Below are 115,343 nucleotides of genomic sequence, written 5' to 3' on the forward strand. Positions count from 1 at the left end.
AGCTACCAAAATGCTTGCCGTCAAGCCTATCCTCTTTTGATAAACAAAAAAACTCCAATTACAAACGAGAATTAGAGTTTACCTTACAAGATTAGACAGTTCTTTTCAACATACGAAAAAAACCTTTTCACATTTCCCTTCGCCAGTATTAACTGTATCAGGTTCAATGGGTATCATCTCAGCCTAAAGCACCCCAAATGTCTTTATTATTTTATTACTGGACCAGTATAACAGAAATTGAAAGCCCTAGCAAGATATTTGACCGGAAAATATATTTATATAGTTTGTTTGTTCATTCTTTTAATTTGCATAAAAGTATTGAATCTGTCCTATAATCCATAACCGATATCAAAAAAGGCTAATTCTAAAGCAACTGCTTGATTCCAGCGTTGCTGAAGTTCTGTCAAATCTTCTCGATTTTTCCCGACACGATTGAGTTCGTCAACCAGAAATTGAACCCACACTGTAAAGAAAGGACCTCTGTGGAGATTGATCCATTCCAAATGAATATAGGCTTCAGGTAGAGCCAAATCTTTGGAACCCCAGTCTAAATAGAGACCTTCTGCAATGACCAGCATGACCAAAAGATGAGCATAGTCTGATGAAGCCACAGCAGAATACATTAGCTCCTGAAACGCTTTTGTTACAGGGTGCAAGGTCACTTCTAGATAGTCATTCTCTGCTACTTTTAACTCTTTGAAAGCCTTTTGGAAGTAACCATCTTCATCTGCTTCAAGAAAGCCTAGTTGCTTGGCAAAACGAAGTTTGGATTCAAGCTGGTCTGCGTGAGCTACACAAGCTCCCAGCATGGATAAGAAGGCATCAAAGAAATGATAATCTTGAATCAGGTAGTCTTTTAAGACCTTATTCTCAATTGTCCCCGCAAAAAGTTCATTAACAAAACGATGATTAATTGCAGCCCGCCAATCCTTCTGACTGCTTTTTAATAATTCTCCAACAGTCAAACCTGGCTGAAATGCATAGTCTTGTGTTTCCATATTTACTTTTCCTCTCTTTACTCGTTCGTAATCGACAAAATACCAAGAAAATCCTAGTTTTACTTGACCTTTTCAAAGAAAAGTGGGGCATTCAAGGAGAGCTACCAAAATGCTTGCCGTCAAGCCTATCCTCTTTTGATAAACAAAAAAACTCCAATTACAAACGAGAATTAGAGTTTACCTTACAAGATTAGACAGTTCTTTTCAACATACGAAAAAAACCTTTTCACATTTCCCTTCGCCAGTATTAACTGTATCAGGTTCAATGGGTATCATCTCAGCCTAAAGCACCCCAAATGTCTTTATTATTTTATTACTGGACCAGTATAACAGAAACTGAAAGCCCTAGCAAGATATTTGACTGAAAAATATATTTATATAGTTTCTAATAACGATTTAATCTTTCTATACACGAAGAAAAACCTCCACATCAAGTGGAGGTAATCTTCTTTATCAATACAATTTTAAGTCACGAGGGTCAACTGGGAAGGTTGGGTTGTATGGGTTATGACGGAGTTTGAAGTGTTTGACATCTTCAATAGTCTGAGTTCCAGATAACTGCATGACTGTCTTCAATTCTGCATTCAAGTGCTCAAAGACTTGACGCACACCAACACTACCGCCGAGAGCCAAGCCATAGATCACAGGGCGGCCAATAGCTACCAAGTCTGCTCCTGAAGCCAAGGCTTTAAAGACGTGCTGACCACGACGAACACCAGAGTCAAAGACAATTGGCACACGTTTATCAACTGCTTCAGCCACTTCTTGAAGTGAGTCAAAGGATGCTGGTCCACCGTCGATTTGGCGACCACCGTGGTTGGTTACCCAGATACCTGAAGCTCCCGCAGCAAGCGAACGTTCAACGTCCTCACGGCATTGTGGTCCCTTGACATACACAGGAAGTCCTGAGTATGTAGCGATAAATTCGACATCGCGTGGAGACAAGCGTTGTTTAGCTGACTTATAAACAAAGTCCATTGATTTTCCAGCACCTTCTGGCAGGTATTCTTCAACAATTGGCATACCAACGGGGAAGACAAAACCATTGCGCTTGTCGACCTCACGATTGCCCCCTACAGTTGCATCTGCCGTCAAGACAATCGCTTTGTAGCCTTCAGCCTTCACACGGTCCATGATATGGCGGTTGATCCCGTCATCCTTACTAAAGTAAAATTGGAACCAATGAGGTGTCCCTTGAAGGGCTTCTGTAATTTCTGGAAGGTCAACGGTAGAGTAGGAACTAGTTGTATAGAGAGAACCAAATTCATGCACACCACGCGCAGTAGCTACTTCCCCCTGCTCATTTGCCAATTTATGAGCCGCAACAGGCGCCATAATGATTGGTGAAGATAATTTTTCACCTGCAAATTCAATCTCTGTACTTGGATTTTCAACATCACAAAGTGTATGTGGAACAATAAGTTTGTGGTTAAAGGCACGGATGTTCTCGCGTAAAGTGAAAGTATCCTCTGCTCCACTAGCGATATAACCAAAGGCAGCTTTAGGAATGACTTGTTGCGCCATTGGCTCCAAATCATAAGTGTTAATAAAATCTACAGGTCCTTCTGCATTGCTTGTTTTATATGACATAAAGTGTCCTCCTTGTTAAGTAAGCGTTTACTTTGTCTTACATAAACTATCTTACCTCTTTTTCAGAATCCTTTCAAAAAATTTGTCTGGAAATTTCAAACTGATTATCTGAATATGCCCCAAAAAAGAGAGGACTCTCATTCTATCATTATCCTATATTCTCCTTTACCTTTAGGGAGCTTTGTTTTATTGCCCACATATAAAAAATCAGATAATCCTAGTGACTACCTGATTTTTTATGTTTTAGGCATTTTGCCAATTTTCTTGGTCTTCTTTAAAGCGTTTTAGGAGAGCGAGTCCTTCTGGCGTGATATAACCTTCTTCTTGTGCTAGGTGGATGAGTTCACTGTAGTTAGAAAGTGTCACCAATTTAACACCAGCGTCTGCAAAATTCTTATCTGCTTTTGGCAATTGATAGCTGAAAATCGCTACGACACCAAGAACATCGGCTCCTTCACGTTTAGCGGCTGCTACGGCTTCAAGAACTGAACCACCCGTTGAAATGAGGTCTTCAACAACAACCATCTTTTGCCCCTGAGCTACACGGCCTTCGATTTGGTTACCAGCTCCGTGGTCTTTTGGTTTGCTGCGGATGTAGGCAAAAGGCAAGTTCATCTTGTCAGCGATAATAGCTCCGTGAGGAATTCCTGCTGTCGCAGTTCCTGCAATCACTTCAACTTCAGGAAAGGCTTCTTTGATAGCTTCCACAAAACCATTTTCAATCAAGGTACGAGTTTCAGGATAGGCAAGCGTCACACGGTTGTCAGTATAAATCGGTGACTTGATACCAGATGCCCAAGTGAAAGGCTCCTCTGGTTTGAGGTAAACGGCTTGGATTTTCAAGAGGTGGCTAGCAATATCTTTAGCAAGTGTCATAGTATTCTCCTTTTGTTTTTATAATCTATTTCTTTAATTTCAGTCTTGGTTCCATTCATCCTTGATAGCATGATAAGCTACAACAGGATCCTCAGCTTGGGTAATAGGACGTCCCACTACGATATAGTCACTACCGATTTGATAGGCGTCAGCAGGCGTCATGACACGTTTTTGGTCTCCAACCGCAACTCCTGCCGGACGAATTCCTGGTGTCAGACAGATAAAATCTGGATTGGTGACCTGCTTGATGAGTTGCACTTCCTGAGCTGAGCAAACGACACCATCCAAGCCCGCTTCAGCTGTCTTCTTGGCATAGTGAATCACAGACTCTTGCAGAGTGGTTTGGATATTCTGAAAATCCTGCATCTGGGCTTCTGACGTTGATGTAAGCTGGGTCACAGCGATCAATTTGGCTTGTGTCCCCAGACCTTCACGCGCAGCCTTCATCATCTCCACACCACCAGCTGCATGAACATTGGTCATATCCACACCAAGCCGAGACAAGACCTTCATGGCAGATTTGACTGTATTTGGAATGTCATGTAGCTTGAGGTCCAAAAAGACACTATGCCCCAGTGACTTCAAATAACGGACAACTTCCGGACCTTCCGCATAATAAAGTTCCATCCCTACTTTTAGATAAAGACTTTCTTCTGCTGGGAAAAGAGATAAAAATTCCTTGACTGCCTCAAAACTAGGAAAATCAAGAGCAATAACTGGACGATGTTCACGCATACTTTTCTCCTTTTACCTTTACGAACAAGAGAGTATGGTCAAAAACAAACCACGAAAAAAGGAACCTGCCAACAGCAAGGTTCCACGAAAAATGGGTAGAGTGCACCCTTTCACCGTCTAACCTTAGCTGCCTCTCTGGACTGCTTTAAAGGTTTTTTTCTATTCTATTATTTATAGTAGGACTTGTCAAGCAAAAACTCGAAACTGGACTTCTATACCATTCAAAAATCAAGAGAAAAAGTTAGTCTAACGACTCTGTGACTGCTGGCTCGTTTGACTTTGATTTCCCTGTTCTTCTTGTTTTTTCTTTTCTTCTTCCTGTTTTTTCTTCTCAGCTTCCTTAGCCTCTTGTTTGGCTTTTTCTTCTGCTTCTTCTATTAGCTTATCCGCTATGGTATAGCTGTATGCTCCAGCCTCCATATCGACCACACTCGGTTCTGTCAATTGTGGCTTGATTTTGCTGTAATAAGGCAATTTCTTGCTCAATTCTGACAAGGGAACCAAAACCTCATCTGTGTCCAGCATAGTAATTTTTAAAAGATCTGCTGTTGCCTTGCTTGGCGCTAATTCGATTTTCTGGATTTGACTCTTGATATCCTCACTGATGGTAGATAATCCTGTGATCAGTTCCTTCACCTGTTGCTCGTCATTAAAGGTAACTGTCAGATAAGTCTCAGGCAAGTTTAAGCGATTTACAGGAGTTGACTCAACCGCACCACTAGAAAGAATTGGATAATACTCTTCACCAGACACATAATAACCGACAATATCAAATTCCTTAACCTCAATCGTAAAGTTAGTCGGAAATTGATAGTCAATATTCGCCGATTCTATCCAATGATTCGACTTGATTCGCTCAGCGTATGTTTCCTTATCCAACAATAGAGCTAAGGTATAGTCACTATCTTGAATTCCAGAAGCCTGTTTGATGTCATCCGCTTGTGTGTTACTATTTCCCTTAACATCGATATTTTTGATGGTCGACAGCGGGGTCAACAAATAGACTGAAAGAAGGAGGGCCAGGACACTCGGTACCAAGATACTCACAGCTCGCCAAATATGAACAGGTGCAATTTTAGGCTTGGCTGGTTTCTCTGGTTTTTCTTTTTTCTTCTTTTCTTCTTTGACTCTAGGATCATCCTTTTGAGATTTTTCTTCTTTTTCGGATGATTCTTCGTCTGGAACAGTTTCGTTCTGGTCGGAATCACTTGATGACCTCTTACTTTCCTCTAACGACTTAGAGTTTTTCCCCATTCGAGCTTGTTTTTCCTTTTCCTTCTCCTCAGCTAGGGCAGCTTCTTCCTCAGCCTTTTTTTTCAGGTATTCCTGGTTTCGTTTCTGCCATTCAGACAATTCTTTCTTAGGGTTTGATTCTTTTTTCTTATCCTTTGACATTGATATTCCTTATGATAGGTCTTTTCTTAGTAAATCGTAAAAATCCGCAAGAGATTTCAATTCAGTTGATTCCTTCATGCTAGCTTGGTACTGATCCTTGTGACTAAGCAAGTGACTGAGTTTCTCCTCCAAGCTTTCCAAGGTCAAGTCACTTTCTTGAAGTTCTTCTGCGTAGCCTTTCTTAACAAAGTAGGCTGCATTTTCAATCTGGTCTCCTCGACTTGCTTCACGACCCAATGGTACGATGAGATGGAGTTTCGCCATGGCCAAGAGTTCGAAAATCGTATTGGCACCACCACGCGTCACCACCACATCTGCCATTTCCATCAAGGGTTGATAGAGGTCCGTCACATAATCAACACGAAAGAGATTTTGGCTCAACTCGTTCAGGCTTGAATCTCCAGTGAGATTGATAATATTGTAGCGCTCTGTCAGTTCTTGCTTATGATCTGTCACCAATTGGTTAAATACACGGGCACCTGCAGAACCACCGACAAACAATACCGTTGGCAATTTAGGATTAAAGTGGGTTTGGATATCCACCAATTCATCTGGTTCAGGAGTTTTTTGGTCTGAAACCTTGGTCACTGCTCCCACATGCTCGACTTTTGCGAGCCCAGCAGCCTGCTCAAATGTCGAATACATCTTGGTTGCAAATTTATAGGCAATTTTATTGGCCAAGCCCATAGAAAGGTCCGATTCGTGAATAAAGACTGGTACGCCTGACACTCGCGCTGCGATAACCGGCGGTACAGAGACAAATCCTCCCTTAGAAAAAAGAGCCTGTGGACGCAGTCGTAACATGATAAAGAGCGATTGAACAATTCCCCAACCAACTTTAAAGACGTCCAGCATATTTTGCCAAGAGAAATAACGACGCAACTTCCCAGTCGCAATGGAGTGGAAGGTTACATTCAAGCCTGACTTGAGGATTTCTTGGTGTTCGATTCCGTGTTTATCACCAATATAGTGAACTTCCCAGCCGTCTTCGATGAACTTGGGCATTAACAAAAGGTTGAGGGTGACATGTCCAACCGTCCCCCCACCTGTAAAGACAATTTTTTTCATATTATTCCTTTAACTCCGCTACTGTGTCGATGAAAAGATCTCCACGTACTTCAAAGTTAGCATACATATCCCAGCTAGCATTGGCAGGACTGAGGAGAACCACATCTCCTTGAGTCGCGAGCTCATAAGCTTTGCGGGTCGCATCAGCAATATCTGTCGCATCTACATAAGCCACACCAGCATTATCCGCTGCCCGTTTGACACGTTCTGCAGATTGACCGAGGATAACCATCTTCTTGAGCCCAGTAATATCTGGCACCAATTCGTCAAACTCATTGCCGCGGTCCAAACCACCTGCAATTAAGATAACCTTACTGTTGTCAAATCCTGACAAGGCTTTTTGAGTCGCTAAGATATTGGTTGATTTGCTATCGTTATAGAATTTGACCCCCTTAATTTCATCCACAAATTGGAGACGGTGTTTGACACCACCAAAGGCTGAAAGAGTTTCCTTGATGGTTTGATTGTCCACGCCACGGAGCTTGGCTACAGCAATAGTCGCAAGGGCATTTTCTACATTGTGGCTACCTGGAACTCCGATTTCACTAGCTGCCATGACCACTTCCCCACGGAAATAGAGTTGACCATCTGCAAGATAGGCTCCATCAACCTTTTCCTTTGTTGAAAATGGTACAACAGTAGCCTGTGTTTTGGTAGCCAATTCTTTTGCCAAGTCTTGGTTAAAGTTCAAAACAAGAAAATCAACTGCTGTCATCTTGTTCTGGATATTCCACTTAGCTGCCACATAGGCCTCAAAAGAACCATGGTAGTCGATATGAGTGGGCATGAGGTTGGTAATAACCGCAATCTCAGGATGAAATTCTTGAACACCCATCAGCTGGAAAGAAGAAAGTTCCATGACAAGTGTGTCCTTGGCTGTTGCAGTTTGAGCAACCTTACTGGCAGGATAGCCGATGTTCCCTGACAAGAGACCATGTTGGCCAGCAGCAGTCAAAACTTCCCCAATCATAGTCGTTGTGGTTGTTTTCCCATTTGAGCCTGTGATACCGATAATTGGCGCTTCTGAGATTAAGTAAGCCAACTCCACCTCAGTCAAGACTGGAATTCCCTTTGCCAGAGCCTTCTCAATCATCGGATTGCTATAAGGGATACCTGGATTTTTTACCATCAGAGCGAAATCTTCATCCAACAATTCCAAAGGATGCCCACCAGTGACAACCTTGATTCCCTCTTCCAGCAAGCCTTGAGCGGCAGGATTTTCCTCAAAAGGCTTGCCGTCATTTACTGTCACAATAGCACCCAGCTTGTCCAACAAACGGGCTGCAGACTCACCAGACTTAGCCAAACCTAAAACAAGGACTTTCTTATTTTTAAACTGATTGATTACTTTCATGTCTCAAACTCCATTTCTACTCCTACTATTTTACCATTTTTATGGAAATAATACTAAACGAAAATGCCCTAGTCCTCATTCTGACATCGAAAAAGAGAGCCATAGCTCTCTTTCTATTTATCTTCTTTTGTTCTTTTTTACTGACATGAGCGTAATGTCTCTCAAGCTAAAGTAAGCTAGAGCCAGCATGGCGATTGTGACAAAGAATTCTGTCGGTAATTGGAAGATTTGCAAGATGGACAACATCAGCAAAATCAAGAGTGCAACAACTACAAAGACCAAGATAACGATGTTGACTGTTCCTTTAATACTTTGAGGTGTCGCAAATACATAGAGTAGTAATAAGAGTATCCCTATGATTAAATAGACCATCTTTATCTCTTTCTAGCTCTTATTCAGCTGATTTTTTCTTTTTGTTGGCTTTCTCGCGCTCTGCCTTGTTAAGGATTTGCTTACGCAAACGGATAGACTCAGGCGTTACTTCCATGTACTCATCGTCATTCAAGAACTCAAGAGACTCTTCAAGTGTCAAGATACGAGGTGTCTTGATAACCGCTGTTTGGTCCTTAGTAGCTGAACGTACGTTGGTCATTTGTTTAGCCTTGGTGATGTTCACTGTCAAGTCGTTTTCACGAGAGTTTTCACCAATGATCATTCCTTCGTAAACCTCAGTACCTGGGTTAACAAAGATGGTACCACGTTCTTCGATAGACATGATTGAGTAAGTTGTAGCCTTACCAGCATCGATAGAAACAAGGGCACCACGGTGACGTCCACCAATTTCTCCTGGAATCAATGGCAAGTATTGGTCAAAGGTATGGTTCATGATACCGTAACCACGAGTCATTGACAGGAACTCAGTTGAGTATCCGATCAAACCACGCGCTGGAACAAGGAAGACCAAACGAGTTTGACCATTACCAGTTGAAATCATATCCAACATTTCACCCTTACGTTCAGAAAGGCTTTGGATAACAGATCCTTGGTATTCTTCTGGAGTATCGATTTGAACACGTTCAAATGGCTCACATTTAACACCGTCGATTTCTTTTACAATAACCTCTGGACGAGATACTTGAAGTTCATAACCCTCACGACGCATAGTTTCGATAAGGATTGACAAGTGCAATTCCCCACGTCCTGAAACTGTCCATTTATCTGGTGAGTCTGTTGGATCTACACGAAGAGATACGTCTGTTTGCAACTCAGCTTGCAAACGTTCTTCAACCTTACGAGAAGTCACCCATTTTCCTTCGCGACCAGCAAATGGTGAGTTGTTCACCAAGAAGGTCATTTGAAGGGTTGGTTCATCAATGTGAAGGATTGGAAGAGGTTCAATGGCGTCTGTTGGTGTGATGGTTTCACCAACAAAGATATCTTCCATACCGGAAACAGCAATCAAATCACCCGCTTTGGCTTCTTGGATTTCACGACGTTCCAAACCAAAGAAACCGAAGAGTTTTGTAACACGGAAGTTCTTCGTTGTACCATCTAGTTTAGAAAGGGTAACTTGGTCTCCAACCCTCACACTACCACGGAAGACACGACCGATACCGATACGACCTACGAAGTCATTGTAGTCCAAAAGTGACACTTGGAACTGCAAAGGCTCATCTGAGTTGTCTACTGGAGCTGGGATATGGTCGATAATGGTGTCAAAGATTGGCGCCATTGTTTTTTCTTGATCAGCTGGATCATCTGACAAGGAAGATGTTCCGTTAATCGCTGAAGCATAAACAACTGGGAAATCAAGCTGGTCATCATCTGCACCAAGCTCGATGAAGAGTTCCAAGACTTCATCCACTACTTCTGCTGGACGAGCTGATGGTTTGTCGATTTTGTTGACAACCACGATTGGGACAAGGTCTTGTTCCAAGGCTTTTTTCAATACGAAACGAGTCTGTGGCATGGTTCCTTCGTAGGCATCTACGACCAAGACAACACCGTCAACCATTTTCATAATACGCTCAACTTCTCCACCGAAGTCCGCGTGTCCTGGTGTGTCCATGATATTGATACGAGTTCCGTTGTAGGCAACGGCTGTATTTTTAGCAAGGATGGTAATTCCACGCTCTTTTTCGATATCGTTTGAGTCCATAGCACGCTCTGCCAATTCAGTACGTGCATCAAGAGTTTCAGATTGTTTCAATAATTCGTCAACGAGGGTTGTTTTCCCGTGGTCAACGTGGGCGATAATCGCAATGTTACGGATATCTTCTCTTAATTTTGTCATGATTTCCTCTAATATTTTAAATTTTTATTTCTAACTGGACAATTATACCACAGTCTCATTCAAAAATCACAGTTCAGCTAAGTGTAAATGTTTTCACTCTGCTTTTCTAGTCAAGGCAACTCTTTTCAAAGTCAGAGACTTATGATAAGATAAGCTGGTATGCGTTTAGATAGATTATTAGCCCACGAAAAGGTCAGCCGCAAGGCTATGAAACAGGCACTTTTGAAAAAAGAAATCCTAGTGGACGATTGTCCAGCTCGCTCGCTCTCTCAAAATATCGATACTGGATTGCAGAAACTAGTCTTTCAAGGACGGCAGATTCAAGGATACGAGCACACCTACCTCATGCTTCATAAGCCAAACGGAAGCGTTACAGCTAGCAAGGATAAGGACCTTCCAACCGTCATGGACCTACTCCCACCTGACATCCAGTCTGACCAGCTCTATGCTATCGGCAGACTAGACCGAGATACGACGGGACTGCTGCTTTTGACAGACAATGGACCTCTTGGTTTTCAACTCCTCCATCCCCAGTACCATGTCGATAAATCCTATCAAGTGATGGTCAACGGACTGCTCACACCAGAACATATCCAAAAATTCAAAGATGGGATTGTCTTTTTAGATGGGACCACTTGTAAACCTGCTCAGCTCGAAATTCTGTCCTCAAGCCCAACAGAGAGCCGGGCCACCATCACTATCTCTGAGGGCAAGTTTCATCAGGTTAAAAAAATGTTCCTCTCAGTCGGTGTCAAGGTGGTCTCTCTCAAACGAGTTCAGTTCGGTGATTTTACGTTAGATTCAGAACTTGCAGAAGGGCTATACCGATTCTTAAACCAAAAAGAATTAGAGAAGATTAAAAAATACTTAGAGAAAAGTGGATAAAAGAAAAAAGCTTTAAATTTAAAGCTTTTTTCTTTTTTGCTTATCTAAAAACTAATGCGATGGCTGCAATCCAGTTAAGGACAGAAACTACAAGTCCTACGATATTGAGAATCTTTTCTGTTTTATAGTCTAATTGTGACTCTTTTTGATATGAAAAAGCCAAGACCAATCCTATGATCCCTAAAATCAGACCCACTATTGGAGATAGCAAACCGAGCACAATAGATAAGATACCTAAAATAAGTGAAGGTTTTTTCTTTTGTTGTGAATTCATATTATAAAATCTCCTTAAAATTAATATAAATGATGATACCATAAAATGCAAGCTTTATCTATCATTCGACAGTTTTTAATAGAATGTTAGCTCGTCTTCACTTTCCCTTTCCAAGAATCCAATCCATAAGAAAGGATATAAATCTCAGAGAAACCTTGTTTTTTCAAATAAAGTGCTGCATTAGTCACTCGTTGTCCACGTTGGTTTTCGTAGAGAAGGACAGGTTTATCCTTGCGAAGGGCTGCAAGGCTTGACTTCAACTGATTTGAAGGAATATTGCGGGCTCCGAGGATATGTTTTCTGTGAAATTCTGCTGGGTCGCGCAAATCAATCAATTGCCCTTTCCGAATCAAGGCTTCAAATTCGGCATTGTCTACAATCTTAGCCGCACGACGAATACGAAGGTAGTTATAGCCCATCCATGCCACCATTGCCAGTATAAGTGCCCACAAAATCCAAGTAACCATTAGTTCATTTCTCCATTTTTCTCAATATAGTCTAATTCTATCTTGTGCTCTCTACGAAGAACAGCTTCCGCCTCTAGATAGTCTAGCTTGTCCATCAGACCTGCATCATAGATCCGAGAGAGTTCGAGCTTCATCAGTTCAATATCATACAAGCGCTTCCCCATGTAAACAATAATGCCAAACTGTTTGAGAAATTGCTGCACATCATAGAATGTTTTCATAGCTTCCATTTTAGCAGATTCTAGACTTTTTTTCAATACTGGACCGGCTCTTTCCCCCTATTTTCTTCGTCTTCATTGCCCATTCTTCCGCAAGTGTGGTACAATAAAAACATGAGAATTCAACAACTACACTATATTATCAAAATCGTCGAAACTGGCTCTATGAATGAAGCAGCCAAGCAACTCTTTATCACTCAACCCAGTCTCTCTAATGCCGTTCGAGACTTGGAAAATGAAATGGGCATTGAAATCTTTATCCGCAATCCCAAGGGCATTACCTTGACTCGTGATGGGATGGAGTTTCTCTCCTACGCTCGTCAAGTTGTCGAGCAAACTCAGCTTCTGGAGGAACGCTATAAAAATCCTGTCGCCCACCGCGAACTTTTCAGCGTTTCTTCTCAGCACTATGCCTTTGTAGTCAATGCCTTTGTCTCTCTGCTCAAGAAGAGTGATATGGAAAAATACGAGCTCTTCCTTCGTGAAACTCGGACCTGGGAGATTATCGATGACGTCAAGAACTTCCGTAGCGAGGTCGGTGTCCTCTTTTTAAACAGCTACAACCGCGATGTTTTAACGAAAATGCTGGATGACAATCACCTGCTAGCGCACCACCTCTTTACCGCTCAACCCCATATCTTTATCAGCAAGACCAACCCTCTAGCTAAAAAAGACAAGGTCAAACTGGCTGATTTGGAAGACTTCCCTTATCTGAGTTATGACCAGGGGACGCACAACTCCTTCTACTTTTCAGAGGAGATTCTTTCACAAGAGCACCACAAGAAATCCATCGTGGTCAGTGACCGTGCCACCCTCTTTAATCTCTTGATTGGTTTAGATGGTTATACCATTGCGACAGGGATTTTGAACAGCAACCTCAACGGAGACAATATCGTTTCCATTCCACTGGACATTGACGACCCGATTGAACTAGTCTATATCCAGCATGAAAAAACCAGCCTGTCTAAGATGGGTGAACGCTTTATCGAATACTTAGTAGAAGAAGTTCAATTCGATAATTAATAGGAAAAATGAAAAAAGGAAAAAGAAAAAGTTAGGAAATAGAAAGTGAAAAAGATACTACTGACCAGTGCTTTAATCCTTTCAATCGCAGGATTAGCACCCGTATCCGTCTTAGGAGAAGAAAACACAACTCAATCCACATCTGCTGTCAAGGAAGCAATTGCCAAAGAAGAAAAGAAAGAATCAAGTGTTGAGGAAAACTCTAAATCAGAAGTTCTTCCGAAAGTAGATGTGCAAGAAGACAAGCCCAAAAAAGAAGGATGGTACCAAGAAAATCGCCACTGGCGCTTTTACCAAGATGATAAGCCTGCTTTGAACTGGAAACAAATCCAAGGCAAATGGTACTACTTCGATCAAGATGGTAATCGTCTTCATTCTACTATCTACAAAGGCTATGCCTTTGACCAAGATGGGGTTATGGTAGAAAATAGCTGGACCAATTTGGACAACCAATGGTATTATGCTGATTCCTCTGGACGACTAGCTCTGAACACTTGGAAAAAAATCAATGGTTCTTGGTACTATTTTGATCAAACTGGAAGTATGCTCAGCAACACTGCCGTTGACGGCTATCTGCTCACAAAAAGCGGAGCTATGGCAGAAAAGGGCTGGATTAAATTAGACCAAAATTGGTATTATGTCACACCATCTAGCAGAATCTCGCAAGACAAGTGGGAGAAAATCAACGGTTCTTGGTACTACTTTGATAAAAACGGCGTGATGCTCAGCCAGACAACAATTGGTGCCTACCTGCTTGACAGTAGCGGAGCCATGGCAGAAAACTCTTGGGTGAGAATCAATGAAAATTGGTATTACGCTAATGCATATGGGAAATATAGCCAAGACAAATGGGAGAAAATCAATGGTTCTTGGTATGCTTTTGAACAAAATGGAGTCATGCTTTCCAATAAATGGAAAGAAAGCTACTACCTCAAAGCCAGTGGAGCCATGGCGGAAAAAGAGTGGATTTTTGATAAATCCTACAATAGCTGGTTCTATCTAAAAGCGGATGGCCGTTATGCAAATCAGGAGTGGATTGGAGCATACTACCTCAAGTCTGGCGGTTATATGGCCAAGAATGAGTGGATTTACGACGACTATTACAAGGCTCGTTACTATCTGGACGATAGTGGACATTATGTTTCAGGAACTTACAAGATAGACGGCAAGGAACACTTGTTCCAAAAATATGGCCAATGGATTTCTGAAGTTTCAACTGAAGGTGGATTTACAAAAGGTCAATACAGCAATACTATCTTCCTAGATCCTGGGCATGGTGGTAAAGATTCAGGTGCCTTTTACTACAATGTAGCTGAAAAAGATCTCAACATGCAGATTTACCGTAAGCTTCGTACTAAGTTAGAAGAACTAGGATACAAGGTCCTCACTTCTCGTGATAGTGATATTGACGTTGATTTTGTTACCGAACGTTCTCGTATGGTTAATAAGACCAACTCTGATATTTTTATCAGTATTCACTTCAACGCTACTGGTAATACCTACTCAAAAGCGAGCGGTATTCAAACCTACTCCTATAGAGATGAACCTGATTATCCAAGTAAGATTAATCAATACTGGCACAATCACCCTGATCGTATGAGTGAAAGCAAACGCCTCGCCGCTGCCATCCACTCCTCTCTTCTAGCAGAAACAGGAGCTAAGGATGCTGGTCTGTTGGAGAGCAGCTTTGCTGTCCTACGCGAAACAGCAAAACCAGCCGTTCTCCTAGAGCTTGGTTATATGGATAATTTCTCCGAAAACCAACAAATCAGAGATAGCCACTACCAAGATAAACTGGTCGCAGGCATCGTAAAGGGGATCCAAAAATATTACTCTGGTCAGTAAAAAAGTCTCGAGAAATCTCGAGACTTTTTATTTATCTTCTTGTTTATCTTTATCAGGAAAGAGGTAGCCAAACCCTACACAAGCTAGCACACCGGCACCAATCACCAAACCACTTGAAATTGGCAAGAGATCCAAGATAGCATTTGCAATGATAAAGGCAATGATCAAGCACATGAGACTGGCTTTGTAGTCTTTTTTCAAAACGTTTTCTAGCGTGAAATAGTGGAACAATCCTACCGGAATGAGTGACCAGAGGTTGACATCCAAACTTGGCCATCCAACTGAGCCGAAATACAATACTAGCGCTGCTGCTACTAAGAATACAAGTCCCAATAATTTTTTCATTTTTTGTCTCCATTTTCTTTTTTAGGAACTCGAGTTGTCTGACACCAACTCTTCACGTTCCTTACAAAAATCATTATAGCAGAGGGTTTCCCCCAGAACAACCTCTTTTGCCTATCTGGTCTCTATCTCAGTCTAAGTGGTTGAATATTATCGACAACAAAAAAAGAAGCCTTAATTGGGCTTCTTGATTCTGCCGATTGTAACAGTATTTTTGAACGAATACAATCTAGTTTTTCTTTTCCTTTGACTCTAGAGAAGATTTGATTGATTCACGATCTGCTTGTAGTTTAGCTAAGTTCTTTTCTGCTTCCTCAAGTTTACTGGTATCTGGTTTCACACGATAATAAACATCTTCTGGTTTCATTAACATCGCTCCATACTCTTGCCCAGAAAGTAGTCTTTCCTCAGCATGATTGCTTTTATCTGTAATCTTTCCGTCATCAGCAGGTTGCATAACAACTCCACTTGGCACAGCTACTACTACAAATCCTCCAGCAACAGAATCTTTTACCCATGCACTGATAGACGCTGTCTCAGGGTTACGACTATCTTGTCCTTTTGATACCTTTAATCCAACTACAGATTCGTACTTTTGATCATTTGCAAACCAAGTCGCACGTACTTCTCCAGAATCATTAATAATGTATTCATTACCAGATTGACTACGCCAAGTACCTTCTAAACTAGACAGATCATTGTTCTTGATTGCTTCAATATCTAGTTTTGGAACGGTAGTTTCTTTCTTCAACTTGCTAACAAGTGCTTCTGCTTCAGTAATTTTGGTATCTAAAGCAGTCAGTTGATTCTTGAGTTTCTGAATTTCCTCTTGTTTATCCTTATCAGTCTCATCTGTTTTTCCTTGGCTTGTAGACGATTGACTTGTTGACTCTGTAGTTGAAACAGCAGACGATGCTTGATTTGACTCTTTCTTTCCAATCAAAGAATGCGAGAAAACACTTACTAGGATTATAGCAACCAAAATACCGAGGACTAACCCAATATAGATTTTAATGTTTCTAGTTCCTCTCGCAAACTTTTTAGTTGACTGCGCCTCTGCTAATTCTGATGCAGTCGGCTTGCGGCCATTCGCCTCCTCAAATTGTTTTACCCATTCTTTCTTATTCATAATTCTCTCCTTTTTGATTTATATTCAGCCAAGCTTGCTAGACTTCATTCGTTATTATCCACGGATTTTTATAATTTTTAGAAAACCTATGCAAAAAATTCTAGAATGATTAACAGCCTATAGTCCACTAAAACGGAACGAAAACAAGCGCTTATTAAAATATATTATACCACAAAATATAAATTTTAGTTTTTATTTATAAGCAGGAGGCACAGACGTCAAATAGAACCTATCTCAAACGTTCCACCTTTCCTATATTTACAAAAAAAGAAGCCCGTTTGGACTTCTTGATTTTGCCGATTGCAGGGCTTGAACCTGTGACCTACGCGTTACGAGTGCGTTGCTCTACCAACTGAGCTAAATCGGCGATTACCCTTTTAGTATAGCACTCTGAGAATAGATGTCAAGAAATTTTCATCTTAATTAGACAAAGCCTGTCCTGAGACAAGGCTTTGAGTTTCTTCCTTTTACGAACCCGCACTTTCGTAGGCATCTAAACCCTTGTCCCATAGTTTCAAAGAAATGACAAAGAAGACGAGGGAAATCAACATCAAACCACCGATATTAAAGAGCCCATCCTTGTCCTCTAAGAAATAGCTGGCAGGATAGTAGGCTGTAAAGGCGAAAGGCACGATAAAACTAATCAACCAACGAAGAAGGGAATTGTAAATAGAAATCGGGTACTTAGCAAAGTCATTAAACATATAGAAAATATAAATCATGGCGCCAGACTGCTTGGTCCAAAAAGCGATACTCGCTGTCGCGATTTTCAAAGAAGTATAAATCAAGGTCGCAAAAGGAATGCAGACTAGGAAAAGCAGGAATTTGGGAAGAGTCCAAGCAATGCTAGTAACCGTAGTCGCTAGTAAAATGCCACCGACCAAGAGTTCACCCAAGGCATCAATCTGAAAGGTCTCAACGACGATATGAAAGAGCGGATTGATTGGACGCGTCAGATACTTATCAAACTCCCCTTTTCGCACCAGTCGTTGACCTAAAGCCCAGAGATTGTCAAAAAAGAGATGGTCCAGTCCCTTGGGAACCAAGGAAAATCCATAGATAAAGGCGATTTCTTGAAAAGTCCATCCTTCTAGCGATGGGATATGTTGAAAGATGACATTGAGAAATAAGAGGTTCAAGCCTTGGGTCAGGAAAACACCTAAAACACCAACCACAAAATCCACCTTGTATTCCATGATTTGCTTGATGTATTGTCTGATAAAAATCAGATGCATGCGTTGATATTTTTTCATACTAACCTCCTTGAATGGTGATGAATGACTGGACTCGTTTCCAAATCAACTGAGACAAGCCAAGCATCACTAAGAGCCAGAAAAACTGCAAAACGAATGCCTGAAGAATCTGACTAGCATCGTATTTTCCAACAATGATCATGACTGGAGTGTAGATCAAGGATGAGAAAGGCAAGAAGGACAAAATATCTGAAACAACCTTGGGAAAGAAAGCTAAGGGAATCAAACTCCCAGACATAAAGGCGACTATGGAAGTCTTAAGTAGATTGGAACCCCAAAGATTTTTAAACACAAAGGCTGAAAAACCAAAGCAGATATTAAAGAAAAAGTTAATCAGGTAGGCCAGCGTTAAGCTAAAGAGATATAGAACAGTTAAACCCAGCACTTCTACAATACCTTGCCCCGATAAGACTTTCATCAAGACAATTACACTTAAAAAGGGCAGTCCAACAGAGATAAAAATCAACCACTTAGACCCAAGCTCGGTAAAGAGATAAGATGCCGCAAAATGCACGGGTCGCAGCAAGCGCATGATAATGGAGCCATCCTTGACCTCCTCCCCAATCATAAAAGAGCTATCTGACTTGGTCAAAAGATTGGTCACAAAACTCATGATGATGTAGAGGGTGATATCTGCCATGCTGAATCCCTGAATCAAGGACTCTTGCGAAGAATCAAAGACTGCTTTCCAGAGATAAAAGGCCACAAAAGCCCCCATGACATCGCCAATCCGATAGAGAAGAAAGTTGACTCGATAGGTGATCAACTCCTGAATCCCTGCATTGATAAAGGGTTTATAACGTCTCCACAATTTGACCATCTTAAAGCTCCTTCCGATAGAAGCGACGGATAATATCCTCAATATCCGTATCCACCATCTTCAAATCACGGATTTCAAAATCAGACAGGGTTTGCTTGATAATATCAGCTGACTGGTAGCGGGAACTATCAAATTCAATATTAAGGCTATTTCCTTGTCTATCAATGGTTATATCAGGCAGGCCTTCATAGTGAGAAAGGAGATGACTTTGACCTGGTAGCAGTTCAAAGGAGAGAGTCTTCATCTTGCCAAAGGTTTCCTTGAGCTGACTCACCGTTCCATCAAAAATCTCCTGCCCCTTGTCAATCATGAAAATCCGATCACAGAGTTGCTCAATATCACTCAGGTCGTGAGTGGTCAAGAGAATGGTGGTCTCTTCCTCTTGATTGATCTGGGTGATGGCGCGACGAATGTTGTCCTTGACCGAAACGTCCAAACCAATAGTCGGCTCATCTAAAAAGAGAACTTTAGGATTGTGGAGCAAGGAAGCCGCAATATCCGCTCGCATCCGTTGCCCCAGTGAAAGAGTGCGCACGGGGTCTTTGATAAAGTCCTTCAAATCCAAGACCTCATTCAAAAAGTCCATGCGATTGTGAAAGAGCGAGTCCGGCACATCGTAAATTTCTTTCAAGACCGTGTAGGTCTCTTGCAGTGCCAAATCCCACCATAGCTGGGTGCGTTGTCCAAAAACTACTCCAATATCCTTGACATAGTCTTGGCGATTGTCCTGCGGAATCTTGCCGTTAATCCGACAAAAACCAGATGTCGGTTTCAAAATCCCTGTCAGCATTTTGATGGTTGTCGACTTCCCAGCACCATTTGCTCCGATAAATCCTAAAATCTGGCCTTTTGGAACTTCAAAGGTCAAATCCTTGACCGCTTCAAAGGTCTGCTTTTCAGGATGAATAAAGGAACGCAAAGCCCCCTTTAACCCCGGCTCCTTTACTGTCTTCACAAAATTTTTCTGAAGATGTTCCACTTCTATCATTGCCATAAATCTCTCCCTATCGTAAGGAATAGAAAGACTACAAATATTCTAAATCCTTACTTTCTAAATCCTCTACATTTTATTATTACAGAAGGCTTTATACCAACCTATTATAGTCCAATAAAAAATGGAATGCAAGCGTTTGCCTGAAGATTATGAAATTCGATATTTCTCTCTTAAAATAATAGTTTTAATCAAAAATTCTGGTTTAATAGTCTCCCTAGAACACCAAAAAACCTGCCTAATGGGCAGGTTCTATCTGTATTGTTCGGCTAGATTAAGCTTTACCTTCTGAACCAAATACGTCGATACGTTCTTCAACAGCTTCTGTAATTGCTTCGAAACCTGGTTTCAAGAATTTACGTGGGTCAAAGAGTTTCTTCTTATCGTATTCTGCTTCGTTTGCTTCGTATTCAGCAACAAATTTACGAGTTGCGTTAGCAAATGCGATTTGGCATTCAGTGTTAACGTTAACTTTCGCAACACCAAGTTTGATAGCTGCTTGGATTTGGTCATCAGGAATACCTGAACCACCATGCAATACGATTGGGAAGCCTGGAACTGCTTCTGTCAATTTTTGCAAGTGATCAAGGTGAAGACCTTTCCAGTTTGCTGGGTAAGGACCGTGGATGTTACCGATACCAGCTGCCAAGAAGTCAATACCAGTTGCAACCATTGCTTTAGCATCTTCAATTGGAGCCAATTCGCCATCACCAATGATTCCGTCTTCTTCACCACCGATAGTACCAACTTCAGCTTCTACTGATACGCCGTTTGCATGAGCAAATTCTACAACTTTACGAGCTTTTTCAAGGTTTTCTTCAACTGGAAGGTGTGAACCGTCAAACATAACTGAAGTATAACCAACTCGGATACATTCAAGTGCATCTTCATAATGACCATGGTCAAGGTGAATAGCAACTGGTACAGTAATTCCCATTGATTCTACAAGGTTTTCGATGAGAAGTTTACATACTTTGTAACCACCCATGTATTTCGCAGCACCCATAGAAGTTTGGATCAAAACTGGAGCTTTTTTAGCTTCTGCTGCACGCAAGATAGCTTGAGTCCACTCAAGGTTGTTTGTGTTAAATCCACCAACTGCATAACCGTTGTCACGAGCTGCTTGGACAAATTTTTCTGCTGAAACGATTGCCATTTTATCAGGCCTCCTGTATATTTTTATGGGTCAACCCATTTACATTGTTCATTTTATCACTTTTTGATAAAAAAAGCTAGTTTTTCCCATACTTTAGATTGAATTTCTTCTAATCCGATTGATGTAACCCTTTTCTTTTTTAATCTTGGCTAACTCTAGGAAAGCGTATAAAGAAAGTCAAGCGATCATCCTGCCTTTCAAAACGATAAGGCAATTTCTCATGTTCTAATAAACTTTTGACCACAAAGAGTCCCATCCCCGAACCTTTGGCCTTGCGACTAGCATTTCCAGAAAAAGACTGGGCCAATTGTTCTTGTTCTTCAGGACTACAGCTATTCTCGATAAAGAGTTCTCCTTCTCTCTCGCCAATGTAGACCAGGCCACCTGGAGTGGAGTGCTTGATAGCATTACTGATGAGATTCGATAGGATTAGTTTCATGACAGATGGGTTTATGTATGCCTGCTGATGGGTTAGGTTAATGTCTACCTGAAGTTCTCTCTCCTTGGCTAGTAAAGCATAATTCTTGACTAGACTTTGCGTCATCTGAAGGAGGTCAACCTTTTCTTTCTCCTCTCGCAATTCCTGAACAGAAGAAAGAGACAATATCTGGAGAACGTGATGACTGAGGTCATCCACAATCCCCAAGGCAACTCCCAGATAGTGGTCTCTATCTCTATAGCGACCGATATTTTCTTTCATATTCTCAATCAGGATTTTCAAACTGGCCAGAGGTGTTTTCAATTCATGAGAAGCCCCTCGAAGAAACTCAACCTTCATCTTCTCCAGCTGGAGAATAGCTTCATTCTTGTCATGCAAGTCCGCAATGACAGTCAAGAGATGCTGGTAAAGGCTATTGATTTGTTCCTTGAGATCACCAATCTCATCCTTAGAATCTACACGCAATCGCACTTGGGCATCCAAATCCATCATCCGACGGGTCACTCGCTTGATTTCCAAAATCGGTGCAACAATGGTCCGAGCATAGATGTAGGCCACCAATAGGGAAATCAGAAAGGATGCCAGCAAGGTATAGGGAAGAAACTGGAGACTGATCTGCTCTGCTTCTTTTTGCAAATCCATGGAAGCTAGAAACTGAAGAATCATAGTGCTACCATCTTGCGTTTTTACCTCGCGTTCCTCAATGAAGAGTGAGGTTGTCTGGCGAGCTGTATCTAGTGGAAAATTATCCTTAACCTCTAACTTGTCCTCAGTCATCTCACCCTTAACGGACCCTTTGATATCACTGGTCTGGGAATACAAATCTAACACTTGCTCGATACTTTGCCTATCCTTTCCTTCTAGGGACTGGGCAATAGCTGTCGCTTTCTGACCAATGGTTTCCTGACGGTGGCTCAGATAAGTCGATGGAAAGAGAAAATAAATAGCTAAATGAAGACAAATAACCAGAACACTAAAAATCGAGAAGGTATAGATAAATATTTTAGTAAATAGACCTGTTCGTTTCATTTTCGCTCCAATTTATAACCAACATTGCGCACAGTGAGGATACAATCCAAGTCTAGCTTTTTCCGCAGTTCCTTGATATAGACATCAATGACACGGTCAAAGGGAACCTCATCTGTCACCTTCCAGACCGCATCAATTATCTGAGAACGAGTCAAGGCCCGGCCTTCATTTTTCACCAGATAGTCCAGAATTTCCAACTCTTTGGCATTGATAGCCACTTCTTGACCTGCGAGGCTTGCACTATAACTCTCAAAGTCTACCTTGGTATCCTTATAAGAGAAGACTCGTCCCGTATCGTAGTAGCGCTTGAAAATTGCATCTACCCTCACTTTTAAAAGAGAGAGAGAAAAGGGCTTTTCCAGATAGCCGTCTGCCAGAGAGGCAAAGGCGCTCATCTTGTATTCTTCATCCTGAAAGGCGGTCAGCATCAGGACAGGAACCTGACTGCTTTTACGAATCTCAGCTAGGACTTCGAGGCCATTAAGCTTGGGCATCTGGATATCCAGCAGTACTAGAGCAACTTCATAGCTGGAAAATTTTTCCAAAGCTTCTTGTCCATCTGCTGCTTCAATGGTTTCATAACCACAATCCGTCAAATAGTCACTGATCCCCTCACGGATCATCTCTTCATCTTCTACAATTAAAATTTTCATAGAAAAAATTTTTCACATTCCTTTAAATTTCTTGTAAATCATCTCGGTTTCACCCTGAAAGGAAGAGGCCTTATACTCAATGAAAATCAAAGAGCAAACTAGGAAGCTAGCCGCAGGCTGTACTTGAGTACGGCAAGGTGAAGCTGACGTCGTTTGAATTTGATTTTCGAAGAGTATTATCAAGATGAAATAGATAAAAATGCTACCTATATTATACCCCATTTAGGAGAGAATAGGTAGCAAGTTTTTTATTCGCTATCGAGCAAGAGCTCTTTTGGTTGTTTTCTGAGGAGATTGCTTGAAGCAAGCGCCATAACGAGAACCACTAGAACCAAGGCAAGGACAAAGACGATGATAAAGTCTGATGTCTGAATAGAAATATCTAGGCTCGACAAGGTCTTGCTAAATCCATCTACTTCTGCACCACCACCAAGATTAGAGGCTTGAGCCGCCTTGCTGGCTTGCTTAGCAACACCTGAAGTGACATTGGCAAGAACAGTATTTCCGATTGCACGAGCTGTGTAGTTGGCTAGGAAGTAAGCAGAAACAAGAGCAGGGATGGCAATCAGGATCGATTCGGTGATGAATTGCCCCAAGATACTTGCCTGCTTGAGACCGATAGAGAGGAGGATTCCCACTTCCTTGCGACGGGCGTTGATCCAAAGACTGAGCAAGAGTGCAAGGAGAAGAACTGAGAAGCTCAAGCTACCCCAGAAGAGGAGGTTGGCCATCTTGTACATACCGGAGATGGATTGCTCTAGAGCTGGGTAGTTAGAGGAGCTCTTCACAAGTGTGTAGCTCTTCCAGTTGATACCACTGATACCATTCAACTCTTTCATGACGTCATCCAAGTTCTTGTCTGCTGTTACAAAGAAGGTTGCGTCCCCATAAATAGCTGTGTCTTCTGTGTATCCATAAAGTTTTGCAGCAGTGTGAATGTCTGTGATAGCTGTGTTTTCATAGAGTTCTTGTGAGTAGGTTACTGCAGACTTATTGTGGCCATCAAAGAGTCCCTTGATTGTCACTTCAACTGTTTCCTTGGCACCTTTTTCATTGTCTGCATCATAGATATTAGAGTCCAGTTTGACCTTATCTCCAACTTTCCAGCCGTGTTTGGCTGCCAAGTCCTTGTGCATGAGGATTTTGTCCTTGTCGTCGTTGGTTAAGTGCTCACCTTCGACTAGTTTGTAAGAACCAGAGACAAACTTATCTTCTTTCGAGGAGTCATTGACACCTGTAATCATCAAACTACTTCCAAAACGCTTGGCACGGTCAGCAGTGAGATTTTTCTTGGTTTCTGGCGTTTCGATGAGTTCATATCCAGTCAAATCTCCGATAGCGTTGATGCGTTTAACATAAGACTCGATGGCCTTATTTTCGGTGATTTTTTTGATGTCTTCACCCTTGATATTCCCAGCACCACGAGGCGTTCCTTGATTGACGCGACGATTGATTTGCATGGAGAAGCTATTGGTGATATTTTTAAAGGTCTCCTGAGAAGCCTTGGCTGTAGCTCCCTTGATCGACAAGCCGACCAAACTCAAGCTCGCCATGAGGAGAATAATCAGGAAGATAACAATCGATTTGAAAAACTTCCTTGTAACATAGGCAAATGCGTTGTGTAACATAGGTTCCCTTTCTAGATTTGATTTCATAATTCTATCAAAACAAGCTCATCTTATTTTGTAGTATTGCGAGTTTCAGTTAGTTTCTTATTCTTCAATTCAAGTGTAATATCTGACGCTTGTGCCACTTCCTTACTGTGGGTGACGACAATCACACATTTACCTGTTTTCTCAGCAAGTGACTTGAGCAGTTCGATAATATCTCCGGCAGTTTTAGGGTCCAGATTTCCTGTTGGCTCATCAGCTAGAATAACTGGAGCTTCGGATACCAAACTGCGAGCGATAGCCACACGTTGTTGTTGACCACCTGATAACTGGAGAACATTCCGCTTGATCTGACTTTCATCCAAACCAAGCTCAAGAAGCGTATCCTTGCTGGCCTTTTTGTTGACCAAGCGGATATTTTCCAGCGGAGAAAGATAATCTATCAAGTTATAATTTTGAAAGACCAGGGAAATATGGTGCATACGATGGTAAGAGTATCCCTTGTTCCGAATGTCCTCTCCTTGGAAAAGGATAGAACCTTCAACAGGGCTATCTAGACCAGCCAGTAGGGACAAGAGAGTGGATTTTCCAGCTCCTGACTCACCAATGATACTATAAAATTTTCCGGGTTCAAAATTATACTTGATCTGATATAAAACTGCTTCAGCAGTGTTCTTATAACGGTAGGTAACATCTTGCAATTGTAATAAAGTCATGATTTCTCCTTCTTAACTAATAGATGATAAAATTTCCTTAGGCGATTTTCTAAATAAGAATAGGAAACAAAGGGCCACAGACAAGCAACCAATCAAGAGCAGAAAGACATAGGATTCTGCAAAGGATATGAGACTGGTTGATAGACTGCTTGCTTTGGCCAGCGTGTCCTGTAAGGTTGCCTGGTCTCCACTGGCTAGTACAGTTTGGAGCAGATAGGATGTGATGGCGTTTCCTGCAACAAATGCTGGAAGCAAAGCTCCGAGAGATACCAAAACTACCTCTAAACAGAACTGGAGGAAGATCGAACTCTTGCCTTTTCCAAGTGCCAGAAGAATTCCCACTTCGTAGACCCTTTCTCTCAACCAGAGAGACAAGACCAAAATTAAGGCTCCAGCTCCAGCTATCAACATCCCATACAGGAAGATGGTTAGGAAGGTTTGGAAGGTTGCAACCGAGTCTTTGATTTGTTCAAAGGCCTTGTTTTCCTTCTCGACTTGATAGCCGCTATTTTCCAAGGCCAAGTTTTCCACCTGCTTCATGAGTCCGTCCATTTCCTTAGGATTTTCTACATAGAAGCGGGCTGCACTGACTTGTGGTTCACTATTTCCCAAAAGGGTTTGGCTACTTTCATAGTCTGTAAAGACTTGGTTTTCACTGAAGTCAGAAGACAAGCCTGTAAATTTCTCTTGTTTTTTACCAGAAAAGATACCGACAATCTCAAACTCTACTGTTTGCCCTTTTCCAGCTTCGGACTGACCAGCATCCAAGCGAATCTTGTCATGAAGCGAAAGACCGTTCTTCTTGGCCAACTCTTCGTGGATCAGGATTTTCTTGGAGTCCCCTTTTTGAAGGTGTCGCCCTTCTTTTAGATTGAAAGCCGAACTGGTAAAGGTGACATCCTTGGATGAATCCTCAAGAGCCGTTAAGCTAACCAAGTTCTTGTCCGCTGCTGACACATCATCACGTTCTACGCTCTGCTCACCACTCACCGCTTCCTTGTCTTTCAGTTTTGCGACCGTCTCGAGTTCAGGAGAGACATTTTCCAGTCCCTTAATCTTGCTCACGGATGCTAGATCAGACAATTTGAAGGTCTGTCCATTTTCTATCTTTTTGATAGAAAAAGATGTATTGAGTGATTTGTAAAGATTGTTTTCTACTGTTTTGTTGGACTTCATCAGAGTCAAACAGGCTGAAATTCCTGCCAAAAGGACAAATAAAATCAGAAATAAAATAAGACTTCTCAGTCGTTTTCTGCTGATATAAGCCCAAGCTCTTTGGATTGGATTCATTTGTCACCTCCATATTTGTAAGACTATTATAAAATCCAAATATGAAATGTTTATGAAATCGAAAAAATTTTTTGAAAAAAACAAAAAAGCTAGCGAACGCTAACTTTTCTCATATAGAATGCATTTTATCAATCAAAAATATACTCCATTTTATAAATGCTGGCACCGTCTTTCAGCTTAGCATTTTCCATTTCCTAAGTTCTTCATTTTCTGACTTGTATCTGAGGAAATTCTTGATAGGATGAAATGGAAAACTCAGTTTAAATGTTCTGATACAATGACTGTTCTTGATGCCAATATTTTTCGAGATACGAAACGTAGCCTCTAGTCTTCTTTGTAAAAACAAAAAGAGCCAGCCAAAGCTAACTCTTATCCTATGCGGAGAGAGGGACTTGAACCCTCACGACCTAAAGCGGTCACAGGATCCTTAGTCCTGCGCGTCTGCCAATTCCGCCATCCCCGCGTTGATTACTTTACTAGTATATCAACTTTCAAAATCTTTGTCAACACTTTTTTCAGATTTTTTTCATTTTTCCAAGGGAATTATTCTTGGATTTCAGCCAGATTTTCATCCAGCAACTTGGCTCCCAATGTGTTCTTAAAATGACCAAGAGCAAACTGATGATTTTCTGGCCAAATAGAGGCAACTGCAGGCTTGACAATCTCGATTTGATAACCTAAATTATAGGCATCAATAGCCGTATGAAGAACGCAAATGTCAGTCAGTACACCGGTCAAAATGACTGTATCTACCCGACGTTCTCGCAAACGGATATCTAGGTCCGTTCCTGAAAATGCTGAATAGTGACGCTTGTCCATCCAAAAGACACGGCTATCCACCTTATGTTCAGCATAAAAGTCAGCTAGGGGACCATAAAGGTTACGACCACTAGTCCCGATGATGTTGTGTGGCGGAAAGAGCTTGCTTTCTGGGTGGAATGTATCCTTCTCTTCATGGGCATCAATGGTGAAAAAGATATAGTCCCCACGTTCAAAAGCCAATCTGGTTACTCGATTAATTGCCTCTGATATGGCTTGGGCAGGTGCCCCTGCAGTCAGCTTTCCATGGTCTGCTACGAAATCCTCTGTATAGTCAATCGAGATTAAAGCCTTTGCCATTAGTAGTCCCTCTTTTTCACTTCCTCAAAAATATCACCAATTAGAACTTTGAGATAAGTCCCCTTCATTCCGAGTGAACGGCTCTCAATAATTCCTGCTGACTCCAGTTTACGAAGCGCATTGACAATCACCGAGCGTGTAATGCCAATACGGTCTGCAATAACAGATGCAGTCAACTGTCCTTCATTTCCATCCAATTCAGCTAAAATAGCTGATACGGCACGAAGTTCTGAATAGGAAAGGGTATTAACCGCCATGGTAACAGCAGTACGACGACGAATATTTTTCTCATCCTCTTCACGTTGGAAGTTCAAGAGTTGAATCCCTACCACCGTGCTCGCAATCTCAACAAGAATCAAATCTTCATCTTCAAATTTCTTATCATTGCGCCAAATAATCAACGAACCTAGGCGAATCCCTGATACATGAATCGGAGCAATGGTCGTCAAACCATCTGGAAAATCCGCACGGCTCTCTACAGGGAAAATGGTCAAATCATGTTCAACAGGAAGGTTGGCTTCCGTATCATAGATCATGTTTGCACCTTGGATATAATCATCTGGAAAAATCTTAGTTTGAAAAAACTGCTCTACACGATCTGTATTCGTTTTATAACGCATGAAGTAGCCTAAAAGGCGCCCCTTGCTATTCACAATACAAGCGTTACAATCAATAATATCTGCCAACTGGCGTGTAATCGCATTATAGGGAAGTTCATCTTGAAGTTGCTCCTCTGAGCGTTTCAAAATAGAAGTAATTTTTCTTGTTTTTTCTAATAAATGTGCCATTTTTTACCTCGCATTTAATCGCTACCATTATAACATAAAGAGCGTGAATTTTCAATTATTATCTGAAAATTGCTTATTTAATTACAATTTTGAACAGCAAAAATATTTTAGAAAAAAGCGATTTTTTTATTGACATCCTATTTTATTTTTGATATTATAACATTATAAGAAAATGACATGATAAATCCCTTTCCGTTTCACCTATCCTTTACTATCACCATCTTCTTTTACTATCGGTCTCCTTATATATAAAAGCGATTCACAGTGTGAATCGCTTTTTTCTATTTGTCTCCTTTGTTACGAATAACAAAGCCGGTCTTCTTTTCGCTTGAAGTGTTGCGAGGTTTTTTATTGTCTTTATTACGGTAACGTCTGTCTTTATCAAAACGATCGTTTCCACGACGGCCTTTCTTGAAGTCATCACGGCGACCACGATCTCGACGGTCGTCTCCACGACGGCCTCCTCGACCTCCCTTACCTTTGCCACCGAATCCATTACCTGATGGTTTAAATGGCAGTGGTTTTTCACGCGCAATCTCCACTTCTGGAAGGCTGTCTGGATCTTGGACTGTCAGACTCAAGATATACATAGCCAATTCTTCTGGACTAAATTCAGCGGCTAACTTACGAGCATCTTTAGCAAATTTCTCAAAGTTGCCACGAATGGCTTCGTCTGCGAAGTCACGTTCGATTTTCTTAAGCGCTACTTGTTTCTTAGCTTGGAAGGCTTCTTCTGCTGTCGCTGGTTTCAAGCCTTTCATTCGTTTCTTAGTCAAGTTTTCAATGATTTGAAGGTAACCCATTTCATTTGGTGCTACGAAAGTAATAGATTGACCTGACTTACCAGCACGACCTGTACGACCGATACGGTGAACATAGCTTTCAGGATCTTGTGGAATATCGTAGTTGTAGACATGGGTCACACCTGAAATATCCAAACCACGCGCTGCCACGTCTGTCGCAACTAGAACATCAAGATTCCCATTTTTAAAATCACGAAGGACACGAAGACGTTTGTTTTGGTCTAGGTCTCCATGAATTCCTTCTGCACGGAAGCCACGAATTTTAAGTCCACGAGTCAATTCATCTACACGGCGTTTGGTACGACCAAATACAATAGCAAGTTCTGGTTGTTCCACATCCATAAGACGTGTCATGGTATCAAATTTCTCTTGTTCCTTGACACGGATATAGTACTGATCCACCAGCTCTGTTGTCAATTCCTTGGCAGCAATCTTGACATGTTCAGGGTCCTTCATAAACTGAACACCAATACGTTTGATAGCATCTGGCATGGTTGCTGAAAAGAGCAAGGTTTGACGATTTTCAGGGACACGAGAAATGATGGCTTCGATGTCTTCAAGGAAGCCCATATTGAGCATTTCATCCGCTTCGTCAAGGATAAGCGTTTCAATATCTTGTAATTTCAAGGCCTTGCGTTTAATCAAGTCCAAGAGACGGCCTGGTGTTCCTACCACGATGTGGGCACCAGATTTAAGGGCTTTAATCTGTTTCTCAATACTTGAACCACCGTAAACTGAACGAACTTTCACTCCCTTGCTACGACCAAAGCGGAACAATTCCTCTTGGCTTTGAACAGCGAGTTCACGAGTTGGAGCGATGACCAAGGCTTGAATAGTTGATTCTTCTGTACGGATTTTTTCAAGGGTTGGCAAGCCAAAGGCTGCAGTTTTTCCTGTACCAGTCTGAGCTTGACCAATGACATCCTTGCCTTCAAGAGCCAATGGAATAGTCTGTTCTTGGATAGGACTGGCTTCTACAAATCCAGCTTTTTCAATCTCTGCTAGCAATTCAGCAGACAAATTAAATTCATTAAATTTCACGTTATTCTTCTTTCTAAAGGTGGTGCGAAGCCACCCTATAGGGCTTTAGTTTATACTTTTCTTTTCATGACGTATCTTCTACAAAAAGAGATACCGTGTTGCTTCTTTTCCACGAAAGAAAAGTACTGGTTTCTTTGCAACCTATCTAGTATAACACAAGACCAAAGCAAAAGATAGTAGAATCCTTTAGGAAAACTATGTAAACGATTTTCTAGCTGTAAAGTAGCCTGAAACTTGTTTATCAAAGGATTTGAAGGGACCATTTCAAACGTACTTCATTTCCCGTAGCAGATTTGTGCAAAAAGTGTTTTCTTGTGCTAGAATGAAAATCGAATAGGAGGACTATAAATGTTAACATATGATTTAATTGTTATTGGATTTGGTAAAGCTGGTAAAACACTAGCTGGTAAATTGGCTTCAGCTGGTAAAAAAGTTGCCCTCGTTGAACGTAGCAAAGCTATGTACGGTGGAACTTGTATCAACATCGGATGTATCCCAACTAAAACCTTGCTAGTCGCTGCTGAGAAGGACTTGTCTTTTGAAGAAGTCATTGCTACCAAAAATACTATCACTAGTCGCCTCAACGGTAAAAACTATGCTACTGTTGCGGGAACAGGTGTGGATATCTTTGATGCGGAAGCTCACTTCCTTTCAAACAAGGTCATCGAAATCCAAGCTGGTGATGAAAAACAAGAACTGACTGCTGAAACTATCGTTATCAACACTGGTGCTGTTTCAAACGTCTTGCCAATCTCTGGACTTGCTACAAGCAAAAACGTCTTTGACTCAACAGGTATCCAAAACTTGGACAAATTGCCTGAAAAACTTGGTGTCCTTGGTGGCGGAAATATCGGTCTTGAATTTGCAGGACTCTACAATAAACTTGGTAGCAAGGTTACAGTCCTAGATGCCTTGGATACTTTCCTACCTCGAGCAGAACCTTCCATTGCAGCTCTTGCTAAACAATACATGGAAGAAGACGGCATTGAATTGCTTCAAAACATCCGCACTACTGAAATCAAAAACGACGGTGACCAAGTCCTTGTCGTAACTGAAAACGAAACTTACCGTTTCGACGCCCTTCTCTACGCAACTGGACGTAAACCAAACGTAGAACCACTTCAACTTGAAAATACAGATATTGAACTAACTGAGCGTGGTGCTATTAAAGTAGACAAACACTGTCAAACAAACGTTCCTGGTGTCTTTGCAGTTGGAGACGTCAACGGTGGACCTCAATTTACCTACATTTCACTTGATGACTTCCGTGTTGTCTACAGCTATCTTGCTGGAGATGGCAGCTACACTCTTGAAGACCGTCTCAATGTACCAAACACCATGTTCATCACACCTGCACTTTCACAAGTTGGTTTGACAGAAAGCCAAGCAGCTGATTTGAAACTTCCATACGCTGTGAAGGAAATTCCTGTTGCAGCAATGCCTCGTGGTCACGTAAATGGCGACCTTCGCGGAGCCTTCAAAGCTGTTGTCAATACTGAAACAAAAGAAATTCTCGGAGCAAGCATCTTCTCAGAAGGCTCTCAAGAAATCATCAACATCATCACTGTTGCGATGGACAACAAGATCCCTTACACTTACTTCACAAAACAAATCTTCACTCACCCAACCTTGGCTGAGAACTTGAATGACTTGTTTGCGATTTAAGTTGAGACTTCTTGGTATCTCACAGCCCTCATCGGGCTGTTTTTGTTTCTGCGAAATCTCAAATCTGTCTTTTCCCTCTTTTATGATATAATATCCCAACTTTATTTAGTAGTCCTAATTATATATTGAGTCTCAGGTCGCTCTTTCAAATATCAGCAATACATATGACTTTAAATAACTTGCTTCAACTCATCGTTTTATGAGTAATTTAAAAAGATATTTTGCAATGATTGTTTCGTGCCTAATTAGGTAAATTAGGCACTCTTCGCGCGGTCATATGTGTATTTTCATCGTTTGTGGAAAGGTTTTACCGTTTGCAAATTGATGGCTAAGTCGATATATTTTTTCTTCTCAAATATTTTCCAAATCATTTAATCTTTTTGAAGATAAGAACCGCTTTCTAATCAATCAAAGGATACTTCAAATTTCTTCGTTCTTGATAATATGAGCAATACTCCGCAAAATGTTTAAACTTTATCATTGTAAAAAATATCGAAAGAAATCCCATATTACATTAGTATATATTTGGTATGGGATGAAATTGACTTTCGAAAATATTAACTATATAATGTCTGTAAACAAGAAACAATGAGGTAACGATATGAATAAAACAGAATTACTATTACAAAGACTAAATGATATTGGTCAGTCTCTAAAAGATTCTAGACAAGCACTAGCTTTGCTGGCACTTGGTTCTTGCGGATCAGAAAGAGAACGATTGGATCAGTACTCCGATTTGGATTTCTTTGTTATTGTAAAAGATGGCTACAAGCAGGCCTATATCCAGGACCTAACCTGGTTAAGTAAGCTAGAACCAATTGCATTTCACTACCAAAATACAGTGGACGGACATAAAGTTCTATTTGAAGATGATGTTTTTTGTGAATTTGCTATCTTTGAAGCTCACGAACTAGTAAACATTCCCTTCGCTGAAGGCAAAATTATCTGGAAGGAGGTCGGTTTTGATGGAACAATCTGCCAGCCACAAAGATTGCCATCAAAAGAAAATAGAGATCGTGAATGGCTGTTGGGAGAAATTTTATGCAACCTATATATAGGACTAGGTCGCTATCAACGAGGGGAAAAATTGGCTGCTTATGATTTCATCCAAAACAGATCTGTCAAGCTTTGGACTGAACTAATCAATTTGGAAAAAACTTCTAAATCTGATTTTATAGATATTTTTAACAGCAACAGACGATTTGAAAAAGGTTATCCAAATGAAGCCAAACAATTACCCTACTTTTTGCAAGGTTACGAACGAATTTCTGAATCTGCTCAGGCACTCCTAGAATATCTTGATAAACACTATCCTCTTAACGCATTTATAAAAGAAAAAATTCGTAATTTATTATAAAAGAGACTTTCCAAAAAATAATCTAAATCCCAAAAGTTAGGTATCTTTGTCAACTATAATGGATTAATAAAATTTTAAAACCTGTAGAAGGTAATCAATGTCCTCTCCTTTCTTATGTTCAGAGTAAGAAAGATTTATTTCTTAAAGTTGCCAAAGTTATCAAAAACAAAGATATTGTATTTGATTGGTTTAATCAGAACCTAAAAAGCACCTCTAAGGTTACTTCTTTAGTTGATCTTAGAGGTTACTTTAGTTATTGGACTGCTGGGTGCAGTATGATATAATAGAAACATGAAATTAAAAACTACTTTGGGCCTTCTTGCTGGGCGTTCTTCTCACTTCGTTTTAAGCCGTCTTGGCCGTGGAAGTACGCTCCCAGGAAAACTTGCCCTTCAATTTGATAAAGATATTTTACAAAATCTAGCTAAGAACTACGAGATTGTCGTGGTCACTGGAACCAACGGGAAAACCCTGACAACTGCCCTCACTGTCGGCATTTTAAAAGAAGTTTATGGTCAGGTTCTGACCAATCCTAGTGGCGCCAACATGATTACGGGGATTACGACAACCTTCTTGACGGCCAAATCCTCTAAAACTGGAAAAAACATTGCCGTCCTCGAAATTGATGAGGCCAGCCTATCTCGTATCTGTGACTACATCCATCCTAGCCTTTTTGTCATCACTAACATTTTCCGTGACCAGATGGACCGCTACGGTGAGATTTACACAACTTATAAGATGATTTTGGATGCCATTCGTAAGGTGCCTACGGCTACTGTTCTTCTAAACGGTGACAGTCCGCTTTTCTACAAGCCAGCTATTCCAAATCCTGTTCAATATTTTGGTTTTGATTTGGAAAAAGGTCCAGCAAAGCTAGCTCACTATAATACCGAAGGGATTCTCTGCCCCGACTGTCAAGGCATCCTAAAATATAAACTCAATACTTATGCCAACTTGGGTGCCTATATCTGTGAAAATTGTGGTTGCAAACGTCCTGATCTCGACTATCGTTTGACAGAACTGGTTGAGTTGACCAACAATCGTTCTCGCTTTATCATCGACGGCCAAGAATACGGCATCCAAATCGGTGGACTCTACAACATCTACAACGCTCTCGCTGCGGTTGCTATTGCCCGTTTCCTCGGTGCAGATTCTCAACGGATCAAGCAAGGATTTGATAAGAGCCGTGCTGTCTTTGGACGCCAGGAAACCTTCCATATCGGTGACAAAGAATGTACTCTTGTCTTGATTAAAAATCCTGTTGGTGCGACCCAAGCTATCGAAATGATCAAGTTAGCTCCTTATCCATTTAGCCTTTCTGTCCTGCTTAATGCCAACTATGCTGATGGGATTGATACCAGCTGGATTTGGGATGCTGACTTTGAACAAATCACTGATATGGGCATTCCTGAAATCAACGCTGGCGGTGTTCGTCATTCTGAAATCGCACGCCGTCTTCGAGTGACTGGCTACCCAGCTGATAAAATCACTGAAACAAGTAGTCTGGAACAAGTTCTCAAGACTATTGAGAACCAAGACTGCAAGCATGCCTATATCCTAGCAACCTATACTGCTATGCTAGAATTCCGCGAACTGCTGGCTAGTCGTCAGATTGTTAGAAAGGAGATGAACTAATGGTTTATACTTCACTTTCCTCAAAAGCTGGCAACTACCCTTATCAACTCAACATTGCCCACCTCTATGGAAACCTCATGAATACCTACGGGGACAATGGAAACATCCTCATGCTCAAGTATGTGGCTGAAAAACTGGGGGCACATGTGACGGTTGACATCGTTTCTCTTCATGATGATTTTGATGAAAACCGCTATGATATCGCCTTTTTCGGCGGCGGTCAAGACTTTGAACAAAGCATCATCGCAGGCGACCTGCCTGCTAAAAAAGAGAGTATTGACAACTACATCCAAAACGACGGAGTAGTTCTAGCCATCTGCGGTGGTTTTCAACTTTTGGGGCAATATTATATTGAAGCTTCAGGCAAACGTATCGAAGGGCTCGGTGTCATGGGCCACTACACCCTCAACCAGACCAATAATCGCTTTATCGGTGACATCAAAATTCACAATGAAGACTTCGATGAAACCTACTATGGCTTTGAAAATCACCAAGGTCGAACCTTCCTCTCAGATGACCAAAAACCACTGGGACTGGTTGTCTATGGAAATGGAAATAACGAAGAAAAAATCGGCGAAGGGGTTCATTATAAGAATGTCTTTGGTTCCTACTTCCACGGACCTATCCTCTCTCGTAATGCCAATCTAGCTTATCGCCTAGTCACTACTGCCCTCAAGAAAAAATACGGTCAGGATATCCAACTCCCTGCCTATGAGGACATCCTCAGTCAAGAAATTGCTGAAGAATACAGCGACGTGAAAAGCAAGGCTGACTTTTCTTAAACCAAAGAAAGCCAGATCAAAGAACTCCGCTATCATATCGGAGTTCTTTTTGCCTGTTCTTTTACCCTTCTCTCTTGCATTTTCTCTCTTTTTTTGCCAAAATAGAGGGGTAGAAAGAAGGTAGCATATGTCTAAATTACAACAAATCGTAACATATCTTGAATCAGAAAAACTAGACGTCGCTGTCGTATCTGACCCCGTCACTATTAATTACCTCACTGGCTTTTACAGTGATCCCCATGAACGCCAAATGTTCCTTTTTGTCCTAGCGGACCGGAAACCTCTCCTCTTTGTCCCAGCCCTTGAAGTGGAGCGTGCAACCAGCACCGTTTCATTCCCAGTTGTGGGCTATGTGGATTCTGAAAATCCATGGCAAAAAATCAAAAATGCCTTACCACAGCACGATTTCAAACGTGTCGCTGTTGAGTTTGACAATCTCATCTTGACCAAATACCATGGTTTGAAAACTGTCTTTGAAACTGCTGAGTTTGAAAACCTCACTCCTCGCATCCAACGCATGCGCCTCATCAAATCAGCCGATGAAGTACAAAAAATGATGGTTGCAGGTCTCTATGCTGATAAAGCTGTAAAAGTTGGTTTTGACAATATCTCTCTTGATAAAACAGAGACAGATATTATCGCACAAATCGACTTCGCCTTAAAACGTGAAGGCTATGAAATGAGTTTTGATACCATGGTCTTGACTGGTGATAATGCTGCAAATCCACACGGAATTCCTGGTGCAAACAAGGTCGAAAAAGATGCCCTTCTCCTCTTTGACCTGGGTGTTATGGTCAATGGCTACGCATCAGATATGACTCGTACAGTCGCTGTCGGCAAACCAGACCAATTCAAGAAAGATATTTACAACTTGACCCTTGAAGCCCAACAAGCTGCCCTTGACTTTATCAAACCTGGTGTGACAGCTCATGAAGTGGATCGCGCTGCCCGTGAAGTCATTGAAAAAGCTGGTTATGGTGAGTACTTCAACCACCGTCTCGGTCACGGTATCGGTATGGATGTCCACGAATTCCCTTCTATCATGGAAGGAAACGACATGGTCATCGAAGAAGGCATGTGCTTCTCTGTTGAACCAGGTATCTATATCCCTGGTAAAGTCGGCGTTCGTATCGAAGACTGTGGTGTTGTTACCAAGGATGGCTTTGACCTCTTTACAAGCACCAGCAAAGATTTGCTTTATTTTGATTAATATTCTTCGAAAATCTTCCCACAATAAAACGCATAATATCAAGGCTTTTCAACACCTGATATTATGCGTTTTTCTGATTTTTAAAACTTTTCTCCAGCCACTTTACTTAATTTTCTTAATACTCTGACTAAGCACAAACCCTACAACCATACCCACGATATTTTGCAGGAAGTTTGGTAGGATTTCTGGTAGGGCTGCCGCCCAGCCATTCATCAAAGTTGAACCCAAGGCATAGCCCCCTACCATGACAATCGTTGCCAAGATAAGTCCTAACCACTGAGATCTCCCTTTAAATCCTGCGAAAAATCCCTGCAAGCCATGGTTGATCAAGCTAAAGAACATCCACTGAGGGTAGCCTGATAAGAGGTCAATCAAGAAACCTGCTAGACCTCCAACGACAGCCCCCTCTTTACTACCAAAGTAGAAGGCTGCAAAGAAGATACCCGCATCTAAGAGAGTTAGAATACCTGTTGGTGTCGGGATTTTTAAGAAATAACCTAGAACCACAGAAAGGGCGGTTAATAGAGATAAAAGAGCGATTTTAGTTGTTTTGGTTTGCTTCATATTGTCTTACTCCATATTGATCTGCTTGTGCAATAGCACGGTAAACGAAAGCTTTCGAGCTCTCCACTGCTGGTAAAAGTTCAGCACCTTTAACCAAGTGACTGGCAATGCTTGAGGCAAAGGTACATCCTGCACCAGCATTTTGGCCTTGAATGACTGGGTTTTCTAGAACAGTGAAAGTTTGTCCATCATAAAAGACATCCACTGCCTTGTCCTGACTGAGGCGATTGCCTCCCTTGATAATGACTGCTGGCGCTCCTAAATCATGCAATTTCTGCGCTGCAGCTTTCATGTCTTCCAATGTTTTAATTTCCTGACCAGCCAATAATTCTGCTTCAGGAAGATTTGGCGTAATCACACTGACATGAGGGAAAAAGCGAATCAACTCTTGACAGAGTTCACTAACAGCTACATCGTGCGTTTCCTTGCAGACCAAAACGGGGTCCAATACCACAGGCACTCCTGGACGTTGCTTGATAAAGTCCAAGGCCTTCTCAGCCACACTGACAGTAGGAAGAAGACCAATCTTAATCCCTGCAAACTCGACATCACGCAAGCTATCCAATTCATGTTGAAAAATGGCATCGTCAGTTGGAAAGACTTCAAACCCCTTCTCTGTCAAGGCTGTCAAACAAGTCACTGCTACAAAGCCATGCAAGCCGTTTAAGGTATAGGTGGCAAGATCAGCTGATAAACCACCACCACTAAAAATATCATTCCCAGAAAGGGCTAAAATACGATTATTCTTCATAACGAATCTCCTTTAAATACAAGCCATTCGGTGCAGCCGTTGGACCTGCTAGCTGCCTGTCCTTCTTCTCTAAGATGAGGTCAATCTGTTCAACTGGCAGCCGATTATTTCCGATTTTGAGCAACGTCCCCACCATATTGCGAATCTGCTTATACAAGAAACCATTTCCTGAAAAGCTAAAGGTCAAAAACTGCCCTGTCTCATCAACACTAAGACTGGCTTCTGTAATGGTCCGAACCTTGTCCTCCACACTGGTTCCAGATGCTGTAAAACCGGTGAAATCATGGGTTCCCTCTAGCTTTTTGATTGCCATCTGCATCCGCTCCACGTCGAGCGGATAGGGAAAGTGAGTAGCATAGTGACGGCGCATGGGATTTTTAGGACGCCCCCTATCTACGATAAATTCATAAGTCTTGCTATGCTTGGCGTAACGACAGTGAAAATCATCTGCCACGATCTCAATCGAAATCACATCGATATCTTCAGGAGACTGAGTATCCAGAGCAAAACGGAGTTTTTCCTCATCCATCTGATAGGGTAGGTCAAAATGAATAACCTGACCAAGAGCATGAACCCCACTATCCGTCCTACCAGCACCGTGAACAGTGATGGCTTGCCCCTTATTGAGTCTCGTCAACGTTTTTTCGATTTCCTCTTGAACGCTCCGCGCATGAGGCTGGCGCTGAAAACCGGCAAAGGCAAAACCATCATAAGAAATAGTTGCTTTATATCTTGTCATAACTTCTATTTTATCAGGAAATAAAAGTGTAAACAAGTTTAAAAACCAATAATTGTCTGGGTACAAAATTCCCGAAAAGAAAAACTTAGGAAACCAATCCTAAGCTCTTTTTTGAAGTGCGTACATAACAAAGATAGAAGTGACAATCAACCAATATCCTAAAATGGTGAAGACTAACATACCGTTTTGAGTCACCAAGCCAATCGCCCCAAGAATGAAAGGTGTCGTAAAGGCTCCAAAGCTACATCCTAACACTGCAAAAGATGTTGCCTGATTAAGGAGCTTGGCTGGGATTCTTTCAGAAAGAAGCTGAAAGACAGTGGTCAAGGCCACACTGTAAGAAAAACCTGCCACGATACTTCCAACTACCATCACACCCAATGACGGAGACAAGGCAATCACAATCTGCCCCAATCCAAAGGTGATACCTGACCAAAGGAGCAACCTTTCTTTAAACAGAGAGATAAAGAAAGAAAAACTCACACCTGCCAAGATACCAATCAACTGCATGATACTTAAAACCAAACTCGATAACTGGGCATCCCCTAGATCTCTTTCCACCATCAGACTAGGAATACGAATGGTGATAGCTGTATTGGTGCAGACAACAACTGCTGCTTCGACAGCCAAGAGAAAAATCAAGCCCTTCATCTGTCCTGTCAAACGAGTCGTTTCGGCCTCTTTTTTCTTGGTTTCTTTCTTTTCCTTCCCATAAGGGACAAAGAGCAGGTAAAGGATCAATACTAAAAATCCCGCACTGTAGGCCAAGAAGGTCACTGTCCATCCCAAGGATAAGAGTTGACCTACCACTAGAGTCAAAATCGACGCTCCGACAACTTCTGCTGATCCGCGAAGACCCAACATCTGGATCCGTGTCTTTCCATGATAGCGTTCGCTGATGATAGAAATGGCCTTGGCATTGATCATCCCAACACCCAAGCCAAATAAAATCCGCATCGCAAAGACAAAGTTGTACTCCTGATACCAGAAAGGGGCTGTTCCACCGATAGAAAGGATGAGAAGTCCTAGACTAATCTGAAGTCGCTCAGGAAACAACCGCTCCAAAACCCCATTTAAAACCAGCATAATCATGATCCCAAAAGAAGGGAGACTGACCAGGAGCTCGATTTGTTCTTTGGGGTAGCCTTGATAGTAGTCAAACATGGCTGGCAGAGCACTTGAGATGGAAAAGGAGGTAATCAAAACGAGGGAGAGAGCCAAAATACTAGCCCGTTCTAAAAATTGTTTCATGAATTTTCTTTCTGTATATTTCTCACTGTTGATCCTTTTAAAAGGAAGGTGGCAAGAAAAGAAGGAGCCCGATTGAACTAAAGACTCCGTCCTAACTTTCCTAATAGGAAGACTATTTTCGCTTGATTTGCTTAATCAAATAGAAGATGAAGCCTGCAACCATATAGGCAACAAAAATGATCAAACACCATTTGATGACCACGTCCCAACCCTTGTTCACATTTAAAAAGAAATATGGGAAGGGATTGTCCTTGGAATTCGGAATATTGAGTTTTAAGACCAGGCCGTTAAACAAGGCAAAAATCATATAAACCAAGGGCAAGATGGTCCACAAGACTGGATCCCAGATCTTGTATTGACCCCGTTTATCGAAGAAGAGGGTATCGGCTAAAAACCAGAGTGGAACGATATAGTGGCAAAGGAAATTTTCCACACGGTAAAAGTCTGTCGCGATCGGAGCAAGCATAAAATGGTAAATCACACAGGTAATCATGATACTCATGGTAACGCCACCCTTGAGACGAAGCAAGGTCGGACTTTGCCAATTTTCACCTGAACGGCTCATCACACGGAGCAGATAGCCCGTGAAAATCGTTACCAAAAGATTGGACAACACTGTGTAGTAAAGGAGCATACCAAAGCCACCGTGCTTGGTAATCTCCAAATAAACTCCTGTAAATGCCGCTAAGAACAAGAACACACGACTATAAAAGATAAATTTGTAGTTCAGTTTCATGGCTAGATTTTCTTAACAAATTCTGACTTGAGTTTCATAGCTCCAAAACCATCAATCTTACAGTCGATGTTGTGGTCACCTTCTACGATACGGATATTTTTAACGCGAGTTCCTTGTTTCAAATCCTTTGGCGCACCTTTTACTTTCAAGTCCTTGATAAGGGTCACAGTATCGCCGTCAGCCAACTTATTTCCGTTGGCATCGATAGCGACAACACCTTCTTCTACTTCTGCAACTTCTGCAGGGTTCCATTCATAGGCACACTCTGGGCAGACCAAGAGATTTCCATCTTCGTAGACATATTCTGAATTACATTTTGGGCAATTTGGTAAATTGTTCATGGGGTCTCCTTATAACATTTCACTATTCTTTGAAAATCAAAATTTCTCGAACAGCAACTATTATACCGTAAAATCCCACTTTTGACAATGTGTCCTAAGTCCAGCAGACAAAAAAGTCATGCAACTTTTTACAGTTACATGACTTTTAAAAGATGATTGGTCATGGGCACTTATCAAGCACCTCATGATAAAAGGGGTAGCAACTATATCTTACAAACCAGGAGCTTGTCCAAGTTCTGCTGCAATCATCCAAACTGTTTTCTCAAGTTCAGCCTTAGCACCAACAAAGATATCGTTTGTAACATCATCGCCTTCTTCGTCAGTCACATCCAAAGCCTTTTGGAAAAGAGTGATGAGGTAGCGATAAATAGCTAGAACACGTTCCAAGCTTTCTTCAACGTTACGGAATTCTCCTTCTTCTTCTTCGATTTCACTGTGTTGAAGGAATTCTGTCAATGTTGAGTAAGGTTTGCCGCCAAGGGTGATCAAACGTTCGCTGATTTCGTCAAGATAGCCATCAAGACTGTCCATGTATTCATCCATTTTTGGATGCCATACGAGGAAACCACGACCACGCATATACCAGTGAACTTGGTGAAGGGCAATGTGAGCCACATACAAGTCTGCTACTACTTGGTTCAATACTTCTTTTGTTTTTGCTAATGCTACTGGCGCTGTTTTAGATAATGTTGTAACGTCTTTTACTGCTTCTTTTTTCAATTCAACCATATTTCTTACCTCTTTCCTTTTTTTGTAACCATCCTATTAATGGTTACAGTATAAGTATACTACTACCATAAAACGATAGCAAGAAAAGTGTACTATCTTAGAAAAATTGTAATAGACTGATAATTTAAGAATAATCTGGACAGTTTTGATTAGCCGACTTGCTCGGATTTACTTGAAAATTGACTTTGATATAGGTCATAATAAAAACCTTTTGCTTGGAGCAAGCTTTCATGATTTCCCTGTTCAATAATCTGTCCATCCTTAAGAACGAGAATCTTGTCCGCTTCTTGAATGGTAGAGAGACGGTGGGCGATGACAAAGCTGGTTCTTCCCTTCATCAAGCGTTTCATAGCTTTTTGAATCAAGAGTTCCAAACGGGTGTCAACAGAGGAAGTCGCTTCATCCAGAATAAGAATTTTAGGATTGGCTAGGAGAGCACGCGCGATGGTCAAGAGTTGTTTTTGCCCGAGGGAAATATTACTTGACTCTTGGTTCATCTCCATGTTGTAACCACCAGGAAGAGTTCGGATAAAGTGGTCTACATTTGCTGCTTTGGCAGCTTCTATTATTTCCTCGTCACTGGCGTCAAGATTTCCAAAACGTAGGTTTTCTTTGATCGTACCTTCATAAAGCCAAGCATCCTGCAAGACCATTCCAAACTGACGGCGATAGTCTTGGCGTGACAACTGGCGAATATCCTGCCCATCAACCAAGATTGCGCCTGCTGTGACATCGTAAAAGCGCATAAGCAGATTGATTAAGGTCGTCTTACCAGCTCCAGTAGGACCAACAATCGCCACCATCTCTCCCGGTTGAACTTCCAGATTAAAGTCTCGAATCAATGGTTTGTTTTCAACATACTGGAAGTCAACATGTTGGAAGGTCACCTGACCTGTTAAGGGTTCAAGGATTTCGAGTTCTTCTCCCTTGACTTCCTCTGTCTCATCCAAAATGTCGAAGATACGGTCTAACGAAGACTTGGCGCTTTGCATTTGACCCGCAAGTTGGGTGATGTTTTGGATAGGCTGGCTGACCTGCCAAACGTACTGAACAAAGGCCTGCATATTCCCCACTGTCAAACGGCCCGCGATAACCTGTAAACCACCGAGAACTGCAACGATCAGATAGGTCAAGTCCGATACAGCATGAAGAGCTGGCATCATGAGCCCAGAGATAAAGCTGGCTTTAAAACCAACACGTTGGAGGTCGTCTGTAATCTTAGAAAATTCTTTATGAGAAGTTTCCTCACGACCGTAGAGTTTCAAGACATTAAAACCTGTGAGATTTTCCTGCACATAGCCATTCATCCGTCCTAAAATAGCCGCCTGCTCTTTAAAATAAGGCTGAGAATGTTTCAGGATGCTTCTGGCACCGAAATAGGTCACTGGGATGGATAGAATCACTACTATAGCCAGTTGAAAGTTCAAGTATAAAACCATTCCCATGACGAGAACAATCGTCAAAACGGCATTGACAATTTGGAGAAAAGACTGTTGAAGAGCATTAGACACTGTCTCAACGTCACTGGTAAAGCGCCCCAACAAATCGCCAAATTGGTGTTTGTCAAAGAAAGACACTGGGATACGATTGATTTTCTCGGTCATTTCATTTCGCAGATCCTGAGTCATAGACTGGACCGCATTGGTCATGAAATAGTTGGAATAATAAGAACCAAGTTCATACAAGAGACCTCTAAAGAGGTAAATGATTAAAACAGTTCCGATGTAGCCAGTATTGATACGAGCGCCTGCAAGACCATTAGCCATATCTAAGAGATTCTTTGTCAACTCCGTAATGGCTAGCCCCAATACAAAAGGCTCCAAGACACTCATGACTACGCTTAAAACTTTTAGAAAGACTGCAAAAAAGACAGAAAAACGGTAGGCTTTCAAATAGCTCCACAAACGAGCCAAACTAGATTGTGTTTTCATATTTCCTCCTATTCCTCTGTTAGAGATGCATTTTTCAACTGCGACTCAGCAATCTCACGATAGATATCATTGGTTTCCATTAATTCCTCATGGCGACCGCGACCCACGATCTCTCCCTTATCCAGAACGATGATCTGGTCAGCATCCATGATGGTTCCGACACGTTGAGCGACAATTAAAACCGTTGCATTCTGTGTTACTTCCTTGAGACGACGGCGTAAAATGGCATCCGTACGATAATCCAAGGCTGAGAAGGAATCGTCAAAAATATAGATATCAGGATTCTTTATGACCGCTCTTGCAATTGAGAGACGTTGTTTCTGTCCCCCAGAAAGATTGCTTCCACCTTCAGCTAGATGGGTCGCAAAGCTTTCTTCTCGGCTTTCGATAAAATCTTTGGCTTGCGCCACATCCGCTGCCTGATGTAAATCTTTGTGACTAGCATCTTCCTTCCCATAGCGGATATTTTCAGCGATAGTTCCTGTAAAAAGCAAGGCCTTCTGCGGAATAAAACCAATCTTTTGACGGAGAGACTTGAGGCGGTAATCCCTCACATCAACACCATCAACCTTGATTTTTCCAAGTGTGACATCGTAAAAACGAGGAATCAATTGCACAAGAGAGGACTTGCCCGATCCGGTCGATCCGATAAAGGCAATGGTTTCACCTGGTTTAGCACTGAAAGAAATATTGTGCAAAACAGGATTTTCCGTCTCACCAGGATAGGCAAAGGTGACATTTTCAAATTCCAAATAGCCGTGGGTTGCTGTCTCTCTGACACCTCCTTCATTTGGATCAATAGAAATCGGCATATCCATGACTTCTTTCAACCGTTCACTCGAAACGGCTGTACGAGGATACATGGTGAAGAGATTGGATAGGAAAAGGAAGGACAAGAGAGCGTGGAAACTATATTCGATAAAGGCAACCAGGTCCCCAATTTGTAAGTTCCCTTGTTTGATAGGATCCAGAGCAAACCAGACAATAGCTACTATCATAGCAATGATAATCTGAACAAACAAAGGTTCCGTCAAACCGGTTAGTTTAAACAGACGATTGGAATTGGCTGCATAGACTGCATTTTGTCCTGCAAAGCGTTCCTCTTGAAACTCCTCACGGGCAAAGGCACGAATGACACGGAGTCCCATCAGATTTTCCCTGGCATATTGGTTTATCTTATCTAAGGTAGCCTGCTGTTTCTCTGATAATGGTCGAGTCTTGACCGCTACATAAATGACCACCACAGCCAAGAAAGGTACTGCAAAGGCCACTATCCAGGCTAATGACGGACTGGTTAGGAAGATCATTAAGATACTAGACAGCATCATCATGGGAGTGATGACACCCAGTTTTAAGGTCTGTTCTGCAAATTGCATGAGAACAAAGGCATCACTGGTAATACGAGTAACCAGTGAAGACACTCCAATCTTTTCATATTCATGATGAGAATACTCTTGTAATTTGGCATAGAGATCATCTCTCATATCCTTGACCATATTGGTCGTCAGCTTACTAGCAGCATAAGCCAAGACTATACGCCCCAAGGTTCCACATAGGATAATCACCAGCATAATTGCAGCCCAAACATACAATTGCTGTTCATTTCCTTTATTCACACCTTCATCAATCATCCGAGCCAGAACAGTTGGCAGTCCAAGATTGACGACAACAAAGAAAACCGCTCCAAAGAAATCCAAGAATAACCACTTGGGGTATTTTTTCAAATAAGACCAAATATAGAGCATAACTCCCCCTTTCATAACTTTTTGATATAGAAAAGAGCGCGCATCTGCACGCCTTTCTTTCCCTAAGGAACTTTCCTAGTCTAGAAAAATCCCTCTTTCACAAGAATGCTCCAAGTAAAAATAAGACAGGCAGTCAAAGTCACTTAGTACTTTTAACTGTCTGTCTGGAATGAGCTAGATTATTTTACAAAATCAAGCAATGCCAAGAAGCTTTCAGCTTCAAGTGACGCACCACCAACAAGGGCACCGTCAACGTCTGGGCAAGCCATGTATGAAGCAACGTTTTCAGGTTTAACAGAACCACCGTATTGAACACGAACTTTGTCAGCAACTTCTTGACCGAAGTCTGCAGCTACAACGTCACGAACAACTTTACACATTTTTTGTGCATCGTCTTGTGAAGCTGATTTACCAGTACCGATAGCCCAGATTGGCTCATAAGCGATAACGGTTGAAGCAACTTGTTCAGCAGTCAATCCAGCCAATGCAGCAGATACTTGAGCACCTACGAATTCAGCAGCTTTACCAGCTTCGTAAGTTTCAAGTGACTCACCACAACAGATGATTGGAAGCATACCGTTTGCAAAGATTGCTTTTGCTTTTTTGTTGATATCTTCGTCAGTTTCATGGAAGTAGTCACGACGTTCTGAGTGACCGATCACGACGTAGTCTGTACCGATTTCTTTCAAAACTTGTGGGCTAGTTTCACCAGTGAACGCACCTGCATTTTCAAAGTAGCAGTTTTGAGCAGCAACTTTAAGGTTTGAACCTTTAGCAGCAGCAAGAACAGCTGTCAAATCAACTGCAGGAGCTGCGATACCTGCTTCAACAAGGTCTGATGAAGGAAGTTTTGATGCAACGGCTTCAACGAATGCTTTTGCTTCTTCTGGATTTTTGTTCATTTTCCAGTTACCAGCGATAAATGGTTTACGTGACATTTCATATACCTCTTTTTTCATTTTATTCACTATTATTCTATCATATTTATAAGGAGCTTGCAAACCTTACTCTAATTTTCAAGATTTTTCAAGCGACTAATCTTGCCACAAATTCATGGCATCGAGGAAATCAGCCGAAGCCTGAACTTGTTTGGGATTGTTTGCTTCTCGCTCTGCTCGTTTGGCCTCCACCTGGGCCACAGACTGAATGCCTTCATGGCACCAGTTTCGTAGGATTGCCTGAATGTACTTCCAGTTTGGTTTGCCATTAAAAACCGCCTCTCGGAGAGCTTCCTTGATCAAATCCGCCTTGATTCCATCTTCTTTGACAGTCTTAAAAAGATCTTCGATTTCAAATGGTGTTAATAAGCGTCCCAATTCCTGCTGAAAAGTTTCAACCAGATCCTTCAATTGATTTTTGGGGGTTGGGGCAGTTGTAGCTGGAGTTTGGGTATCCAACAAGCTATCTAAGCGTTCAAAAGCCAGACTAGCATCAAAAATGAGCTCAATTTCCCCATTTAGTTCAATGGTCCGATATTGTAGCAAACCATTTTCAGTCAAATTTGAAATAGATTGGTTGACATCTGCCACCTCTTTCCCAATGATTTCAGCTATTTGGCTAGGCGAAACATCTCCTAGGGCTGTGGTATTTTGTAAATAGAAAAATTGCCAGACGAGAAAATCTTCGCTGGAAGGAAAGAGTTCCTTAAAATGCAAGAGCAGGGCACTTGGCAAAACCAAGTTCCCTGTTTTAAAAGCGTCAAAATATGTCATAATTCCTCTTATAAATATCCAAATGCAGCCGCATCATCCTCTACCTTTCTCCAGTCAAAAGGGGTTTCTTGATAAACTGCATAGTTTACCCAATTGCTGAAAAAGAGGGCAGCTGATGAAGACCAACAGAGACAGGGCGTCTCATTTACATCATCATTTTTAAAGTAGTTCTCTGGGATATGAGGGTCGAGTCCCGCCTCATAATCACGAAAATACTCTCTTGCTAAAGTGTCACGATCGTACTCCAAATGACCAAAACTATAAATCTCACGCAGATCTCGACTAGCTAGGATGGAAACCCCAACCTCAGGACCTTCTGACAGAATCTCCAGATTGGTCTTGTTTAAGATTTCTTCCTTTAAAATCTCAGTATGACGAGAATGAGGAGCTACATAGCGATCATCAAAACCTCTAAAAAGAAGGTGCCCCTCTTTTAAGGTATCCTGTGGGTAAATACCTGATAGTTTCCGATCCATCTGGTGCTTTTCAACGCCATAGCGAACATAAAGACCTGCTTGTGCACCCCAACAGATATGGAGGGTTGAAAAAACATGCGTCTTGGACCATTCGATGACCTGCTTGAATTCCTCCCAGTAATCTACCTCCCCAAAAGGCAAATGCTCCACTGGTGCTCCTGTGATAATCATTCCATCAAAGAAGTCTTCCTTGACCTCTGGAAAGGTCTTATAGAAAGTTTCCATATGTTCGGCACGGGTTGTCTTGGAATGATGCGTTTCCATATATAAGAAATCAATATCTAATTGCAACGGTGTATTAGCCAAATGCCGCAAGAGTTGCGTTTCTGTCACCATCTTTTGAGGCATGAGATTTAAAATCAAAATCCTCAAGGGGCGAATATCCTGATGAGCAGCTCGTTGGTCGTCCATAACAAAGATATTTTCTGTCCTTAAAATCTCCACAGCTGGTAATTTTTTATCAAGTCGAATCGGCATAATACCCTCCTAACAGTTCTCTATTTCGGGAATGATCTTGTCTGTTTGAAAGTAAAAACCTCCAAATACTTCTTCCCTATATTATACTGTATGAAGATATAGTTTTCAATTATAGTTTTTCTCTAACTAGCTATAGTTAATTTATATAGCATATGAAGAGAAAACAGCCCCAGGGACTGTTTTTTATCAATAATGCATAAGTACCTTGTAATCGTAATCTCCGATTTTTTCACGGCCCTTAAGCTCATCCAACTCAATCAAGAAAGCACAGCCTGCTACAATTCCACCAAGTCTTTCAATCATCTCAATTGTTGCCTTGACAGTTCCACCTGTTGCCAAGAGATCATCTACGATGAGAACGCGTTGGCCTGGCTTGATTGCATCAGCATGCATGGTCAAGGTATCGATACCGTACTCTTTCTCATAGTCAGCAGAAATCACTTCACGTGGCAATTTCCCTGGTTTACGAACAGGTGCAAAGCCAATTCCCAACTCGAAAGCAACTGGGCATCCGACAATAAATCCACGGGCCTCTGGGCCCACAATCATGTCAATTTTTTTGTCTGTTGCATACTGAACAATTTCACGAACAGCATAGCTATAAGCATTTCCATCTGCCATCAAAGGGCTGATATCACGGAAGGTAATGCCTTCCTTAGGATAATTTTCAATCGTTGCGATATAATCTTTTAAATTCATCTTTTTCTTTCTTTCAAAGTTTTTTACTCTCTATTATACCATATTTTCTGTGAAAGAAGAAGAGGAAAAGCACTATTGCTACAAACCTGATCAATGAACTGATTTTTCTAAAAGGTCATACTCATCAAAAAAACGAGCACTTTCGTACTCGTCTTCTCTTTTATAAACTACTAATTTAAAGTGAGTTTACGTCAACTTTGATACCAACACCTTGAGTAGTTGTGATTGTCAAGTTTGTTACGTAAGTTCCTTTAGCTGTAGCTGGTTTTGATTTTTGGATTGTTTCGTTGAAAGCTTTGAAGTTTTCAACCAATTTTTCAGCTTCAAATGATACTTTACCGATGATTGCTTGAACGTTACCTGCACGGTCAGCACGGTAAGTGATTTTACCACCTTTAGACTCTTCAACTGCTTTAGCAACATCCATTGTTACAGTACCAGTTTTAGGGTTTGGCATCAAGTTACGTGGTCCAAGGACACGTCCAAGACGTCCAACAAGAGCCATCATGTCAGGTGTAGCGATAACTACGTCAAAGTCCAACCAACCGTCGTTGATTTTCGCAACAAGGTCATCTTCACCAACAAAGTCTGCACCAGCAGCTTTTGCTTCTTCAGCTTTTGCACCACGTGCGAAAACAAGAACGCGTGAAGTTTTACCAGTTCCGTTTGGCAATACCATTGCTCCACGGATTTGTTGGTCAGCTTTTTTAACGTCGATGTTCAAGTTGTAAGCAACTTCTACAGTTGCGTCAAATTTTGCAAAGTTAGTTTCTTTTGCAAGTGCTACAGCTTCTTCTACACTGTATGCTTTTGTGCTGTCGATTTTCTCAAGAGCAGCACGAAGTTGTTTGCTTTTTTTAGCCATTTTCTATTCTCCTTGTAAGTGGTTCAATCGATTTTCATCTCCCACGTCACTCCTCGAAATGATGAAGTCTTGCGGGTTTTCAGTCTATTATTTTCCTTTTCCTACTTCGTTCAGTTCCTTTACTGTACCTAAGTACAAGCCTCAGTCACTTGCCTAGTATGAAAAGCAACTAATAGACTGCTGTGAGATTTTCTACTGTGTTATTGATTAGTCAACAACAGTGAATCCCATAGAACGAGCAGTACCTTCGATCATACGCATTGCAGACTCAATGTTTGCTGCGTTCAAATCTGGCATTTTAGTTTCTGCAATTTCTTGTACTTGTGCACGAGTAACTGTAGCAACTTTAGTTTTGTTAGGTGTACCTGATCCTTTTTCAACACCTGCAGCTTTTTTCAAAAGAACAGCAGCTGGTGGTGTTTTTGTAACGAAAGTAAATGATTTGTCTTCGTATACTGAGATAACAACTGGAATAATCATACCAGCTTGGTCAGCTGTACGAGCGTTGAACTCTTTTGTGAATCCCATGATGTTGATACCAGCTTGACCAAGAGCAGGTCCAACTGGTGGAGCTGGTGTAGCTTTACCAGCAGGGATTTGCAATTTTACAAGTTTTTCGACTTTTTTAGCCATTTTTAAATCCTCCTTTGTGGTTTTGGCGGTAATTAGAGATTTTTACCTCCCACAAGTATGCTTTACACATACCCACCTATTATACACTATTTATCTAAAAATGCAAGAGAAAAATTTCTTTTTTAATCGACGTAATCGCCGCCTTCAAAGCCATAGTATTCTTCCAAACTGAGACCACTTGCAGCAATTTCTTTGGCTTCTTTTCCAACGTAACGAAGATGCCATTCTTCTGCCATATAGCCAGTCTCTTTTTCCTTGCCTTTGAGATAGCGAACAACAAAGCCATAGTCAGCTGCATGATCCAAGAGCCACTGAGCCGCCTTCTCCTCTGTCACCAATTCTCCATTAGTCCCGATCAAATCAAAAGCAAGACCTGTCTGGTGTTCACTGTATCCAGGGCGAGCTGAGTAGCGATCTGCTGCTTCCTTACCGTCTTGATTCACATAGTCTTGATAAAGTTTGGTTTGAGTTTCATAACTTCTAAAACCACTGTAATGATCGCTGATTGGGTAGCCAGCTGCTTGCATTGCTGCAATGAGTTTGACCAACTCTGCTTTAGCTGTTGGATTTTCTCCTGGATTATAGTCTTTTGACAAAGGATAGTGCTTATTAGCTACGACGATTTCATCGTATTTCCCTTGTATACTATAGTGGTCTCCCTTATTGACAACTTCTGCCTTCTTCTGACTAGAGGCTTGGGATTTGCTTCCTACAGTCCCTTCAGATTGGCTAGTCTGTTCCGTTTTTTGAGTATTTTCTTCATTTTTAGGTTGTTCTTGAGAACATGCTGCTAGGGTTACTGCTAGCAAACCGGATAAAACGATATATCTTTTTTTCATTTTTTGCTTCCTCTCTTAGACCACGTGCTTCTCTAATTCATCGGATAAGGATTTAATCATTTGTTCCAACTCATAGGATTTCACTTGGCAATCTTCTGCCGCCATTTCTTCCCAGGGCACCCACCAGACTGGACCACGGCCATGAAGCCCATGCCCCTTCATATCACCTGATCGTCTTGGAAAGAGGTGCCAGTGAACGTGGGCATCTCCATTTCCTAGAAGTTCGATGTTCATCTTTTCAGCTTTAAACGCTTTGGCAACTGCTTCTTGGACCAAACTCATTTCCTCTAGAAAACGAAGTTTTTTAGAAGTCTCCATCTGATGGAGTTCTGTGACATGCTCCTTTGCTAGAAATAAGGTATAGCCCTTAAAGTATTGGTGGTCTCCAATAACAACATAGCCTGTTTCTAGTTCTTTTACAAAGTAGGGATTCTTCCCTGCCTTGATCCATTCAATTCTTTGACAAATCAAGCACATATCAGTCTACCAATGCACCCTTGAGATAAGCATCGACCATACGCTCAGTCGCTACGACCGAATCAATGTGTGTTCGTTCGTAAGAGTGACTGGATTCGATACCAGCTCCAAGGAGGGCGTGTTTGACCTCTGCTCCTGCAGACATGGCCGCTGAAGCATCAGAACCATAAAATGGATAGATATCGAGCTTAAATGGAATATCTTGCTCCTTCGCCAAAGCTACCAAGTGTTGACGAAAGTCATAGTGATAGGGGCCTGAAGCATCTTTGACACAGATAGACACTGTGTACTCATCCGTCTGCTGGTCATCGCCCATAGCTCCCATATCTACAGCTAGATATTCTACTACCTGAGCTGGAATATTGGAGTTGGCACCATGGCCCACCTCTTCGAAGACTGAAAAGGCAAAATGTGTCGTCATTGGCAAGTCAATTCCTTCTTCTTTATAAACTCGAAGGAGATTGAGTAAAATCGCTGCGCTGACTTTGTCATCCAAGTGACGTGACTTGATAAAACCAGTCTCTGTCACAACTGTCCGTGGATCAAAACTGATAAAGTCGCCAACCTCGATGCCCAAGGCGCGGGTTTCTTTTTCATTGGTTACTTTTGCATCCAAACGTACTTCCATATTGTCCTGCGTACGTTCTGCAGTTCCTGCATCCTTGTAGACATGGCAAGAAGTTTGATGGATGAGGATGGTTCCAGATACCTTTTGACCAGTGCTAGCCACATGAACGATACAGTTTTCTCCTTCAATCATATTCCAAGGAAAACCACCAATACGATCCAATTTGAGACGGCCATCTGGTTTGACTGCACGAACAATAGCACCCAGCGTATCCACATGGGCAGTCACATAGCGTTGTTGCTCATCGTTTTGACCTTTAATGGTCACATTGACACCACCCTTGGCTGTACGGACTGGCTGGTAGCCAAGCTCTTCTAAAGTATGGACCAAGTAGTCTGAAATCTCACGAGTAAATCCCGTCGGAGATGCAATAGCGGTTAGTTCTTTGATATAGTTTATAGTCTGATTCATTTCTTCACCTCTTTCCTACCATTATAACATTTTTCTAGTCAGACTCCTTCTCAAAAGGAGAAAAACTGTGTTTAGTTGCTTTCACTATAGATCCATGTTATAATACAAATGCTTTGATTATGAAAGGAAAGTAAAAATATGAAATCATACTTTAAAGTATCGCTAGCCCTTGTGGCTTCACTTGTCCTCCTACTCGGATGTTCCAAACAAACATCAACACCTGCTAGCAGCAGTAGCAAAGAAGACACATCAACTCAGTCAAGCGAGACCAAACAAAGCACTGAACAATCATCTGAAAAGAAAGATGAGACAGAAACTCACACATTTGTCCACAATAGCAAACCTGGGATTCATTCTACCTTGACTTATACTGTGAAGGGGGATGACGTTGTAAAACAAACTGTTCATAATGTACTTGACCCTGAAAAACTTAATAATACCGCGGAAGGTATTAAGGAAATTGTTGACGATACTTATAAAGGTTATGAAGGGGTCAAAGGGGTTACACAAAAAGTTGAAATTCAAGACGAGAAAGTTATCCAAAACATCGAGGTTGACATGACTGTCGCGAGTCTTGACGAATTGAAAAAAGCAATGCCAAACGAATATTCTGGTATTGGAAACCGTGTAAGCTTTGCTGCCTCGAAAAAAATGCTTAAAGAAGCTGGTTATACTGAACAAACCAACTAATGAGTCGTGCTCATACAAAAAATTCTTGGTCGATGACCAAGAATTTTTTTATTCCATCTCAAAAACGTCGCTCTCTTGTTTGTTTGGTAGAACCAATGAAAGCAAGATTCCGATAATAGCTGGCACTATCCATGGAAGAGAGGCAGCTGCAAACGGAAGAGCATTAATCAGATTTTCTAGAAACTCAATCTTAAAGGAACTTCCAAGGACGCTTGCAAGAGCAATAGCTGTAACAAGCCCAATAGTTAACTGCATGCCCGGTTTTGACAGGGCGACAAACTTATTAACAATCACGATCATCACAATGGCGATGGTGATTGGGTACAAGATTACCAGTACTGGAACTGAATGCTTAATGATTGCATCAAGGCCAAGATTTGCAATAGCAAACCCAATCAAGGTGAAGGCAGTTGCATAGGCCTTGTAGCTGATTTGTGGGAAACGTCCGTTAAAGAACTCTGCAGTAGACACAATCAAGCCAACTGTCGTTGTGAAACAGGTTACAGTTACCATAACAGCAAGGAAGAGTTGAGCTGTTGAACCAAAGATTTCCTGAGTTGCTTGTGACAAGATATAAACACCTGGTGTTCCACCCTTCATCACTTCAGCTGGTACCGGGAAATGATTTCCAAGGAATCCTAAACCGATATAAAGAGCGCTAAAGGCAAGAGCTACAACGATACCAACCACCCAAATAGTTGAAATGTATTCTTTCTTACTGGAGAATCCAAGTTGTTTCAAGGTTTGAACTGCAATCACACTAAAGGCCACTGAGGCAAGGGCATCCAAGGTATTATACCCTTCTAGGAAACCTGTCCCAAAAGCAGAAGATTGATAGGCTTCTGAGGCCGCTTGAGGACTTGTTCCACCATATTTGAAGGCACCTAGTACAACCAAGATAACGATCAACAAGGCAAAGACTGGCGTCAAAACACGTCCGATTCGATCCAAGATTTTTGATGGATTGAGCGAGATCAAATAAGCCGCTGCAAAATACAACACAGTAAAGACAATCAAGCCAAGACCTTTATTCGCATCTGATAAAAGGGGGCTAATCCCGACTTCGTAAGCTGTTGTGGCTGTACGTGGAATGGCAAAGAAGGGGCCAATTGATAGATAGAGGACTGCAAGATAAAGTGTCGCAAACCAAGGTGAGATTTTCTTAGAAATCTCGTAAATGTATCCTTTCGGGTTTAGTGTTCCAATAATAAGTGTCAAAACGGCGATACCGACGCCTGAAAAGACAAAACCTGCAATAGCAGGAAGAAAACGTTCTCCAGATAGGGCACCTAGAGAAGGCGGAAAAATCAAGTTCCCCGCACCAAAAAATATTCCAAACAGGAGCAAACCTGTTAGGGCACCTTTTTTAGCCATAAAGAATCTCCTTCATATTTCTAAAATACTGACCTAGTATATCACGAATAAGAGTATGAAAAAAGCATCACGAAGTAAATATTGAATGTTTTCAATATTTTTAAAAATAAGAATTATCTAAAAACAAAATCCCTTACTCAGTTGGAGCCGAGCAAGGGAAAACTAGGATCTATCGCCATATAGGTTTAAAGATTTTCAAAGGCCGTCATTCCACCTTGGACATTGATAACGTCATAACCCTTTTCAGCTAGAAATTGACAAGCACGCGCTGACCTCATCCCAGATTTACAAATGACATAATGCAAGAGGTCCTTGTCCAACTGATCATAAGTATCAGCCAATTGACTAAGCGGTAAGTTGTGGGCACTTTCTAAATGAAGCGTCTCGAACTCTTCTACTTCTCTCACGTCCACTAGAGAAAGTTGTTCGTTTTGATAAAGCTGGTAAAATGCATCGAAGGCTATTTCTTTCATTCTTTTTCTCCTAAAATCGTTTTAATTCTTTTTTTCAAATCGGGCACTACTTCTGCCTCAAACCAAGGATTTTTAGCCATCCAGATTTGATTTCGTGGTGATGGGTGAACCAGAGGGAAAAATTCTGGTAGATAGTCTTTGTAGCGTTTTACCCGCTCTGTTACCTTGCCACTAATTTTCTCATGTAAATAATAGGCTTGAGCATATTGCCCAATCAAAAGGGTCAATTCAATATTTGGACATTCCTTGAGGAGTTGTGGGTGCCATTTTTCTGCGAAACCTGTACGAGGTGGAAGGTCGCCTGATTTTCCATGTCCTGGGAAATAAAAGTCCATGGGAATAACTGCAAACAAGCCCGAATTGTAAAAGGTATCTTCATCTACACCTAGCCACTCACGCAGACGATCACCACTCTTATCCTTCCAATAAATCCCAGCTTCTTGCGTTTTAAACCCCGGAGCTTGACCGACAATATTGATGCGAGCAGTTTTTGGCGCCGCAAAGAGAGGTTCGATTCCGCGTTCTGTGTAGCTGGCATTCTGCGGATCCGCCATAATAGCTTTCTTGATTCTTTCAATTTGAGACATCTGTTTTCCCTCCAAAAAGAAGTCCAAGCATACAATCTCAGACTTCTATCGTTTTATTTGATTAATTCATAGATAGCTTCTGCATAGATTGCTGCTGCTCGGAAGAGATCGTCCAAGGCGATAAATTCATTGGCTTGGTGCATGGTGTCAATTGAGTCTGGGAACATGGCACCGTAGGCAACCCCACGTTCTAGCAAACGACCAAAGGTACCACCACCGATGACTTGTTCGTGACCTTGAAGCCCAGTTTGTTTTTCATAAACATTCAACAAGGTTTGCACAAGTGGATCTTCCATCGGTACATAGTGAGGTGTATGACCATGTTCAGAAAGACTAACAGAAGCAACTGGCAAGTTTTCTAGGATTGACTTGATTTGCTCTGGGCTTGTTCCTTTTGGATAACGGAAGTTGAGGGCAATGGTATTGTCAGCACTTGCTTCGTCAAAGCGGAAGACACCGGCATTTATAGAAAGGGCACCCATCTTTTCATCAACATGAGCCACCTTGAGATTTTCACCCTCATGGTCATTCAAGAGAATCTTACCAGCAATGTAAAGGTAGTCTTTTGCAGGTCCTTCAAAGGCAAACTGGCTGAGGAAGAGAGCAAGGTAGGTTGCACCATTGACACCTGAAGCAGGCATAGCACCGTGGGCAGATTTACCAATCACAGTCACCTTGTACTGACCGTTTTCTTCTTTGATTTCTCCTCTAAGTTTGTGCTCTGCAACAAAGGCGTCTAGTTTAGCTTGTAAGTCAGCCAAGTCACCTGAAACGACTGCTGTTGCTGATTCTGGTACCATGTTTTCACGCAAACCACCTGAGAAGCTGTGAAGACGGGCAGCACCTGCATTTTCACCTCTAAAGTGGAGGTATTCTGTGATATTTCCTTTTTCACCGTTGATGATAGGGAATTCAGCGTCTGGTGAGAAACCAAAGTCTGGTTTCGCTAGTCCTACGTGCTCGAAGTAGTAGTCCATATCTGCCCAGCCTGATTCTTCGTCTGTTCCGACGATGAAGCGAACTTTCTTAGAAGTTGGAAGGCCCAATTCTTTGATAATTTTTAAACCATAGTAACAAGCTGTTGTAGGCCCCTTGTCATCTGAAGCTCCACGCGCATAAAGACGACCGTCTTTGATAGTTGGTGTGTAAGGATCTGTGTCCCAACCACTACCAGCTGGCACCACGTCCATGTGAGCAAATATTCCGAGAACTTCTTCTCCTTCACCAAACTCAAAATGTCCTGCGTAGTTATCGACATTCTTAGTTGGATAGCCGTCACGGTCTGCGATTTCAAGGAATTTTTCCAAGGCTTTTACTGGACCAGGTCCAAATGGATGCTGGGCATCAGCCTTACTGTCGTCACGTTCAGAGTTGATTTCCAAAAGGCTAAACAAATCAGCCAAGAGGTCTTCTTTGCGTTTTTCTACTTCTGCTGTAAAATCAATTGCTGTCATATTATCTCCTTCTATCTTTTCTCGATGATTTCATCTACTGGCAAGCGGTAGCTTGGCTCCAATTTTTCGTCTGTGTAACCCACTGTGATCAAGAGTTCTGGGCGGAAACGGTCTTCGATGTCCAAAACTTCGTTGGCTTTTGATTTGTCAAATCCAAGAATAATGTTAGAACCGATTCCCTGGTCTGTCAGAGCCAGAACCAAGTTCATGGCAACCAAACCTGCATTGAGGGCTAGATAGTCACTGACCTGTTGTTCACTGTAACGCGCAAACTCGGCAGGCAAATTTTTCATAAAGTATTGAAGTTCCCCTTCTGAAAAGTTCTTTGCACCACCAACACGGGCGATTTTACGGGCACGTTTGGCAAGATCTGTATCGGTAAACAAGGCAATGGTTACAGGTGCTGATGATACCTGCTCAAAGTTCGAACCGTATGCCAATTTTGCCAATTCAGCATTTTTCTCACGTACCACCACAAATTTCCAAGGTTGGCTGTTATGGGCGCTTGGGGCTAAGGTTGCGATTTCAATAGCCGTACGCACATCTTTGGGATCCACCGGCTTATCAGTGAAATGCTTGGTCGCATGACGTTTTTTATTTAATTCAAGAAATTTCATAATCGATTCCCTTTTCTAATTCTACTGCTTCCATTCTACCATAATTTGAAAGAGCTTGCAGAGATTTTTCATAGAGTTAGTACTTCTTTCAAACTCTCTACTATCCACTTGTAGCTCTTTATGTAGGTATCGTTTTGGATTTAAACAAATCAAAAAGCAGGTGATAATTCACCTACTTTCTCATATTATTGACCAGATGTGTATGGAGCAACTGCTTTATACGCTGACTCCAGTGCTTTCTTCATTGTATCACGTCCAGTTTTCAACTGTTGAACAAATAGAGTACGAGTTTGTTCTGGCACTACTGTATCATCAGAACCAAGACTTGAAAGGCTTTCGTTAAATGACTCTCTTACAGTTTCCATAGACTTAAGCGCTGGCTCAACTTGGGCGTTATATGCTTCTTTTCCACTCTCTGGAATTTTTTCCCCAATTTCAACTGCATGCTTTTTATAATTGTCAACTAATTTGCCAAAGACTTTCTTCACATCTCCAACAGTTTTAGCATTGTCAATTTCTTCATCGGTGATCAAAACAACCTCATTATTTTCTGTCTTTGAACTAGACGTTGTTGATGAGGTTTCTGAAGAAGTTTTCTCTACAGAGCTTGAGGTCTTAGTCGAAGAATCAGACGTTGTTTTCCCTGAACATGCTGCTAAAACAACAACAGATAAAAGAGCCATACTGGCTGTAATAATTTTCTTCATAATGTTCTCCTTTTTATTAAGAATTGAGTTCATTGTATAACAAAATAATTTCAATGTCAAACTTTAGCTGAGCTATCTCTTTTTCCTTATCATCGTCTAACTCTTTTCTAAGCGATTCGACTACAAACCTCACTTCAAAATATGGGCTACCCGCTTTATTTCTAACTTTGCAGAAAATCAAAATAATCTTTTACATCCTCTACATACCCATGCTTTTCAATTAAACTAGCTAAGAGTTCTAGATTGTGCCCCCGATAGTTGTCATCTCTACGTAGTTCTTCATACATTTCGATAAAGGGAAGCCCCTTGGACTTGGCCAATTCTAACTCCGCTTCATAGTCATAAGCAACTTTTCGAAATAGAATATTTACCAATTTCCCATCTTCTACTTCTATCACGGCATACTGGGCACGGTGATTTTTTAACGCCTCCCAATCAAAATAGGGCATACCAATCGTACCTGGATTGATGATTTGTTGCCCTTGACTTCCATAACGAAGCAACTGCTTGTGGACATGACCATAGACTGCCACGTCCGTTTCCTCATCTAGGAGTTGGTCAAATTTATCTGTGTTATTCCCAACAGACAAGTCACCACCATAGTTCTTATTTGGCAAATTATGAGAAAGAGAAAAGCGCAGTCCATCAACTTCTTTCTTTTCTAGCATAGGTAAGTTTCGTAGCCAGACAATCGTTTCAGGATCCATTCGCTCCATCAAAAACTGGGTTAATCGCATGAGCTGGACTTCCTGTGGGTCTTCTAAGCCATATTGCCCATCTAAAGCCTCTAAGACACAATCATCCCAATTGCCTCGAACACTTGCCGTGATAGGAAGATTCTTTAGCAGAGCAACAAGATCATTTGCACCTGGACCAGGTAGAAAAATATCTCCCAGAAGCCAATATTCACTGACTCCTTGAGTTTTAGCATCTACAATCACTGCTTCTAGTGCCGTTGCATTGCCATGAATATCTGATAAAATTGCGATTTTATGGTTCATGATGGTTTTCCTTTTTCTATTTCATCTAGCCAATTGTGAAACTCCCAACGAAGAGGATCTTCCTTGCCTATTCTTTGTCTCAAATAACCTTGATATCGAAGATAGAAAGCGTAATCTCCCCAACTACTCCACACTTGAGAAGGTCTTGGGATACACAACTGTTTGTTTGCCCTCTCTAACACGATGTTATCTATCGGTACGTGTAAAAAAGGAAAAACGAAGTCTAGGGTTACAGCTTCAAGCATATACAGATACTTGAAAGTCATATTAATCCACTTTTGAGCATGACCATAAGTGAATCGAATCCCATTTGAACGATAGCATTCTATAATACTATCACAAGTCCTATGATGCCAACTATCAAAATCAGTTTGACACAGCTTGTCCCGATTCAAGAGATTTAAAATCGCTTCTTTGATACACTTAGAGGCCCGATTTCTCATCTCCAAGCGCTGTTCATCTGGCATGCCATGAAATCGCAAGGTTCGATTAAAATCCAGATAGGCTCTTGTAGTTGCAGCCAAAAATAAATCTTTTGTATTCCCAAAGTAAGCAAATCGTAAAAAAGGAGTATATCTCTGTCAATCTCAATCCTATTCATTTCTTCTACTTTCTATCTAGATACTTATTCCAATTCTTTTAATGGTTCCGCTACTTGAGCCAACCCCACTTCTCCCTGAGGGTTCAACTTTCTCTGAACAGCTTCTGCGACTACTCTTGGCACACCCACTTCGACAATTTCATCCACACTAGCTTCCTTGATTTTAGTGAGAGACTTGAAATGCTTCATAAGATTCTGCTTGCGTTTAGGTCCCAATCCTTCAATCCCATCCAACTGAGATGAAAAGGAGTTTTTGGAGCGCAGTTGCCGGTGGAAAGTGATAGCAAAGCGGTGGACCTCATCCTGGATGCGTTGGAGGAGGAAAAATTCCTGAGAATTGCGAGACAACTCCACCACTTCCAGTGGATCTCCAAAGAGCAATTCATGAGTTTGGTGCTTATCATTCTTTTGAAGCCCAGCAATGGGAATGTCCAAACCTAGCTCTTCTTGTATAACCTGCTTAGCGATATTGACCTGCCCTTGTCCCCCATCGATGACAATCAAATCTGGCGGGGTTAAACCATCACGTTGAACTCGACCATAACGTCTGCGAATAACCTCACGCATACTAGCATAGTCATCTGGACCGACAACAGTTTTTATCTTGTACTTTCGGTAGTCTTTTTTACTTGGTTTGCCATTGACAAAAACCACCATAGCTGAAACAGGACTGGTTCCCATGATATTAGAGTTATCGAAGGACTCGATGCGAACCGGAGTCGGGATTTGGAGCAAGCGTCCCAGATTTTCAATAGCTCCTTGGGTCTTTTCAACAGATTTTTCTAGCAGATTGAACTTCTGCTCCAGACTAACACGGGCATTCTTTATAGCTAAATTGACCAGTTGTTTTTTCTCACCACGTTGGGGCTTGAAAATCTTGGTATCCACCAAGGCCTTGACGGCTTCTTCATCAATATCCTGCGGAATCAGTACCTCATTGGGAACCAGGTGGGATTTTTCTTGATAAAATTGCCCCACATAGGTCAAGAAGTCCTCATCCGGATCATTGTAGTAAGGGAAGAGGTTGACGTCCCGCTCAATGAGCTTTCCTTGACGAACAAAGAAAACCTGAACACACATCCAGCCCTTATCCACATAGTAACCAAAGACATCCCGATTTTGCAAATCTTTAGCCATAACTCGTTGCTTGGTCCGAAGTGTTCCAATGGCTTGAATCAAATCGCGATATTCCGCCGCACGTTCAAACTCCATACTTTGAGCTGCCTTTGCCATCCTGCCCTTGAGGTCATCTATAATTTTGTCATCCTGTCCTTTTAGGAAATCAGAAACCTCCTGAGCCATGGACTTGAAATAAGCCTCATCTTTCTTACAGATGGTGTGGGCCATACATTGGCCGATATGGTAATAAAAACAGACTTTAGACGGCGGATTGGTACACTTACGAAAAGGAAAAATCCGATCCAGCAGTCGCTTGATTTCATTGGCTGCCCCTACATCTGGATAAGGACCAAAGTAAAGACCGCCGTCCTTCTTGACCTGACGGGTGATAATAAGCCGTGGATAGCGCTCATTGGTGATTTTGATAAAAGGATAGGACTTATCATCCTTGAGCATGATATTGTACTTGGGCTTGTTTTCCTTGATGAGGTTGATTTCCAGCAGAAGGGCCTCGATATTAGACTCGGTAACGATAAATTCAAAATCTACAATCTCAGATACCAGAGCCTCCGTCTTGGTATCATGACTTCCACGGAAATAGGAACGCACGCGATTGCGCAGATTTTTAGCCTTTCCTACATAGATAATGGTGCCATTTTTATCCTTGTGAATGTAACAACCAGGGCTGGTTGGCAGGAGCTCTAGTTTTGATTTGATCAAGTTATTCATAGTTCCATTATAGCAAAAAGGCCGTAACAGGACGAACAAAAAGCCCCACCAATCACTTGTTGGAGGAGCTTTGATTTCTTTTTAGACTACACCGACTTCATCTAGTCGCTACTGGTATAGAGTTCTTGAACAGCCTTCACATCCCGAGGCTGAATCCCATAATAGGAACCTGCCGGCTGCATGACAGAAATCTCGCTGGTGTGATCCAATCCGATGGCATGCCCCAGCTCATGTTCTGCCGTGTGCACGATCCGTTCGTAAGAATATCCATAGTTTGGATTGGATAGATAATAGTGATTCAGGCGAACCGTTACAGATATAAATTGATTGGTCAATAGATTGGTTTGACTCTCGGCTTGCCCAGCTACAGCTGTCGATCCATCATTCATCTCACTTGCCACAATATCTGCCTGACTAGGATCCGCAACCACCTCAAAGGTAAAGGCTCCCGTTTGATTCCAGTTTTTTATGGCTTCTGCATAGGCACCTTGGAAGGTCTCATCCATTTGAGGCTCAATATAGATGCGAGCTGAGGCCTGAGCCCACTTGCCTTCTGCATGTTGGTGACTGTCTGTCTGAGACAAGACTTCCAGCGTTCCCGTCTCTTTCCATTGATTCCAGCCACCTTGACCAATCTTGCTCATTTTTTCAACCTGATTGACCGCAGAATGAAAATCACCTGTCAGGTACCAAAGTACTCCAAAGGCAATGAGAAGTAGAATAACCACGGTCCAAACCAGACGCCAGAAGAAACGCCAAATTCCCAACAGAAATCGGAAGAATAATCGAATAATCCAGAACATGACATTCCACCTTTCATAAAAATAAGAATCTATCTTGAAATCGCATTTTCCTTGATCAAGATAGATTCTCTATTTTACTGAGAAAAGCTGAAAGAAACCTAAAACTAAGATAAGCGTTCTTCCAAGACAAAGTCAATTGGTAGAGTAGCCAAAAAACGCTCCAATTGTTTTTCCCAGTAGTACCACTCGTGCTTACCTGGACTGTGACTATAGGTCACCTCTAAACCAATTTTTTTAAGATTTTTCACTGCGAGATTATTGGCAGAGTAGAGATAGTCTTGCTCCCCACACCAAGCCCATAGTTTGGTCTTTTTATCGGATTTTGCTGCCATACTTTCAAGCGAATGAGGACTAGCTGTCCAGTCTTTAATCTCTCCAAAAACTCCTCGCCAGTAGGCAAGCGATCCCAGATCCTGGCTTTCAGGAGAGAATTCCTGAAAACTGAGCGCGCCAGAAAAACTAGCTGCGTGAGAAAAACAATTCGTCGCTAGAGCGAGTTTGAAAGAACCATAGCCACCCATGGAGAGGCCTGCTATGAAGGTCTTTTCTCGCTTGCTGGTCATGTTGGGGAAGAAGCGTTTCATGACTTGGGGGAGTTCTTCTGCTAGAGCAGTATAGTAGTTAAAACCGTACTGGGTATCTGTGTACCAGCCATTATTTGTATTGGGCATGATAACAATGAGATTGGTTCCACGCAACAAGCGTTCGACATTGGTACGTTTGAGCCAGCTATTTTGATTTCCTGACATTCCGTGCAAAAGGTAAAGAACAGGAATATCTGCGCAATCTGGTTCAGCCACTCGACTAGCATCTGGATAGAGTACGGTAACACCCCACTCCATATCCAAAACTTCTGAGTAATACTCAATATTCATAACTGCCATGGTTGTCTCCTTTTACTATTCTATAAGAAAAAGCCGAATATCGACTTTTTCCGTAGGTATTCTGCTTATTATTTAGCTTCCATCACGACTGGCAAAATTGCTGGGCGACGTTTGGTTTGATCAAAGAGGTACTTGGTCAAATTGTCACGAACCTTCCCTTTGAGATCTGCCCAGTCAAAGTCATCCCCTTGAAGATACTCTTCTACCGTTTGGTTAATCAATTCGGAACTTTCACGGAGAATGTCGCGACTTTTCTTAAGGTAGATAAATCCACGCGTGTGAACGCGAGCCTTAGCCACAATCTTCTTCTCACGACGGTTAACAGTGATAGCCACAATAAAGATCCCATCCTCTGACAAGACCTTACGGTCGCGAAGAACGACATTCCCAACATCACCAATGGCATTTCCATCAATCATGACATCGCCTGCAGAAACTGCTCCAGCTGGGACGAAGTCTCCATGTTCATAGGACATGATTGTTCCCTTTTTAGGGATGAAAATGCGCTCTGGCAACATTCCAACTGCCATGGCAGCCTTGGCATGCGCATCCAACTCACGGTACTCCCCTTGGACAGGGAAAAGATATTTCGGTTGCAAAAGATTGATCATCAACTGCAAATCACGCGCATTTCCGTGTCCTGATACTCGCAAACTCTGAGTAATGAGTTTTACCACACCACCAGCTTGGTAAATCATATTTTCAACGCGAGCCACAACTGCTTCTTTGGCGGTGGATGGAGTTGTTACAATATAAACCAAGTCCCCATCCTTGATTTCTACGTAACGGTGGCGCCCAACGGACATCTTGCGAAGTCCATTGATGGGTTCACCCATACGACCTGTCTCTAGGATAATCAACTCATGGTCTTCGAAACGAGACATTTCTTTTGGTTTGATCAAGAGACTTTCATTAGCTAGAGATAATTTTTTGAGACGAATCGCTGTACGGACGATATTTTCAACATCAAATCCAGTCAAAACGACTCGGCGGCCAGTCTCCGCAGCTGCATCAAAAACCTGCTGGATACGAGAAAGGTTGCTGGCAACTGCTGCAACGATGATACGACCGTCCCAGTCAGCGATGGTTTGGGTAATTTCATCCCCAACTTCACTCTCGCTCGCCACCTGAATATTGCTGTCTGCATTTGCAGAATCACTGAGAAGTGCCAAGACACCGTCACGGCCGATTTCGGCTAAACGCGCAAAATCCGTCGCATAGGATTCACTAGCCGTCTGGTCAAATTTGAAGTCGCCTGTGTAAACAATGTTCCCTTTTGGTGTTTTTAACACAACTCCCAGACTTTCTGGGATAGAGTGAGTCGTACGGAAGAAGGAAACCACAGTCCCTCCAAAGTCGATCTCCGTATCTTCATCAATCACATGGAAGTCATTGAATTTCTTAACCGTATCATTCCCTTTGACAAAGAGTTTGGCCAACTCAATGGTCAACTCAGAACCAAACACAGGCACCTTAGCCTCTGCCAAAAGATAAGGCAAGGCACCAATGGCATCCGCATGTCCGTGGGTCAAAAAGACCCCTGCGATACGATCGCTATTTTCAAAAAGGTAGTCCATATTTGGAATGACGACATCAACCCCTAGTTGTTCATTTTCAGGGTATTTAAGCCCTGCATCCAAAACAAAAATCGAATCGCCTATTTCAGCGATGTACATATTTTTCCCATTTTCTCGTACACCACCTAGTGTTGTTAAACTGATATTACTCATTTTCCCTCCGAAACTTAATTATCTTGATTATAGGGTAGGTTTACCCTCTTATTCTAAAAGTTCTAAAACTTTCAGCCGAATCTTTTCCTACCATTATACCATTTTTTTGATGATTTTCAAAACGAAGATTTGTTTTCAAAAAAGAGCTGGTTACCCAACTCTTTCCTAACTTCTACTATTTTTCCATTAAAAAATCATACATTTCTTGCACTGTCCCCAGTGCCATCATTTCTTGATTTTTTACAGTTTGTTTGAGATTTTGGTAAATCTGACTTTCAGCAATTTCCCTTTTCGGCGCTTCTTTATTGACTGTCATAACCCCATCTTTGATTGTCACAAAATCTAGCTCCTCAAATACTTGAATCATCTTGACCAGCAAGATTTGTTGGATATTGAGATAAGCCGCCAAATCCTTTAGCTTGTAGCGAATATCAAACTCTGGGAACTGGTAAATAGTCTTATACAATTTAGCAAACTGCTCTCTGGTTCCATAACCTGTCAGATAGTAGGCCTTGTCAATGTCATTTTTAAAATAGACAGCAGAGAAGTGCTGTTCTTGAAAAACAGTCTTCAGCAAGGTAATATCCTCAGGAATGGTTTTTACAACAACCGCTTCACTAGTCGCTAGATTCGGCAACTCTCCAGAGAAATCCAAGACTGGAACCCCTTCTGGCAAGACTGCATTCTTCCCACGAATGTTAAAGAGTTGAACACCTTCCACACGCGCATCCACCATCATCAACTGGAGGGCAGTTTGGCCATTCCATTGATTGACAGACAAGGTGACTGCCAATTCTAGGTTTTTTGTTTGAGCAAACTCTGTCGCCCATCTACCTTGTCCGAAGGCCACCACTTCAAAACTCGCCTCACCCTTGGAAATTTTTAGTTTGAGGTGGGCATTGCCTGCTCCCATTGTACGAGCACTTTCGACCTGAAAATCCTTGATATAAAAGACAGGTTTCTGATTGTCCATTCCAAAAGGTGCCAAGCGTTCAAAACTTTTGACCGTTTCCAAGCTAAGTGTCTCCAAGTCTAGCTCTTCATCTAGATTTAACTTGTTCTTACCACTAGCGTCTGCTCCTTTTTCACGGATATAGTCCTCCAAGACCTCAGATAAATCTGAAAGTTTCTCCACTTCCAGCGTCATTCCTGCTGCACCAGCATGGCCGCCAAAGGCGATAAAGAGGTCGCGATGGGGATCTAGGGCTTCAAAAATATCGACTGCTTCCACACTACGAGCGCTACCCTTAGCACGACCATCCTCTATATTAAGAACGATGACTGTCTGCCCCAATTCCTCTAGCAAGCGACCAGCCACGATACCCAGAACGCCAGGATTCCAGCCTTCCTTTGCCAAGACCTGGACCTTCTTCTCAGGATCCACCATGGTCTTAGCTTCTTCATAGATGGACTGAACGATTTCCTTGCGCTCTTCGTTTTTCTGATGAATCATGAGGGCAATCTCATGAGCTTCCTCGTCGTCAAATCCAGTTAACAAATCAATGGCAGGATTGGGATCATCCAATCGCCCCAAGGCATTTAAACGAGGGGCAATCTGAAAGCCAACCGTTTCTTCTGTCACTTCGTTAGCAGCAATCCCAGCCATGTCCAGCATTTCTTGCAGACCGATGCGCTGAGTATGCCCCAACATTTCCAGACCATATTGAACCATGATGCGGTTTTCATCCGTCAAGCTCACCATATCTGCAATAGTTCCGATAGCAACCAAATCAAGCAATTCTACTTGCACTTCTTCTAAAAGGGCGCAAGCCAGCTTGAAAGCCACTCCGCATCCGGCCAAATATTTGAAAGGATAGTCCGCATCCGGATGCTCAGGGTGAACAATCGCATAGGCGTCGGGAAGGGTTTCTGGCATAGAATGGTGGTCAGTCACAATGACATCCACTCCCATAGACTGGGCCAATTCAATGGCCTCGTGACCTGCAACCCCATTATCCACTGTCACAATCAAGGAAATTCCCTCTTGCTCGATAAAGTATTTATAAACACTGGCATTTGGACCATAGCCATCGGTAAAACGGTTGGGCAAGTAAACACGGCACTCAGCACCAAGCTGTTCCAAACTTTCCTTCACAATCGAAGCCGAAGTCATACCGTCCGCATCATAGTCGCCATAGACGAGAATATTCTCCCCTTCTTCAATAGCCTGACGAATCCGTTCCACTGCCTTATCCATATCATGGAGCAGATAGGGGTCATGTAAGTCCTCTAAAGAAGGTTCTAAAAACTTCTTTAGACTTTCTTCATCCTGAATCCCTCTTTCAAATAATAACCGAGCCACCTCAGGACCCAGCCCAGCCTTCTTGGCTATCTTTGTAAAATCCGCATCTTCAACCTGCGGGGCAAACTGCCATTCATAAGTAGGAGTTATCAAAAAAACATCCACTCTTTCTAAGAATTCTATCGTTTCATTATAACACGATTTAGGTATTTTCTCTATTCAGATTGCTTTTTTATAAAATTTTAGTGAATTTTTTTCAGATATGATTTGACAAGAACATTCTTTTGCTGTAGAATCATGTTATAAAATCTAACACAAAGGAGATCTCTCATGGCTTTAGTAGAATTTAAAAACGTCGAAAAATATTACGGAGACTACCACGCACTCCGCGACATCAATCTCCGTTTTGAAAAAGGACAAGTTGTTGTCCTGCTTGGACCTTCTGGTTCTGGGAAGTCCACTCTTATCCGTACGATTAATGGTTTGGAAGCTGTTGACAAAGGAAGTCTCCTAGTCAATGGACACCAAGTAGCAGGTGCTAGCCAGAAAGACCTGGTTCCTCTTCGTAAGGAAGTCGGCATGGTTTTTCAACATTTTAACCTTTATCCACACAAAACAGTGTTAGAAAATGTGACACTTGCACCCATTAAAGTTCTAGGAATTGATAAAAAAGAAGCTGAAAAAACAGCTCAAAAATATCTGGAATTTGTAAATATGTGGGACAAGAAAGATTCCTATCCAGCTATGCTATCTGGTGGACAAAAACAGCGGATCGCCATTGCTCGTGGACTAGCTATGCATCCGGAGCTCCTCCTCTTTGACGAGCCAACATCTGCTCTTGATCCTGAGACTATCGGAGATGTTCTAGCAGTTATGCAAAAACTGGCGCATGATGGGATGAATATGATCATCGTTACCCACGAAATGGGCTTTGCTCGAGAGGTTGCGGACCGCATTATCTTTATGGCAGACGGAGAAGTTTTGGTGGATACGACAGATGTCGATGACTTTTTTGACAATCCAAGCGAACCTCGTGCCCAACAATTCCTCAGCAAAATTATCAACCATGAAAGTGACAAAGTCAAATAAGGAGGCGCCTATGAAAAAGAAACTCTTTTTATCAGCATTATTGATTAGCCTTTTCGGTCTTGCTGCTGCCAAACCAGTTCAGGCTGATACTAGCGTCGCAGACATTCAAAAAAGAGGTGAACTGGTTGTCGGTGTCAAACAAGACGTTCCTAATTTTGGCTACAAGGATCCTAAGACAGGGACTTATTCTGGTATCGAAACGGACTTAGCTAAGATGATTGCAGATGAACTCAAGGTCAAGATTCGCTATGTGCCTGTTACCGCTCAAACCCGTGGTCCACTTCTAGACAATGAACAGGTCGACATGGATATCGCAACCTTCACCATCACAGACGAACGTAAAAAACTATACAACTTCACCAGTCCCTACTATACGGATGCTTCTGGTTTTTTGGTCAATAAATCTGCCAACATTAAAAGCATTGAAGATCTAAACGGTAAAACGATCGGAGTTGCCCAAGGTTCCATCACCCAGCGCTTGATTACTGAACTTGGCAAAAAGAAAGGTCTAACCTTTAAATTTGTCGAACTTGGTTCCTATCCAGAATTGATTACTTCCCTTCACGCTCACCGTATTGATGCCTTTTCTGTGGACCGCTCTATCCTGTCTGGCTACATCAGCAAACGGACAGAACTACTAAATGATAGTTTCAAGCCATCTGACTACGGTATCGTCACCAAGAAAGCAAATACCGAGCTCAACGACTATCTTGATAACTTGGTCACTAAATGGACCAAGGACGGTAGTCTTCAAAAACTCTATGACCGTTACAAACTCAAACCATCTAGCCATACCGCAGATTAAGGAGGACACCCCATGACAGATTTATCATCTTGGACAGCCTATTTTCAGGATTTTGGACAATTTTTCAATGGTTTCCTCTTCACCCTTGCCCTAGCGGTTGGATCCTTTATCCTCGCCATGGTTTTGGGCATCTTCTTCGGGGCCATGTCAACCAGTAAACGCCCATTCTTGCGTGTTTTGGCTCGTATCTTTGTCGAATTTTACCAAAATACTCCCCTCTTGGTGCAGTTTGTCATCGTCTTTTATGGTTTGCCTCTTATCAGTGAACACACCATCATGATTCCGATTTATTGGACAGCTGTACTTTGTGTGGGACTCTATCACGGCGCTTATATTGCTGAGGTTATTCGTTCAGGGATTCAGTCTATTCCTAGCGGTCAGATGGAGGCCGCCTTGTCGCAAGGTTTTACTTATATCAGTGCCATGCGCTTGATTATCTTGCCTCAAGCCTTCCGTATCATTCTCCCTCCATTGACCAACCAAATCGTTAACCTCATCAAGAACACCTCTACCGTAGCTATCATCTCTGGAGTAGACTTGATGTTTGTGACTAAGTCTTGGTCGGCTCTCAATGGAAACTATATTCCAGCATTTTTAGGTGCTGCCCTTCTCTACTTTGCCCTATGCTTCCCTGTTGCCCAGTTTGGTCGCAAGATGGAGCAAGCCAACAAAAAAGCCTATTCACTTTAGGAGGTTACTATGGAATCTATTTTAGAAGTTTTGACCCCAGATAACCTAGTCTTTATCTTTAAAGGATTCGGCTTAACTCTCTACATTTCTCTGATTGCTATCGTCCTCTCGACCCTTATCGGAACAGTACTAGCCGTCATGAGAAATGGGAAAAATCCTGTCTTACGGATCATCTCCAGCATTTATATCGAGTTTGTACGTAACGTTCCCAACCTCCTCTGGATTTTCACCATCTTTTTGGTGTTTAAAATGAAGTCCACACCGGCAGGTATCACTGCCTTTACCCTCTTTACCTCAGCAGCCCTGGCTGAGATTATCCGAGGTGGTCTCAATGCCGTAGACAAGGGACAATACGAAGCAGGAATGTCACAAGGATTCACTTCAGCCCAAATCCTCTACTACATCATTCTCCCACAAGCGATCCGTAAAATGCTGCCAGCTATCATTTCTCAGTTTGTAACCGTGATCAAGGATACCAGTCTTCTCTACTCTGTTATCGCCCTACAAGAACTCTTTGGCGCCAGCCAAATTCTCATGGGACGCTATTTCGAACCAGAGCAGGTCTTCAGTCTTTATATACTGATTGCCTTAATTTACTTTATCTTTAACTTTGCTATTTCCAGCCTGTCTCATAAGCTAGCAAAACGTTGGCAACAAGCTGCGGAATAAAAACGAAATGTGAACTCAAAACAAGGGTTCACATTTTTATATTTTCATTCAGGCGGATTGTCCCAATAATCGTCAACATCATAGCCAATCATAATAAATCCAACAGGAATTTCACCATCATAGGTACCAAACGGAAATAAAAATTTATTTTGCTACTCTGATACCTATAATTTTGGTATTTCCCATACATTTTTTCCATATGAAACACTGTTCTAACAGCTCCACAACTTTTAATTCTTTATCAGTACCATTTTCTATTGGATTTTCTCCGACAAAATACGGACACTTAATGTATTCAATTTTATAAATCAATTCTTTCGAAGTCTTTTATAGCTTTCTGATAAGAAAACCAGGTGCATAAGTTAAATATGGCAACACCAAAAAGTAATATTACTATCTGTGGTACGTTCAAATTTGAAGAATCATTCAAACTTTCTAATCCAGGAATATGGTGTAATATCTCTCCCATGAATATAATGACAGTTGTGACTGCGCAGAATAGGATAAAAGGCTTCCCAATCTTATAAGCTGTTTTAAAAAAGCCTCCAAGAAAAACACTGTTAAAGGTTGCAAATACAAGCATTATATAGCCAAGATATGCAGCATTTGCATTCATCAACGGATTTGTCACATACGGTGTGGCATCTCCTAAGAGTCTCATCCGAATAATCGTCAGAAAAAGACATAATATGAAAGCTATGCACTCGATAGATAAAACAAATAAATATTTAGCCGTAACCACATCTTGTTTTCTAACTGGCAACATGACCGTGTAGGTGATGTCATCACATTCTCGGACTTGTTGATAAGTATAAAAAATACCAAGACAGATAAAAAAGGAACCGACAAGAATAGGATACCTTGGAATCATCGTAATAGCTGAAAAAGTTATAAACCAATAGCTCAAAGGATTTGCTGTTAGTTTCATTTCTTTATAGAGAAGTTTTCTCATCACAAATTCACCTCTTCCCTTTCAATATGCACCATAATATCTTCAAGTGTGGATTTCTGCCCTATTTCTTTCGTGTAATGACTGATAAAATCCTCTTTTCTCTCAGATAAAAGCAATTCACCATTTTTTATATAAGTAATAGTATCTGCACACTTCTCTAAATCACTAGTAATATGAGTAGAAAACAAGATTGCTACTCCTTTTTCTGCTAGTTTTCGAAAGATTTCATTCATCTCATCTCTAGATACTGGATCAAGTCCACTGGTTGGCTCATCTAAAATCAAAAGCTTAGCATGATGAGAAAGAGCTAAAGTAAGATAAAATTTTACTTTCATCCCCTCAGACAGTTCCATAATTTTCTTATTTTCATCAAGCTTAAATGCATCAAGATAATGACGATACGATTCATCATCCCAGTTATCATAAAAAATACGAGTAATAGCGACAATATCCTTTAATTTTTTTCTTTTATAATAATTGGTTCCTCCCACTGCATAACCAATTCGTTGTTTGATTTCATCTTCATTATCCAGATAATCCATTCCAAGAATACGGACATTCCCTGCATCTGGATGAACAAGATTTAGAATGGATTTAATCGCTGTAGTCTTACCTGCTCCATTCCTACCTATAAATCCCATAACCTCACCTGATTTAATATGAAAACTTATAGGTTTCAATTCAAATGCTAAATATTTTTTTGTAATATCATTTACCTCTAAAACATACTTCATTTTATTCATCCTCCTTCTCTTCAAAAGCAATTTCCATCAAGTGTGCAAAGGCTCCCTTCGGCGGTATGGCAATTCCACGCTTTTCATCACCAAGAAGTAGAATCGTATCCCCAGGTTTGATATTAAAGACATCGCGCGCCTGTTTTGGTATTACTATTTGACCTTTTTCTCCAACTGTAGCTGTCCAAGCATATTTACCTTTTGGTGCTTTCATAACTATTATCTCCTTTATGGTATGATTTGTATAACTAATTATACCACTTATCCTAAATAATACAAGTGCAAACTACATCCAGTTGCCATCATAATAAAATGCTCGTTAAAATCTGTACCACTCATCCCAAAACTAAGAATCTTAGACACCTTAACCCTAACTTTTTGTAAGTGGTGCTTATTCATTAACTACTCTCTCTAGAAAATATGTGACTACAAACAAAATTGAGGATTAAAAAAATTCATAAGCACATTGATGCCATGAATCAAAAACAGCATTATTCTCTCCTATAAGAGAGGACACTCCTAGGACCAGGAAAGCGAAACTAAGATTTTTAAAAATATCTTATTGCAAACAAAAATATAATATACTACAACGCTTTTTACAAAACGTGTCGAAAGGTAGAAAGATGGCAAAAATAATTGATTTAAGGCAAGAAAATATTCACAAAGTACGATCCTGCTTTTATCAAGGAGGAACATGGACCAAGAATCAGTTATCCTGTCAAACAGGGATTTCTCTGGCAGGAACTACCAATATCTTACAAATATTAGAGAATGATGTTAATGTTGCTTCTCTTGGTTATTGTAGTATTCACCCAGAATTCAGAACACTGGCCCTTCTCTACCAGCCAGATACAGATTTTGCCGGTTCTGGTATTATCATCAATAAAAGATTGCATCGTGGAAGAAATGGTTTTGCAGGGGAAGCCGGCTATCTCATGAATGGATATAAACGTTCAAATGACTTCACATTTCTTTTGTTAAATCCGATAACAGCACTAACACATCAGTCATTGCTCCGGATGCTATTGCATATTATTGTCCATCTTTACAAGAAAATATAAAAATTTCCGACACCTATCCTCCTAAAGAATTCCACCCAATCCTTGAAAGATTGACTGAAATAGACCCATTCATACTGAACGGAGTTCAATCAATTGGAAAAAACAAGATTCTAGAAATCAAAAGAAGAACAATCTGAAAAGGAGAATTAAATGATTTCGTTATTATTGGCAGTCATCTATCTGGCCTTTATTAGTTTAGGCTTACCTGATGTTATTTTAGGAAGCGCTTGACCAAATATGTATCGTGGCTTAAATTCAACTATTACCGGGGCAGGCTCCATCTTTCTGATTACCATAAAATACCTCTGTAAGAGAAAATCAGAGCTAAAATCAACAAAACATAGAGGGCGATAAAAAGCCATCTCATCTTCACACATAGAGCAATATATTCTCTGATAAAGGCCGATGGGATATAGTAGGCGGCTGTACGGCAACCAAGGCCATCTCCCTTCATCCCAATACGGCGAGCATAGGTACTGGTACGAAAAACATGGTAATCATTGGTCACAAAGAGAAAACGTGGACTGGTCACCAGCTTCTCTCCCATTTCTTTTGAGAAGAGAAGATTCTCATAGGTCGTCGTTGAGTCTTCCTCTAGGAGAATCGCTTCTCTCGGAATATCTGTCTCTTCCAACAAATAATTACAAATCGCCTGAGCTTCGGATATCTTTTCATCTCCACCTTGACCACCACTCGCGATGATTTTAACATTGGGATTAAGAGACTGGCGATAGGCTTCTACTGCCTTATCAATGCGACTCTTTAGTAAGGGAGTCACTTTTTCTCCATTCAACAAACCTGCTCCGTGAATGATGATAAAATCATAATATTTTTTCTTAGGAATAAAAAGATACAGGATAGAATAAAGCAGAAATCCTGCAAAGGCAAAACCAAAAATCAAATACGAATAAATCAAAAAGAAAAAGATAATATTCACTAGATGATTGGTGTAAAACAAGCCCTTGGTATCGCTCACTCGAATCGCCATGATCACAAAAAAGAATAGAATCACACAACCTAATCCTAGAGACAAATAATTTGCCTTGGATTTTCCTTCTTTTTTCAATAACACGAATCCATTATAAATAAGGAAAAAACCACTTAGAAAAACTAAAAGAGGCAGCAGGAGAAAAATCCCTGCAAAGAAAACCATGTGCACTTCTTTCTGCCCAGCTTCGTAAAAAAGATTGGCAATGGACATATAAGAAAAGAGCAGAGACAAAAGCAAGAGAGCTGGATTCCAGAGACTGCGATTGTCCCTTAAAAACGAAACGAGAAAAAGTAGGACAAAAAATCCTGTGATAAAGTACATAGTCTCCTCCTTTAATGTCTACATTGTACCATAATTATGGCAATAGAAAAAGAGGAGCCTAGCCCTCTTATTTTGCTATTCTTGCTTCTGCATCTGCCACAACCTGAGCCAGACTCATCTGACGAAGTTGATTTTCCATAGCTACTTGGATATCCAGCAATTTCTGATCCAAGACCTTATGAATATTAGCCCCTACTGGACAGTTAGGATTGGGATTGTCATGGAAACTAAAGAGTTTGCCAGATTTTCCTAGACATTCGACAGCCTGATACACATCAAAAAGGCTAATATCTTGGAAGTCTTTGATAATCTCGGTACCGCCCGTCCCACGCGCAACTGAAATCAATCCTGCTTTTTTGAGTTGCGACAAAGTCTTACGGATAATGACTGGATTAACTCCAACGCTAGCTGCGAGAAAATCACTGGTCACCTTGCTTTCCCGGCCCTTTATAGCAATGATAATTAGCATATGGGTCGCAATGGTAAATCGACTTGAAATTTGCATTTTGTTCCCCTTTCACCTGAGATTCTCATCATCTCTCTTCTCATACTCATTATACCCCTTTTTGATGTCATGTCAATCATTACTACTATCTAACCATTCATCCAACTCAATATCATGCCCCTGTTTTTGAGCAATCTCATACAGAAGTTCCTGGTTATGAGTGTGGTGAATCCCATTTACCAAACTTTCATAATAGACCTGGAAATAGGGGAGATTTAAATCTTTAGCCAACTGCAATTCAGTTGCTACATCATAATCCACTCGACGAAAATCAACATCAGCCAAACCTGCTTCATCAAACTCTAAGATCATATACTGGGCCCGCAGGTCCTTACGTAATCCCGCATCTAAAAAGAAGGGTTGCCCAATCGAACCTGGATTAAGAATCAACTGTCCATCACTTCCATAACGAAGCAACTGTTGGTGGATATGACCATATACTGCGATGGAGGCGTGTGGATTCGTCACTAATCTATCAAAATCTTCTTGTTTTCCCGTATGGATTAATTCTCTACCCCAGTTTTTATCAGGGAGATGATGAGTGATTCCTACCGTCAGATCACCAAACTGACGATGAACCTGCATGGGTTGATTGTGGAGGTCTTCGATTTCTTCAGGGCTGATTTCTTCTAATATGTACTGGCATTGACGTAGGAGGTAGCGATGACTAGCTTTTGTCAAATCTAGCTTACGATGCAAACCTCGCCAGAGACTATTTTCCCAATTACCAAGAACTATTGCAGTGATAGGCAAAGCAGCTAAAAGATTCAATATCCTTCTACGTCCCGTTCCCGGCATCAGAATATCCCCCAAGATCCAGTACTCATCTACCTTTGCCTTTTTGGCATCAGCCAGTACAGCTTCCAGGGCTGTCGTATTCCCATGTATGTCTGAAAGAACTGCTATTTTGGTCATTCTTTCTCCTCTTTTCCTCTTACTTCTTTTGTTAGTATTATAGCAGAAAACACTCAAAAAGAGCACTATCACTACTCACTGGATCAACTTGTAAAGGCTTCCAAGACGTGCTATAATATAAATAGAGAGTTCCCCTTCATTTAGGATTATGTGGTCTTCAACATCTCTCAATTTTTGTAGATTGGAGGACTATTGCCATGCGGAAATATCTTAAGTATATTCCATACTACCTTGTCATTTTCTTCTTTTACTGGCCCCTCTATGAGTTGCTTTTACTGCTGATATCTGATTCTTATACACTGAAAGGACTGTACATTTATAACATTCTCCTCTTTTCTCCCCTGGTAACCTTTATCGTATCGCTGCTTTATAGCTATCGATTTCGTTTCTCACTTTGGTGGCTACTTGGTATTGGTCTGGTCTTTTGCTTTACCATCATCACTTTTGGTGAGTTCATCCTGCTTTACTTCCTAGCCTATGAACTCTTTGCCTTACTTGGCTTGGCTGCTGGCATGGGGATCAAGCATGTCTTCCAAAGAGAGAAAAACAAAAAAATTATACAAAAACCTTGAAAAATCTCGCAATCATGCTATAATAATGCATAGAGACAAGTCACTTAGTCCCTTTCTACTAGAGAGTGCGTGGTTGCTGGAAACGCATAGAAAGCCTAAACTGATACTACTCTACTGACTTTTATGCAAACATAAAACGGTGGCTACGTTAAAGCCAATCTGAGGTGTCCCTCTTTTTTGAGGAACATAAATGAAGGTGGAACCACGTTGCGACGTCCTTTTAAGGATGTCGCTTTTTGATTTATTAACGAAAAAATCAAAAGGAATTTCTATTTATATTTCAAGGGCACCTTCACCATAACTAGGCTAATAAAAACTTTATAAGGAGAAAACCATGATTAAGATTACTTTCCCAGATGGCGCTGTTCGTGAATTCGAATCTGGCGTGACAACTTTTGAAATTGCTCAATCCATCAGCAATTCCCTAGCTAAAAAAGCCTTGGCTGGTAAATTCAACGGCAAACTCATTGACACTACTCGTGCTATCACTGAAGATGGAAGCATCGAAATCGTGACACCTGATCACGAAGATGCCCTTCCAATCTTGCGCCACTCAGCGGCTCACTTGTTCGCCCAAGCAGCTCGTCGCCTTTTCCCAGACATTCATTTGGGTGTCGGTCCAGCTATCGAAGACGGCTTCTACTACGATACAGACAATACCGCTGGTCAAATCTCCAATGAAGATCTTCCTCGTATCGAAGAAGAAATGAAAAAAATCGTCAAAGAAAACTTCCCATCAATCCGTGAAGAAGTGACGAAAGACGAGGCACGTGAAATCTTCAAGAACGACCCTTACAAGTTGGAATTGATCGAAGAACACTCAGAAGACGAGGGTGGGTTGACTATCTACCGTCAGGGCGAATACGTAGACCTCTGCCGTGGTCCTCACGTCCCATCAACAGGTCGTATCCAAATCTTCCACCTGCTCAACGTAGCTGGTGCCTACTGGCGTGGAAATAGCGACAACGCGATGATGCAACGAATCTACGGTACAGCTTGGTTTGACAAAAAAGACTTGAAGAACTACCTTCAAATGCGTGAAGAAGCTAAGGAACGTGACCACCGTAAACTCGGTAAAGAGCTTGACCTCTTCATGATTTCACAAGAAGTCGGACAAGGTTTACCATTCTGGTTACCAAACGGAGCAACTATCCGTCGTGAATTGGAACGCTACATTGTTGACAAGGAAATTGCTGCAGGCTACCAACATGTTTACACTCCACCAATTGCCTCAGTGGAACTCTATAAAACTTCTGGTCACTGGGATCACTACCGTGAGGATATGTTCCCAACTATGGACATGGGGGACGGTGAAGAGTTTGTCCTCCGCCCAATGAACTGTCCTCACCATATCGAAGTTTATAAACACCATGTACACTCATACCGTGAATTACCAATCCGTATCGCTGAGATTGGCATGATGCACCGATATGAAAAATCTGGCGCCCTTACAGGCCTTCAACGTGTACGTGAAATGTCCCTAAATGATGGTCATACTTTTGTAGCTCCAGAACAAATTGAGGAAGAATTCAAGAAAATTCTTCAATTGATTATCGACGTGTATGAAGACTTTAATTTGACAGATTACCGTTTCCGCTTGTCTTATCGTGACCCAGAAGATAAACACAAATACTTTGACAACGATGAGATGTGGGAAAATGCACAACGCATGTTGAAAGCAGCTATGGATGATATGGAACTGGACTACTTTGAAGCTGAAGGTGAAGCAGCCTTCTACGGACCAAAATTGGATATCCAGGTTAAAACTGCCCTCGGTAAAGAAGAAACCCTTTCTACTATCCAGCTTGACTTCTTGCTTCCAGAACGCTTCGACCTCAAATACATCGGAGCTGATGGCGAAGAGCACCGTCCAGTTATGATTCACCGTGGGGTTATCTCAACTATGGAACGCTTCACAGCTATCTTGATTGAAAACTACAAGGGTGCCTTCCCAACATGGCTTGCACCACACCAAGTAACCCTCATCCCAGTTTCTAACGAAAAACACGTGGACTACGCTTGGGAAGTGGCCAAGAAACTCCGTGACCGCGGTGTCCGTGCCGATGTAGATGAGCGTAATGAAAAAATGCAGTTCAAGATCCGCGCTTCACAAACAAGCAAGATTCCTTACCAATTAATCGTTGGGGATAAGGAAATGGAAGACGGAACAGTCAACGTTCGTCGCTACGGCCAAAAAGAAACACAGACTGTCTCAGTAGATGATTTTGTTCAAGCTATCCTAGCTGATATCGCCAACAAATCACGCGTTGAGAAATAAAAACCTAGCATAAAAGCCTCCAATCGGAGGCTTTTTCTCATTGATTCTTACTCAATAACAAGCTTCACTTCAGTGAATTTAATCCGTACGGTCGTTCCTTTTCCAACCTCAGACTCGATACGAATCTGGTGGCCCAGTTCTTCAGAAATTTTCTTAGATAGATAAAGTCCAAGTCCAGATGACTGCTGGGTCAAACGACCATTGTAGCCTGAAAAGCCACGTTCAAAGACTCGGAGCACATCACTGTTTTTAATCCCGATTCCCGTATCCTTGATACAGAGTTCCTGGCCTTCCATATAGATCTCTAGTCCACCTTTCTTGGTGTATTTGAGGCTGTTTGAGAGGATTTGTTCAATGACGACCAACAACCACTTCTTATCGGTCACGATGATTTTGTCAAGGTCATGTAGGTTGACTGTCAGTCCCTTTTGAATAAAGAAAAGGGCATACTTACGGACAACTTCCTTCACTAGATCCTCCACTTGAACCTTTTCAAATACCAAGTCATCGTGGAAGCTTTCTAAACGAAGATACTGCAACACCAGATTGGTATAGGAGTCAATCTTAAAGATTTCCTGTTCCAGTTGCTGCTTGACCTCCCGATCAGAGACTTCTGCTACTAAAAGGCGACTAGCTGCAATGGGCGTCTTAATCTGGTGAACCCACAAGGTATAGTAGTCCAGCAAATCCGTCAGCTTGCTCTGGGCTTCCGACTTCTTTTGATACAATTCAGACTCACGCTCTTCGAGTTTTTCCGCTAGCACACACTCCAAAGGAGACTTTGGGTCTCTTTCAGCATACAGTACTTCCTGCCGGTAAACCTGAGCTTCTGCAAAAATATCCCAAACCAAAAATAAAAGGGTCAAAAAGCTACTGAGGAGGAAAAAATAGAAAAAATAAAATCCTATACTGGCGAATAAAAACTGAAAGAGAAAAACAAGAAAGCCCAATGAAAAAATATAGACAAAAAGACGACTGCGAGAACGCAGATAGGCTAGAAAAAATAGTTTCCAATCAAGCATGTTTCAGTCCGTATCCTATTCCCTTCTTGGTTTCGATAAAGCCTGCCAAGCCTTGCTCCTCCAACTTTTTACGCAAACGAGCAACATTGACAGACAAGGTATTGTCATCGATGAAAAAGTCGCTATTCCAGAGTTCCCGCATCAGGTCATCACGCGCCACGATATTGCCAGCATGTTCAAACAAGACCCGCAAAATTTGAAATTCATTCTTGGTCAAACTCAGAACTTCCCCCTGATAGTGCAAGTCCATAGACTTGGTATTGAGGATCACACCCGCATACTCTAGCAGACTTTCATCACGGCCAAATTCATAGGAACGGCGCAACAAGCCCTGAACCTTGGCAAGGAGAACCTGCTGATCAAAAGGCTTGGTCACAAAATCATCTGCTCCCATATTGATCGCCATGACGATATCCATCGCCTGATCTCTCGAAGATAGAAACATGATGGGTACCTGAGAAATCTTACGAATCTCCTGACACCAGTGGTAACCATTAAAGAGAGGTAAGCCAATATCCATAAGGACCAAATGAGGTTCTGACTGAACAAAGAGGGTCAAAACTTCCATAAAGTCCTCCACCAAAATAACCTCAAAGCCCCATTCAGAAAGCAATTTTCCAACTTGTTGCCGAATAACTTGGTCATCTTCTACTAGTAAAATCTTGTGCATGCGCTCCTCCTTTGGTCTTATTATAACAGATTTTCCCCTAGGATAAAACGCAAACCTGTATTTAAACCAGCTCGCTAGCCATGTAGTAAAATCCAATAAGCCTACTAGCTAATTCTAGGTAAATGTGATAGGATAAACATAGAGAAAGGAGCTTTTATGGCAAATATTTTTGACTACTTAAATGATGTAGCATACGATTCCTTTTATGACCTCCCCGTGAACGAGTTAGATGTTCTTGCCTTGACTGAATTAACCTACCTTGCTTTTGATGATGTAGTCACCCAAGAACCAAAGCGTCTCATAGATCTTGCATCTCAAATCCCTAGAGACACGACTATGCTGACCAATAAGAACCGTCTCCAATTGTTAGATCAGCTCGCTCAACACAAACGCTTTAAAAATTGCAAGCTCTCAGACTTTATCAACGATATCGACCCTGAATTGCAAAAACAGTTTGCGGCCATGACTTATCGTATCAGTCTCGATACTTATTTGCTTGTTTTTCGTGGGACGGATGACAGTATCATCGGTTGGAAAGAAGATTTCCATATGACCTATATGAAGGAGATTCCAGCTCAAAAACACGCCCTTCAGTATTTACAGGACTTTTTTGCTCAACATCCTAAGCAAAAGGTTATCCTAGCAGGGCACTCAAAAGGGGGCAATTTAGCTGTCTATGCTGCCAGTCAACTTGATCCAAACTTGCAGAAAAACATTATCGCTGTCTATACTTTTGATGCACCTGGGCTTCACAAGGAACTAACCGAAACACTAGGCTATCAAAACATGATAGACAGAACAAAAGTATTTATCCCACAAGGTTCTATCATCGGGATGATGCTGGAAATTCCGGATAAAAAAATCGTCGTTCGAAGCACTGCCTTAGGTGGCCTTGCTCAGCATGACACTTTTAGTTGGCAGGTCAAAGACAAGCACTTTGTCCAACTAGACGAAACTAATAGTGACAGCCAACAAGTCGATACTACCTTCAAGGAATGGGTTGAAACAGTTCCTGACGAAGAACTGCAGCTCTACTTTGACCTCTTTTTTGGAATTATTCTTGATGCAGGCATCTCCTCTATCAACGTTCTTTCTTCCTTCAAGGTCATTGAACACATTCACCATCTCTTTGTCCAAGCTCAATCCCTCACTCCCGAAGAAAGAGAAACCATGGGACGCTTAACCCAACTCTTGATTGATACCCGTTACCAAGCTTGGAAAAATCGTTAAGGTAGGAAAAAGACCTTCTGATACCCTAAGTATCCTCTTCTATGCTATACTTAGTTTAGTACATTCTTTGAGATTGGAGCCAGTATGAAAATCCATAAAACCGTGAATCCCGTTGCCTATGAAAATACTTATTATCTAGAAGGGGATCAACACTTAATTGTGGTTGACCCAGGTAGCCATTGGGAAGCTATTCGCAAGACTATTGAGAAAATCAACAAACCAGTTTGTGCGATTCTCCTGACCCACACCCACTACGACCATATTATGAGTCTGGACTTGGTTCGCGAGACTTTTGGAAATCCTCCAGTTTATGTAGCAGAGAGTGAAGCTAGCTGGCTTTATACACCTGTAGATAATCTCTCTGGTCTCCCTCATCACGATGATATGGCAGACGTGGTCTCAAAACCAGCAGAACACACCTTTGTCTTTCACGAGGAATACCAGCTTGAGGAATTTCGTTTTACAGTTCTACCAACCCCAGGGCACTCTATCGGAGGTGTTTCCCTCGTTTTTCCTGAGGCCCATCTAGTCTTGACGGGTGATGCTCTTTTCCGAGAAACCATCGGACGGACCGATCTTCCTACAGGTAGCACGGAACAACTCCTCCATAGTATCCAAACTCAACTCTTCACCCTTCCTAACTACGATGTCTACCCTGGGCATGGTCCAGCTACGACTATCGCTCACGAAAAGACTTTTAATCCCTTTTTCTAGCAAGCAAAAAACCAAGGATAATTTCCTTGGTTTTTATCTTACCAAATAATCACACGATCCTCTGGTGAACGCCACATACCATCGCCTTCTTTGACATCGTAAGTTGTAAAGAAGTCATCGAAGTTTGGCACTTGCACATTGACACGGAGTTTGGCAGGCGCGTGCACGTCGACACTGGCCATGAGTTTCATCAACTCCGGACGACCTTTCATACGCCAGATACGAGCAAAATTGTGGAAGAATTCTTCAGCAGAGAAGTCTGGTTCTCTCTTAGCAGCTTCAAGGGCTGCAGCAATTCCTCCTAGGTCGGCAACATTTTCTGATACAGTTAGTTTTCCGTTGATTCTTGCGCCGTAAGATTCTTGGCCATCAAACTGGTCGATAACTTTCTGCGTTTTTTCTTTAAAGGCAGCATAGTCGCTTTCTGTCCACCAATCCTTGAGACTACCATTTTCATCAAAGGAAGCACCATTTGTGTCAAAGGCATGAGAAATCTCGTGGGCAATAACAGCACCAATCCCACCGTAGTTGGCAGAAGACGATTGATGCAAGTCATAGAATGGAGCCTGTAAAATAGCCGCTGGGAAGACAATCAAGTTCTTCTGAGGATTGTAGTAGGCATTGACCATATGAGCTGGCATACCCCACTCCTTGTAGTCAACCGGTTGGTTCCACTTGCTCCAGCTGTGCTTGATTTCCACACGCGCAAAGGCTAGGGCATTCTCAAAGAGACTGGCAGTTTCGTCCACTACTTTGTCCTTGTAGCGTTCTGGCAATTCTTCTGGATAACCGATATAAGGCTTGATGACATTGAGTTTGACAATGGCCTTGTCACGTGTTTCAGGCGTGAGCCAGTCGTTCTTAGCCAAGCGTTCCTTATAAACGTCAATCATTGTCGCTACTTTTTTCTCTACGTCTGCCTTGGCTTCTGGAGAGAATTTTTCATGAGCATACCAGAGACCAAGAGCTTGCTTGAAAGGTCCTTGGGCCAAGTGATAAGCTGCCTTGACCTTGTCCTGTGCTTCTGGAACACCTGAAAGAGCACGACCATAAGCACCTGATAGGACACGAATCTCATCTGTGAGATAGCTTGTTGAGAGATTGACCACACCCAAAATCAAGGTTGCTTTGAGTAGAGGCCACGCTTCTTCACTATAGAATTGCTCTGCTGCTTGCCAGAAACGTTCTTCGTCTACGATAACCTTATCTGGAGTTTGTCCAAGGACTGCTTGGAAGAAATCATCCAAAGGTAGGGCAGGGGCAAATTTCTTGAAATCTTCATAAGCGTATGGATGGTAGAGTTTGGCATATTCTGAACTTTCTTCGTTAGAAAGCACCACAGCCGCAATGCGACGGTCCAATTCCAATCGTTTCTCTAATAAGTCTGCGATTTCCTCATCTGAAAAATCATAGGCTTTGAGTAGATTCGTTGTACTTTTCTTCCAAAGAGTCAAGAGCTCCTCACGCTGAGGATGGTCTTCAGCGTAGTAAGTCGTATCTGGCAAGATTGTTCCTGGTGCACTTGCCCAGAGAACATTGGTTCTGGCATCCATAAAGTCTGGTGATACCCCAAATGGAAGGAAGTTTGGCTTGCCTGCTAGTTCAAATTCTGCTAGTTTACTAGTAAAATCTGCAAAACTCTCCAAGCCTTGGTACTCCTTGAGTAGAGGGAGGACAGGCTTGATCCCATCCGCTTCTCTCTTATCAAAATCGCGTACCATGCGATGATACTTAACAAAGTTTGCGAGGATAGCATCCTCTGGGACATCCTCACCTACCAACCACTTGTCCGTAGTTGCTAGCATTAACTCTTCAATTTCCTCATCAAGGTCAATAAAACCACCTGTTCGAGATTTATCAGCTGGAATGACAGCTGTTTTTTCCCATTCGCCATTGATTGCATCATAAAAATCATCTTGATAACGTGTCATCTTGTTCTCGCTTTCATTTTTTCACTTATTCTTAGCTTAGCAAAAAACACTTGGGAATGCAATTAAAAATGGTCTCTCTTTTCACTTCATTTTTCAGTTATTATTTTAAATTTTTCAAAAATTAACTTGACTTAATTTTTTTTTTAAGGTATATTAAAAGATAGGAGGAATACAACTGTATGATACGTATCGAAAACCTCAGTGTCTCCTACAAAGAAACGTTGGCACTAAAGGATATCTCACTAGTGCTCCAAGGACCAACGATTACCGGAATTATTGGTCCAAACGGTGCTGGAAAATCAACTTTATTAAAAGGTATGTTGGGAATTATCCCACATGAAGGTCAGGCCTTTCTCGATGACAAAGAATTTAAGAAATCGTTACATCGGGTTGCCTATGTCGAGCAAAAAATCCATATCGACTACAATTTCCCTATCAAGGTCAAGGAATGCGTCTCTCTGGGACTCTATCCATCCATCCCACTCTTTCACACCTTAAAGGCAAGCCACTGGAAAAAAGTGGCAGATGCACTTGAAATCGTTGGGCTCTCAGACTATGCTGATCGCCAAATCAGCCAGCTCTCAGGCGGACAATTTCAACGTGTGTTGATTGCCCGCTGTTTAGTGCAGGAAGCTGACTACATCTTTCTAGATGAGCCATTTGTCGGGATTGACTCGGTTAGTGAAGAGATTATCATGAATACGCTGAGAGATCTTAAAAAAGCTGGTAAAACAGTTCTCATCGTCCATCATGACCTCAGCAAAGTCCCCCATTATTTCGACCAAGTTTTGCTTCTCAATCGAGAATTAATAGACCTTGGTCCGACCGAAGAAACCTTTACCGAGGCCAATCTCAAAAAGGCCTACGGTAGCAAACTCTTTTTCAATGGAGGTGGCCTATGATAGCAGAATTTATCGATGGATTGCAAAATTTCCATTTCCTACAAAACGCCTTGATCACAGCTATTGTCATCGGAGTTGTTGCTGGTGCTGTGGGATGTTTTATCATCCTACGTGGTATGTCTCTCATGGGAGATGCCATCTCTCACGCAGTTTTGCCCGGCGTAGCCCTTTCCTTTATCCTGGGAATTGATTTCTTTATTGGAGCGATCATCTTTGGTTTGATGGCTTCCATCATCATTACCTACATCAAGGGAAACTCTATCATCAAGAGTGACACTGCCATTGGTATTACCTTTTCATCTTTCTTAGCCTTAGGTGTCATCTTGATTAGTGTTGCCAAGAGTTCGACAGACCTCTTCCATATCCTTTTTGGGAATATCCTCGCTGTCCAAGATACGGACATGTGGATTACCATTGGTGTGGGGGCATTGATTCTCTTGATTATTGGGATTTTCTTTAAACAACTATTGATTACATCCTTTGACGAGCTCCTGGCTAAAGCAATGGGAATGCCCGTTAATTTCTACCACTATCTACTCATGGTGCTCTTGACCCTTGTGTCAGTCACTGCCATGCAAAGTGTCGGAACCATTCTTATCGTGGCCATGTTGATCACCCCAGCTGCGACGGCTTACCTCTATGCTAATAGCCTAAAGAGCATGATTTTTCTTTCATCAGGCCTAGGAGCTCTGGCTTCTGTTGTAGGGCTCTTTATCGGCTATAGTTTCAATCTCGCAGCAGGATCGAGCATCGTGCTCACATCCGCCAGCTTCTTTCTAATCAGTTTCTTTATCTCTCCTAAGCAACGATACTTGAAACTGAAAAACAAAAAAATCATTAAATAACGGGGAAACCCTTCTGGAGGAATCTAATGAAAAAATTAGGTACATTGCTTGTACTCTTTCTTTCCGTCATTGCTCTTGTGGCATGTGCTAGCGGAAAAAAAGATACGGCTTCTGGTCAAAAACTAAAAGTTGTTGCTACTAACTCAATCATCGCTGATATTACCAAAAATATCGCTGGTGACAAGATTGATCTTCATAGTATCGTTCCTGTTGGTCAAGACCCACACGAATACGAACCACTTCCTGAAGACGTTAAGAAAACTTCTCAAGCTGACTTGATTTTCTATAACGGTATCAACCTTGAAACTGGTGGCAATGCTTGGTTTACCAAATTGGTCGAAAATGCCAAGAAAACTGAAAACAAAGACTACTTTGCAGTCAGCGACGGTGTAGACATCATCTACCTTGAAGGCCAAAACGAGAAAGGCAAAGAAGACCCACACGCTTGGCTCAACCTTGAAAATGGGATGATTTATGCTAAAAATATCGCTAAACAGTTGATTGCAAAAGATCCTAGCAACAAGGAATTCTACGAAAAAAATCTCAAAGACTATACTGAAAAACTAGATAAACTAGACAAGGAAGCCAAAGAGAAATTTAACAATATCCCTGCTGAAAAGAAACTCATCGTAACCAGCGAAGGATGCTTCAAATACTTCTCTAAAGCTTACGGAGTTCCAAGTGCCTACATTTGGGAAATCAACACGGAAGAAGAAGGTACTCCTGAACAAATCAAGACCTTGGTTGAAAAACTTCGCCAAACAAAAGTTCCATCACTCTTTGTTGAATCAAGTGTCGATGATCGTCCAATGAAGACTGTTTCACAAGACACAAACATCCCAATCTACGCACAAATCTTTACTGACTCAATCGCTGAAGAAGGCAAAGAAGGCGACAGCTACTACAGCATGATGAAATACAACCTTGACAAGATTGCTGAAGGTTTGTCAAAATAATCCATTAAAAAACGTCATTCTCACGTGAATGGGCGTTTTTTTATCACTTAATTTTCGGTCAAATCATTGGAAAAATCTGACAATTCTCGGTAAAATAAAAGAAAAAAGAATGGAGTAGTTTCATGACCACTTTTCTCGGAAATCCTGTAACTTTTACAGGTAAACAACTGCAAGTCGGAGACAAGGCACTTGACTTTTCTCTCACTACAACAGATCTCTCTAAAAAAACGCTAGCTGACTTTGATGGAAAGAAAAAAGTCTTGAGTGTTGTCCCTTCTATCGATACCGGTATCTGCTCAACGCAAACACGTCGATTCAACCAAGAACTAGCTAACCTCGACAACACCGTCGTTCTTACTGTTTCTATGGACCTACCATTTGCCCAAGGACGCTGGTGTGGAGCTGAAGGCCTTGACAATGCCATCATGCTTTCAGACTACTTTGACCATTCTTTCGGGCGCGATTATGCCCTTTTGATTAACGAGTGGCATCTCCTTGCACGTGCCGTCTTTGTTCTCGATACTGACAATGTCATCCGTTACGTAGAATACGTTGACAACATCAACACGGAACCAGACTTTGAAGCTGCCATTGCTGCAGTGAAAGAACTGGACTAAAATCAAAGCCATTAGGGCAGAAGGCTAGAGAAATCTAGCTTTTTTTGATATACTAGATGGAGAGAAAAGACAAGAGGAAACGAATGACGCCAAATAAAGAAGATTATCTAAAATGTATTTATGAAATCGGTACGGAAATGCAAAAAATCACCAATAAGGAAATTGCTGCCCGTATGCAAGTCTCTCCACCTGCCGTAACAGAGATGATCAAACGCATGAAAAGTGAAAATCTCATCCTCAAGGATAAGGAGAATGGCTATCTATTGACAGATATTGGGCTCAAACTAGTCTCCGAGCTCTATCGCAAACACCGGTTGATTGAGGTCTTTCTAGTTCACCATCTCGACTATACCAGCGATCAGATCCACGAAGAAGCTGAAGTCCTAGAACACACTGTATCCGATCTTTTCGTAGAGAGACTGGATAAACTCCTGGGCTTTCCTAAAACCTGTCCCCACGGAGGAACCATCCCAGCTAAGGGAGATCTCCTGGTCGAAATCAATAACTTACCTCTAGCAGAGACCAAGGAAGCTGGAACCTATCTTCTGACTCGGGTTCACGATAGTTTTGACTTGCTTAAATACTTAGAAAAGCATGAAATTCATATCGGTGACCAAGTCCAGGTCAAGCAGTTTGATAATTTTTCCAATACCTTTACACTGGTCAACAAAGGTGAAGACCTCCAAGTTAGCATTGATATCGCCAAACAACTCTATGTCGAAAAAATCAACTAACCCCTTATTCCTGAAAGAAATTCCTTTCAGGGATTTTTTATTATTTTGCTTGTAAGTCCCATTCGTTTGGTGTAGAATGAAGCTAGATAAAAGAGGAAGGTCTTCCTATGAAAAAGCTCTTTAGAATCCATTTTGCAGCCATTGCAGTCAGCGATTTGCTACTGTTGGTAACTTTCAGACCCCGATACGAACTTTCTTTGGAGAGAGGCCTGTTTTTTTGCTTCATTTTCATCCTTGCTCAGGGACTACTGCTGTCTCGCTTGGTCTTCCGACTCAAAAAACATTTCTCTGAGATTTATCCTCAAATCAATAAAAAGATTCGCTTCTACTATTTAGGAGTGCTCATCAGCGATTTTCTATTATTTGTCTTTTTAGCCATCACTGGCCCTCAATATTTCTACTCTCTTACTCCAGTCTTTACTTCCTGTCATTCTACTTTATATTATATGACGGCTAGCCACCTAAGAGAAAACTATCCCGACTTTTACAACAAACACATCGCCTTCTGGGAGTGTCTATAAACAAAAACCAAGCCAGCTGGGCTTGGTTTTCTTATCTATTTTTAGTATCAAGAATGATGGTGACTGGTCCATCATTAACCAGCTCCACCTGCATATCCGCTCCAAAGATGCCTGTATGAACGGGCACTTCCTGAGCTAGCTTTTGGTTGAAAGCCTCATAGAAGGCAGCTGCCATATCCGGCTTGGCGGCACCTGTAAAAGCGGGACGATTGCCTTTCTTGGTATCTGCAAAGAGGGTAAACTGGGAAATAGAAAGGATTTCCCCTTCAATATCCTGGACAGACAGATTCATCTTGCCTTCTGCGTCTGGAAAAATTCGCATGTTGACAAGCTTTCTCACAGCATAGTCCAAATCTTCCTCTTGGTCCTCTGGGCCAACACCGACCAGCAATAAAAGCCCCTGATTAATTTTTCCCCGTACCTGACCTTCGATACTGACTTGGGCTTTCTTGACTCGTTGAATGATGATTTTCATAATAGCCTTTCTAGTAACTGAAGGGAGAATTAGCCATTAGTCCGTTTGACAGAGTAGACCTCTGGCACACTCTTAATCTTGTCCACGACTGTAGTCAGTGTAGAGAGGTTGGAAATACCAAAGGAGACATGGATATTGGCAAATTTCATATCCTTGGTTGGTTGAGCATTAACGGTCGAGATATTCTTAGTTGTGTTGGAGAGAACTTGCAGAACATCATTTAAGAGCCCTGTACGGTTGAGACCATAGATATCGATGTGGGCAGTGTATTCCTTGCTTGAGAATTGATCTTCCCACTCCACATCAAGGAGACGTTGCTCGTAGTTTTCTTGGGCACGGAGATTCATACAGTCCACACGGTGAATAGCTACACCGCGTCCCTTAGTAATGTAGCCGACAATGTCGTCACCCGGCACTGGATTGCAACACTTGGCAATCCGAACTAGGAGACCTGAAGCCCCTTCAATGACCACACCACCCTCATGCTTAACCTTGAGGGTTTCTTTGTTTTCGACCTTAACTTCGCCACCTTTGACAAGCTCTTCTGCTTCCGCCTTGGCCTTGGCACGCTCTTCCTCACGGCGTTCCTTTTCGGTCAAACGGTTAAAGACGGTAATAGCGCCAATTTCTCCAAAACCAATGGCTGCATAGAGAGCTTCCTCTGTCTTGTAGCTGGTCTTTTGAAGAACCTCATCCATATGGCGCTTGTCCATGAATTTATTGGCTACATAGCCGTTTTCTTGGAACTGGGCCATCAACATTTCACGGCCCTTGTTAACGGATAATTCCTTGTCTTGATTTTTAAAGAACTGACGAATCTTGTTGCGCGCCTTACTGGTCTTGACCATGTTGAGCCAGTCACGACTCGGACCAAAGGAGTTGGGGTTGGTGATAATTTCAACCTGATCCCCTGTCTTGAGCTTAGTTGTCAGCGGAACCATACGGCCATTGACCTTGGCACCAGTTGCTTTTTCACCGACTTTGGTATGAATTTCATAGGCAAAGTCAATCGGTCCTGAATCTTTTGGAAGGGAGCGAACTGCACCATCTGGAGTAAAGACGTAAATCTCCTCCGCCAGATAGTTTTCTTTAACAGAGTCCACAAATTCCTTGGCATCATCAGCCTGATCTTGGAGCTCCATCATCTCCTTGATCCAGTTCATCCCAATAGCAGATTCCTTGCTGTTGACCTGCCCTTTAATGCCTTTCTTATAAGCCCAGTGAGCCGCAACCCCGTACTCAGCCACTTCGTGCATTTCCTTGGTCCGAATCTGAAATTCAATCGGTCCTTTTGGCCCATAAACAGTCGTATGGATAGACTGGTAACCGTTGGCCTTACGATTGGCGATATAATCTTTGAAGCGGCCTGGCATAGGTTTCCAAAGTTCATGCACATAACCCAGCATGGCGTAAACATCACTCTGGGTATCTAAGATACAGCGAATGGCAATCAGGTCATAAATTTCCTCAAAGCGTTTCTTCTTATCCTGCATCTTGCGATAGATCGAATAGATATGCTTAGGACGACCATAGATTTTCCCTTTGAGATTGCGTTCGGTAGCGTACTCTTCCAACTTGGTTACGACTTCATCGACCAAAGCCTCACGTTCTCTGCGTTTTTCCTTCATCATGTGAGTGATTTTGTAAAACTCAGTTGGATTGAGGTAACGGAAAGATAGATCTTCCAACTCCCACTTGACACTGGAAATCCCTAGACGATGAGCAAGTGGTGCGTAAATTTCCATGGTTTCTCTGGAGATCCGTTCTTGCTTGTCCTTTCGAAGGTGTTTGAGAGTCCGCATATTGTGTAAACGGTCCGATAATTTAACCAAGATAACACGGATATCCTCAGACATGGCCATAAGCATCTTGCGGTGATTTTCAGCCAATTGTTCCTCGAGTGATTTGTACTCAACCTTACCAAGCTTGGTCACCCCATCAACGATAATCCGAACATCATGACCGAACTCTCTCTCCAGATCATCCAGTGTCGCATCTGTGTCTTCAACCACGTCATGCAAAAAACCACAGGCAACGGTTACGGCATCCAGCTTGAGCTTCGCCAGAATACCTGCTACCTGAATAGGATGGATAATATAGGGCTCACCTGATTTCCGAAACTGCCCACTATGACAATCAACTGCGTAAATCAATGCTTTTTGTACAAAAGCAACGTCTTCCTTTGTTAAATATTCTTTCGTTAAAGCGACTACCTGATCGCCCGTCAAATTCACTTCTTTCGGCATCTATACTCTCCAATTCTTCCTACCATTTTATCACTTTTTTAAGGATATGAAAACTAGAAAAGCCTGTTTTTATGCCAATACCAATCATTAAAAAAACACTGCCAGATTTCTCTAGCAGTGTTTTGACATTTCATTTGCTTAGTAGACTGTTCTTTCAGTTTCTACATCGAAGAAGTGTGCTTTGTTCAAGTCAAATCCAAGTTCAACTGTTGCACCTGTTTGCAAGTAGTCACGAGCATCCACTTTTGCAACAAATTCGTCTTTACCAACTTGGCAGTAAAGGTGAGATTCTGAACCAAGTAATTCTGATACAGAGATAGTAGCTTTGACAACTGATTCTGGGAATGTTTCAAGGAAAGCAGGTTCTGCATTCACGTCTTCTGGACGAATACCGAAGATCAATTCTTTACCTTCATAGCCTTTTTCACGAAGAACTTTCAAAGCACCTTCTGGCACTTTCAAGCGGAAACCGTCAGAAACAATTTCATTGCCTTCTAATTTCACATTGATGAAGTTCATAGCTGGGCTTCCGATAAATCCTGCTACGAACTTGTTAACTGGGTTTTTGTAAACTTCTTGAGGGGTACCGATTTGTTCAACACGTCCGATAGTACCTGTACCAGCTGGGTTCTTAGTTGCTGACATGATAACGATACGGTCCGCAAGTGTCATCGCTTCTGTTTGGTCGTGGGTTACGTAGATGGTTGTAGCTCCGATACGACGGTGAATCTTCGCAATTTCAGCACGCATAGATACACGAAGTTTGGCATCCAAGTTTGACAAAGGTTCGTCCATCAAGAATACTTTTGCATCACGGACGATGGCACGACCCATGGCAACACGTTGACGTTGACCACCTGAAAGGTCAGCTGGTTTACGATCCAAAAATTCTTTCAAACCAAGGATTGCTGCCGCTTCTTGCACACGTTTGTCGATGTCTTCCTTGCTGTATTTACGCAATTTCAAACCGAAAGCCATGTTGTCATAAACAGTCATGTGTGGGTAAAGAGCGTAGTTTTGGAATACCATGGCGATGTCACGGTCTTTTGGAGCCACGTCATTGACAACCACGCCATCGATAGATGCAGTACCTTCTGTAATGTCTTCAAGACCCGCAATCATACGAAGAGTTGTTGATTTACCACATCCTGAAGGACCTACGAAAACGATAAATTCTTTGTCTTTGATGTCCAAGTTGAAGTCTTCAACTGAGTAGTGTTCGCTGTTTGGATATTTTTTGTAAATGTTTTTAAGATTTAATTCTACCATCGAGGTGAACTCCTTTTGTATTTTGATAGTTTTATTATAGATGAAAACGCTTTACTTTTCTATGGCAAGGTGACCAAAAAAACAAAAAAGTTCTGTGCAACTTGCACAAAACTTTAGAGAATATCTGGTAAAATCAACTGATAACAAAGGGTGAGATCCGTCAACTCCTTCAACTGAAGCCCTGTCAATTCTTCCCATCTATCAATCTTGTATTGGAGAGAGTTGCGGTGCAGATAGAGTTGCTGGGCTGTTTTAGTTAGGACAGCACTGTTTTCCCAAAGAGAAAGAATGATTTCCTGAATCTGATCCTGATCCAAGATCATCTGATGCAGACATTCTTTAATGACTCCCAGGTCCACAAGTCTTTCTCCCATACTCCACAGATAGAGTTGTGAAAAGGTGTGTACACCTTGATGACCTTGACGCCACCAAGCCTTAAACAAATTTCGCTCTGCTTTGATTAAGTCTGATAGGGCTTGATGTCCTGTCTGAGACCAAACCTGGCCTAACATGATGGACAGACGAAGGCCAAAGTCATACTCTACTGCCTCAATCGTATCAGATAAGATTGAGCGAACAGAGGTGTACTTATCTTGTTGAAGCACAAATACATAATCCTGAGCCCCGACCTGTAGCACTGTCTGGCAGTTGGGAAAAAGAGTCCGCATCATGTCTAGCCAAGAGGATAGATTTTCCTGTTGGAAATAGGAAAGATGGCAATAAACCAGCTGAATTTTTTTAAATGTTTGCGGCGCCTGCCCCTTCCCCTCAATCAGATAGGGATACCAAGGATTGAGCGAACGGGCCTGCTCCTGCTGGGTCAAAAGGGCAACCAGCTGCTTTTCACGCTCGCTGAGCCCAGCTTCCTCCAGTAAAATCCACTGCTGAGAAGCTAAAGGGAGAGTAAGATAGCCTGGTTTCTCTACTGGCTGATCTGAAATCTGAGCTTCAGGAAACCAGTCTTGTAATTCCTTTGCAATCATATCCTAGCCCTCCACTTTTTGGATGCACCAAGAAATCAAGCTCTCAAGACGCTCCAGATTTTCAGTCAGATGGAGATAGCCCATCACTGCTTCAAAACCTGTAGACATGCGGTAGGTCACCACATCAGCATTTTTAGCCTTGGTATGGCTATTGGTATTGCGACCACGTTTGTAGATTTCTTCTTCTTTTTCCGTCAGGACTTGCTCCTCCAACATGAGGGCAATCAAACGACCCTGAGCCTTGGCTGACACATACTTAGTCGCCTCTTGGTGGAGCTTGTTGGGCTTGGTCATGCCTTTGAGAATGAGGTGGCGACGGATATACATGGAGTAAACTGCATCTCCCTCAAAAGCCAGCGCTATCCCGTTAATGAGGTTGACATCAATCACGTGTCCACCTCACTCCATCCTTGGTGTCAAGGAGCTTAATTCCTTGAGCAGCCAATTGGTCACGGATTTGGTCTGCTGTCGCAAAGTCACGATTAGCACGCGCTTCTTGGCGCTTTTGGATCAAAGCTTCAATGTCTGCATCCAAAACTTCCTCGACAAAGACAATTCCAAAGACTTCTAACATAGCCGCAAGAACTTCCTTAACACTTGCATCATAGTTACCGGAGTTGATCCATTTGGCCATTTCAAAGACAACTGTGATACCGTTGGCAGAGTTGAAATCCTCATCCATAGTAGCTACAAACTTATCTTTAAAAGCCTGTAACTCTTGAGCATCTACAGTTCCAGAAAATGGTTGCTCGTAAGTGTTCTTCAGATATTTGAGATTGGTCTCAGCATCACGCACTGCCTTTTCAGTAAAGTTGATAGGCTTACGGTAATGCTGAGTCGCAAAGAAGAAACGCAACACTTGACCATCGAGGGTTTTGAGGGCATCATGGACGGTGATAAAGTTGCCCAAGGACTTGGACATCTTGACATTGTCGATATTGACAAAGCCATTGTGCATCCAGTAGTTGGCGAAAGTCTTGCCTGTTTTAGCTTCTGACTGGGCAATTTCATTGGTATGATGCGGAAACTCCAGATCGGCTCCCCCACCGTGGATATCAATAGTATCACCTAGAATCTCTGTCGACATGACTGAACATTCGATATGCCAACCCGGACGACCAGGTCCCCAAGGACTGTCCCAAGAAATCTCGCCTGGTTTTGCAGCTTTCCAAAGGGCAAAGTCTACAGGATTTTCCTTGCGAGCCGTTTCTTCATCGGTACGACCTGAAGCACCCAGCTCCAAATCTTCCAAGGTTTTATTGGCTAACTTAGCATAGTTGTGAGATTTTTCCACGCGGAAGTAAACATCTCCTTGACTCTCGTATGCATAACCTTTTTCAATCAAGTCAGCGACAAAACGAATGATGTCAGCCATAAACTCCACTACACGCGGATGGCGAGTCGCAGGTTTGACGCCTAAGGCCGTCACATCCTCACGAAAGGCAGCGATGTACTTGTCCGCAACCTCCTGAGGTGTGATACCTTCTTCCTTGGCACGGTTAATAATCTTATCATCCACATCCGTAAAGTTGGAAATATAGGCAACTTCGTAGCCACGGTATTCAAAATAGCGACGAATGGTATCAAAAGCCACCGTCGATCGGGCATTGCCCACGTGGATATAGTTGTATACCGTAGGCCCACAGACATACATGCGAACCTTACCCTCTTCAATGGGCACAAATTCACGTAGGCTGCGGGTCATGGTGTCGTAAATTTTAATCATGCGGTCCACTCCCTTCTCTATTTCTGACTTTTTCGGCTGAAAACCAGCTCTGCAAAAGGGCCAAATTGTCTGAGGCTATCCAGTTGGTAAAAGCGCTGCCCTTCCTCTTGGGTAAAGAGGGGAACCCCCTTTCCTAGGATAAGGGGCGCTATCTGAATAATGAGGTGGTCGAAAAGATCCGCATCCAAGAGCGGTCCTACCAAGGAATTACCACCAATCACAAAGACATTTTTGCCTTTGTCAATCTGGTGAACAAAGTCCACCACATCCCCAGCTACTGGCTGGTAATTGCTGACAGGCAGGTGCCTATCATGCGTAAAGACATAGTTTTCTGTAGCTTGATAAAAACTTTCTACATCTTGCAAATCTTGGATTTCCTCAAAGGTCCGCTTGCCCATGATGGTGATATCCATTTGCCTGTAAAAGTCATCATAGCCTGTATCCTCTACAGAACCAAGCTGATGCAGCCAGTCTATCCTGTGCTGGCTATCTGCCAAGTAGCCATCCATGGTGATACAGCCGTAAAAATATACTGCCATTCTTGTAGTTACCTTTCTAGTTCCTTTGCTATTGTCAAAGCGATAGTAAAAAAGGTCATGACATCAGCTGTCCGCTCTTCATGCCGAGCATCCCAGGTTCGGTTATGATGATCCACATAGTCAGCTGTGTAGAAGAACTGATAGACCTTGGTATTGCGAAATTGGCTCCAAGCCATGATAGCTGAAGCTTCCATGTCTACTACTTGAGCACCAGCAACCAAGCGACGCTTGACCTTATCAGGCGTTTCCCGATAAAAAGCATCAGTCGTCCAGGTCTTGGTGCGGATATGCTCTATATCGTGCTTATCAAAGATGGCTTCTAGCTTAACTAACAAAGACTCGTCATAAGCGACTTCGTCACCCGGTGGGGCATAGTGATAGCTAGTCCCTTCATCTCGCAAAGCAGCTGCAGGCAAGATAATCTTGTCAGCCTCAATTGAGCGGTCCAAAACGCCACAGGAACCTAGAATGATGAAATTTTTGAAGCCTCTGGTCGCCAACTCCTCCAGCTGGCCGACTATCATGGGAGCCCCAATTGGAGCCAACATAACTGCTAGCTTGCTAGGTCCTTGGCGGTAAATATACCATGGATGCTGTCCGTTGATGCTTTTCAAATAGCCTCCTTGATAGACTTCTTCTGACTCAATCAATCGTTTCAGAATTTCGCCACTAAAGGACAGGATGATGGTTTCGCATACCTCACCCTTGTCATGGACTGGCTTTTCAGTTGGCTCAATAACTGCTGCTACATCTTCAAATTCCTCTAATAGCATTTTTCTACTCTTTCTCATTCAGATAAACTACCTGTGTCTGTTTGACAAAGCCGATTTTTTCATACAAGCTCTTGGCACCTACGTTGCTGTCTTCTACTGCAATCTGAAATTCCTTATCATTTTGCTCAATCAGTTGGTTGACAAGAGATTTTGCTAAGTAGCTTCCATAGCCTTTTTCACGTTCAGGTTCCGATATTGCCAAACCATAGAGGTAATTCGTATTAGTCGATAAATCTACCGTACAAGTCCCAATAACCTGACCGTCCTTTAATAAAATATATAGACGACTTTCTGGATCCTTCAGAGCTCCGGCGACATATCTATCCACAACTTCTCTCGATTCATGCTCCTCTGAAAATGCCTGAAATTTTAACCGGCTAATTTGCTCCTGATATGAACTATCTGCTAACAAAACTTCAAGATTGGAAAGTTTTGCTAACGGATACGGTCTTCTATCCTTCCCCAACCAGGTTTCCGTCTCTTTATCCTCGACCAGTCCCCAGTTATTGACAAAATCAGGATGACGTTCTAGAAAAACACGTTCTGTCTGAAAAGTAACTGAATGAATAGGGAAAGAAGCCGTTTCTTTCTCAAAACTAGTAAACAAAACACGCGCAATTCCCTGACGACGATGATTTGGATGAACCAGTATCGTCACTTCCACATCTTGGTCATCAGCATAGACAGTTAATAGACCAACAAGTTCGCCTTTTTCATAATAAAGGAAAAAGGCGGGCATATTTGGGTCAAAATTAAGCATGTTAGAAAGATAGGGATCACGATAGGTTCCATCATAGGCTTGGCAACAGTTAATTAGTTTTTTCGCCTCAGATAACTCCTCTTTGCTTAACTTGTTTCTTGCTTGAATCATATAGGTATCCTCTACAAACCAGACGATCTGTGGCTGGCTTCTCTAGCCTGCTCGAGTTTATTGACGTAGTACTCTCGTTTTTCTTCGACTTCGTGGATCGTTGGTTCATCCTTCTGTCCATGAACGCGAACAATCTTAGCTGGAATACCGACAACTGTCACATCACTAGGTACGTCTGCCACGACTACTGCAGCAGCACCAACTTTGGCATTTTCACCGATTTCTACCGGTCCGATGACTTGGGCATGGGCTGATATGAGAGCTCCTTTACGCACAGTCGGATGGCGTTTGCCAACATCCTTACCAGTCCCACCAAGAGTCACTCCGTGATAGAGGAGAACACCTTTTTCAACAATCGCCGTCTCTCCAATCACCAGACCTGAACCATGGTCGATAAAAACACCTGAGTCAATCTGGGCACCCGGATGAATCTCGATTTGGGTCCAAAAGCGCCAAAACTGACTGTGCATCCGAGCTAGGAGTTTGAAGCCGTGCTTCCATAGAAAATGCGAGAGACGGTGGGCAGCTAAGGCCTTAACACCTGGATAAGTCAGCAAAACTTCCAAACTGTTGCGTGCCGCTGGATCATTTTCTTTTACGATATCAATGGTTTCGCGCCACCATCCCATACATTTCTCCTTTTCTTATTCTGAATCTTTTGGTGTTTCTGTAAATTCTTTCTTCGGTTTGTGGTCCTTGTGATGACGTGGACGGTGATGTCTCTCAGACTTTTCACCTTTTTCATCATGCTCAGGTTTTGGAGGACGAGGAAGAAGAGCCTTCATAGAGGCATCGATACGGCCTTTTTCATCAATCTTGATAACCTTAACGTCGACTTCATCACCGATAGCTACCAAGTCCTCGACACGGTTGGTACGAGTCCAAGCCATTTCAGAAATATGCACAAGTGCATCTGTCTTATCAAAGAGGTTGACAAAGGCACCAAATTTCTCGATACGAACAACCTTAGCATGGTAAACTTCATCCACTTTGGCTTCACGAACCAAGCCAGCGATGATTTCTTTGGTTCGGTTAATGGCATCTTGGTCGCTAGAGTAGATGGACACATTTCCTTCTTCGTCGATATCAATCTTAACGCCTGTTTCAGCGATAATCTTGTCAATGGTTTCTCCACCTTTACCGATGACAACCTTAATCTTGTCCACATCAATCTTGATGGTATCAATTTTCGGAGCAGTTGGAGCCAATTCTGGACGAACTTCTGGAATGGTTACTTCAATCACATCAAGGATTTCAAAACGCGCTTTCTTGGCTTGGGCAAGGGCTTCTGTCAAGATTTCTGCAGTAATTCCTTGGATCTTGATATCCATTTGAAGGGCTGTGATTCCGTCACGAGTACCGGCAACCTTGAAGTCCATGTCTCCAAAGTGGTCTTCCAAACCTTGGATATCTGTCAATACTGTGTAGTTATTTCCATCTGAGATGAGACCCATGGCAATACCAGCTACTGGCGCCTTGATTGGCACACCACCAGCCATAAGGGCAAGCGTTCCCGCACAGATAGAGGCTTGAGAAGATGAACCGTTTGATTCTAATACTTCAGCTACCAAGCGGATCGCGTATGGAAATTCTTCCAAACTAGGCAAGACTTGAGCAAGGGCACGCTCACCGAGAGCACCGTGACCAATTTCACGACGACCAGGCGCACCGTAACGACCAGTTTCCCCTACAGAGTATTGTGGGAAGTTATAGTGGTGCATAAAGCGTTTCTTGTACTCTGGGTCCAAACCATCGATGATTTGAGTTTCTCCCATCGGAGCCAAGGTCAAGACTGAAAGGGCTTGAGTTTGTCCTCGAGTAAAGAGACCGGAACCATGTACACGAGGAAGATAGTCAACCTGCGCATCTAAAGGACGGATTTCATCAACCTTACGACCGTCAGGACGCACCTTGTCTTCTGTGATCAAACGGCGCACTTCAGCGTGTTCCATTTGTTCCAAGATTTCAGCCACATCACGCATGATACGGTCAAATTCTTCATGGTCTGCATATTTTTCTTCGTAAACAGCAGTCACTTGGTCTTTAACTGCTTGAGTTGCAGCTTCACGAGCCAATTTTTCTTCTACTTGGACCGCTTTTTGGAGGTCACTATTGTAGGCTGCGATGATTTCAGTTTGCAATTCAGCATCTACATGAAGCAATTCCACTTCTGCTTTTTCCTTACCGACCGCAGCAACGATTTCTTCTTGGAAGGCAATCAATTCTTTAACGGCTTCGTGTCCTTTGAGAAGAGCTTCCAACATGATTTCTTCTGACAATTCTTTGGCACCAGACTCAACCATGTTGATAGCGTGTTTGGTCCCAGCTACTGTCAATTCAAGAAGCGAACGCTCTGCCTGTTCTTGAGTAGGGTTGATAATGATTTGGCCATCAACATAACCTACTTGTACCCCAGCGATTGGTCCGTCAAATGGAATATCTGAGATAGAAAGTGCCAAGGATGATCCAAACATTGCCGCCATTGGAGCAGAGGCATTTTCATCATAAGAAAGCACTGTGTTGATAACTTGGACTTCATTACGGAACCCCTCCGCAAACATAGGACGGATTGGACGGTCAATCAAACGTGCTGTCAAAGTCGCATCAGTTGAAGGACGTCCTTCACGTTTCATAAAGCCACCAGGAAACTTCCCAGCCGCATACATTTTTTCTTCGTAGTTGACTTGAAGTGGGAAGAAATCCCCAGTTGCCATTTTCTTAGACATAACGGCCGCAGTCAAGACAGTTGACTCACCGTAACGCACAACAACTGCGCCATTTGCTTGCTTAGCAACCTGGCCAGTCTCTACGATTAACTCACGACCCGCAAAAGTCGTTTGAAACACTTGTTTTGTCATTTTAATCCCCTTTGGATTGATGAAATTATACGCCTTGCCTACAAAGATCAAGATACTAAGGTCGCAAAAAGCAAAGTAAAAATAGGAAACTGGCGAAGTCTTCGATGAAGACAAGACAGTTTATCTTTTTTACACAGCTTTTCGGCCGAGTTCAATTACTCATGATAGCATAAATTGACGCAGTGTGCGATGCACACCAGGAAATCTATCTTTTTCACTAGGGATTTAGCCCGTGTTCAACTACCTAAATACCTTGAAAAGTTTAAAAATATTATTCTTTAGTATTTGTATCTTTTATAGCATAGCAGATTTGAATAGCTAAGAATATGTTTATACCCTCATCTTTGTATCAAGTACGTACAGAGTCTATTTTATCATATTTTTCTTAAAAAGTGCGGGCTTTTCTATTAAAAAGGAACCATTCCCCTCAACTGAGAAGAATGGTTTGCTTTTTATTATCCTAAAGACTGATGATTAAACAAGGCATGGGTTGCTCGGTGGATGTATTTTGCTGTTTCAGCATTGTTCATGGTGTAGAGATGCACACCTGCGACATCCTGGGTTACCAAGTCCACGATTTGATCCACTGCGTAGGCAAGTCCTGCTGCTCTGAGTGACTCTGGGTCATGCTCATACTTGTCTAAGATGGCCTTAAATTTACGTGGAAGGTGGATATTCTCACAAGTCTTCAAGAGACGAAGCGCTTGGTTACGGTTCAGAATGGGCATGATACCCGCATGAATAGGAACATCAATCCCTGCCAAGGTACACTTGTCTTGGAAATCATAGAAACGCTCATTGTCAAAGAAAAGCTGCGTTACAAGGCTTGAACAGCCTGCATCCACTTTCTTCTTGAGATTTTGAATATCCGAGATCTGGTTTGGCGAGTCAGGGTGTCCTTCTGGGTAGCAAGCTCCGATAATCTCAAAGTGAGGAGCTTGTTCCTTGATGAACTCGATCAAGTCCGTTGCGTAGCGAAAATCCTTTTGTGGCTCCACATCAGGGATGATATCCCCACGCAAGGCCAAGATTTTCTGTACCCCAACCTTGTCCAAGTCCGCAATGGTTTCAGCAACCTTTTCCTTGGTCAGATAGATAGCTGGCAAGTGAGCAATGGTTGGAATCGCCAAGTCATTCTGGATAAAGTCAGCCAAACGAACCGTTGTTTCCTTGATATTAAATTTATTATTGCTAGCAGTCACACTGATAAAGTGCGGTGTTAACTCTCGCATATCCTGCAAGGCGGAAATAATTTTATCATTACCCACTGCTGGGTTTGGAGGGAACACTTCAAATGAGAGTGACGGTGTTTGGCGTGACATATGTAATAACCTTTTCTAGTTGATTTTTTTGAACAACCATTGTATGGAGAGAAATCGAATCTTACAATTTCTCACGCGCAGCTTTAGCAGCTTCGACAAGGCGGATCAAGCTTTCTTTTGTTTCTGGAATACCACGTGTTTTCAAACCACAGTCAGGGTTGATCCAAACTTTCTTGCTTGGTACTTTAGCAAGGATAGCTTCGATTGTGTGGTCGATTTCGCCTTCATTTGGCACACGAGGAGAGTGGATATCGTAAACCCCAGGTCCCACTTCTGTTTGGAAGTTTTTCGCTTTGAGTTCGTCCAAGATTTCAAGGTTTGAACGGCTAGCCTCAAATGAGATAACGTCCGCATCCAAGTTGTCAATAGCTGGGATGATATCTGTAAATTCTGAGTAACACATGTGAGTGTGGATTTGTGTGTCTGGTGCTACTGTTGAGTGTACCAAACGGAAGGCTGGAATAGCCCAGTCAAGGTAGTCTTCGTACCAGTCGCTACGACGGAGTGGCAATTTCTCACGAAGAGCAGCCTCGTCGATTTGGATGATTTTCACGCCTGCAGCTTCAAGGTCAAGAACTTCATCCTTGATGGCAAGAGCGATTTGAAGAGTCGAATCCTTGATAGAGATGTCTTCACGTGGGAATGACCAGTTGAGGATGGTAACAGGTCCAGTCAACATACCTTTAACAGGTTTGTCAGTACGGCTTTGTGCATAGCTAGACCATTTGACAGTGATTGGGTTGAGACGAGTGACATCACCCCAGATGATTGGTGGTTTAACCCCACGCATACCGTATGATTGTACCCAACCGTTCTTAGAGAAGAGGTAACCTGACAAGTTTTGACCGAAGTACTCAACCATGTCATTACGCTCGAATTCACCGTGTACAAGCACGTCAAATCCAACTTCTTCTTGCCATTTGATCCATTCGTCGATGGTTTCAGCAAGGAAGGCATCGTATTCTTCTTGTGACAATTCACCCTTACGGAAGGCCAAACGTTTAGCACGAACTTCCTTGGTTTGAGGGAATGAACCGATAGTTGTTGTTGGAAGAGCTGGAAGTTTAAAGGCTTCTTCTTGGATAGCTTCACGTTCTGCGAAGGCTGGCAAACGAGTGTAGTCTGCGTCTGTCAATCCAGCGATACGAGCGCGAAGTTCTGCATTTTCACCAACACGTTCAGTCGCAAAGAGTTCTTTGTTAGCTGCAAGTGCTTCTTCACCTTGACCGTTGCGGATAGCATCCAAGTCACGGATCTCATCCAATTTTTCAACTGCAAAAGCAAAGTGGTTCAAGATAGCTGGTTCAAATTCTTCATTCGCAGTTGTAAATGGCACATGAAGAAGTGAGCATGAGCTAGTCAAAACGATATTTTCAGCTGGGATTTGCTCAAGAATCGTCAAGCTCTTTTCGTAGTTGTTACGCCAGATGTTCTTACCATTGACAATACCTGCATAGAGAGTCTTGTCAGCTGGGAAGCCACCTTTAACGAGTTCAAGAGTTTTCTTACCTTCAACAAAGTCAAGACCGATAGCATCTACTGGCAATTTGATAAGGTCAGCATAAACGTCACGAACGTCACCGAAGTATGTTTGAAGCAAGACTTCAAGACCTTTTTTATCAGCCAAGAGCTTGTTGTAAATGTTCAAGAAGAGTGCTTTTTCTTCTTCTGTCAAGTCTTTGACAAGAGCAGCTTCATCTAATTGGATACGAGTCGCACCAAGTTCAGCCAATTTGGCAAAAACTTCTTGGTAAGCAGCTACTAAGCTATCTACGAAGTCTTCTGCTTTCACGCCTTCTTCAAAGTCTGACAATTGAAGGAAGGTGAATGGACCTACAAGGACAGGGCGAGTGTTGAGACCCAATTCTTTTGCTTCTTGGAACTCATCAAAGATCTTGTGACCAGCCAATTTGACTTGAGTGTCTTTTTCAAATTTAGGAACGATGTAGTGGTAGTTAGTGTTGAACCATTTCTTCATAGGAAGGGCACGAACATCCCCTTTTTCTCCTTGGTAACCACGTCCCAAAGCAAAGTAACGTTCAAGATCAGACAATTCTAAGTTTTGTACTGATGCAGGAACTACGTTGAAAAGGAAAGCAGCGTCAAGGAAGTTGTCATAGTGTGAAAAGTCATTTGATGGGATTTCAGTGATGCCTTTTTCTTTGACGATGTTCCAGTGTTTTGCACGCAATTCTTTAGCCGCAGCCAAGAGTTCTTCTTCTGAGATTTCTTTTCTAAAGTATTTTTCAGTTGTAAATTTTAATTCGCGGAATTCACCCAAACGAGGGAAACCGATAATTGTAGTTGACATGTTTTGTCCTCCAAAAATTGTTATTGAAACTATCTTAACAGAAAAGAAATCATCTGTATAATTGTAAAAAATTAGGCTTTGATATAGTTTGAAACTATATCGCCATTTAAAGCACAAAAAAAGATTTAGAGAAGATTCCCCAAATCCTTCGGTAAATATAAATTGATAGCCTTTCAAGTTTGCTAGATTCAGCGCATAACGACAGTGAATGGAAAGCTGACTATGGCTTGTTATTAGAAAAGACTATAGGTTGATTTTCCTTTGATGTTTTTGATATTTCCCTTGAAAAGTGCGGACGGGAAGTAAAATTATCCAGTGGATGATTTAGCAAACCAAATAATTTCATACCTATCAACTATTTTCCTGTTCAAGCGGTACAACCGCTAGTGTCTTTCCTAAGCTGGCTAAAACTTTTAAGACGGTATCTAACTGAGGGCTAGTCTTACCTGTTTCCATCCTAGCTATAACAGGCTGGCTCACTCCACTGAGTTCTTCTAGCTTTTTCTGACTAATTCCTTGCGAACGTCTAGCCTCAATCAATTCACTAATGATTGCCACCCGCATATAACTTTCAAGGATTTCCTCCTTGGTGAAGAGTTGAGACCGGACATCCTTCCAGTTACTTCCAATGGCACTATTTTTCATTACTTAACCCTCTTTCTTTTAAGTCCCTTAGTTCACGTTTGGATTTTTTCAATCTCTCTTCTAGGAGTCTTTTGAGTCTTTTTGACAAAATGATGTAAGAGAATAAAACTCCCATCAACCCAAGCTACAAATAAAATCCTGTCCCTAAGAGGTCTTAGTTCCCAAATCTCATCTTCCAAATGCTTGATATAGGGTTCGCCAGCTCTAGTCCCATGTTGACTAAGCAACTCAATATAGTCATTTAGTTTATTGAGTTTGATGCGGCTATCCTTACTTTTACGACAGGCCAATTCTCTCATATAATCCAAGACTGGCTCATTTCCATTTTTGTCCTTATAGAAGTAAATCGTATGCAAAAAACATCCTCTTTTCAATTTAATTATAACTTAAAAGTTATTAAAAGTAAATCCAAATATTCATAAAAAAGACCTTAGAAGCATTCTAAAGGTCTCATTTTTATAATTCGAAAAAACTACGAAAAGAGTGATACATTGGAAAACATCCTTACTCTTTCTACAGCTCTATCCCCTTGTCACGGAGATTGGCCAGACACTCCTCATAGTAAGAGTCATCATGCTCGCTATAGATAGGACTTTTCAGCTTTTCCTCTGCTAAGTCTTGATAAGGAGGGCAAGTCTTGCCACGGTAGTTCTTGTCCAGCCACTCTGGAGTGACATTGTAGCCACGGTCAGCCATCTCCTCCATGATCAAGCGATGATAGGCAAAGAGACGATAGGGCGAATGGGTAAAGACATAGTCCACCGTCGCATGCTTTCTGCCCCAGCCATTGCCACGAAGGGCGCAACACTCTCGATGCTGCCCCAAGAGCTGAGGACGGGGAAGTTGTGAAATCAAAGCCTCATGCCAAAGTCTCATGGGAGTCTCCTTTCAGCAAGGTAGAATGTTGCAGATAGCTATTTGGGTAACGTTCGAGTAAGTCTCTCGTCTTCGCAATCAAATCTTCCTTGGAAGCTTGACCAAAGCGATAGCGATCCAGTAAGAGCATATAGTCTTTGCGTTCGTCAAGGCTGACTTGCTTTTTAAAATAGCCCCAAACATGCTGAAAGGCATTGCAAACCTGACCCCTGTGTTCTGGGATCTGGCAGGCACGGTCAATCATCTCTTGAACCTGACTCACCTCCACCACTTCTTGCTTGAGATACTGGCGAATGTCCTTGTAAATATTGCTGGAATGGCTCAAAACAAGGTATTTATTTTCCGCCCAGAGTTGCTGACAAAGGGCACGTTGGTTGTTGTTATTCATAATTGACATTATACCATGATTGGTTTTAAGCATAGTTTCCTAAGTACTCAAAAACTATTCTCTAGAACTTTAACCTCTTCTAGAATGGTATTCAAATGAGCTTGATAGTTTTTTATCATACTTGTACTTAAGTAATTCTTAATTTTATTCTGTTCGAGTCTACTCTTCCAATACTTACAAGCTAATTTTATGTAATCACAGTACTCTTTTTTATTCGTAATTAAAGACTTACCCGATTCTATCAATTCTCTAACAAATGTTTCATCAATACCATAGATATCTGCAAAGAACTCTCCAGCAGTATTATAGCTATCCAAAAAATTCTGCAACTCCAAACGATTTTTTATATACATACTTGGCGCCCCAGCATTAATTATAGGCACTTTAATTCCTTCATAATACTGATTCATGAAATAAGCAAAAGTATCAAATCGATCATTCCCTAGAGACTGTTTCGTATTATTTAATCCTCCAACTTGAGGTAAAATACTTATGTTCATAGGAGAATAACGCATGACGCCAAGAGAATCCTTTAACCCTTCCGAAACATTGGCCTCCTTTAAGATTGACTCATAAAGTTTAGTACATTTATTAAAGAATGTAGGATCTATGTTAAAAGATACATCTCCGTTAACTTGTATTTCCATACTTCCATGAGAAAAAATGAACTCTATTTTCTCTTTTTTCTCTTTTTTCTCTTTTTTAATCAAAAATTCTCGATAGTATTTCAAATAAAAATCCCAAGCCGCTTCATCTTCAGAACTATTAAATTCATAATGCGAGGTCAATGTTATTCCTACACTTGTTTGATTTTCTTCATTTTCGTTTGACTTCATAAGCACGCTTCCTTTGCTATATCCTTATTAGCCCCATCATCCTTTAAAGTCTTTCAAAAACTCTTTGAGTTCTGCATCGGCTTCTGGTGTGGTTCCGTGGAGTTGACCGAGCATTTCGAGTAGGGAAGCTGTTTGGCTTTCGATTGCTTTATTTGTGTCGTTAATTTTGCTGACGATGTCTGTCAGTGGCTCTACTTCTTCTTCCTCAAAGGTATCTACGTAACGAGGGATATTGAGGTTGTAGTCATTTTCGACGATTTCTTCATAGCTTGCTAGGTGGGCAAACTTATCAATCTCCTCACGTGACTTGTAGGCTTCCAGAATCTTCTCGATATGGGCATCCGTCATGATATTCTGGTTTTTACCCTTATCAAATTCCTTAGAAGCATCGATAAAGTATACATCACGATTGGTACGGTTCTTTTTGAGAATGATGACCGTGGTCGGAATGCTGGTATTAAAGAAGATATTGGCTGGTAGACCGATAACCGTATCAATAGCACCTTCTTCTAACAAGGCCTTACGAATGGTTCCCTCAGCATTGCCACGGAAGAGAACACCGTGAGGAAGGACGATAGCCATGACCCCATTATCCTGCTTGAGGTGGTAATATCCATGCAAGAGGAAGGCAAAGTCAGCCTTGGACTGAGGCGCCAGTTTCCCAAAAGGAGAGAAACGAGGATCATTCAGGAAGCCAGAGCTTGCAGACCACTTGGCTGAATATGGAGGGTTCATGAGAACCCCATCAAAGTTGGTCGGTTCCTGTGTCGGCCAGTCTTCGTCTAGTGTATCAGCATTGTGGAGAAATTGATTCTCAACAGGAACGCCGTGTAGGATCATGTTCATTCGAGCCAAGTTATAAGTGGAGGTATTGAGCTCCTGACCGAAGTAGACCACCGTTTGCGGTTTATGAGAATATTTCTTGGCATTGAGCAAGAGAGAGCCAGAACCCATGGTCGCATCATAGATGGTAAAACCTTGCTGATCCTCACGACCTAAAAAGGCAATCTGAGTCATGAGCTTAGCAACTTGCTGAGGGGTATAGAACTCACCAGCTTTCTTACCCGAGTCAGTCGCAAATTGACCGATCAGATACTCATAGGCATCCCCCAGCATATCACCCGCATGACCAGCCACATCTAGCACAGCCAACTCCTTCATGACTGCTGCTACCGTTTGGTTTTGCTTTTGCGGAGTTGCTCCTAGCTTTTTAGAGTAAAGGTCGATATCCTCAAAGAGATTTTCATAGAGGTCATCGCTTTGCTCGATATCACGAAATCCTTGAGCCAAGTCTTCCAGCTGAAAAGTCCCGTCATTGACACGTGCTACTAGAGCGGTAAAGGTCAGGTCTGGCTTGATACTATAGTTGAGTTCATCCTTCATGACCGTGAGGAGATCCTCGTGAGTGTCCGCATCCTCGTAGTAGTTTCGATAGACCTCAAGGGCATCCTCAAGACTATCTGTCCCCTCCTCCATGGTCTCCGCTACGAAAAAGAGCATCTTGTCAGACAGGTACTTGTAAAAGACCATGCCCAAGAGATAAGACTTGTAGTCGTTTGCATCCATCTTAGAGCGGAGAACATCCGCTGAGTTCCACAGGGCTTGGTAGAGCGACTGGGAAGTTTGTGTTGTTTCCATAATGTTTCTTTCTTTTTACTTAATCCAAAATATCTAAAATTAATTTAATGGTCTAATAGTTTTGTTTCCAATTCTTCAAAATATTTATGACGTAGTTCTTTCTGTAAATCACTATCCAATGTAATTCGACTTAAAGATTTTTCTTTGAACTTAGGAATTATTTCCGTGTTTCCTCTATAATCAATTATTTCTTTTTTTAAGTTACAAATCTTTAATATCCTTGAAAAATCAGATGAGGCCAAACTTACTTCAACAATAGAATTAATTTTATTAAATGTTGAATCTACATCAAATTCAGAGGCTAAGCTATCTAAAAACACATGAGCATCGTATTTATTTGGTTCACTTTTTTCAATAAAATGACTTTCCATAAATTCATCAAGTCTCTTTTTCAAGGCGATACTTATTATTTTATCTTTTTTCTCTCTACATGAACTAATAATCGCATCTTTAAAATTATTAAATTTTCGCTTTTGTCCTGTATCATCGTCAAATGGTAAGCATGACTTTACAACTGCTTCATCAACAAGCATCATCTCTACTTCATTAAATGGAAGAACAAAAATGTTCTGTTCTTTGTACACTTGAATACTACTTTCATCCATCCAGTCGTTATCGATGATTCCGTATGCTGTGTTACCATGTAAATGTTGTAAATTATTATAGGCTTTAGTATATTGGATAACTTGCTTGTGGCCTTGAACAGGTTTTACAAAACAAAAATCACTAAATAATTTTGAATATATCTGATAATCTATACTAGTTTTACTTCCTTCACAAAATAAAATTGGCTTTCTTGCTCCAGATACTTCAGTTAATAGTGATAGAGGCATTTCTTGTGAATCTTCCAGTAATTGATAATCTAAATTATAAGGTGCTTCAAATTTCTTACACCACACATAAGTAGCATTTGATCTTGATTGAACAAAGTCCATATTATGTGAAGCAAAAATAAATTGACAGTCAGGACGTTCTGATATCAGTAAGTCCCATAATTCATTATAGACTGCAGCATTCAGGAAAGTTTCTGGTTCATCAATAACAATATAGCTATTTTCTGGAGCAAGAAAGACATTACCTATATAAAACAATATACACCGCTCCCCATCACTAAGTCCATTTATACTATATCTAGAGCCATTTTTTTCAACTTCAACAACTCTATTATCAGGCTCTAGGATAAATTTTATTTCAGGTAATATTTGATTCCAAACCTGTTCTACTCTATCCCATAAAGCTAAATGTAAATCTTTTTCTCCTCGTGATTTACGAGTTGCAATATTTGTATAATCTTTTACCAATAACGTTATCATTTTGGTAAAGGAACTAGAAAAATCATCCTCGATGTTATTGGTCCGTATTTCAATCGTGTCATATTTAATTTCTGTTTTTTTCAAGTCTTCTATATATTTGTCTTTATTAATACTATTACGACCAAAAACATTAGAGACAAAATATAATAATTTTTGAGCTGGCAAAATAAACATCTCATTTATATTATTCTTTCTTAGTTCATTTATAAGACTTGACTTACCTACTCCATTGGCTCCTATAATAACAGTTGTTGAATTCACTGTCGAAATAAAAGAGAAAAGTTTAATTACTTTAAAATTCTCTAAAATTTGAGGTAGGTTTGTTTCATACACATAAACATCACTACCAAAGCAATAGTATATGCTTTCTAACCAATTATCACGTAGATTTTTATACTTTTCTGTAACATTATCAGATAGCAACTCATCATTTAGTTCTATTTTAATTAAATTAATAAGCACTATAAAGTATGTATCTACATTATTATATGAAGTCGATTTCCCTTCTTTTTCATAATCAGGCAAACTGCAAAAATCTTCATAAAGTCTGTTCCTTTCAGATTCAATCCGATCAATTAATTCATTAATTAAGCTATTCATAAGACCTCCTTAAATAAACATATCCTGCAAAAGTTTCTTCTTCAGTGTTTCTAACTGAGAAATTTTTTCTTGGTGAGCAGAGATGAGACTATCGAGGTTAGAAAAGTAAGCACCGATGACTTGTTGTTCTTTTTTATCAGGGTAGAAAAATTCATATTTCATTAAGTTTGATGGACTTATTCCAAAAACTTTCATACCTGTACCAACTTTATAACCATATTTTCTAAACGTTTGAGTTTTAAACATGTAATACAAGAAAATAGAATCAAAAATTGAGTAAGGTCGAACAGCTATTGTATGTAGTCCCGCAACTATTTTTTCTGATAAATCCGTAGCAACAACTGCAACTTCTGCAATTCCTTTGTAATCCTCTGAAGCATCCGCAAAAATTAGATCTCCCTGCTGTAGGAATTCATTCATTTTTGTATCCGATCTAATGTATGGAATTGAATTTCCATTGTCTATCAGAGAAACTTTTCCTAGATGAATATCACCATAATGTATGTACTTCAGACCTGTATCTTGACTCGTTTCAACATCTCTTGACAGAGAGTAGGATTTAATTCGTTCTGTAGATTTTTCTAAGGTAGTTTTCTCCCACTCACCGTCAAATCCATTCAAACGAATCTCAGGAACCGACTGTCCAGCTTTGGGAAACATCTTGGAGAGCATGGTCACCTTAAGAGATTGGTAGTTGGCAAGATTGTCCTTGTAGCTAGCAAGAAGGTCGTCGAGGGTACGGAAGAGGGAGCCAATGGCAGATTGTTCTTCTAATGATTCTGGGATACAAAAAACAAAAGAATCAATTTCTTTAGAAGATATATTTGGTTGTGCACCTGCTACCAATACAGAATTTAGTTGATTTGTAAATTCTTTAGTCTGTAAAACAGAAGAGAGAAAATCATAGTCTACTGCCCCAGTATTTCGGAAATAACCTACTCGTTGATTTTGATAATATTCTTCATTAGAATCTAACATAGCTATTTTCCCAGTAGTTGCTCCTGACATAGCCAATAGAATTGAACGCCCTCTAAGAACAAATTTTTCATCTGGAATTATCTTAGAGTAACATTCAAACTCCCCTCCAACAGTTCCGTCAAATTTGATATTTGATATTCTAACAATTGGAATGCCAGTATTTTGAAATTTTTCACTTTTGAAAGCAAATCCTCCACGTAAGGGCGCAATATTTTGTAATTTTTCTTTTCTCCAAATACTCGATAACTTCTCATTTATTATTTTAGGCCTTTGCTTTTTCAACTCTTAGTTCCTCTAATTCAGCTTGCTTATCCTTAATTAATTTCATATAATTAGGAAATTTTCTATTTTTTTCAATCATTTGAATTGCTGAGATTTTCCCAATAAATTTTTTTAGCATTCGAGATAAATCATTTGTAGATAAGACATCATTTTTAATTATCATATATAAGTCATATGTCTCTTTTTGAAGTTTTCTAGGTGCTTTTAACTCTCCATTAACAATAATACACCCAGTAACTTTTACATTATTTATTCTTCGAATTTTTGATTTACTTTTATTTATTTTTAATTTATGGGATTCAATTATTTTAATTATTCTATTCATACACCTTTTTGGTATAGGTTTTTTTGAAGAAAATGTTAAATCGTCATAGTACGCAGAAAAAATAAAATCATTAGCTTGCGCATATCTCATCAACGTTTCATACATATTATAATATGCAAAGTAGCTCAAAATTGGACTAGTTGGATATCCTTGTGGCAAAAAACTTTTCTCATATTTTGTGACAGTTGTCAAATCAGTTAAAATTTTTGCAATATCAGGAGACTGATTCATATCATATCTAAAAAAATCAAAGACTTTCTGGGCACTAGTGCTAGGAAAAAAATCTGAAATATCAACAATAATTGCAAAATTATTCTCACAGTGCATCTCAACATTTGTTACATAGCTTCTGCCAGGAATTCCACCATGAAGATAAGCAGGTACATCAATCTTTTGTAAGTATTTAACAATTAATCTTAGGACTCGTTTATGTATTAATCCTGCATTATATAATTCCCTTGTCTTACCATTTACTTCCCTAAAAAATGATTTTCCGATAAAATTACTACTTATATTTGTTAATTTATATTTTTCAATTTTTAATAAATCAGCTAACCATTTCTTATTAGAAACCCCAAATAAAATACTTCTTTTAAAATCCATTATATTCTTCCTACAAAAAAACTCTTATAGCAATGTATAAGAGAAGATTTTTCATAAATAAGAGAAGAAACTAGATTCTTCACATTAGTGAAGAAGGTAACTAAAATATCATAATTAGCTAATACCCAATTTAACAAAATAATCATCAGATTAGATACTAATTGCACAACCCAAAAAATCGTACGAATTGATGTAATAATAACAAACAAATTTACAACAGGGTGTTTTTTGTACCACTTAGAAAAGTTCAATGAAATTTTTTTTGAATCCATTTAAAAGATTCCTTTCTGTATTTAGTACGGTTTCCCGCCTCTCGCTTAATTACAGATGCAGTCTTTTTAAGTCTATTATTGTTTCTCTCTTGTTAAATCTGACTGTTAAGTCAGTAAACTCTCGCTCAGTATGCTTGGATGAAATCACGGTCATGTTTTATCAATTGTTGATTTCAGGAATGCGTGTGGAGACGAAAAGTTTTACCGCCATATAGGCAATCTTTGAATGCAAGATAAATCTGCTTAATTTCATTGATACTTAATTATAGCATAATATGAGAAATAAATCAAGTACTATTTTAGTTTAGAAATAGAAAAAGTATAAATAGAACAATTCAAAGTATTAAATAAATTTTCTATAATAAAACTAATAATATCAAAATTTTAAATGCTGAATATTATGAGTTACTTCTATCTTGAAAACTTTTATTCATCATCGAAAACCTATCCATTTTTTAGACTTTTTCCTTTTTCTCCCTCTTACTTGAACCAGTCAATCGCCTCTTACTATCTCGGATTGTATTCAGGTCTTTGAGGAGTTTGGTTAGGTGTTCTTTTTCTGGATAGGCTTCTGCGCTGGCTGCAGTGTAGCGCATAAAGAGGTCGTAGATGCTGGTTAGTTCGGTACGGACTTGTCTGGTCTTGCCAACTTCCTTGGCAGACTTATGCGCACGCGCCTGACTTTCGACCTTGTCATAGTCTTCCTGAGCACTAATCACCGCCTGTAACATAGGTGTCAGGCCTAGACTGGTAACGGCCGTCTGGTAGGGTTCTTCGCTTAGCGTTTTGAGCAGACTCTTGATTTCTGCCGTTTCTACATCGTTACTGTGCTTAGTGATGTCCTTATACTTAGCAAAGACTGGTTTCAGAGTTTCATGAGCTTCTTTGAGCTTGGCATCCTTAATCTTAGCAAATCCTCGATGAAGAGTAAAGAGACCGACTAGGGCACTGTCACGATTGCGATCGACTTCAGTCAGGTTCGTCGTCTCTTTCTTTTCTACGATAGCGAGTTGGCCTTGGAAGTCTGCTAGCTTGCTCTTGAAGGAATCGAGATGCTTGCTATACATAGGCTCGTCCTTATGTGCCTTGGCAAAAACTTCTAGTAGTTGACCCGTATCTACCATGAGACTTTCAAACTCACGGTTGGTAAAGTTGGTATAGCTTAGAGGGCGGATAGTGAATGTTTTTGTCATGATGATAACCTTTCTTTTTTCATTATTTCAAAAAGGAGTTTTCCCTTAAATTTATAAATCCATTCTAACAGTTACCTAAAAAATTTTGTCTCTCATCCGCTCAACTGTCTACTTTATCATCCCAACAGCACTTTTTCAGTCTATTTCTTACTTTTACAAAATAAATTGTTCATTTCAAAATAATACTCAATGAAAATCAAAGAGCAAACTAGGAAGCTAGCCGCAGGTTGTACTTGAGTACAGCAAGGCGACGCTGACGTGGTTTGAATTGGATTTTCGAAGAGTATTAAAAATCCCTATCTGACTGGAAACGTATCCGTCTGTCAGATAGAGACTCTTACTATTTTTAGATTTTAACTTTTCTAGCTTTAGAATACATCTAAACTTTAGGAAAGATAACTATTCGAAAGCTCGAAGACCCCAAAACTTTCTCAGCTAGACTATTCGAAGCTTAGAATACTCATAAATTTATGTATTTCTTATTATTCTAAGT

General features: G+C 41.5%; 112 protein-coding genes, 2 tRNA genes, 1 pseudogene and 2 riboswitches. Of the genes and pseudogenes, 24 read left to right on the plus strand and 91 right to left on the minus strand.

What is annotated here, in order from left to right:
- Positions 1 to 117: 117 nt before the first annotated feature.
- Positions 118 to 206, minus strand: a riboswitch (TPP riboswitch).
- Positions 207 to 329: 123 nt separating this feature from the next.
- The 9 genes from HMPREF1149_RS05695 to typA all read right to left on the minus strand — a co-directional run bounded on the left by HMPREF1149_RS05695 (position 330) and on the right by typA (position 10,249).
- Complete coding sequence (locus tag HMPREF1149_RS05695; RefSeq protein WP_000449835.1) at positions 330 to 998, minus strand: TenA family protein; 669 nt, start codon at positions 996 to 998, stop codon at positions 330 to 332.
- Between the two features lie 216 nt (positions 999 to 1,214).
- A riboswitch (TPP riboswitch) is annotated at positions 1,215 to 1,303 on the minus strand.
- 148 nt (positions 1,304 to 1,451) lie between these two features.
- Positions 1,452 to 2,588, minus strand: coding sequence for an L-lactate oxidase (gene lctO, locus HMPREF1149_RS05700; protein WP_000120743.1), 1,137 nt, complete (start codon positions 2,586 to 2,588; stop codon positions 1,452 to 1,454).
- Positions 2,589 to 2,831: 243 nt separating this feature from the next.
- Positions 2,832 to 3,464 carry an orotate phosphoribosyltransferase gene (gene pyrE, locus HMPREF1149_RS05705; RefSeq protein ID WP_000170918.1) on the minus strand — a complete coding sequence of 211 codons (633 nt, stop codon included), beginning with the start codon at positions 3,462 to 3,464 and terminating at the stop codon, positions 2,832 to 2,834.
- A 39-nt stretch (positions 3,465 to 3,503) separates the two neighbouring features.
- On the minus strand, positions 3,504 to 4,199 hold the full coding sequence (gene pyrF, locus HMPREF1149_RS05710) for an orotidine-5'-phosphate decarboxylase (RefSeq protein WP_001206749.1): 696 nt from the start codon (positions 4,197 to 4,199) through the stop codon (positions 3,504 to 3,506).
- Between the two features lie 246 nt (positions 4,200 to 4,445).
- Complete coding sequence (locus HMPREF1149_RS05715; protein ID WP_000031115.1) at positions 4,446 to 5,594, minus strand: cell division protein FtsQ/DivIB; 1,149 nt, start codon at positions 5,592 to 5,594, stop codon at positions 4,446 to 4,448.
- A 9-nt stretch (positions 5,595 to 5,603) separates the two neighbouring features.
- A complete protein-coding gene (locus HMPREF1149_RS05720) occupies positions 5,604 to 6,662 on the minus strand; it encodes a UDP-N-acetylglucosamine--N-acetylmuramyl-(pentapeptide) pyrophosphoryl-undecaprenol N-acetylglucosamine transferase (protein WP_000724801.1) in 1,059 nt (352 codons plus the stop codon).
- Between the two features lies 1 nt (position 6,663).
- Positions 6,664 to 8,016, minus strand: a complete 1,353-nt coding sequence (gene murD / locus HMPREF1149_RS05725) for a UDP-N-acetylmuramoyl-L-alanine--D-glutamate ligase (protein ID WP_000864670.1) — start codon at positions 8,014 to 8,016, stop codon at positions 6,664 to 6,666.
- Between the two features lie 117 nt (positions 8,017 to 8,133).
- Positions 8,134 to 8,388, minus strand: a complete 255-nt coding sequence (locus tag HMPREF1149_RS05730) for a DUF3165 family protein (protein ID WP_000262664.1) — start codon at positions 8,386 to 8,388, stop codon at positions 8,134 to 8,136.
- A 19-nt stretch (positions 8,389 to 8,407) separates the two neighbouring features.
- On the minus strand, positions 8,408 to 10,249 hold the full coding sequence (typA, locus tag HMPREF1149_RS05735) for a translational GTPase TypA (protein WP_000164120.1): 1,842 nt from the start codon (positions 10,247 to 10,249) through the stop codon (positions 8,408 to 8,410).
- A 159-nt stretch (positions 10,250 to 10,408) separates the two neighbouring features.
- Here typA and HMPREF1149_RS05740 point away from each other — a divergent pair, with 159 nt between their 5' ends.
- Positions 10,409 to 11,134, plus strand: coding sequence for a 16S rRNA pseudouridine(516) synthase (locus HMPREF1149_RS05740; protein ID WP_001235070.1), 726 nt, complete (start codon positions 10,409 to 10,411; stop codon positions 11,132 to 11,134).
- Between the two features lie 40 nt (positions 11,135 to 11,174).
- Here HMPREF1149_RS05740 and HMPREF1149_RS05745 read toward each other — a convergent pair whose 3' ends face one another.
- From HMPREF1149_RS05745 to HMPREF1149_RS05755, 3 genes are all read right to left on the minus strand, one after another.
- Positions 11,175 to 11,408, minus strand: a complete 234-nt coding sequence (locus tag HMPREF1149_RS05745; protein ID WP_001088141.1) for a hypothetical protein — start codon at positions 11,406 to 11,408, stop codon at positions 11,175 to 11,177.
- Between the two features lie 86 nt (positions 11,409 to 11,494).
- Complete coding sequence (locus tag HMPREF1149_RS05750) at positions 11,495 to 11,875, minus strand: rhodanese-like domain-containing protein (RefSeq protein ID WP_000259264.1); 381 nt, start codon at positions 11,873 to 11,875, stop codon at positions 11,495 to 11,497.
- Positions 11,875 to 12,105 carry a YqgQ family protein gene (locus HMPREF1149_RS05755; protein WP_050540635.1) on the minus strand — a complete coding sequence of 77 codons (231 nt, stop codon included), beginning with the start codon at positions 12,103 to 12,105 and terminating at the stop codon, positions 11,875 to 11,877. The genes HMPREF1149_RS05750 and HMPREF1149_RS05755 overlap by 1 nt, the downstream gene beginning before the upstream one ends.
- A gap of 102 nt (positions 12,106 to 12,207) precedes the next feature.
- Between HMPREF1149_RS05755 and HMPREF1149_RS05760 the strand changes: the two genes are divergently transcribed.
- Together HMPREF1149_RS05760 and HMPREF1149_RS05765 are read left to right on the plus strand one after the other, a co-directional pair.
- A complete protein-coding gene (locus HMPREF1149_RS05760) occupies positions 12,208 to 13,116 on the plus strand; it encodes a LysR family transcriptional regulator (RefSeq protein WP_001222583.1) in 909 nt (302 codons plus the stop codon).
- Between the two features lie 45 nt (positions 13,117 to 13,161).
- Entirely contained in the window at positions 13,162 to 14,961 is a 1,800-nt protein-coding gene (locus tag HMPREF1149_RS05765) for an N-acetylmuramoyl-L-alanine amidase (RefSeq protein ID WP_000722529.1), read from the plus strand.
- Positions 14,962 to 14,988: 27 nt separating this feature from the next.
- Here the strand turns inward: HMPREF1149_RS05765 and HMPREF1149_RS05770 are convergent, their stop codons facing one another.
- The 16 genes from HMPREF1149_RS05770 to HMPREF1149_RS05845 all read right to left on the minus strand — a co-directional run bounded on the left by HMPREF1149_RS05770 (position 14,989) and on the right by HMPREF1149_RS05845 (position 30,140).
- On the minus strand, positions 14,989 to 15,306 hold the full coding sequence (locus HMPREF1149_RS05770; protein WP_002879113.1) for a hypothetical protein: 318 nt from the start codon (positions 15,304 to 15,306) through the stop codon (positions 14,989 to 14,991).
- Positions 15,307 to 15,532: 226 nt separating this feature from the next.
- Entirely contained in the window at positions 15,533 to 16,432 is a 900-nt protein-coding gene (locus HMPREF1149_RS05775; RefSeq protein ID WP_001034434.1) for a DUF6287 domain-containing protein, read from the minus strand.
- Between the two features lie 294 nt (positions 16,433 to 16,726).
- Positions 16,727 to 16,799 (minus strand) — tRNA-Thr (locus tag HMPREF1149_RS05780).
- Between the two features lie 100 nt (positions 16,800 to 16,899).
- On the minus strand, positions 16,900 to 17,685 hold the full coding sequence (locus tag HMPREF1149_RS05785; RefSeq protein WP_000760745.1) for an ABC transporter permease: 786 nt from the start codon (positions 17,683 to 17,685) through the stop codon (positions 16,900 to 16,902).
- A gap of 1 nt (position 17,686) precedes the next feature.
- The gene (locus HMPREF1149_RS05790; protein ID WP_000240153.1) at positions 17,687 to 18,505 is read right to left on the minus strand and encodes an ABC transporter permease; all 819 of its coding nucleotides are present in this window, start codon (positions 18,503 to 18,505) and stop codon (positions 17,687 to 17,689) included.
- Position 18,506: 1 nt separating this feature from the next.
- Positions 18,507 to 19,499 (minus strand): ABC transporter ATP-binding protein, encoded by a 993-nt coding sequence (locus HMPREF1149_RS05795; RefSeq protein ID WP_001240805.1) that lies wholly within the window; start codon positions 19,497 to 19,499, stop codon positions 18,507 to 18,509.
- A gap of 271 nt (positions 19,500 to 19,770) precedes the next feature.
- Positions 19,771 to 20,652, minus strand: a complete 882-nt coding sequence (locus tag HMPREF1149_RS05800; protein WP_001019007.1) for a class II fructose-bisphosphate aldolase — start codon at positions 20,650 to 20,652, stop codon at positions 19,771 to 19,773.
- Positions 20,653 to 20,791: 139 nt separating this feature from the next.
- Complete coding sequence (gene vncS / locus HMPREF1149_RS05805) at positions 20,792 to 22,120, minus strand: sensor histidine kinase VncS (RefSeq protein WP_000831367.1); 1,329 nt, start codon at positions 22,118 to 22,120, stop codon at positions 20,792 to 20,794.
- A complete protein-coding gene (gene vncR / locus HMPREF1149_RS05810) occupies positions 22,117 to 22,773 on the minus strand; it encodes a response regulator transcription factor VncR (protein ID WP_000697936.1) in 657 nt (218 codons plus the stop codon). The genes vncS and vncR overlap by 4 nt, the downstream gene beginning before the upstream one ends.
- A gap of 248 nt (positions 22,774 to 23,021) precedes the next feature.
- Positions 23,022 to 24,401, minus strand: coding sequence for an ABC transporter permease subunit Vex3 (gene vex3, locus HMPREF1149_RS05815; protein ID WP_000902993.1), 1,380 nt, complete (start codon positions 24,399 to 24,401; stop codon positions 23,022 to 23,024).
- Between the two features lie 50 nt (positions 24,402 to 24,451).
- Positions 24,452 to 25,099, minus strand: coding sequence for an ABC transporter ATP-binding subunit Vex2 (gene vex2 / locus HMPREF1149_RS05820; protein ID WP_000173736.1), 648 nt, complete (start codon positions 25,097 to 25,099; stop codon positions 24,452 to 24,454).
- A 12-nt stretch (positions 25,100 to 25,111) separates the two neighbouring features.
- On the minus strand, positions 25,112 to 26,389 hold the full coding sequence (locus tag HMPREF1149_RS05825) for an ABC transporter permease (RefSeq protein WP_001068247.1): 1,278 nt from the start codon (positions 26,387 to 26,389) through the stop codon (positions 25,112 to 25,114).
- 377 nt (positions 26,390 to 26,766) lie between these two features.
- Positions 26,767 to 26,852, minus strand: a tRNA-Leu gene (locus tag HMPREF1149_RS05830).
- Positions 26,853 to 26,932: 80 nt separating this feature from the next.
- Entirely contained in the window at positions 26,933 to 27,508 is a 576-nt protein-coding gene (locus HMPREF1149_RS05835) for a cysteine hydrolase family protein (protein WP_001029645.1), read from the minus strand.
- Positions 27,508 to 28,296 (minus strand): GTP-sensing pleiotropic transcriptional regulator CodY, encoded by a 789-nt coding sequence (codY, locus tag HMPREF1149_RS05840; RefSeq protein WP_000940727.1) that lies wholly within the window; start codon positions 28,294 to 28,296, stop codon positions 27,508 to 27,510. The genes HMPREF1149_RS05835 and codY overlap by 1 nt, the downstream gene beginning before the upstream one ends.
- A gap of 281 nt (positions 28,297 to 28,577) precedes the next feature.
- A complete protein-coding gene (locus tag HMPREF1149_RS05845; RefSeq protein ID WP_000671083.1) occupies positions 28,578 to 30,140 on the minus strand; it encodes a DEAD/DEAH box helicase in 1,563 nt (520 codons plus the stop codon).
- 348 nt (positions 30,141 to 30,488) lie between these two features.
- Here HMPREF1149_RS05845 and HMPREF1149_RS05850 point away from each other — a divergent pair, with 348 nt between their 5' ends.
- The 5 genes from HMPREF1149_RS05850 (at position 30,489) to HMPREF1149_RS05870 (ending at position 36,789) form a co-directional block, all read left to right on the plus strand.
- Complete coding sequence (locus HMPREF1149_RS05850) at positions 30,489 to 31,805, plus strand: FAD-containing oxidoreductase (RefSeq protein WP_000958955.1); 1,317 nt, start codon at positions 30,489 to 30,491, stop codon at positions 31,803 to 31,805.
- Between the two features lie 601 nt (positions 31,806 to 32,406).
- Positions 32,407 to 33,162 carry a hypothetical protein gene (locus HMPREF1149_RS05855; RefSeq protein WP_001043932.1) on the plus strand — a complete coding sequence of 252 codons (756 nt, stop codon included), beginning with the start codon at positions 32,407 to 32,409 and terminating at the stop codon, positions 33,160 to 33,162.
- A 291-nt stretch (positions 33,163 to 33,453) separates the two neighbouring features.
- Positions 33,454 to 34,797, plus strand: a complete 1,344-nt coding sequence (gene murT, locus HMPREF1149_RS05860; protein ID WP_000770030.1) for a lipid II isoglutaminyl synthase subunit MurT — start codon at positions 33,454 to 33,456, stop codon at positions 34,795 to 34,797.
- Positions 34,797 to 35,579 (plus strand): lipid II isoglutaminyl synthase subunit GatD, encoded by a 783-nt coding sequence (gene gatD, locus HMPREF1149_RS05865; RefSeq protein ID WP_000263176.1) that lies wholly within the window; start codon positions 34,797 to 34,799, stop codon positions 35,577 to 35,579. Before murT ends, gatD begins: the two co-directional genes overlap by 1 nt.
- Before the next feature lie 127 nt (positions 35,580 to 35,706).
- The gene (locus tag HMPREF1149_RS05870) at positions 35,707 to 36,789 is read left to right on the plus strand and encodes a M24 family metallopeptidase (protein ID WP_000040943.1); all 1,083 of its coding nucleotides are present in this window, start codon (positions 35,707 to 35,709) and stop codon (positions 36,787 to 36,789) included.
- 102 nt (positions 36,790 to 36,891) lie between these two features.
- Here HMPREF1149_RS05870 and HMPREF1149_RS05875 read toward each other — a convergent pair whose 3' ends face one another.
- The 18 genes from HMPREF1149_RS05875 to HMPREF1149_RS05960 form a co-directional block, all read right to left on the minus strand.
- The gene (locus HMPREF1149_RS05875) at positions 36,892 to 37,353 is read right to left on the minus strand and encodes an ECF transporter S component (RefSeq protein ID WP_000814957.1); all 462 of its coding nucleotides are present in this window, start codon (positions 37,351 to 37,353) and stop codon (positions 36,892 to 36,894) included.
- On the minus strand, positions 37,331 to 38,104 hold the full coding sequence (locus tag HMPREF1149_RS05880; RefSeq protein WP_000794751.1) for a bifunctional hydroxymethylpyrimidine kinase/phosphomethylpyrimidine kinase: 774 nt from the start codon (positions 38,102 to 38,104) through the stop codon (positions 37,331 to 37,333). Before HMPREF1149_RS05880 ends, HMPREF1149_RS05875 begins: the two co-directional genes overlap by 23 nt.
- The gene (truA, locus tag HMPREF1149_RS05885) at positions 38,094 to 38,843 is read right to left on the minus strand and encodes a tRNA pseudouridine(38-40) synthase TruA (RefSeq protein ID WP_000199176.1); all 750 of its coding nucleotides are present in this window, start codon (positions 38,841 to 38,843) and stop codon (positions 38,094 to 38,096) included. The genes HMPREF1149_RS05880 and truA overlap by 11 nt, the downstream gene beginning before the upstream one ends.
- 99 nt (positions 38,844 to 38,942) lie before the next feature.
- Positions 38,943 to 40,094: an MFS transporter gene (locus tag HMPREF1149_RS05890; RefSeq protein WP_000808703.1), complete on the minus strand. Its 1,152-nt coding sequence runs from the start codon at positions 40,092 to 40,094 to the stop codon at positions 38,943 to 38,945.
- A 112-nt stretch (positions 40,095 to 40,206) separates the two neighbouring features.
- The gene (locus HMPREF1149_RS05895; RefSeq protein ID WP_000775197.1) at positions 40,207 to 40,830 is read right to left on the minus strand and encodes a Pr6Pr family membrane protein; all 624 of its coding nucleotides are present in this window, start codon (positions 40,828 to 40,830) and stop codon (positions 40,207 to 40,209) included.
- A 2-nt stretch (positions 40,831 to 40,832) separates the two neighbouring features.
- Positions 40,833 to 41,171 carry a zinc ribbon domain-containing protein YjdM gene (locus tag HMPREF1149_RS05900; protein ID WP_001061598.1) on the minus strand — a complete coding sequence of 113 codons (339 nt, stop codon included), beginning with the start codon at positions 41,169 to 41,171 and terminating at the stop codon, positions 40,833 to 40,835.
- Between the two features lie 210 nt (positions 41,172 to 41,381).
- A complete protein-coding gene (locus HMPREF1149_RS05905) occupies positions 41,382 to 41,900 on the minus strand; it encodes a Dps family protein (RefSeq protein WP_000229897.1) in 519 nt (172 codons plus the stop codon).
- 149 nt (positions 41,901 to 42,049) lie between these two features.
- Entirely contained in the window at positions 42,050 to 43,831 is a 1,782-nt protein-coding gene (locus HMPREF1149_RS05910; protein ID WP_000857078.1) for an ABC transporter ATP-binding protein, read from the minus strand.
- Between the two features lie 8 nt (positions 43,832 to 43,839).
- On the minus strand, positions 43,840 to 45,576 hold the full coding sequence (locus HMPREF1149_RS05915; protein WP_000965829.1) for an ABC transporter ATP-binding protein: 1,737 nt from the start codon (positions 45,574 to 45,576) through the stop codon (positions 43,840 to 43,842).
- A gap of 179 nt (positions 45,577 to 45,755) precedes the next feature.
- A complete protein-coding gene (gene tpiA / locus HMPREF1149_RS05920) occupies positions 45,756 to 46,514 on the minus strand; it encodes a triose-phosphate isomerase (RefSeq protein WP_000087900.1) in 759 nt (252 codons plus the stop codon).
- Positions 46,515 to 46,610: 96 nt separating this feature from the next.
- Positions 46,611 to 47,288, minus strand: a complete 678-nt coding sequence (locus tag HMPREF1149_RS05925) for a DnaD domain-containing protein (protein WP_000220752.1) — start codon at positions 47,286 to 47,288, stop codon at positions 46,611 to 46,613.
- A gap of 8 nt (positions 47,289 to 47,296) precedes the next feature.
- Positions 47,297 to 48,241 carry a homoserine O-acetyltransferase MetA gene (metA, locus tag HMPREF1149_RS05930; protein WP_001122748.1) on the minus strand — a complete coding sequence of 315 codons (945 nt, stop codon included), beginning with the start codon at positions 48,239 to 48,241 and terminating at the stop codon, positions 47,297 to 47,299.
- A gap of 186 nt (positions 48,242 to 48,427) precedes the next feature.
- Positions 48,428 to 48,940 (minus strand): adenine phosphoribosyltransferase, encoded by a 513-nt coding sequence (locus tag HMPREF1149_RS05935; protein WP_001049315.1) that lies wholly within the window; start codon positions 48,938 to 48,940, stop codon positions 48,428 to 48,430.
- Between the two features lie 175 nt (positions 48,941 to 49,115).
- Positions 49,116 to 49,805 carry a 50S ribosomal protein L1 gene (gene rplA / locus HMPREF1149_RS05940; RefSeq protein ID WP_001085676.1) on the minus strand — a complete coding sequence of 230 codons (690 nt, stop codon included), beginning with the start codon at positions 49,803 to 49,805 and terminating at the stop codon, positions 49,116 to 49,118.
- 207 nt (positions 49,806 to 50,012) lie between these two features.
- Positions 50,013 to 50,438 carry a 50S ribosomal protein L11 gene (gene rplK / locus HMPREF1149_RS05945; RefSeq protein WP_001085808.1) on the minus strand — a complete coding sequence of 142 codons (426 nt, stop codon included), beginning with the start codon at positions 50,436 to 50,438 and terminating at the stop codon, positions 50,013 to 50,015.
- 122 nt (positions 50,439 to 50,560) lie between these two features.
- Positions 50,561 to 51,277 (minus strand): LD-carboxypeptidase LdcB/DacB, encoded by a 717-nt coding sequence (ldcB, locus tag HMPREF1149_RS05950; RefSeq protein WP_000747745.1) that lies wholly within the window; start codon positions 51,275 to 51,277, stop codon positions 50,561 to 50,563.
- Between the two features lie 15 nt (positions 51,278 to 51,292).
- Positions 51,293 to 51,754, minus strand: coding sequence for an HIT family protein (locus HMPREF1149_RS05955; RefSeq protein WP_000335640.1), 462 nt, complete (start codon positions 51,752 to 51,754; stop codon positions 51,293 to 51,295).
- 1 nt (position 51,755) lies between these two features.
- Positions 51,756 to 52,793, minus strand: a complete 1,038-nt coding sequence (locus tag HMPREF1149_RS05960; RefSeq protein WP_001076929.1) for a M42 family metallopeptidase — start codon at positions 52,791 to 52,793, stop codon at positions 51,756 to 51,758.
- A gap of 138 nt (positions 52,794 to 52,931) precedes the next feature.
- Between HMPREF1149_RS05960 and HMPREF1149_RS05965 the strand changes: the two genes are divergently transcribed.
- A complete protein-coding gene (locus tag HMPREF1149_RS05965; RefSeq protein WP_000844336.1) occupies positions 52,932 to 53,483 on the plus strand; it encodes a DUF1307 domain-containing protein in 552 nt (183 codons plus the stop codon).
- A 48-nt stretch (positions 53,484 to 53,531) separates the two neighbouring features.
- On the opposite strand, the gene brnQ is transcribed toward HMPREF1149_RS05965, so the two are convergent.
- The 13 genes from brnQ to recJ form a co-directional block, all read right to left on the minus strand.
- A complete protein-coding gene (gene brnQ, locus HMPREF1149_RS05970; protein ID WP_001074603.1) occupies positions 53,532 to 54,857 on the minus strand; it encodes a branched-chain amino acid transport system II carrier protein in 1,326 nt (441 codons plus the stop codon).
- A gap of 185 nt (positions 54,858 to 55,042) precedes the next feature.
- A complete protein-coding gene (locus tag HMPREF1149_RS05975) occupies positions 55,043 to 55,330 on the minus strand; it encodes a rhodanese-like domain-containing protein (protein WP_000658237.1) in 288 nt (95 codons plus the stop codon).
- The gene (locus HMPREF1149_RS05980; protein WP_000078120.1) at positions 55,327 to 55,917 is read right to left on the minus strand and encodes a uracil-DNA glycosylase family protein; all 591 of its coding nucleotides are present in this window, start codon (positions 55,915 to 55,917) and stop codon (positions 55,327 to 55,329) included. Before HMPREF1149_RS05980 ends, HMPREF1149_RS05975 begins: the two co-directional genes overlap by 4 nt.
- 53 nt (positions 55,918 to 55,970) lie before the next feature.
- Positions 55,971 to 57,371 carry a dipeptidase PepV gene (pepV, locus tag HMPREF1149_RS05985; protein ID WP_000125053.1) on the minus strand — a complete coding sequence of 467 codons (1,401 nt, stop codon included), beginning with the start codon at positions 57,369 to 57,371 and terminating at the stop codon, positions 55,971 to 55,973.
- A gap of 11 nt (positions 57,372 to 57,382) precedes the next feature.
- Entirely contained in the window at positions 57,383 to 57,988 is a 606-nt protein-coding gene (locus tag HMPREF1149_RS05990) for a nitroreductase family protein (RefSeq protein ID WP_000670157.1), read from the minus strand.
- Positions 57,989 to 58,173: 185 nt separating this feature from the next.
- Positions 58,174 to 58,695: a hypothetical protein gene (locus HMPREF1149_RS05995; RefSeq protein ID WP_000720916.1), complete on the minus strand. Its 522-nt coding sequence runs from the start codon at positions 58,693 to 58,695 to the stop codon at positions 58,174 to 58,176.
- Positions 58,696 to 58,856: 161 nt separating this feature from the next.
- Positions 58,857 to 59,696 (minus strand): metallophosphoesterase family protein, encoded by an 840-nt coding sequence (locus tag HMPREF1149_RS06000; protein ID WP_001015763.1) that lies wholly within the window; start codon positions 59,694 to 59,696, stop codon positions 58,857 to 58,859.
- Positions 59,693 to 60,220 (minus strand): hypothetical protein, encoded by a 528-nt coding sequence (locus HMPREF1149_RS06005; RefSeq protein ID WP_009067292.1) that lies wholly within the window; start codon positions 60,218 to 60,220, stop codon positions 59,693 to 59,695. Before HMPREF1149_RS06005 ends, HMPREF1149_RS06000 begins: the two co-directional genes overlap by 4 nt.
- Before the next feature lie 101 nt (positions 60,221 to 60,321).
- Positions 60,322 to 62,145, minus strand: a complete 1,824-nt coding sequence (gene uvrC, locus HMPREF1149_RS06010; protein ID WP_001061128.1) for an excinuclease ABC subunit UvrC — start codon at positions 62,143 to 62,145, stop codon at positions 60,322 to 60,324.
- A 101-nt stretch (positions 62,146 to 62,246) separates the two neighbouring features.
- Entirely contained in the window at positions 62,247 to 62,948 is a 702-nt protein-coding gene (locus HMPREF1149_RS06015; RefSeq protein WP_000498549.1) for a M57 family metalloprotease, read from the minus strand.
- A 104-nt stretch (positions 62,949 to 63,052) separates the two neighbouring features.
- Entirely contained in the window at positions 63,053 to 63,832 is a 780-nt protein-coding gene (locus HMPREF1149_RS06020; RefSeq protein WP_000290042.1) for an alpha/beta hydrolase, read from the minus strand.
- 68 nt (positions 63,833 to 63,900) lie between these two features.
- Positions 63,901 to 65,562 (minus strand): ribonuclease J, encoded by a 1,662-nt coding sequence (locus HMPREF1149_RS06025; RefSeq protein WP_000065624.1) that lies wholly within the window; start codon positions 65,560 to 65,562, stop codon positions 63,901 to 63,903.
- Positions 65,563 to 65,737: 175 nt separating this feature from the next.
- Positions 65,738 to 67,957 carry a single-stranded-DNA-specific exonuclease RecJ gene (gene recJ / locus HMPREF1149_RS06030; RefSeq protein WP_000632599.1) on the minus strand — a complete coding sequence of 740 codons (2,220 nt, stop codon included), beginning with the start codon at positions 67,955 to 67,957 and terminating at the stop codon, positions 65,738 to 65,740.
- A 177-nt stretch (positions 67,958 to 68,134) separates the two neighbouring features.
- Here recJ and HMPREF1149_RS06035 point away from each other — a divergent pair, with 177 nt between their 5' ends.
- The 4 genes from HMPREF1149_RS06035 to HMPREF1149_RS06050 are packed head-to-tail and all read left to right on the plus strand — an operon-like array spanning position 68,135 to position 71,057.
- Positions 68,135 to 68,893: an amino acid ABC transporter ATP-binding protein gene (locus HMPREF1149_RS06035; RefSeq protein WP_001229587.1), complete on the plus strand. Its 759-nt coding sequence runs from the start codon at positions 68,135 to 68,137 to the stop codon at positions 68,891 to 68,893.
- Positions 68,894 to 68,903: 10 nt separating this feature from the next.
- Positions 68,904 to 69,698, plus strand: coding sequence for a transporter substrate-binding domain-containing protein (locus tag HMPREF1149_RS06040; protein ID WP_000727689.1), 795 nt, complete (start codon positions 68,904 to 68,906; stop codon positions 69,696 to 69,698).
- 12 nt (positions 69,699 to 69,710) lie between these two features.
- Positions 69,711 to 70,388 carry an amino acid ABC transporter permease gene (locus HMPREF1149_RS06045; protein ID WP_000131156.1) on the plus strand — a complete coding sequence of 226 codons (678 nt, stop codon included), beginning with the start codon at positions 69,711 to 69,713 and terminating at the stop codon, positions 70,386 to 70,388.
- 9 nt (positions 70,389 to 70,397) lie between these two features.
- Positions 70,398 to 71,057, plus strand: a complete 660-nt coding sequence (locus HMPREF1149_RS06050) for an amino acid ABC transporter permease (protein ID WP_000443890.1) — start codon at positions 70,398 to 70,400, stop codon at positions 71,055 to 71,057.
- A gap of 301 nt (positions 71,058 to 71,358) precedes the next feature.
- On the opposite strand, the gene HMPREF1149_RS06055 is transcribed toward HMPREF1149_RS06050, so the two are convergent.
- From HMPREF1149_RS06055 to HMPREF1149_RS06065, 3 genes are read right to left on the minus strand one after another with little or no spacing between them, the layout of a single operon-like run.
- The gene (locus tag HMPREF1149_RS06055) at positions 71,359 to 72,009 is read right to left on the minus strand and encodes an ABC-2 transporter permease (RefSeq protein WP_001228842.1); all 651 of its coding nucleotides are present in this window, start codon (positions 72,007 to 72,009) and stop codon (positions 71,359 to 71,361) included.
- Positions 72,009 to 72,743: an ABC transporter ATP-binding protein gene (locus HMPREF1149_RS06060; protein ID WP_009067376.1), complete on the minus strand. Its 735-nt coding sequence runs from the start codon at positions 72,741 to 72,743 to the stop codon at positions 72,009 to 72,011. The genes HMPREF1149_RS06055 and HMPREF1149_RS06060 overlap by 1 nt, the downstream gene beginning before the upstream one ends.
- A gap of 1 nt (position 72,744) precedes the next feature.
- Positions 72,745 to 72,957 carry an AbrB/MazE/SpoVT family DNA-binding domain-containing protein gene (locus HMPREF1149_RS06065; protein WP_000646903.1) on the minus strand — a complete coding sequence of 71 codons (213 nt, stop codon included), beginning with the start codon at positions 72,955 to 72,957 and terminating at the stop codon, positions 72,745 to 72,747.
- A 409-nt stretch (positions 72,958 to 73,366) separates the two neighbouring features.
- On the opposite strand from HMPREF1149_RS06065, the gene HMPREF1149_RS06070 reads away from it, so the two are divergent.
- On the plus strand, positions 73,367 to 73,804 hold the full coding sequence (locus tag HMPREF1149_RS06070; protein ID WP_009067361.1) for an ROK family protein: 438 nt from the start codon (positions 73,367 to 73,369) through the stop codon (positions 73,802 to 73,804).
- A 289-nt stretch (positions 73,805 to 74,093) separates the two neighbouring features.
- Here the strand turns inward: HMPREF1149_RS06070 and HMPREF1149_RS06075 are convergent, their stop codons facing one another.
- From HMPREF1149_RS06075 to HMPREF1149_RS06085, 3 genes are all read right to left on the minus strand, one after another.
- Entirely contained in the window at positions 74,094 to 75,116 is a 1,023-nt protein-coding gene (locus HMPREF1149_RS06075) for a YdcF family protein (RefSeq protein ID WP_000273637.1), read from the minus strand.
- Between the two features lie 67 nt (positions 75,117 to 75,183).
- Positions 75,184 to 75,621: an Rrf2 family transcriptional regulator gene (locus tag HMPREF1149_RS06080; RefSeq protein ID WP_001167380.1), complete on the minus strand. Its 438-nt coding sequence runs from the start codon at positions 75,619 to 75,621 to the stop codon at positions 75,184 to 75,186.
- Between the two features lie 72 nt (positions 75,622 to 75,693).
- On the minus strand, positions 75,694 to 76,536 hold the full coding sequence (locus HMPREF1149_RS06085; protein ID WP_000161098.1) for a metallophosphoesterase family protein: 843 nt from the start codon (positions 76,534 to 76,536) through the stop codon (positions 75,694 to 75,696).
- A gap of 197 nt (positions 76,537 to 76,733) precedes the next feature.
- Between HMPREF1149_RS06085 and HMPREF1149_RS06090 the strand changes: the two genes are divergently transcribed.
- Both HMPREF1149_RS06090 and thrS read left to right on the plus strand, forming a co-directional pair.
- Entirely contained in the window at positions 76,734 to 77,108 is a 375-nt protein-coding gene (locus HMPREF1149_RS06090) for a hypothetical protein (protein WP_001233900.1), read from the plus strand.
- A 334-nt stretch (positions 77,109 to 77,442) separates the two neighbouring features.
- Complete coding sequence (gene thrS / locus HMPREF1149_RS06095) at positions 77,443 to 79,386, plus strand: threonine--tRNA ligase (RefSeq protein ID WP_000591033.1); 1,944 nt, start codon at positions 77,443 to 77,445, stop codon at positions 79,384 to 79,386.
- 47 nt (positions 79,387 to 79,433) lie between these two features.
- Here the strand turns inward: thrS and HMPREF1149_RS06100 are convergent, their stop codons facing one another.
- The gene (locus tag HMPREF1149_RS06100; RefSeq protein ID WP_000887938.1) at positions 79,434 to 80,408 is read right to left on the minus strand and encodes a sensor histidine kinase; all 975 of its coding nucleotides are present in this window, start codon (positions 80,406 to 80,408) and stop codon (positions 79,434 to 79,436) included.
- Positions 80,401 to 81,078 (minus strand): response regulator transcription factor, encoded by a 678-nt coding sequence (locus HMPREF1149_RS06105; protein WP_000548976.1) that lies wholly within the window; start codon positions 81,076 to 81,078, stop codon positions 80,401 to 80,403. The genes HMPREF1149_RS06100 and HMPREF1149_RS06105 overlap by 8 nt, the downstream gene beginning before the upstream one ends.
- Before the next feature lie 156 nt (positions 81,079 to 81,234).
- Here HMPREF1149_RS06105 and HMPREF1149_RS06110 point away from each other — a divergent pair, with 156 nt between their 5' ends.
- Positions 81,235 to 82,308 carry a DUF2974 domain-containing protein gene (locus HMPREF1149_RS06110; protein WP_001273841.1) on the plus strand — a complete coding sequence of 358 codons (1,074 nt, stop codon included), beginning with the start codon at positions 81,235 to 81,237 and terminating at the stop codon, positions 82,306 to 82,308.
- Between the two features lie 84 nt (positions 82,309 to 82,392).
- Complete coding sequence (locus HMPREF1149_RS06115; protein WP_000690835.1) at positions 82,393 to 83,022, plus strand: MBL fold metallo-hydrolase; 630 nt, start codon at positions 82,393 to 82,395, stop codon at positions 83,020 to 83,022.
- A gap of 38 nt (positions 83,023 to 83,060) precedes the next feature.
- On the opposite strand, the gene HMPREF1149_RS06120 is transcribed toward HMPREF1149_RS06115, so the two are convergent.
- The gene (locus HMPREF1149_RS06120; protein ID WP_000199244.1) at positions 83,061 to 84,953 is read right to left on the minus strand and encodes a M13 family metallopeptidase; all 1,893 of its coding nucleotides are present in this window, start codon (positions 84,951 to 84,953) and stop codon (positions 83,061 to 83,063) included.
- A gap of 179 nt (positions 84,954 to 85,132) precedes the next feature.
- Between HMPREF1149_RS06120 and HMPREF1149_RS06125 the strand changes: the two genes are divergently transcribed.
- The 6 genes from HMPREF1149_RS06125 (at position 85,133) to HMPREF1149_RS06150 (ending at position 89,528) form a co-directional block, all read left to right on the plus strand.
- Positions 85,133 to 85,855 (plus strand): metal ABC transporter ATP-binding protein, encoded by a 723-nt coding sequence (locus HMPREF1149_RS06125; protein WP_000619161.1) that lies wholly within the window; start codon positions 85,133 to 85,135, stop codon positions 85,853 to 85,855.
- Positions 85,852 to 86,700, plus strand: coding sequence for a metal ABC transporter permease (locus HMPREF1149_RS06130; protein WP_000559794.1), 849 nt, complete (start codon positions 85,852 to 85,854; stop codon positions 86,698 to 86,700). Before HMPREF1149_RS06125 ends, HMPREF1149_RS06130 begins: the two co-directional genes overlap by 4 nt.
- A gap of 26 nt (positions 86,701 to 86,726) precedes the next feature.
- Positions 86,727 to 87,656: a metal ABC transporter substrate-binding protein gene (locus HMPREF1149_RS06135; protein WP_000733086.1), complete on the plus strand. Its 930-nt coding sequence runs from the start codon at positions 86,727 to 86,729 to the stop codon at positions 87,654 to 87,656.
- A gap of 122 nt (positions 87,657 to 87,778) precedes the next feature.
- Entirely contained in the window at positions 87,779 to 88,273 is a 495-nt protein-coding gene (gene tpx, locus HMPREF1149_RS06140; protein WP_000206539.1) for a thiol peroxidase, read from the plus strand.
- Between the two features lie 83 nt (positions 88,274 to 88,356).
- Complete coding sequence (locus HMPREF1149_RS06145; RefSeq protein ID WP_000188536.1) at positions 88,357 to 89,007, plus strand: metal-dependent transcriptional regulator; 651 nt, start codon at positions 88,357 to 88,359, stop codon at positions 89,005 to 89,007.
- Positions 89,008 to 89,114: 107 nt separating this feature from the next.
- Positions 89,115 to 89,528 (plus strand): hypothetical protein, encoded by a 414-nt coding sequence (locus HMPREF1149_RS06150; protein WP_000732781.1) that lies wholly within the window; start codon positions 89,115 to 89,117, stop codon positions 89,526 to 89,528.
- Positions 89,529 to 89,559: 31 nt separating this feature from the next.
- Here HMPREF1149_RS06150 and dtd read toward each other — a convergent pair whose 3' ends face one another.
- The 23 genes and pseudogenes from dtd to HMPREF1149_RS11490 all read right to left on the minus strand — a co-directional run bounded on the left by dtd (position 89,560) and on the right by HMPREF1149_RS11490 (position 114,850).
- Entirely contained in the window at positions 89,560 to 90,003 is a 444-nt protein-coding gene (dtd, locus tag HMPREF1149_RS06155; RefSeq protein ID WP_000691426.1) for a D-aminoacyl-tRNA deacylase, read from the minus strand.
- 29 nt (positions 90,004 to 90,032) lie between these two features.
- Positions 90,033 to 92,249, minus strand: coding sequence for a RelA/SpoT family protein (locus tag HMPREF1149_RS06160; RefSeq protein WP_001123776.1), 2,217 nt, complete (start codon positions 92,247 to 92,249; stop codon positions 90,033 to 90,035).
- 138 nt (positions 92,250 to 92,387) lie between these two features.
- Entirely contained in the window at positions 92,388 to 93,518 is a 1,131-nt protein-coding gene (locus HMPREF1149_RS06165; RefSeq protein WP_000229938.1) for an ABC transporter ATP-binding protein, read from the minus strand.
- Positions 93,519 to 93,631: 113 nt separating this feature from the next.
- Positions 93,632 to 94,501 (minus strand): helix-turn-helix domain-containing protein, encoded by an 870-nt coding sequence (locus HMPREF1149_RS06170; RefSeq protein ID WP_000560745.1) that lies wholly within the window; start codon positions 94,499 to 94,501, stop codon positions 93,632 to 93,634.
- Positions 94,502 to 94,504: 3 nt separating this feature from the next.
- Positions 94,505 to 94,891, minus strand: a complete 387-nt coding sequence (locus HMPREF1149_RS06175) for a Mini-ribonuclease 3 (RefSeq protein ID WP_000567931.1) — start codon at positions 94,889 to 94,891, stop codon at positions 94,505 to 94,507.
- Positions 94,884 to 96,227, minus strand: coding sequence for a cysteine--tRNA ligase (gene cysS / locus HMPREF1149_RS06180; RefSeq protein WP_000591140.1), 1,344 nt, complete (start codon positions 96,225 to 96,227; stop codon positions 94,884 to 94,886). The genes HMPREF1149_RS06175 and cysS overlap by 8 nt, the downstream gene beginning before the upstream one ends.
- A 17-nt stretch (positions 96,228 to 96,244) precedes the next feature.
- A complete protein-coding gene (locus HMPREF1149_RS06185) occupies positions 96,245 to 96,766 on the minus strand; it encodes a dihydrofolate reductase family protein (RefSeq protein ID WP_000301974.1) in 522 nt (173 codons plus the stop codon).
- An 8-nt stretch (positions 96,767 to 96,774) separates the two neighbouring features.
- Positions 96,775 to 97,539: a nucleoside phosphorylase gene (locus tag HMPREF1149_RS06190; protein ID WP_000923406.1), complete on the minus strand. Its 765-nt coding sequence runs from the start codon at positions 97,537 to 97,539 to the stop codon at positions 96,775 to 96,777.
- 4 nt (positions 97,540 to 97,543) lie between these two features.
- A complete protein-coding gene (locus HMPREF1149_RS06195; protein ID WP_000613637.1) occupies positions 97,544 to 98,410 on the minus strand; it encodes a GNAT family N-acetyltransferase in 867 nt (288 codons plus the stop codon).
- Between the two features lie 11 nt (positions 98,411 to 98,421).
- Positions 98,422 to 99,039 carry a serine O-acetyltransferase gene (cysE, locus tag HMPREF1149_RS06200; protein ID WP_000539961.1) on the minus strand — a complete coding sequence of 206 codons (618 nt, stop codon included), beginning with the start codon at positions 99,037 to 99,039 and terminating at the stop codon, positions 98,422 to 98,424.
- Between the two features lie 15 nt (positions 99,040 to 99,054).
- Complete coding sequence (gene pnp / locus HMPREF1149_RS06205; protein ID WP_000166410.1) at positions 99,055 to 101,268, minus strand: polyribonucleotide nucleotidyltransferase; 2,214 nt, start codon at positions 101,266 to 101,268, stop codon at positions 99,055 to 99,057.
- A gap of 455 nt (positions 101,269 to 101,723) precedes the next feature.
- Positions 101,724 to 102,590, minus strand: coding sequence for a methylenetetrahydrofolate reductase [NAD(P)H] (gene metF, locus HMPREF1149_RS06210; protein WP_000089960.1), 867 nt, complete (start codon positions 102,588 to 102,590; stop codon positions 101,724 to 101,726).
- Between the two features lie 61 nt (positions 102,591 to 102,651).
- Positions 102,652 to 104,901 (minus strand): 5-methyltetrahydropteroyltriglutamate--homocysteine S-methyltransferase, encoded by a 2,250-nt coding sequence (metE, locus tag HMPREF1149_RS06215; protein WP_000108252.1) that lies wholly within the window; start codon positions 104,899 to 104,901, stop codon positions 102,652 to 102,654.
- 351 nt (positions 104,902 to 105,252) lie between these two features.
- Positions 105,253 to 105,546 carry a helix-turn-helix domain-containing protein gene (locus HMPREF1149_RS06220; protein WP_000797750.1) on the minus strand — a complete coding sequence of 98 codons (294 nt, stop codon included), beginning with the start codon at positions 105,544 to 105,546 and terminating at the stop codon, positions 105,253 to 105,255.
- Positions 105,536 to 105,902: pseudogene (locus HMPREF1149_RS06225) on the minus strand (type II toxin-antitoxin system RelE/ParE family toxin). Before HMPREF1149_RS06225 ends, HMPREF1149_RS06220 begins: the two are co-directional and overlap by 11 nt.
- A gap of 157 nt (positions 105,903 to 106,059) precedes the next feature.
- Positions 106,060 to 106,422 (minus strand): TIGR02328 family protein, encoded by a 363-nt coding sequence (locus HMPREF1149_RS06230; protein WP_001241789.1) that lies wholly within the window; start codon positions 106,420 to 106,422, stop codon positions 106,060 to 106,062.
- Positions 106,406 to 106,810, minus strand: a complete 405-nt coding sequence (locus tag HMPREF1149_RS06235) for a YbgA family protein (RefSeq protein WP_025170441.1) — start codon at positions 106,808 to 106,810, stop codon at positions 106,406 to 106,408. Before HMPREF1149_RS06235 ends, HMPREF1149_RS06230 begins: the two co-directional genes overlap by 17 nt.
- Positions 106,811 to 106,857: 47 nt before the next feature.
- Positions 106,858 to 107,646, minus strand: a complete 789-nt coding sequence (locus HMPREF1149_RS06240; protein WP_000840047.1) for a hypothetical protein — start codon at positions 107,644 to 107,646, stop codon at positions 106,858 to 106,860.
- A gap of 36 nt (positions 107,647 to 107,682) precedes the next feature.
- The gene (locus tag HMPREF1149_RS06245) at positions 107,683 to 109,284 is read right to left on the minus strand and encodes a type I restriction-modification system subunit M (RefSeq protein ID WP_000450454.1); all 1,602 of its coding nucleotides are present in this window, start codon (positions 109,282 to 109,284) and stop codon (positions 107,683 to 107,685) included.
- A 44-nt stretch (positions 109,285 to 109,328) separates the two neighbouring features.
- Complete coding sequence (locus HMPREF1149_RS06250) at positions 109,329 to 111,197, minus strand: DUF4435 domain-containing protein (RefSeq protein WP_001086652.1); 1,869 nt, start codon at positions 111,195 to 111,197, stop codon at positions 109,329 to 109,331.
- A gap of 9 nt (positions 111,198 to 111,206) precedes the next feature.
- Complete coding sequence (locus HMPREF1149_RS06255; RefSeq protein ID WP_000744794.1) at positions 111,207 to 112,457, minus strand: restriction endonuclease subunit S; 1,251 nt, start codon at positions 112,455 to 112,457, stop codon at positions 111,207 to 111,209.
- Positions 112,438 to 113,385 (minus strand): reverse transcriptase family protein, encoded by a 948-nt coding sequence (locus HMPREF1149_RS06260; protein WP_000346292.1) that lies wholly within the window; start codon positions 113,383 to 113,385, stop codon positions 112,438 to 112,440. The genes HMPREF1149_RS06255 and HMPREF1149_RS06260 overlap by 20 nt, the downstream gene beginning before the upstream one ends.
- 727 nt (positions 113,386 to 114,112) lie before the next feature.
- Positions 114,113 to 114,850: a DUF6261 family protein gene (locus HMPREF1149_RS11490; protein ID WP_000167733.1), complete on the minus strand. Its 738-nt coding sequence runs from the start codon at positions 114,848 to 114,850 to the stop codon at positions 114,113 to 114,115.
- Positions 114,851 to 115,343: the final 493 nt, after the last annotated feature.

The organism is Streptococcus sp. BS35b (assembly GCF_000286475.1).
Taxonomy (GTDB): domain Bacteria; phylum Bacillota; class Bacilli; order Lactobacillales; family Streptococcaceae; genus Streptococcus; species Streptococcus oralis_W.

Coding starts and splice junctions, on each gene's coding strand:
- HMPREF1149_RS05790 (WP_000240153.1), bottom strand. CDS start 18,505: ATGGTCAAATTGTGGAGACGTTATAAACCCTTTATCAATGCAGGGATT.
- tpiA (WP_000087900.1), bottom strand. CDS start 46,514: ATGTCACGTAAACCATTTATCGCTGGTAACTGGAAAATGAACAAAAAT.
- rplA (WP_001085676.1), bottom strand. CDS start 49,805: ATGGCTAAAAAAAGCAAACAACTTCGTGCTGCTCTTGAGAAAATCGAC.
- uvrC (WP_001061128.1), bottom strand. CDS start 62,145: ATGAATAACTTGATCAAATCAAAACTAGAGCTCCTGCCAACCAGCCCT.
- HMPREF1149_RS05835 (WP_001029645.1), bottom strand. CDS start 27,508: ATGGCAAAGGCTTTAATCTCGATTGACTATACAGAGGATTTCGTAGCA.
- metF (WP_000089960.1), bottom strand. CDS start 102,590: ATGTCACGCCAAACACCGTCACTCTCATTTGAAGTGTTCCCTCCAAAC.
- HMPREF1149_RS06085 (WP_000161098.1), bottom strand. CDS start 76,536: ATGACCAAAATAGCAGTTCTTTCAGACATACATGGGAATACGACAGCC.
- HMPREF1149_RS06055 (WP_001228842.1), bottom strand. CDS start 72,009: ATGAGAAAACTTCTCTATAAAGAAATGAAACTAACAGCAAATCCTTTG.
- HMPREF1149_RS06220 (WP_000797750.1), bottom strand. CDS start 105,546: ATGAAAAATAGTGCCATTGGAAGTAACTGGAAGGATGTCCGGTCTCAA.
- HMPREF1149_RS06230 (WP_001241789.1), bottom strand. CDS start 106,422: ATGAGACTTTGGCATGAGGCTTTGATTTCACAACTTCCCCGTCCTCAG.
- murD (WP_000864670.1), bottom strand. CDS start 8,016: ATGAAAGTAATCAATCAGTTTAAAAATAAGAAAGTCCTTGTTTTAGGT.
- HMPREF1149_RS05785 (WP_000760745.1), bottom strand. CDS start 17,685: ATGAAAAAATATCAACGCATGCATCTGATTTTTATCAGACAATACATC.
- HMPREF1149_RS11490 (WP_000167733.1), bottom strand. CDS start 114,850: ATGACAAAAACATTCACTATCCGCCCTCTAAGCTATACCAACTTTACC.
- HMPREF1149_RS06250 (WP_001086652.1), bottom strand. CDS start 111,197: ATGAATAGCTTAATTAATGAATTAATTGATCGGATTGAATCTGAAAGG.
- murT (WP_000770030.1), top strand. CDS start 33,454: ATGAAATTAAAAACTACTTTGGGCCTTCTTGCTGGGCGTTCTTCTCAC.
- truA (WP_000199176.1), bottom strand. CDS start 38,843: ATGACAAGATATAAAGCAACTATTTCTTATGATGGTTTTGCCTTTGCC.
- cysS (WP_000591140.1), bottom strand. CDS start 96,227: ATGATTAAAATTTACGACACCATGACCCGCAGCCTACGTGAATTTGTG.
- HMPREF1149_RS06165 (WP_000229938.1), bottom strand. CDS start 93,518: ATGGTAGAATTAAATCTTAAAAACATTTACAAAAAATATCCAAACAGC.
- HMPREF1149_RS06050 (WP_000443890.1), top strand. CDS start 70,398: ATGGAATCTATTTTAGAAGTTTTGACCCCAGATAACCTAGTCTTTATC.
- HMPREF1149_RS05875 (WP_000814957.1), bottom strand. CDS start 37,353: ATGAAGCAAACCAAAACAACTAAAATCGCTCTTTTATCTCTATTAACC.
- HMPREF1149_RS05910 (WP_000857078.1), bottom strand. CDS start 43,831: ATGAAAACACAATCTAGTTTGGCTCGTTTGTGGAGCTATTTGAAAGCC.
- HMPREF1149_RS05880 (WP_000794751.1), bottom strand. CDS start 38,104: ATGAAGAATAATCGTATTTTAGCCCTTTCTGGGAATGATATTTTTAGT.
- gatD (WP_000263176.1), top strand. CDS start 34,797: ATGGTTTATACTTCACTTTCCTCAAAAGCTGGCAACTACCCTTATCAA.
- thrS (WP_000591033.1), top strand. CDS start 77,443: ATGATTAAGATTACTTTCCCAGATGGCGCTGTTCGTGAATTCGAATCT.
- HMPREF1149_RS06125 (WP_000619161.1), top strand. CDS start 85,133: ATGATACGTATCGAAAACCTCAGTGTCTCCTACAAAGAAACGTTGGCA.
- HMPREF1149_RS06070 (WP_009067361.1), top strand. CDS start 73,367: ATGGCAAAAATAATTGATTTAAGGCAAGAAAATATTCACAAAGTACGA.
- HMPREF1149_RS06235 (WP_025170441.1), bottom strand. CDS start 106,810: ATGAATAACAACAACCAACGTGCCCTTTGTCAGCAACTCTGGGCGGAA.
- typA (WP_000164120.1), bottom strand. CDS start 10,249: ATGACAAAATTAAGAGAAGATATCCGTAACATTGCGATTATCGCCCAC.
- metA (WP_001122748.1), bottom strand. CDS start 48,241: ATGCCGATTCGACTTGATAAAAAATTACCAGCTGTGGAGATTTTAAGG.
- HMPREF1149_RS06170 (WP_000560745.1), bottom strand. CDS start 94,501: ATGATTGCAAAGGAATTACAAGACTGGTTTCCTGAAGCTCAGATTTCA.
- ldcB (WP_000747745.1), bottom strand. CDS start 51,277: ATGAAAAAAAGATATATCGTTTTATCCGGTTTGCTAGCAGTAACCCTA.
- HMPREF1149_RS05870 (WP_000040943.1), top strand. CDS start 35,707: ATGTCTAAATTACAACAAATCGTAACATATCTTGAATCAGAAAAACTA.
- HMPREF1149_RS06130 (WP_000559794.1), top strand. CDS start 85,852: ATGATAGCAGAATTTATCGATGGATTGCAAAATTTCCATTTCCTACAA.
- HMPREF1149_RS05990 (WP_000670157.1), bottom strand. CDS start 57,988: ATGAAATTTCTTGAATTAAATAAAAAACGTCATGCGACCAAGCATTTC.
- HMPREF1149_RS05720 (WP_000724801.1), bottom strand. CDS start 6,662: ATGAAAAAAATTGTCTTTACAGGTGGGGGGACGGTTGGACATGTCACC.
- HMPREF1149_RS06195 (WP_000613637.1), bottom strand. CDS start 98,410: ATGATTCAAGCAAGAAACAAGTTAAGCAAAGAGGAGTTATCTGAGGCG.
- HMPREF1149_RS06105 (WP_000548976.1), bottom strand. CDS start 81,078: ATGCACAAGATTTTACTAGTAGAAGATGACCAAGTTATTCGGCAACAA.
- HMPREF1149_RS05715 (WP_000031115.1), bottom strand. CDS start 5,594: ATGTCAAAGGATAAGAAAAAAGAATCAAACCCTAAGAAAGAATTGTCT.
- HMPREF1149_RS05770 (WP_002879113.1), bottom strand. CDS start 15,306: ATGAAAAAATTATTGGGACTTGTATTCTTAGTAGCAGCAGCGCTAGTA.
- vex3 (WP_000902993.1), bottom strand. CDS start 24,401: ATGTTACACAACGCATTTGCCTATGTTACAAGGAAGTTTTTCAAATCG.
- HMPREF1149_RS06115 (WP_000690835.1), top strand. CDS start 82,393: ATGAAAATCCATAAAACCGTGAATCCCGTTGCCTATGAAAATACTTAT.
- HMPREF1149_RS05695 (WP_000449835.1), bottom strand. CDS start 998: ATGGAAACACAAGACTATGCATTTCAGCCAGGTTTGACTGTTGGAGAA.
- HMPREF1149_RS06260 (WP_000346292.1), bottom strand. CDS start 113,385: ATGGATTTTAAAAGAAGTATTTTATTTGGGGTTTCTAATAAGAAATGG.
- HMPREF1149_RS06035 (WP_001229587.1), top strand. CDS start 68,135: ATGGCTTTAGTAGAATTTAAAAACGTCGAAAAATATTACGGAGACTAC.
- HMPREF1149_RS05890 (WP_000808703.1), bottom strand. CDS start 40,094: ATGAAACAATTTTTAGAACGGGCTAGTATTTTGGCTCTCTCCCTCGTT.
- pepV (WP_000125053.1), bottom strand. CDS start 57,371: ATGACAGCAATTGATTTTACAGCAGAAGTAGAAAAACGCAAAGAAGAC.
- HMPREF1149_RS05915 (WP_000965829.1), bottom strand. CDS start 45,576: ATGCTCTATATTTGGTCTTATTTGAAAAAATACCCCAAGTGGTTATTC.
- HMPREF1149_RS06100 (WP_000887938.1), bottom strand. CDS start 80,408: ATGCTTGATTGGAAACTATTTTTTCTAGCCTATCTGCGTTCTCGCAGT.
- HMPREF1149_RS05905 (WP_000229897.1), bottom strand. CDS start 41,900: ATGGTTGAATTGAAAAAAGAAGCAGTAAAAGACGTTACAACATTATCT.
- HMPREF1149_RS05855 (WP_001043932.1), top strand. CDS start 32,407: ATGAATAAAACAGAATTACTATTACAAAGACTAAATGATATTGGTCAG.
- tpx (WP_000206539.1), top strand. CDS start 87,779: ATGACCACTTTTCTCGGAAATCCTGTAACTTTTACAGGTAAACAACTG.
- vex2 (WP_000173736.1), bottom strand. CDS start 25,099: ATGACTTTATTACAATTGCAAGATGTTACCTACCGTTATAAGAACACT.
- HMPREF1149_RS05850 (WP_000958955.1), top strand. CDS start 30,489: ATGTTAACATATGATTTAATTGTTATTGGATTTGGTAAAGCTGGTAAA.
- HMPREF1149_RS06150 (WP_000732781.1), top strand. CDS start 89,115: ATGAAAAAGCTCTTTAGAATCCATTTTGCAGCCATTGCAGTCAGCGAT.
- HMPREF1149_RS06240 (WP_000840047.1), bottom strand. CDS start 107,646: ATGAAGTCAAACGAAAATGAAGAAAATCAAACAAGTGTAGGAATAACA.
- HMPREF1149_RS06045 (WP_000131156.1), top strand. CDS start 69,711: ATGACAGATTTATCATCTTGGACAGCCTATTTTCAGGATTTTGGACAA.
- pnp (WP_000166410.1), bottom strand. CDS start 101,268: ATGACAAAACAAGTGTTTCAAACGACTTTTGCGGGTCGTGAGTTAATC.
- HMPREF1149_RS06090 (WP_001233900.1), top strand. CDS start 76,734: ATGCGGAAATATCTTAAGTATATTCCATACTACCTTGTCATTTTCTTC.
- lctO (WP_000120743.1), bottom strand. CDS start 2,588: ATGTCATATAAAACAAGCAATGCAGAAGGACCTGTAGATTTTATTAAC.
- HMPREF1149_RS05980 (WP_000078120.1), bottom strand. CDS start 55,917: ATGTCTCAAATTGAAAGAATCAAGAAAGCTATTATGGCGGATCCGCAG.
- cysE (WP_000539961.1), bottom strand. CDS start 99,039: ATGGGATGGTGGCGCGAAACCATTGATATCGTAAAAGAAAATGATCCA.
- HMPREF1149_RS06145 (WP_000188536.1), top strand. CDS start 88,357: ATGACGCCAAATAAAGAAGATTATCTAAAATGTATTTATGAAATCGGT.
- HMPREF1149_RS06080 (WP_001167380.1), bottom strand. CDS start 75,621: ATGCAAATTTCAAGTCGATTTACCATTGCGACCCATATGCTAATTATC.
- HMPREF1149_RS05895 (WP_000775197.1), bottom strand. CDS start 40,830: ATGAAACTGAACTACAAATTTATCTTTTATAGTCGTGTGTTCTTGTTC.
- HMPREF1149_RS06025 (WP_000065624.1), bottom strand. CDS start 65,562: ATGAGTAATATCAGTTTAACAACACTAGGTGGTGTACGAGAAAATGGG.
- HMPREF1149_RS05745 (WP_001088141.1), bottom strand. CDS start 11,408: ATGAATTCACAACAAAAGAAAAAACCTTCACTTATTTTAGGTATCTTA.
- HMPREF1149_RS06000 (WP_001015763.1), bottom strand. CDS start 59,696: ATGAACCATAAAATCGCAATTTTATCAGATATTCATGGCAATGCAACG.
- HMPREF1149_RS05760 (WP_001222583.1), top strand. CDS start 12,208: ATGAGAATTCAACAACTACACTATATTATCAAAATCGTCGAAACTGGC.
- HMPREF1149_RS06190 (WP_000923406.1), bottom strand. CDS start 97,539: ATGCTATTAGAGGAATTTGAAGATGTAGCAGCAGTTATTGAGCCAACT.
- HMPREF1149_RS05750 (WP_000259264.1), bottom strand. CDS start 11,875: ATGGTTACTTGGATTTTGTGGGCACTTATACTGGCAATGGTGGCATGG.
- vncR (WP_000697936.1), bottom strand. CDS start 22,773: ATGAAAATTTTAATTGTAGAAGATGAAGAGATGATCCGTGAGGGGATC.
- HMPREF1149_RS06040 (WP_000727689.1), top strand. CDS start 68,904: ATGAAAAAGAAACTCTTTTTATCAGCATTATTGATTAGCCTTTTCGGT.
- pyrF (WP_001206749.1), bottom strand. CDS start 4,199: ATGCGTGAACATCGTCCAGTTATTGCTCTTGATTTTCCTAGTTTTGAG.
- HMPREF1149_RS05960 (WP_001076929.1), bottom strand. CDS start 52,793: ATGAATCAGACTATAAACTATATCAAAGAACTAACCGCTATTGCATCT.
- HMPREF1149_RS06020 (WP_000290042.1), bottom strand. CDS start 63,832: ATGGCAGTTATGAATATTGAGTATTACTCAGAAGTTTTGGATATGGAG.
- HMPREF1149_RS06135 (WP_000733086.1), top strand. CDS start 86,727: ATGAAAAAATTAGGTACATTGCTTGTACTCTTTCTTTCCGTCATTGCT.
- HMPREF1149_RS06160 (WP_001123776.1), bottom strand. CDS start 92,249: ATGCCGAAAGAAGTGAATTTGACGGGCGATCAGGTAGTCGCTTTAACG.
- HMPREF1149_RS05900 (WP_001061598.1), bottom strand. CDS start 41,171: ATGAACAATTTACCAAATTGCCCAAAATGTAATTCAGAATATGTCTAC.
- HMPREF1149_RS06075 (WP_000273637.1), bottom strand. CDS start 75,116: ATGTACTTTATCACAGGATTTTTTGTCCTACTTTTTCTCGTTTCGTTT.
- brnQ (WP_001074603.1), bottom strand. CDS start 54,857: ATGGCTAAAAAAGGTGCCCTAACAGGTTTGCTCCTGTTTGGAATATTT.
- vncS (WP_000831367.1), bottom strand. CDS start 22,120: ATGAAACGAACAGGTCTATTTACTAAAATATTTATCTATACCTTCTCG.
- dtd (WP_000691426.1), bottom strand. CDS start 90,003: ATGAAAATCATCATTCAACGAGTCAAGAAAGCCCAAGTCAGTATCGAA.
- HMPREF1149_RS06120 (WP_000199244.1), bottom strand. CDS start 84,953: ATGACACGTTATCAAGATGATTTTTATGATGCAATCAATGGCGAATGG.
- codY (WP_000940727.1), bottom strand. CDS start 28,296: ATGGCACATTTATTAGAAAAAACAAGAAAAATTACTTCTATTTTGAAA.
- HMPREF1149_RS05740 (WP_001235070.1), top strand. CDS start 10,409: ATGCGTTTAGATAGATTATTAGCCCACGAAAAGGTCAGCCGCAAGGCT.
- HMPREF1149_RS05730 (WP_000262664.1), bottom strand. CDS start 8,388: ATGGTCTATTTAATCATAGGGATACTCTTATTACTACTCTATGTATTT.
- HMPREF1149_RS05825 (WP_001068247.1), bottom strand. CDS start 26,389: ATGAATCCAATCCAAAGAGCTTGGGCTTATATCAGCAGAAAACGACTG.
- HMPREF1149_RS05935 (WP_001049315.1), bottom strand. CDS start 48,940: ATGAATTTAAAAGATTATATCGCAACGATTGAAAATTATCCTAAGGAA.
- HMPREF1149_RS06015 (WP_000498549.1), bottom strand. CDS start 62,948: ATGTTCTGGATTATTCGATTATTCTTCCGATTTCTGTTGGGAATTTGG.
- HMPREF1149_RS05925 (WP_000220752.1), bottom strand. CDS start 47,288: ATGACATATTTTGACGCTTTTAAAACAGGGAACTTGGTTTTGCCAAGT.
- HMPREF1149_RS05995 (WP_000720916.1), bottom strand. CDS start 58,695: ATGAAGAAAATTATTACAGCCAGTATGGCTCTTTTATCTGTTGTTGTT.
- HMPREF1149_RS05975 (WP_000658237.1), bottom strand. CDS start 55,330: ATGAAAGAAATAGCCTTCGATGCATTTTACCAGCTTTATCAAAACGAA.
- HMPREF1149_RS05795 (WP_001240805.1), bottom strand. CDS start 19,499: ATGGCAATGATAGAAGTGGAACATCTTCAGAAAAATTTTGTGAAGACA.
- HMPREF1149_RS06060 (WP_009067376.1), bottom strand. CDS start 72,743: ATGAAGTATGTTTTAGAGGTAAATGATATTACAAAAAAATATTTAGCA.
- HMPREF1149_RS06245 (WP_000450454.1), bottom strand. CDS start 109,284: ATGGAAACAACACAAACTTCCCAGTCGCTCTACCAAGCCCTGTGGAAC.
- metE (WP_000108252.1), bottom strand. CDS start 104,901: ATGTCAACTACAATTATCGGTTTCCCTCGTTTGGGTGAATTCCGCGAA.
- HMPREF1149_RS05955 (WP_000335640.1), bottom strand. CDS start 51,754: ATGTGCTTGATTTGTCAAAGAATTGAATGGATCAAGGCAGGGAAGAAT.
- HMPREF1149_RS06185 (WP_000301974.1), bottom strand. CDS start 96,766: ATGGCAGTATATTTTTACGGCTGTATCACCATGGATGGCTACTTGGCA.
- HMPREF1149_RS05965 (WP_000844336.1), top strand. CDS start 52,932: ATGAAATCATACTTTAAAGTATCGCTAGCCCTTGTGGCTTCACTTGTC.
- HMPREF1149_RS05775 (WP_001034434.1), bottom strand. CDS start 16,432: ATGAATAAGAAAGAATGGGTAAAACAATTTGAGGAGGCGAATGGCCGC.
- pyrE (WP_000170918.1), bottom strand. CDS start 3,464: ATGACACTTGCTAAAGATATTGCTAGCCACCTCTTGAAAATCCAAGCC.
- HMPREF1149_RS06065 (WP_000646903.1), bottom strand. CDS start 72,957: ATGAAAGCACCAAAAGGTAAATATGCTTGGACAGCTACAGTTGGAGAA.
- HMPREF1149_RS06110 (WP_001273841.1), top strand. CDS start 81,235: ATGGCAAATATTTTTGACTACTTAAATGATGTAGCATACGATTCCTTT.
- rplK (WP_001085808.1), bottom strand. CDS start 50,438: ATGGCTAAAAAAGTCGAAAAACTTGTAAAATTGCAAATCCCTGCTGGT.
- HMPREF1149_RS05800 (WP_001019007.1), bottom strand. CDS start 20,652: ATGGCAATCGTTTCAGCAGAAAAATTTGTCCAAGCAGCTCGTGACAAC.
- HMPREF1149_RS05755 (WP_050540635.1), bottom strand. CDS start 12,105: ATGGAAGCTATGAAAACATTCTATGATGTGCAGCAATTTCTCAAACAG.